The following is a 112,078-nucleotide window of genomic DNA, read 5'->3' on the forward strand; positions in this document are numbered from 1 at the left end:
TGAAGGTCTGGCGTCAGAACGGGCCGTCCGACGAGGGACGGATGGTGACCTACAAGGTCGAGGACGTCTCGCCGGACATGTCCTTCCTGGAGATGCTGGACGTACTCAACGAGCGGCTGATCCTCGAAGGTGACGACCCGGTCGCCTTCGACCACGACTGCCGCGAGGGCATCTGCGGCATGTGCGGCATGGTGATCAACGGTGTCGCGCACGGCGAGCAGCGCGCCACCACGACCTGCCAGCTCCACATGCGGCACTTCAAGGACGGCGACGAGGTCACCATCGAGCCGTGGCGCGCCGCGCCCTTCCCGGTGGTGAAGGACCTGGTCGTTGACCGGTCGGCGTTCGACCGGATCATCCAGGCCGGCGGCTTCATCAGCGTGCCCGCGGGCTCGGCGCCGGACGCGCACAGCGTCCCGGTGAAGAAGGAGGACGCCGACGCGGCGTTCGACGCGGCCACCTGCATCGGCTGCGGCGCCTGCGTCGCGGCCTGCCCGAACGGGTCGGCCTCGCTGTTCACCGCCGCCAAGATCACGCACCTGGGCCTGCTGCCGCAGGGCCAGCCGGAGCGTGACTCGCGGGCCAAGGCCATGGTCGAGCAGATGGACCTGGAGGGCTTCGGCGGCTGCACCAACACGGGCGAGTGCACCGCGGTCTGCCCGAAGGGCATCCCGCTCGACACCATCGCCCGCATGAACGCCGACTTCCTGAAGGCGTCCAAGTAACGACACCGGCGTGCCGGGGCCTCGCCCCGGCACGCTTCTCGAAGGCGTGGGCCGCACATCCACCGATGTGCGGCCCACGCCTTGCCTGTTTTACGGGAGTGCCGGTTTCACGGGCTCCTCGGCCCGGGTACGTTCCGGGGCCATCTGCGGCCCGCGCCGTCCTGTGTTCCGGGTCTCCGGGGCGGGACCTTACGGGGTGTCCGGGGGCAGGATGCGTTCGACCACGTCCGCGACCATGTCGTCCACCCGCGTTCCGGAGAAGAGGTCGGGCAACGTGAGCCGTTCCAGGACCAGCCAGTTCAGCGCCATGTAGAGCACCACCACTGTGGTGGCGTCCCCCGGCATCCCCGCCTCCAGATGGAAGCCGATGTTGGCGTCCAGGTCGGCGCGGATCCTGCGGGTGAGCACGTCGCGCAGCTCGGGGCGGCGGGTGGCCTCGAGGCGCAGCTCCACCAACGCCAGATAGACCGCCGGGGAGGCGGTCAGACGGCCCACCATCTCGCGCATCAGCGCGGTCACGTGGGCGCGGTCGTGCGGCCCCTCCAGGACGTCCGCGAAGAGGGAGGGATCGGGCTGCCACCGCTCGTAGACGCGGGCGCCGGCCTGGGTGAGCAGGTCGTCGCGGTTGGCGAAGTAGTTGGACGCCGTGCCGTTCGGCACCTTCGCCTCGACGTCCACCGCGCGGAAGGTCAGGCCGCGCGCCCCCTCCCGGGCCAGGACCTCTATGGCGGCGTCGACGAGCGCCGCCCGCCGGGCCGGATTCTGCCGCATCGCAATCTCCAGGGATCTCGGATTGACACCACTCTGAATGTAGTACTACGGTCTAACCACTCCATACAGAGTACTACGACTGAAGCGCTTCGAAGGGATCCTGTATGCGCGTCGAACTCACCGCACTGGCCGCCATCACGGGCGTCAAGGCCCTTCCGGGCCGTACGGCACAGCCGGGACAGGTCGTGCCCGGCGGCCGCCCGGAGCGCCGCCAGACGCCCCGGCCCCGCTCCGTTCCCCGGCCCAGGCCGCTGCCCAAGCCCGGCGCGGCCCGCTGACCGGCCGACCGTCATCCGGCAACCTCCGAGAGAGAGTTCAGATGCGAAAGCTCACGTACTACATCGGCATGACCATCGACGGCTTCATCGCCGATCCCGACGGCGGATCCGACTTCTTCCCCGTGACGCAGGACGTCGTCGACTTCATCCGCGGCGACTATCCGGACACGCTGCCGACCCACGTCCGGCCCCAGCTCGGCCTCGACGACGGCAACCGGGATTTCGACACCGTGGTGCAGGGGCGCGCCACCTATGAGCCGGCGCTGGAAGCCGGCTTGACCAGCCCGTACGCGCACCTGCGCCAGTACGTGGTGTCCCGCGGCATCGCCTCCAGCCCCGACCCGGCCGTCGAGATCGTCGCCGGCGACCCGCTCGCCAAGATCCGCGAACTCAAGGCCGAGGACGGCAAGCGCATCTATCTGGCCGGTGGCGCCCGCCTCGCCGGCACCCTGCTCCCCGAGATCGACGAGCTGGTGATCAAGGTCTACCCCGTCGTGGTCGGGTCCGGCGTCCCTCTGTTCACCGCCGACTTCTCCCCGGTGTACTTCGAGCTCACGGGTACCCGCGTCCTCGACAGCGGGATGGTCGTCCTCTCCTACGTGCGGCGGTGACCGCCCGCCAGGGGAGTCGGTCGGCGGGCCGAGCGGCGGAGTGGTGCTGCTAGGGTGCCGGACATGGGGAGTTTCACGGTTTTCATGAGGCTGCGCCGCGCCTAGCGGCGGGCTGACCTCACTTTCGCCAGCTCCGCCGCATCGGAGTCCTCGCCGGCGCGGCACCGCGTGCTGCCCGGCTCCGACCGTCCAGTGCGGAGCACACCCCATGTTTCACCCCTATCAGGGCGGCCGACACGAGCTCGGCCAGAACTTCCTCGTCGATCCCTCGGTGATCGCCACGGTCGAACGGCTCGTCGCGCGTACGAGCGGGCCGATCGTGGAGATCGGTCCCGGCGACGGCGCCGTCACGGTGCCGCTGAGCAGGTCCGGCAGACCGATGACGGCGGTCGAGATCGATCCGAAACGCGCCCGGCGCCTGGAACGGCGCACCCCGGACAACGTGGTCGTCGTCAACGCCGACATCCTCCGCTTCCGGTTCCCCCGGCGACCGCATGTGATCGTCGGCAACCTTCCCTTCCACCTGACGACCGCCATCATGCGGCGCCTCCTCTCCGAAGACCGGTGGCAGGCGGCGGTGCTGCTGGTGCAGTGGGAGGTCGCCCGCCGGAGAGCGGGCGTGGGAGGAGCCAGCCTGCTGACCGCGAGCTGGTGGCCGTGGTACGAGTTCGAGGTGCACTCCCGGGTCCCGGCCCGTTCGTTCCGGCCGGTGCCCTCGGTCGACGGCGGTCTCCTCACCATGGTGCGCAGGGAGACGCCGCTCGTCGCCCACCGCGCGCCGTACCAGGACTTCGTCAAGGAGGTCTTCACGGGGAAGGGGCGCGGGTTGCGCGAGATCCTCGAGCGGACCGGACGCTTCGGCCGGACCGCGGTGCGCGACTGGATGCGCGCCGAGCGCGTCGCGCCGTACGCGCTGCCGAAGGAGCTGACCGCCGGGCAGTGGGCCGCGCTTTGGCGTCTCGCCGCCCCCGGAACGCCGGACCGGCGCGTACACGGTGCGGATGACCGGCGAGGCCGCACCGGGCGGAGAACCGCGTCCGGCCGAGTGGCACGCCGACCCGATGAGGACGCCCCGGTGCGATGGTGAGGAGACGCCGACAAGGTCCTGGCAGCCGGGAATCGCGTCCGGCCGAGCGGTACGCCGACCCGATGACGACACGGCGTGGACGGCCCGCTGAGCAGGACGACGACGGGGTGAGCGGACGACCGGAGCGGGACGCCGGAGGCGGCGAGAACCGCCGCTTCCGGCGGTCTCAGCCGGTTGTCGGCGTCACCTTCGCGAGGACCGGTTTTCCACAGGTCGGCGGTTTCCACAGAACGGCGCTCGGCCCGGGGACGGCGGTTGCCCCCCTGCCAACCTGGGCCTTCCGTCGTCCAGTGGAGGTGCCCATGACCGCGAAGATCCTGCTGCCGGTGGCCGCTTCGGTCAGCGCCGCCTACGTCGTCGCCGCTCCGGAGGAGCCCGTTCCCGCGGCCGCGGTCACCGAACTGGTGGAGGCGCTGCCTCCCGAGGTCGAGTTGCGGGTCGAGGAGATCGACGGCGCCGATCCGTCGCTCGCCCGCGCGATCCAGGTGCTCTCCTGTCCGGACTGCTCACCGGACGTCGATCCGCTCATCGCGGTGCTGCTGGAGATGGCGAAGCGCCACCTCCGGGTCACCTGCACGGCGCCGCTGGGGTGGCCGCCCAGCCACCTGCACTGGTGCGCGCTGGCGACCGATCGCCTGGCGGAGCTCACCGGAGGGATCCGCCTCGATCCCCGAAGGCCCCGGTTGTTGCCGAACCCGTGGCGGCCTGAGCCGTTCCTCTCCCGAGAGGATTTCGCCATCGGCGACTGGGTGTCGACGGGCTTCGCGGTCGGCGACGACGAGCTGTATGTCATGCGCACCGTCGGCCTGTCCTGGATCGGCCTGCCGGAGCTACGCGCCGGGCGGTTGTCGGAAGAGCTGCTGCACGGTTGGCTGCACCTCTTCCACGGCCTGGGTCATGTGCTCGCCGGGACGCTCTTCGAGCGACCGCCCGATCGCCGAGGCGTGGAGATCGAGGCGGAACAGGTGGTGACGGTCGCCGATGTCGCCGCCTCGCACCGCGTGGCCCCGCCCGTCCGCCGCCGGCAGGTCGCGGTCCGGTTGCGCTATGACGTGCGCACCCGCGACCTCTGCCTGCTGGCCCCCGCCGAGTTCGCCGGACGTGAGGCCGAGTGGCGGGAACGCGTCGCGGACGTGATGTGCGCCTGACTAACCGGGCAGCTTCGGGTCCGGCCGGAGTCGCCGTTCCAGTTCGGTACGGAGAGTGGGGATGTCGATGCCGGCGACACCGATGATCCGCGCACCGAGCCCCTCGGCCTCTCGCAGCACACCGAGGAGGATGTGGCCGTCGCGGATGTCCTTGGACTTGAGGGCGAGCGCCTCGCGCAGGGACAGTTCGAGCGCCTTCTTCGCTCCTTTGCCGACCCGGATGTGGCGGCCGCTGACGAGCGTGCCCCGGTGGTCGCGGCCCGGTTCCCTGTCGAGGGCGCCGGGCCCGAAGGTCGCCTCCACTTTCTCCCGCACCGCCGCGAGGTCGATGCCGATCGTCTCCAGGGCGTCGGCGTCCAGGTCTCCACCTCGTGGATCAGGGCCGGGCAGTGCCCGAAGCAGCTCCGCCTCCGCCCGCTCCAGCGTGAGCCCGTGCCCGTTCAGGGTGCGCCCCGACAGTGTGTCCGGCTGTCCGAGGAGGCCGAGCAGCAGGTGCTCGGTACCGACTTCGAGGTGATGCAGGCGGCGGGCGTGCTCCTGCGCCTGGGTGACCGCCTGCCGGGCCTCGGTGGTGAACCGTTCGAACATCGCTACTTCTCCCGTCTCGTCAGTCCACGTCCACCCGCGTACTTCTTGTGAACCGCCTGCCTGGTGACGCCCAGCAAGGTGGCGATCTCCTGCCAGGACCAGCCCAGGGACCGGGCGTTCTCCACCTGCAGCGCTTCAAGCCGCTCGACCAGCACCCGCAGGGCCCGTACGGCCCTGAGCCCGATGCCGGGATCGCGGCTGCCGGCATCGCCGGCCAGCTTCGCCGTCTCGTTCATGATGTCAACCTAGGTTTACATCCTCCGTGTGTCAACCTAGGTTTACATCTCCGAGGGGCGGCGTCCGGGAGAACGCCGGGAAAGGCGCGTGAGGGAGGACACGCCGACAGGAAAATCGTTTGCCGGGCCGGGGATCGGCCTGTGAGCCTGGAGGACGCCATGCTCTCCTTGCCAGTCGCCGATCCCGGCGTACCCGATGCCCGAAGTCCCGTCCGTTACCTGTGGTGGGTCGCCCGTGCCCAGCGTGCTCCGTTGCTGATCGGCATCGGGTTCGCCATCCTGTGGTGGCTGGGCCAGGCCCTTGTGCCCGCCGCCCTCGGCAGCGCCGTCGACGCCCTGTCGTCCAAGGACACGGACGGCCTGGTGCGCTGGTCGCTCGTGCTGCTCGCACTGGGGGTCGTTCAGGCGGTCGCCGGTGTGATGCGGCACCGGTTCGCCGTGTTCACCTGGCTGTCCGCCGCGTACCGGACGGTCCAGGTGACCTCCCGCCAGGCCACCCGGCTCGGGGCGACGCTGCCGAAGCGGCTCTCGACCGGCGAGGTGGTGAGCGTCGGCAACTCCGACATCGCCCACATCGGCAACGCGATGGACATCCTGCTGCGCGGCACGGGCGCGGTCGTCGCCGTCGTCACGGTGACGGTCATCCTGATCACCTCGTCACTGCCGCTCGGGCTCCTGGTGCTGATCGGCGTCCCGCTCATGGCCGCCGCCGTCGGCCCGCTGCTGCGGCCGCTGCATCGCCGCCAGCACGGGCAGCGCGACCTTCAGGGCGAGCTGGCCACCAAGGCCTCCGACATCGTGGCGGGCCTGCGGGTGCTTCGCGGCATCGGCGGCGAGCAGGTGTTCGCCACCCGATACCGCGAGGAGTCGCAGCGGGTACGGCAGGCGGGGGTACGGGTCGCGTCGGTCGACTCGGTGCTCGAAGGCGCCCAGATCCTGCTGCCCGGGCTGCTCATCGCCTGCGTGACGTGGATCGGCGCGCGGTTCGCCCTGGACGGGGAGATCAGCCCGGGACGCCTCCTCGCCTTCTACGCGTACGCGGTGTTCCTCATCGCGCCGCTCCGGACCCTCACCGAGGCCGCCGACAAGATCACGAAGGGGCACGTCGCGGCCGGCCGGGTCTGCCGCATCCTGACGCTGTCACCGGAGCGCATCGGAGGCGACGCCGACATGCCCGCCGGCGGCGACCTGCACGACGAGGAATCCGGCCTGACCCTGCGCCCGGGGCGGTTGACCGCGCTGGTCGCGGCGGTGCCCGAAGACGCGATCGCCGTCGCCGAGCGCCTCGGCGGGTACGAGCCCGGGAACGTGACGCTGGACGGCAGGCCGCTCGACGAGCTGCCGCTGGACGAGGTCAGGCGGCACATCCTCGTCGCGGACAACTTGGCCAAGATCTTCACCGGCCGGTTGCGAGACGAGCTGGACGTCAGCGGAACGGCCTCCGACGAGTCGGTACGGCGCGCCCTGGCGGCCGCCTGCGCCGAGGACATCGTGGAGGCGCTCCCGGACGGGCTCGACGCTCACGTGGCGGAGTCCGGGCGGGAGTTCTCCGGCGGGCAGCAGCAGCGGCTCCGCCTGGTCAGAGCGCTGGTCGCCGACCCCGAGATCCTGATCCTGATCGAGCCGACCAGCGCGGTGGACGCGCACACCGAGGCGCGGGTGGCCGAGCGACTGGGAGCGGCGCGGGCCGGCCGCACCACCCTGGTCTGCACCACGAGCCCGCTCGTCCTCGACCACGCGGACGTCGTCGTCTTCCTGGAGGACGGCAAGGTGCGGGCCGAGGGCGGCCACCGGGAGCTGCTCGTCGCGGAACCCGCGTACCGGTCCACCGTGACCCGAGGGGAGGAGTAGGCGATGGCACGCGAGATCCTGCCGGTCGCCGACGAGGCGCAGGTGCGCGCCTACGCGCGGCGGCTCACGCTGAAGTACCCGCGCGAGCTCGCGCTCGCCCTGGTGCTGCACGCCCTGGCCGCCGTCTCGGGGCTGGCCGCCCCGCGGCTCCTCGGCGAACTGGTCGAGGCCGTCGCCGAGCACCACGCCGACATCAACGTGGACACCCTGGCCCTGGCGATCGCCGGATTCGTGATCGTGCAGGCCGTCCTGGTCAGGTTCGCCGTCTTCGTTTCGGCCCGCCTGGGCGAGAAGGTGCTCGCCGAGCTGCGCGAGGACTTCGTCGACAAGATCCTCGCCCTGCCGCTGTCCACCGTCGAGCGGGCCGGCTCCGGTGACCTGCTCACCCGCACCTCCCGTGACGTGGACGCCCTCTCCCGCAGCGTGCGGCACGCCGTGCCCGAGACGCTGATCGCGGTCGTCACCGGGTTCTTCGTGGTGGGCGCGGTCCTCGTGGTCAACCCCATCCTGGCGGTGCCCTCGCTGCTCGCCGTGCCGGTGTTGTGGATCGCCACCCGGTGGTACCTCAAGCGGGCCAGAGACGGCTACCTCCGGGAGAACGCCGCCTACGCGGAGATGACCGAGGGGCTGGCCGAGACCGTGGACGGCGCCCGGACCGTCGAGGCGCTGGGCCTGCGGGACCGCCGCCATCGCAGGACCGACCGGGACATCGCCCGTTCGTGGAAGGCCGAGCGCTACACCCTCGGGCTCCGCACGGTGTGGTTCCCGGCGGTCGAGTTCGGCTACGTGATCCCGGTCGTGGCCACGCTGCTCGTCGGCGGGCTGTTCGCCGCCGAAGGGTGGGTGTCGCTGCGGGACGTGACGGCGGCGACGCTCTACGTCCAGATGCTCATCGACCCGCTCGACCGGCTGCTGTCCTGGGTCGACGAGCTCCAGGTCGGCGGCGCGTCGATGGCCCGGCTCCTCGGCGTCGCCGAGGTCAAGGAGGACCGCGTCACCGGCTCCGCCCGTCCCGGCGGAGAGGAGATCCAGGCGTCCGAGGTCCGCTACTCCTACCGGCCCGGACACGACGTGCTGCACGGCATCGACCTGGAGGTGCGACAGGGCGAACGGCTCGCCATGGTCGGCCCGTCCGGCGCGGGCAAGTCCACGCTGGGCCGGCTGCTCGCGGGCATCCACGGCCCGCGCACCGGCTCCGTCACCGTGGGCGGCGTCCCGCTGGTCGAGCTGCCGCTCGACGAGTTGCGCGGCCATGTCGCCCTCGTGACCCAGGAGCACCACGTCTTCCGGGGGACGTTGCGCGACAACGTCCTGATCGCGCGTCCCGACGCCTCCGATGACGACGTCCGCCGCGCGCTCGCCGCCGTGGACGCCCTGGAGTGGGTCGAGCAGCTCGACCAGGGACTGGACACGGCCGTCGGCTCCGGACGCACCGCGATCTCACCGGCGCAGGCGCAGCAGCTCGCGCTCGCCCGCCTCGTGCTGGCCGACCCGCACACGCTCGTGCTCGACGAGGCGACCTCGTTGATCGATCCGCGCGCCGCGCGTGACCTGGAGCGGTCGCTGGCGGCCGTCCTGGACGGGCGGACCGTGATCGCCATCGCGCACCGGCTGTACACCGCGCACGACGCCGACCGGGTCGCCGTCGTCGAGGGCGGACGGATCAGCGAGCTGGGCCCGCACGACGAGCTGGTCGCGGCGGGCGGCGCCTACGCCGCACTGTGGCAGAGCTGGCACGGGAGACCGGCCCATTCGATCGAGACCACACCCATGGAAGCGGGGCCCATGGATTCGGCCGTTCCGGACGGGGGAAGCCCGCCGGCCGTGACGCCGGATGCCGATCCGTCGGGAGCGGAGACCGCGGCCGAGGGGGCCTCGGACCAGGCCGTCCTCACCGAGGAGAGCCCGGACGCGGAAAGCCCCGACGCTCAGGTCCCCCTGGGGGCCTGACCGCTGGAAGGCGGACCGTCGGAAGGCGGCCCCTGACGCACCCAGGTGCTCGCGGGTGCTCCCGGACGTCCGCAGGCCGGGCGGGGCGGACACGGGCCGCCGCGGGTGCCCGGGCATCGAGACGTCGCGGGTGCCTCCCCACCTGGGGAGGCACCCGCGGGAGACGTTCAGCCCAGGGCCTTCTTGAGGAAGTCGAGCTGGAGGAGCAGCAGGTTCTCCGCGACGACCTCCTGCGGCGTCATGTGCGTCACGCCGGACAGCGGCAGCACGGTGTGCGCGCGTCCGGCGGCGAGCAGCGCCGAGGACAGCCGCAGCGTGTGCGCGGCCACCACGTTGTCGTCCGCGAGGCCGTGCACGAGCAGCAGCGGGCGCTCCAGCTTCTCCGCATCGGCGAGTAGCGACGACGCCTCGTAGTGCCCCTCGTCCGGGTGGCCGAGGTACCGCTCGGTGTAGCACGTGTCGTACAGCCGCCAGTCCGTCACGGGCGCGCCCGCGACCGCCGCGTGGAACACGTCCGGACGGCGGAGCACGGCCAGGGCGGCCAGATAGCCGCCGTACGACCAGCCGCGGATGCCCACCCGGGACAGGTCGAGGTCGTACTGCTGCGCCGCGCCGTGCAGCGCCTCGACCTGGTCGTCGAGCGTCACGGTGAAGTCGTGCAGCACCTCGCGCTCGAAGGCCGGACCGCGTCCGGGCGTGCCCCGGCCGTCGGCCACGATCACCGCGAAGCCCTGCTCGGCCCACCACTGGGACTCCAGGAACATCCGGCCGGAGGCGAGCACCCGCTGCGCGTGCGGCCCGCCGTACGGGTCCATGAGGACGGGCAGCTTCCCGCCGCCCGGCTCGTACCAGGAGGGGAGCAGCACTGCCGTGGCGAAGTTGCGCTTGCCGGTCGGTACGAGCGCCACCCGCAGGTCGAGCCCGGGCCGCTCGGCGTGGGAGTCGATGTGGCCGAGCAGCCGTCCCTCGCGGAGGACGCGGGTGACGGAGGTCTGGCTCTCCAGCGTGGAGCCGATGATCACGGTCGTGCCGCCGGACGTGGTGCCGCTGTAGACGCCCGGCTCCTCGGGGCTCACCCGGGTCAGCACGCCGTCCGTGCAGGCCCAGACCTGCACCTCGGTGGGGTCGGCGCTCGCCTGGAACAGGACCGTGTCGCCGTCCACGGCCAGCACCGAGCGCACCTGCAGGGTCGGGGGCGTGACCGGCCGGTCGCCGACGATCAGGCGCCGCCCGCCCTCGGAGTCGGCCACCCACACCAGGGTGCCGTCGGCCAGCCGGTCCGGGACGCCGGCGACGATCTCCACCCAGGCCGGGTCCACGTCCTCGCGGACCAGCGTGGGGCCGGACGCCGGATCGACCGTGAACAGGCGCATGGCCTTCTGGTCGCGCGGCATGGTGACGATCGACAGGCCGTGGTCGTCCCAGACGGCGGTGACCAGGTACTCGTCGTCGTACGGGACCGGGATGCGCGAGCCGTCCAGGCCGACCACGAACAGCTCGGTGCGGGCGTTGGGCGTGCCCGCGGCCGGGTAGGCCACGGTCACCGGCTCGGACGCGGGGTTGGCGGGGTCGGCGATGTGCCAGCGCGTCACCGGGGACTCGTCCACCCGCTCGACCAGCAGCGCGTCGCCGGCGGGCGACCACCAGTAGCCGCGCATCCGGTCCATCTCCTCGGACGCGATGAACTCGGCCAGGCCGTATGTCACGCCGTCCTCGGCGGCGACGGCGACGTCCTCGTCCGTCGCCAGGTCCCGCACCCGCAGCGCGCCCCCGGTGACGTACGCGACCCGGGTGCCCTGCGGGTTCAGCCGGGGGTCGATGACCGGCCCCGGCGTCTCCAGGTGGCGTACGGTGCCGGACGCGAGATCGACCAGATGGAGGGCGCCGGAGAGGGCGAAGACGGCCTTCTCGGCCGCGGAGTCGGTGGCGTAGGCGACCACGCCGCCCGCCGCCTCGCGGGCCCGCTCGCGCCGGGCGCGCTCCTCCGGCGGCAGGTCCTCCTCGGCGGCGCCGAGCCCGAGCGGGTCCACGACGAGCCGTTCGGCGCCGGACGCGACGTCGAACTCCCACAGGCACGTCACCGGGTCGGTGCCGGACCTCGACCGGAGGAAGATCACCCGACCGCCGTCGGGAGAGATCGTGAAGCCGCGTGGAACGCCCAAGGTGAAACGCCTGGTCCGGGCGAACAGCCGGGGAAAGCTCTCAGTCATAGCTCCCCATCCTGCCAGCTAGGCTCGAAGCATGACTGATCGGCGATTGTTGCTCGTACACGCCCATCCCGACGACGAGTCGATCGGCACGGGGGCCACCATGGCCAAGTACGCGGCCGAGGGCGCCCACGTCACGCTGGTGACCTGCACGCTGGGCGAGGAGGGCGAGGTCATCCCCGCGGATCTCGCGCATCTGGCCGCCGACCGGACCGACACCCTCGGGCAGCACCGCATCGGCGAGCTGGAGTCGGCCTGCCGGGCGCTCGGCGTCACCGATCAGCGTTTCCTCGGCGGCCCCGGCCGCTGGCGCGACTCGGGCATGATGGGCGCCCCCACCAACGACCGTCCCGACTGCTTCTGGCGGGCCGATCTCGACGAGGCGGCGGGCGAGCTGGCCGGCGTGATCCGCGAGGTCAGGCCGCAGGTGCTCGTCACCTACGATGAGAACGGCTTCTACGGCCACCCCGACCACATCCAGGCGCACCGCGTGGCCCGGCGGGCGGTCGAGCTGGCCGCCGACCCCGGGCACCCCGGCGGCGAGCCGTGGCAGGTGGCCAAGTTCTACTACACCGCCATGCCGAAGTCGGTGATGAAGCGCGCCGCCGACGCGATGCGCGAGGCCGACGTGGAGTTCTTCGGAGAGGATGTGGACGCCCTGCCCTTCGGCTGCACGGACGAGGAGGTGACGACGGAGATCGACGCCCGTGCCCACGTCACCGCCAAGCTCGACGCGATGCGCGCGCACGCCACGCAGATCGCGGTCGACGCCCCGTGGTTCGCGCTGTCCAACAACATCGGCCAGGCGGCGCTCGGAGTCGAGCACTTCATCCTGCACGCCGGCGTTCCCGGGCGGCCCGGCGTCGGCGCGCCGTACGAGGCGGGGGGCATCGGCGAGCCGTACAACCGCGAGGATGATCTTTTTGCAGGCATCGACTAGTCCCGACGATCCCGGCGCTCCGGGCGTCTCAGGCATCTCAGGCGTTCCGGGTGTCGCCGGCGGGTCCGACCCGGAGCCGGTGGAGTCCCCGGCCGTCACCGGCGCTGCCTACGGCGTGCTCTTCCTGCTCGGCGTCGCCCTCGGCGTGGTCGGCGGGTTCGAGCACGCGTGGTACGCCGGGAACCTACCGGTCGCCGCGATCGTGTGGCTGGCCGTCCTGTTCGCCGTGCCGTACGCGATGGGACGGCTCATCGGCGGCAGGCTGGGCGCGGTGTTGCCCGCCGCCGGCTGGATGGCCGTCTCGTTCCTCCTGGCGAACCAGCGGCCCGAGGGAGACCTGGTCATCGCGGGGAACTCCGCCGGATACTGGTACCTCTACGGCGGCATGGCGGCGTTCGTGGTCGCGATCGTGATGACGCGATCCCGGGGGTCGTGGCTCCTCAGACACTGAGCGGGCGTACCCGGACGACGGTGGGTGGTACGGGATGAGATGGCACCGGGTCCGGCAGGTCGTCAACGTCGTCAACCTCTCCACCCCCGCGGGTCTGCTGATCGCCTTGATCGGCGGCGCCACCCCGCGCAAGGGGGAGAACGGGCTCATCCTCGCGCACGGCTACCGCATCCCGTTCCCGGTCGCGGGGGCGTTCACGGTCGGGAACGTGATCCTCACCAAGAACGCCGACGGCTACCTCACGGGGGAGCTGCTCGACCACGAGTCCCGGCACGCCACGCAGTACGTCGTCTGCGTGGGGCTGCCGATGTTGCCGCTCTATCTGATCGCCGCCGCGGTCTCGCTCGTGGTCTGCGGCGATCCCGCCTCCTGGAACGTGTTCGAACGGCTGGCCGGCCTGGAGGACGGCGGCTACGTCCGGCGGCACCCCCGGTGGCGCCGACCGGCTCGATGAACGCGCCGCATGATCCCGCCCGCGCCGTCGCTCAGGCCGGGGGCCCGCTCCGGCGCGTCACGCCAGGAGGCTCTACGACTCCCGGGCGTACACCCGAGGGAACGTACGGCGGTGTCAGACCTTCCCGATGTCCGAGGACAGGTCCAGGCCCAGGAGGTGGTCGAGATGCAGGAACGTCTCGAACCGCGCCCCGGTCGCCACCGAGTCGTCCGTCTCCAGCTCGCACAGCAGCCCGATCGCGCGGGGCGTGTCGAGGTCGTCGTCGAACGCCTCGCGCACCGCCGAGGCCCGCTCCCCGGCGATCGGGGCGCTCGGCGACTCGGCCCAGCGCGCCACGCGTCCCCGCCAGCGCCGTACCGTGCGGTCCGCCGACCGCAGCAGGTCCCAGGTCAGGTCCACCGGGGCCCGGTAGTGGTGCTCCAGCAGCGCGAGCCGTAGCGCCAGCGGGTCGAGGCCCGCCGCCTCCACCTCGGTGAGAAGCGTGCCCGCCGCCTCGCGTCCCTCGAACCGCAGCGGCCCGCCCACCACACGGTGCCGGCCGTCCGGCCCGCCCGAGCCGACGACGAGGTCGACCGGCTCCCCGGCGTACGGCAGCGGTGAGAACGGATGCACGTTGAGCGCGAGCGGCGCGGTGAACTCGCGGTCGTCGGCGTGCGCCAGCACCCGCAGCCCCTGCCGCTCGGCCACCCGCCGCACCAGATCGGGCAGCAGGTACGCCAGGGGGTCCGGCGACGCGGAGACGTACATCCGCAACGCCCGCGCCCCGGCGGGGACGACGGGGTCGACGCTGTTCCGCAGGGTGTCGTGGAGCCGCAACATACCCCGAGCCTAGGCCGTGCCCCGCCGCGCGCGGCTCGGACGGCGTCTCGTCGCGTCGCCGCCCCACCCGGCATCGATCTTGACACAAAGATCAACTGGTCTGCAGCGGTTGTGCTAGATATTTCCGGTGAGGATGCACAATGTCCTGAATGCCGCGACCGTCACCGCGATGGCGGCGGCGACCACCGCCATCCCCGCCGCCGCGTACGCGTCGAGCCCGCCGGATCCCGCCGTCGCCGTGGCGAAGCGGATCCGGGCAGGTCACGGCGTGAAGATCTCCGAGAGCGCCACGATCACATTCGGCAGTGAAATCATCGGGTACCGGGTCAAGGGGACCTTCGAGTTCGGCAAGTCCGGGATCGCCGCGGCCGACGTCACCCGCGTCCCCATCGTGGACGGTAAGACCGGGGACAAGTTCCACTTCCGCGTCGTCCGCGGCGTGAGCTACGCGTACGGCGGAGCCTGGGGCGACGAGTGGACCCGGGTGGGCCGGAAGTTCAAGCCGCGGGAGTTCTCCGAGCAGAACATCGACATCTTCGAGCGGGCGACCCTCAGGAAGCTCCTCACGACCACCGCCGAGCGCGCTCCCGGAGGGACCGTGGGCGGCGTGCGGACCACCGCCTACTCCGGCACCGTCGATTTCGGCACCATGTACGACGTCTCGCCGGCGTTCCGCGACGAGTTCGGCAAGCTCGGCGCGAAGGCGAAGAAGACCGGGATCACCTGGCGGCTGTGGGTGGACGGCAAGGGCCTGCCGCGCCGCCTCACCACGTCGTGGAAACGTCGCGCCGACGATTTCCCGGCGGACATGGGCTCCCATGTCACGACGAACTACGACGCCTGGGGCGTGAAGGTGACGATCACCTCGCCGCTGACGTGACCGGGTCAGGCGCCCGCCGGAGTGCCCTGGGAGACCGAGGCCGCGCCGGAAGGGGGGTCAGGAGTCGAGGAACCCGAGGATGTCCCGGTCGCCCCGCTCCCGCAGCCGGGCCATGATCTCGTCACGCGCCGCACCCTCCGGCAGCCCGATCCGCGCCCCGATGAGCCGCAGCCCCTCGGCCTCCGAGGCCACCGGCGCCGTGTAGCCGATCAGGTGCAGCGCCCGGTTGAGCGCGGCGAGCCCGGGAGCGGCGGCCGGCAGGAAGCGGGTCAGCAGCTCGCCGCCGTCGGAGACGGTCAGGAAGACGTGGTCGCCCTCCGACGCGTTGTATCCCGCCAGCACCGGCCGGATGGACCCCATCGTGGGCTGGTTGTGCCAACTGATCACCACGTCCCCGGAGGGGGTGGAGGCGGTGAGCTGGCCGCCCGGGGCCATCCCCAGGTGCGCGGCGAAACCGGTCGGCAGCGGCGACCCGGAGCCGCGCAGGTGCTCCGGGTTGACGTCCACCCGGTGCCACCAGCGGCCGTCCCTGCTGCGGAAGCAGCGGCGGGTCATCGACACGTCCCGGCGCGGCTGGTACGGCTCGGCCTGCTCCTGGCCCGCCACCCGGATCCAGCCCCGCTGCGTGCGCTCGAACCCCGGCCCTCCGGCGTACGCGCGGACCGAGCTCTCGCTCACCTCGTAGCGCGACGTGAGGTTGCTGACGATCGTGCTCACCGACGCCTCGCCGCCCGCCCGCTCGATCTCCCGCGTGATCATCTCGCGGATGCCGAGATACTCCTCGCCGCCCCAGCGGCGCAGGCCGTACTTGTTGCGGTCGAGGCGCAGGAAGCGGTCGTCCGCGGTGAGCTGGTTGCGGATGCCGACCAGGCTGTAGTCCTCGCCGATCCGCGCCTGGATCTCCTCCGGCGACAGCGCGGTGCCCGCCACCGCCAGAACCGCCTCGGCCTTGTCGTTGACGCTGCGCGGCCACGGGACCACGTGCCCCTCCAGCACCCGCAGGTGCGGTACGGCGGCCAGCCAGCGCTCCGCGACGTCCTCGCGGATGCCGAGCTGGGCGGCCAGGGACACCGCCTCGTCGAGGGGGCGCGGGCCGTCGGCGAAGATCTGCCGCGTCTTCTCCCGCAGCTCGTCCGCGCCGCCCGCGACCAGCCAGCCGTCCACCTGGTCGTACCCGGTGAGCAGGGTGCGCAGGAACCGCCAGGTGGGGATCGCCAGCGTGGCCAGCTCGGCGCGGTGCCACGGGACCGCCGCCGCGAGGTCGTCGGCCGGTACGGCGGAGCCGAGACGGCCGCGCAACCAGGTCAGATGCGCGGTCAGCGCGGCGGCCTCGGGCGAGGCGAGCCACGACTCGACGTGGTCGCGAAGGTCGCGCTCGATCTGGCGGATGCGCTCGCGGGTCACCGAGAACCGCTGGGCCAGCTCGTCCAGCGTCACCCGGTGCTCGGCGTAGAGCCGGTCCCTGGCGATGGCGCGCTGCCGGTCGTCGAGCCGGGCGAAGACCTCGTCGATGATCTCGGGGATCGGGCGCTCGGGCAGCGCGGGCGCGACGGGGGCGCCGGGCGCCTCCTCGACCGGCTCGGTCTCCAGGAGCTTGCCGATGACGTCCGCGAACAGACGCTGCACGGCGTCGCGCGCGCCGGGCGTCTGGAGGCTCTCCTGCGGGTTGGTGAACCTCAGCAACGGCAGGATGTCCCCGAGCGACAGGTGTCCCCAGCACGCCGTGGTGAGGTCGACCAGCCGGGAGACGACCTGTTCGATCCCCACCGCCCCGCAGGCCCGATCGAGGGGAATCGCCTGCCACCACGCGTCTGGAAGACCGGGGTCGCTCGCGATCGGCTCGACCTGACTGGGGGCGGTCCAGCGCAGGGGAGGCACGATGTCGCTCAGGCTAAGGTTCATGCAGGTCCAACCGGCAAGGGGAATATATCCGCAGTTCAGACTAGGGGATCAGGCGGGTAGGAAGGGACTCGCCCGACCGGTGTAGGACACGTAGAGCATCTCGCTCGCCCGTGTGCACGCCACGTAGAGGAGCCCCCGTTCGCGTTGCATGTCATGAGCCCGAGCCGTCGGATCCTCGGCGGCAGGGGTGAGTGCCTCGGGTGCCGGCACGATTCCGTCAGCCACGCCTATCACGGCCACGCGGCGGAATTCCAGCCCCTTCATGCCGTGCAGCATCGTCACCTTGACGCTGATCCCGGCCTGCTGCAGCGCCGCGCGCGCGGCCCGGACCAGGTCGGTGCTGCGGGCCGCCACCGCGATCTCGTCCTCCGGCACACCGTCGGCCGACCACGACGAAAGCTGGGACACCAGCCCGGCCAGCTCGGCCTCCTGGGAGACGTATCCGAGCACCGTCGGCCGCGGTCCGTGCTGCAGCGCGCGATAGCCGTGCAGCTCCGCGATGCCCTCGACGAGCCCGTCCGCGGGCCCGCCGCCGCGCAGCCGGATGCCGAACGACAGGATCTCGTGCGGCAGCCGGTAGGAGATCTTGAGGTGGAACCTCCGGACCGGGATGCCGAGCCCGGCCAGCGCCACCCGGGTGTCGAACATGCGCTGGTGGGGGTCGCCCACGATGAACATGTCGTTCGGGGCGAGCGGCACCGCCGCCCGCAGCAGCCGCCACTGCGCCGGGTGCAGGTCCTGCGCCTCGTCCACCACGATGTGCCGGTACGGCTCCCGCCCCGGCGCCTCGTCGCCCAGCATGTCGCCGGTGGACCGGCCGAGCAGCTCGGCGGCATCGGAGGCGAGCTGGAGCAGCGTACGACGGCCCGACTCCCGCAGCCGCTCCTCGACGTGCTGCACCGCGCGCCACACCGTGGCGCGGATCTCCGGGGACAGCTCGACCGTGCGGCCGGAACGGGGGGCGGCGATGTACTCGTCGAGGGTGCGCAGGTTCTGGGAGAGGATCACCTGCTCCCACTCGCGCAGCAGGAAGGCGGCGCCGAACCTGCTGCCCGCCGCCTCCTGCCACAGCGCGGCCAGGTCGCCGGTGCCGACCAGGGTCGGCGGGCGGCCCTCGGCCTCGGACACGACGCGGTGCGCCAGCCGGTCCACGTTGCGCACCTCGATGCGCTCACGCACCGCCTCGTCGTCGATGATCAGGTCGAGCCGCGCGGCCAGCTCCGAGGCCAGCGCCTGCGAGAAGGAGACCAGCAGGACCGGCCCGGCCCCGGCGCGGGCGAGATGGGCGGCCCGGTGCAGGGCGATGACCGTCTTTCCGGTGCCCGCGCCGCCGGTCACCAGCGTGGGCTGGTCGTAGCGCTCCCAGTTGGAGTAGGTGTGCTGCGGCGGATAGAGGAACGTGGCCCAGTGGGGGGCGTTGAGGATCCGCTCCAGCTCCTGCTGGCTGGTGGCGAAGGCCGCCCGTCCGGGGCTGCGCCGCAGCGCGGCCACCAGGTCGTCCGGATCGATCTCCCCTGGCTCCATGCAGCGGCAGCCGTCCAGCTCCGACCACGCCGCCGCGAGCGATCCGCCCTTCACCAGCGCCATGAGCGGCGCGAGCTGGCTCTCCGGCAGGAACGGCTCGATGCCGGTGAGGTGCGCCTCCGACGTCATCAGCCGCAGCAGCGGGAGCAGGGTCTCGTCGATCCCGATGTCGAGCAGGTCGTTGTCGCAGAACGTCTCGAACAGGCGCCGCTCACTGCGCGTCGCGGCCCGGCGCAGCGCCGCCTCCGACTCGTCGATGGCCTCGGCGTCCCACACCTCGACCACGCCGATGGCGGTGTTGACGCCGACGCGGTGCCGCTGCGCGTACGACCAGGCCTCCTCGTCGGGCAGCACGGTCAGCAGCCAGTACGTGTCCTCCTGCCGTACGACGACGCCGCGATGGCCGTCGGACAGGCGCAGGGTGGCCACGCGCGGGTCCCGGCCGTTGCGCACCCGCTCCGGATGCGGCGCGGCGAGGGAGTTGTGCAGGAACCGGCGCAGCGCGACGGCGGCGTCCCGCCGGGTCTGGGCGTCCAGCGCGGCGAGCTTCCTGACGAAGTCCGGTGAGATTGCGAGGCTTGGCATCTCCGGCTAACCCAACAGGGACAGGAGGTCGCGGTCCCCTCGCTCTCGGAGGCGGGTGAGGAGTTCGGGCTCGGCGACGGGACCGGCCAGGCCGATGCGGGTGGCGATGACCCGGTACGCCTGCTCGCGGGTGCCGCCGGGCGCGGTGTAGCCGACCAGCCGGAGCGCCCGCGCGGTCGAGTCGCCGCCGCTCGCCGCCGGCAGGTGCCGCACTCTCAACATCCCCTCGTCCGACAGCGTCAGGAAGATGTGGCTTCCCTCCTTGGCCGCCATCTCCGTGAGGATCGACTGGAGCGATCCGAGAGCCGGGTGGGCCTGCCACGAGAACGTGACGTCCCCGGTGGCGCTTCGCACGGTACGGCTGCCTCCGGGGGAGAGCCCGAGATAGGCGGCGAACCCGCTGGGCAAGGAGATCTCCGCTCCTTCCAGATGCTGCGCGGTCACGTCGACCCGCAGCCACCAGCGCCCGTCGGGCTGGCGGAAGCAGCGCCGGGTGAGCGCGACGTCCTTCAACTGGCCTTGCTGCATCGCCGGCGCCGCCGGCGGGAAACCGGGCGCGGGGCCGGGCGAGAAATCCGGGGCGGGCGCGCTCTGCGGCGCCCCGGGAGGAACCGGGGGTACCGCCTGGCCGACCGGAACCGGCGGCACCGAGGGAGCCACCGGAGCATGGGGAGTCGGAGGAACGGCCTGGCCGGGTGGAACCGGCGCCGGCTGGGCGGGCGGAACCGGTGGCGTTCCGGGGGCCGGGACCGGAGCCGGCGCGGGCTGGCCGACCGGGGCGGGGGCCGGCCGCGAGCCGTTGCCACTCTGCATCCGGAGCTGCGGAACGTTCTCCAGCCACTCCTTGGCGACCTCGGGATGGATGCCCAGCGAGGCGACCAGCTCCAGCGCGCGGGCGATCGTCGGGGGCCGCTCCGCGCCCAGGATGAGCGCGCGCGTCCTCTCGTGCAGCTCGCTCAGCTCTCCGGCCACCACCCAGCTCCCCGAGACGCGGTGGTCGGGCAGCGTGGCCAGCACGAACTGCCAGGCGGGCACGTCGAGGGAGGGCAGGTGGGCCCGGTGCCAGGGCGCGGCGTCGATCAGCCGGGACGTCGGCGCGGCCACGCCCAGCGTCTCCGCGACCCGCTTCACATGTTCGCCGTACGGCACGGCGTCCGGCCCGGCGAGCCACCCGGCCAGCCGCTCGCGCAGCGTCTCCTCGATGGCGCCGATGGCCGCCACGGGGATGGCGAGCAGCTTGGCCAGTGCTTCCGGCGCCGTCGGCGTATCGGCGAAGACCCTGTTCTGGGCGACCATCCACGACTCGTCGTCCAGCCCGGCGAACACGGCGTCGAGTAGGGCGGGGAAGTCGACGTCCTCGGCGGGAGCCTTCCCGGAGGAATCGTCCGGGCTCCCACCAGCGTCCGCGTCCGGGCCGTCGCCGAGCACCGCCGCGTCGGGGTTCTCGCTCGCGTCCGGTTCGGCCGCGTGGGCCTCCGCGCCGGGGTTCGCGTCCGCGTCCGGTTCGTCGTGCGATGTCGTCCCGGGGCTCGGGGCCGAGTCCGGGGTGTCGCCGAGTGCCTCCGCGTCGAGGCTTGGTACGGCGTCGGGTTCGTCGTCGGCTGCCGTTCCATGGGGGCTCGGAGCCGCGTCGGGCGTGTCTTCGAGGGAGTTCTCACTCGCGTCCGGTTCGGTCGCGTGGGCCTTCGCGTCGGGGTTCGCGTCCGCGTCCGGTTCGTCGTGTGATGTCGCCCCGGGGCTCGGGGCCGAGTTCGGGGTGTCGCCGAGTGCCTCCGCGTCGAGGCTTGGTACGGCGTCGGGTTCGTCGTCGGCTGCCGTTCCATGGGGGCTCGGAGCCGCGTCGGGCGTGTCTTCGAGGGAGTTCTCACTCGCGTCCGGTTCGGCCGCGTGGGCCTCCGCGTCGGGGTTCTCGCCCGCGTCCGGGCTGCCGGCCGCGTCCGGCGTGTTCGTGTGTTCCGCCGCGCGGGGATTCTCGCCCATGCCCGGCGTGTCCTCCGGGGCCTCCGCGTCGAGGCTCTCGGCCGGCGCGGGGAAGGCCGGGCCCTCCGCGAGAACGGAGGCGTCCCGGACGTCCAGGCTCTGCGGCTCCGGGGCGACGTCCGGGCCCTTCTGCCCCTCCGGCCCGTCCGGCGAACCCGGCATGTCCGCGACGCTCTCCGGCGAGGCGACGGCGACGGCGACGGCCTCGGGGGCCTCCCCGAGGCCGGGCGCGGTGGGAGACGGTACGAGTTCCGGCGCGGCGAGGTCCTCGGAGGGGGCGGCCACCGGGGAAGCGGCGGCGCTACCCGCCACGGGAGCGAGTACGGCGGACGCGCCCTCCGGGAGGGCGGCCGGGCTCTCGCGCACGGCCTCCGGTACGGCGGTCCGCCCGGCGGCGGGCGGGACCGCCCCGGCCGGGGCCAGGCGGGTGAAGACGGCGGTGAACAGCGCGGTCAGGACGGGACGGGCCCTGATGAACGGCTGGTCGGACAGCTCGCGGGCGGACAGGGAGAGCAGGCCCGGCCAGGACCCGGCCCGGTCGAGGGCGATGGCGACCTGCGGGTCGTCCGCGTCGTCCGGGTCGAGCACGTGCAGGGCGGGCAGCACGTCGCCGACGGCGGCGGCCGGCCACTGCTCCAGGGCCAGCTCCGTGACCAGCTCGCCGAGCGCCTCCGGGCCGAGGACGGCGAGCACGCGGGAGACGGGCAGGCTACGCCACCACGCCGGCGGCAACGCGCCCACGGCGGCGTTCGGCCGGGCCTCCGGCCGCGCCTCCGGCGAGAGGTCGTCCCCCGGACGGAGCGGCGCGGTCAGCGAACCGATGCGGGCAGCGTCACTCCAGCGCAGCGGTGGCACAAGGTCACTCAGGCAGAAGTTCATCGCTTTCCCATCAGTCTGTACAGCCAGACCATAGTCTGACAAATCCCCTACGACAGCGGGAGTTTCGTCAGCGACGAACAGCGGCGAAACGGAGCCGGACGTAGTCGGCCACCCACCCGGACTCCCGTCTGAGCGCCGGGGCGGCCAGCTCGTTCACCCTGCGCAGGAGAGGTTCCACGAGCGCGGGCGGCACCCCGTCGAGAAGCGATCCGGCGAACATCCGCACCCAGTCGGCCGCGCCGCCCGGACACTCGTCCAGCGGGGTGGGGCGGTCGACGTACTCCAGGATGCGCACCGTGAAGCCGCCCTTCTCCAGCCGGACGGCGTACTCGGCGGGGGTGGGGAAGTACCACGGGAGCTCCGGCTCGCGCAGCCCGTGCTCACGCCAGGCGGTGCGCATCGCGGAGGTGAGCGTGGCGCAGTTGCCCGCGCCGCCCAGCTCGGCGACGAACCTGCCGCCGGGCCGCAGCGCCATCCGCACGCACGAGATCACGGCGTCGGGGTCGCGGCTCATCCAGTGCAGCGCCGCGTTCGAGAACACCGCGTCGTACGGCTGGGCCACGGTGAAGTCGTCACCGTATCCCACGGTGAAGTCGAGGCCGGGGTACTGGGCGATGGCCGTCTCGATCATTGCGGGGGAGCCGTCGATGCCCAGGACGCGCGCACCACGCTTGGCGATCTCCGCGGTGAGCACGCCGGTGCCGCAGCCGAGGTCGAGGACGCGCTCGCCCGGCTGCGGGTCGAGCAGCTCCACCAGCGGCACTCCCTGGGCCGACACGTAGCCGAAGGAGCTGTCGTAGGCGCGAGCGTTCCACCGCGTGAGACTGGGGGTTTCGTATCGCAAGATCGGCTCGCATTCTCGTGTGGGACACACTTTACGGCTTCGCCGAACTCGCGACCGCTATCATCCGATTTGCCGGGCCCAGTGCTTCTGAAGGTAGGTCTTCGCCTCGTCCTGCTCGGGAATCGTGAGCATCACCGGGGTCCCGACGGCCTTGGGCAGCTTGGCGGCGGCGGCCCGGTCGATCGTCCCGCGCATCTCCATGGCCTCCATCCGGACCGGCCGGGCGTACCCCCTGAGGTAGAGGTTCTGGCCGTCGTCGGAGAGCAGGAACTCCTGCCACAGGCGGGCGGCGGCCGGGTGCTGCGCCTTCCTGTTGATCGCCTGGACGTAGTAGGAGGCGAGCACCGCGTCGCGGGGGATCGTCACCAGCCAGGTCGCCTTGCCGTTCTGCGTGGTGGCCGCGGACCGGGCCAGGTTGAGGTAGTCCCAGTCGACCACCGCGGTGGCCTGCTCGGGAGCCGTGAGCGCGCCCGCCTTCTTGAGCCCGGCGAAGAAGCCGACCCCCCGGGCGGCGTCCGGCTTGCCCCTCCTGAGCGAGGTCGCCATGACGCCGTTGAACGCCGAGGCGGTGCGCAGCGGGTCGCCGGGCAGGGCCACCGTGACGCCCGGCCTGTTCAGCGCCGCGAAGGTCGGCGGCGCGGGCATCTTGCGCGGGTCGTACCCGATGGACATGTAACCGCCGTACGCGGCGTACCAGAGCCCCTTGCCCTCCTTGAGGTCGTCGGGGATGTCCTGCCAGCCGCCCACCTTGTACGGCGCGAACCGCTCGGCGTTGGCCACCGCAACGTCCAGGTTCAGGTCGAACACGTCCGGCGGGATCTTCCCCGCCGCCTCGGCGATCTGCTGCTGGCTGCTCGCGTCGGGGCGCAGCTCGGTCACCTTGATGCCGTACTCCTCGGAGAACCGCTCGATGAGGTGGCCATAGTTGACCCACGTGTGCGGCAGGCCGATGACGGTGAGCCGGCCCTCCTTGCGGGCCGCGGCGACCAGGCCCTCCATGCCGCCGAAGCCGCTCAGGCCGTCGGCGTGCACGTTCGCGGGCGGGAGCTTCTTGGACTCCTGCTCGGCCGGGGCCGAGCAGGCGGCGACTGCCGAAAGAAGAAGGATCGCGGCGACGCTGGCACTCTTGGTCACCCGCCGAATACTCTACGTGGCGCTCCCGGTGGTCGAGGAGGCACGCGCGGGATTTACCGACCTCGCGTGGGATTTACCGACCGCACGGGTGATTCGCCGGTCATGCCGCCGTTGCCCCGGGCGCCCCGAATCCACCGGCCACGCGCCCGACGCGCCGGGGGCCCGGGACTCACCGGGCGGGCACCACGCGGGCCGCGACCAGGGTCTCCTCCGCGATCTCGACGAGCGTCCCGTCCCGCTTGCGCACGGCCAGCACGCCGTCCTTCCATGACTCCAACACGCCGACGGCGTCGCGGAAGCCGCCGGGCGCCACGCGCCGCGTGGTCACCCGTTTCCCCGTGTCGGCGGGGGTTATCGCGACGACGAGCCGGGCTCCCTGACGAGGGGTCACGCCGATTGTCCCCCTCCCGTTTCGGCTTGTGGGCGGGCACCGCAATACTAGGTCTGAACAACCCGCGGTCGAATCGTGCCTACTCAGAAGGAGCCCGAAGGTGACGTACGTCATCGCGCAGCCTTGTGTGGACGTCCTGGACAAGGCGTGCATCGAGGAGTGCCCCGTCGATTGCATCTATGAGGGCAACCGGATGCTCTACATCCACCCCGACGAGTGCGTGGACTGCGGAGCCTGTGAGCCGGTCTGCCCCGTCGAGGCGATCTTCTACGAAGACGACCTTCCCGAGCAGTGGAAGGACTTCTACAAGGCCAACGTGGAGTTCTTCGAGGAGCTCGGCTCCCCGGGCGGCGCCTCCAAGGTCGGCAAGATCGAGAGGGACCACCCCGTCGTCGCCGCGCTCCCGCCGCAGGGCGAGGACCACTGACCAGCGGGAACTCCGCCCATTGAGCGTTCAGGCTCGATGGGCGGGTTCATGATGACTAGGGAGCACCTTTGATCTCGTTGCCGGACTTCCCATGGGATCGGCTCACGGCCTACAAGGAGAGGGCGGGGGCGCACCCTGACGGGATCGTCGACCTCTCGGTCGGCACTCCGGTCGATCCGGTGCCCCTGGTCGCGCAGAAGGCGCTCGCCGAGGCGGCCGACAGCCCCGGCTACCCGCTGACGTACGGCACCCCCCGGCTGCGTGAGGCGGCCGCGGGCTGGTTGGCACGCAGGCACGGGGTGCGTGTCGACGCGGCGGACATCCTGCCCACGATCGGTTCCAAGGAACTGGTGGCCTGGCTGCCCACCCTCCTCGGCGTACGGCCCGGCGAGCGTGTGCTGTTCCCCGAGCTGGCCTACCCCACCTACGACGTCGGGGCGCGGCTGGCCGGGGCCACTCCGCACGCCTCGGACGGGCTGCTGGCGGTGGGGCCGGAGCGCGTCCCGCTCGTCTGGGTGAACTCGCCGTCGAACCCGACCGGTCGTGTGCTCCCGGCCGAGCATCTGCGCAAGGTCGTCACCTGGGCGCGCGAGCGCGGGGCCGTGGTCGCGTCCGACGAGTGCTACCTGGAGCTCGGCTGGGAGGAACAGCCGGTCTCGATCCTCCACCCCGACGTCTGCGGCGGCTCCCACGAGGGCCTGCTCGCCGTCCACTCGCTCTCGAAGCGCTCCAACCTGGCCGGCTACCGCGCCGGCTTCGTCACCGGAGACCCGGCGCTGGTGCGGCGGCTGCTCGAGATGCGCAAGCACGCCGGCATGATCATGCCCGCTCCCGTCCAGGCCGCCATGGCCGCCGTGCTCGACGACGACGCGCACGCCGACGAGCAGCGCGAGAGGTACGCCCGCCGCCGGGCCGTGCTGCGTCCCGCCCTCGAAGCCGCCGGGTGGCGGGTCGAGCACTCCACGGCCGGGCTGTACCTCTGGGCGACCGACGGCACCGGCTGCTGGGAGCAGGTCGAGGCCCTGGCCGCGCGCGGCATCCTGATCGCGCCCGGCGACTTCTACGGCGTGGCCGGCGCGAGCCACGTCCGCGTCGCCGTGACCGCCACCGATGAGCGGATAAATGCGGCTGTGCGGCGCCTCCAGTAGGATCGCCCGGCATGACGGCAGCGGTGGTGCTCATCCTGAGCGTCGCGACGCTCCTGGTCGTGCTGGGCGCCGTCCTCGCCGCCGTACGGTCGGGCCGTTCCCGGCCGCGCTCGGGGCGCGGGAAGGCGGGCCCGGGGAGACCGGGCGCCGCGGATCCGGCCGCCGCGCCCGAATACTTCGACCCTCGCACGATCAAGGTCGGCGACACCGTCCTCTGCGCCGGTGTGCGGTTCAGCGCCATCGGAGCGCTCCATCTGTCCCGGCAGGGCGAGGGACGCACCGAGTATCTCCTCGACGACGGCAACCGGCGCTACCAGTGGTTGTCGGTCGAGGAGCGCAGGGAGCAGGGCGCCGACGGAGCGGGGCTACTGGAGGTGCTGCTGTGGACCACCGTCCCGACCGAGGGCATGGTCCCGGCCAAGAGCACGCTCATGATGGACGGCGTCGAGTTCTCGCCCGTCAAACGCGACACCGTGGCGTTCCGCGCCGAGGGCACCACCGGCCTGCCCGACCGCGGTCTGCTGGACTACGCCCTCTACCACGGGAACGACGGGCGGCTGCTGGCCTTCCGGCGGCCCCAGGGCGGCGGCTGGGCGGCCGCCTACGCGCATCCGCTGCCGCCGGGCTCGATCCGCGTGGAGCGGCGTTCGTGAGGTCCGCCACGTGACCGGACGTGTCCCACGTACGGCGCTGGCCATCGTGGCCATCGTCGTCGTCCTCGGGGCGGGGATCTTCTTCGGGGCGTACTACCTGCTCGAACGGGCCAAGCCGTTCGCGCTGGGCGAGCACTGCAAGATCACCACCTCCGCCGGCACGCTCGACCTGGACATCGAGCAGTCGGAGATCGCGGCCACCATCGCCGCCGTCGCCGCGCGGCGCGGCCTGCCCGAGCGCGCCCTGCAGATCGCGTACGTGACCGCGATCCAGGAGTCCAAGCTCACGAACCTGCCGTACGGCGACCGCGACTCGGTGGGCGTCTTCCAGCAGCGGCCCTCGCAGGGCTGGGGCACCTCCGCCCAGCTCCAGGACCCCGTGTACGCGACCAGGAAGTTCTTCGTCGCGCTCGAGAAGGTCAAGGGCTACCGCGGGATGCCGCTGCACGAGGCGGCCCAGGAGGTGCAACGCTCCGCCGACGGCTCCGCGTACGCCCAGCACGAGATGCAGGCGAAGATCCTGGCCGGGGCGTTCTCCGGCCGTGTCCCCAAGGCGGTGCACTGCTGGTTCCCGCTGTCCGAGAAGCCGGTCGAGCCCCGCGCCCAGGCGGCCCGCAAGCAGCTCCTGCGCGAGCTGGGCGACGACTCTCCGACGAAGCGCGCCTGGCAGGTCGCCGCGTGGTACGTCACGCACGCCCAGCGGTACGGCCTGCGCGAGATCCGCTACGACGGGGTGTCGTGGACGGCGGCGGACGGTCACGACGGCTGGGTGCCCTCCGACGCGGCGACCGGGGCGGGAAAGGTCCGCGTGCTCTGAGGGATTAGGCTCGGTGGCCATGCGGGCGGACCTTGACCTGAGCACGGACGTGGGCGCGCTGACGGCGCGACTGGTGGACATCGAGTCGGTCAGCGGCGACGAGAAGGCGATCGTCGACGCGATCGAGGAGGCGCTGCGCCCCCTGCGGCACCTGACCGTGGACAGGGACGGCGAGGCCCTCGTGGCGCGTACGGCCCTCGGCAGGGACGAGCGGGTGGTGATCGCCGGGCACATCGACACCGTGCCGGTGGCGGGCAACCTGCCCGCGCGCGTGGAGGGCGACCTCATCCACGGGTGCGGCACCTCCGACATGAAGTGCGCCGTCGCCGTCATGCTCAAGCTGTGCCTGATCGAGACGCCCAACCGCGATCTGACGTTCGTGTTCTACGACTGCGAGGAGATCGAGGCCGAGCGCAGCGGTCTGCTCCGGCTGACCCGCAACCACCCGGAATGGCTGGCCGGCGACTTCGCGGTGCTGATGGAGCCCACCCACGGCCTGATCGAGGGCGGCTGCCAGGGCACGCTGCGGGCCGAGATCACGACGCGCGGGGTGCGCGCGCACAGCGCCAGGTCGTGGCAGGGCAGCAACGCCGTCCACGCCGCCGCGTCGATCCTCGACACGCTCAACGCGTACGAGCCGAGGCGGCCGGTCGTCGAGGGACTGGAATATCGCGAGGGCCTCAACGCGGTGGCGATCCGCGGCGGGGTGGCGGGCAACGTGATCCCCGACGAGTGCGTGGTGACGGTCAACTACCGCTTCGCCCCCGACCTCTCCCTCGATCAGGCGAAGGACCACGTCCGCGAGGTCTTCGCCGGCCTCGAGGTGCGGTTCACCGACGCCGCGCCCGCCGCCCGGCCGGGGCTGACCCACCCGGTGGCCGCCCGCTTCGCCGAGGCCGTCGGCGGCGTCCCCCGGGCCAAGTACGGCTGGACCGACGTCGCCCGCTTCTCCGCGCTCGGCATCCCGGCCGTCAACTACGGCCCCGGCGACCCGAACGTCGCGCACCGGCGGGACGAGTACGCCGAGCTGTCCAAGATCTTCGACTGCGAGCGCCGGATGACCGCCTGGCTGGCCTGAGCCCGCCGTACGGGCGGTACCGCGTCGATCAGCTCCGGGCCGATCAGCTCCGGGCCGATCAGGGCCGATCCGCTCCGAAATGAAGAAAGTGGCTTTCCTCGCCGGCCATTTGGCGGGGAAAGCCACTTTCATCCCGAGCAGCACCCTCGCCTGTTAGACGTGAGGCGGCTGAATCCCGGTTCCGCGATTTTTCAAGATTGTTTTGACGTAGGGACTAGCGTGATCGGCATGACTACGATCCGCAGGGAACGCCGCCAGGGCCCCTCCGTCCTCCGCGGCAGCATGGTGACCGAATCCACTCACGACCAGCGGCTTCTCGACCGCAGGGGGCCGACGGACTGGCTCCACATGGACCCCTGGAGAGTGCTGCGCATCCAGTCGGAGTTCGTCGAGGGATTCGGGGCGCTGGCCGAGCTGCCGCCGGCCGTGACCGTGTTCGGCTCGGCCCGCACCGGCCGCGAATCCAAGGAATACGAGATGGGCGTCCGGCTCGGGCGCGCGCTCGCCGAAGCCGGTTTCGCGGTGATCACCGGGGGCGGTCCCGGTGTGATGGAGGCGGCCAACAAGGGCGCGCTGGAAAGCGGCGGGGTGTCGGTGGGGCTCGGCATCGAGCTCCCCCACGAGCAGAGCATGAACGAGTACGTCGATCTCGGCGTCGAGTTCCGGTACTTCTTCGTGCGCAAGACGATGTTCGTCAAGTACTCGTCCGGGTTCGTGACGCTTCCCGGCGGGTTCGGCACGCTCGACGAGCTCTTCGAGGCGCTCACCCTGGTCCAGACCCGCAAGGTCACGTCGTTCCCCGTGGTCCTGATGGGCACCGAGTTCTGGACGCCGCTGATCGACTGGATCCGCACCACGCTCGTCGCGTCCGGCAAGGTCTCTCCGCAGGACGTGGAGCTGATCCGGCTCACGGACGACGCCGAGGAGGCCGTGGACATCATCGTGGCCGCCGACCGGCAGCAGCAGGCGAGCACGGCACGCAGGGAGGAGGCAGCGCGCCGCCACACGGTCGCCGACGCCCAGTAGCCGAGCTTCTAAGGTGGAGCGATGTTCATCTGCGTGTTCTGTTCCTCCAGCCAGAAGATCGATCCCAAATACGTCGACCTCGCGACCGAGGTCGGCGCCGAGATCGCCAAGCGCGGTCACGGGCTGGTCAGCGGAGGTGCCGTCGTCTCCTGCATGGGCGCCGTCGCGCGGGCGACGCGACGGGGCGGCGGGCGCACCATCGGTGTGATCCCCCAGGTGCTCGTGGACATCGAGATCGCCGACACGGAGTCGGACGAGCTGGTCGTCACCGACGACATGCGCCAGCGCAAGGGCCTCATGGACGCGAGGTCGGACGCCTTCCTGGTCCTTCCCGGAGGCATCGGCACGCTGGAGGAGCTCTTCGAGATCTGGACCTCCCGCGTGCTCGGCATGCACGAGAAGCCGCTGGTCATCCTCGACCCGTGGGGGCTCTACACCCCGCTGCGCGAGCTGGTCGAGGGCATGTACGACCAGGGCTTCACCCGGCCAGGGGTCTTCGACGCCATCTCCTGGACGGCCGACCTCCAGGAGGCGTTCGACCTCCTGGAGAAGCCGGGTCTCGAACTGCGGCCCACCCCCGAGGAGCTAGGCGAGGCCACGCCGAGTTAGCGCGGGCGGCCGCCGGCCGGCCAGGCACTCGGTCATCTCCACCGCGAGCCGTACGTCCCGGGCGGTCTCGGGGGTGGCGCGGAACACCCGCGCCCCGGCCCAGGCGAAGACGGCCGCCGTGGCGACCGCCTCCGTGGCGTCCTCAGGCAGCGTCACGGCGACCGTACGGCCGGCCCGGACGAGGTCGGACACCTCCGTCACGGACCGGGCCGTCGCCCATCCCGGGTCGATCGCGTCATCGGGGCCGAGTACCACCGTCATGCATTGATGCTCGCACGGATGGGACGTGTGGCACGATTCGTACGTGCTGGTTGTTCTCGTCCTCGTCGCGATCGCCGTCGTAGCCGTAACGGTGAAGCTCTCGCAGGGCCATGGCGGTGAGATGGCCGTGTTCGCGCCGGACGCGCCGCCGCTCGTCCTCCCCGTCGGTCGCCTGGAGGCGGCGGACCTGGCCCGGTTGCAGCTCCCGATCGGCCTCGTGGGCTACCAGACGGACGCGGTGGACGCGACGCTGCAGCGGCTCGCGGTCTCGCTCGACGAGCGGGACATCCACATCGCCGCCCTGGAGCGGCGCCTCGCCGATCTGGTCACGGCCCGGCTGTACGGCCGCCCGGAGGACGCCGACGAGCCCACCCCGGACCCCCTTGACGACGTGGACGGCGTCGACGGCGGGGACTCCTGGGACGCGCAGGAGGAGATCGAGCCCGGCACCGTCGCCGACCCCGCGGAGGACGGCGCGAGTGACCAGGACGCGGGAGACGTCGAGGGTGCCCCGAGTGGCGACGTCCAGGAGGCCGAGAAGCCGGAGCGGGCGGACCGGTCCGACGAGGCGGACGAGCCTGAGCGGGAAGAGCGGCCGGAGAAGGCGGAGCGGGCGGACCGGTCCGACGAGCCTGGGCGGGAAGAGCGGCCCGAACCGGCGGGATCGCCCGAGACGGCGGAGCGGTCCGAACCCACGGGCCAGGCTGAGACGGCAGAACAGTCCGAGACGGTGGAACAGGCCGGGAAGCCGGACGACGCCGAGCCGCGGCCCCGGGCCGCGACGGCGAGCGTGGGGAGCGCGGGGAGCAGGGAGGAGAGCCCGTGATGATCAGATGCGCGTGGGCGACCTCCGCCCCCGACTACATCGCCTACCACGACGAGGAGTGGGGCCGCCCGGTACACGGCGACGACGGCGTCTTCGAGCGCGTCACGCTGGAGGCGTTCCAGTCCGGCCTGTCCTGGCTGACCATCCTGCGCAAGCGGGAGAACTTCCGCGCGGCCTTCGCCGGGTTCTCCATCCCGAAGGTCGCCGCGTTCGACGAGTCGGACGTGGAGCGGCTGATGGGCGACGCGGGCATCATCCGCAACCGGGCCAAGATCGAGGCGGCCCTCGCCAACGCGAGGGCCGCGATGGAGTTGCCCGGCGGACTTTCCGACCTGGTCTGGAAATATGCCGACCTGTCCGCTCCGGTGCCTCCCACTCCCGCCGACATCCCGGCCCAGACCCCGGCCTCCAAGGCGCTGGCCAAGGAACTCAAGCGGAACGGCTTCCGCTTCGTCGGCCCCACCACCGCCTACGCGCTGATGCAGGCCATCGGGCTGGTCAACGACCACCTGGCCGACTGCTGGGTGCGCGACGACGTCAACGCCCGTCGAACCGCGGCCGCTCCTTGTTGAGGAACGCCTTGGTCGCGGCCGCGTGGTCGGCCGTCGCCGCGCACTCGTCCTGAAGCTCGGCCTCCAGGTCGAGCGCCTCGGACAACGAGTGCGAGGCGGCGTAGTCCAGCGCCCTCCTGGTCGCCGCGTACGCCCGCGTCGGCCCCTGCGCCAGCCGTACGGCGAGCTCGCGGGCCGCGACCGGCACCTCGTCGGCGGGGACGACCCGGGTGACCAGGCCCAGCTCGAGCGCGCGGCCGGCCTCCACGGCGTCGCCGAGCAGGAGCAGCTCGCGGGCGCGGGCGGGGCCGACCAGGCGCTGCAGCGTCCAGGACGCGCCGGAGTCCGGGGCGAGACCGATGCCGGTGAACGCCATGGCGAACTTCGCCTTCTCCGACGCGATCCGGAAGTCGCAGGCGAAGGCGAGCGCGGCGCCCGCGCCCGCCGCCACGCCGTTGACCGCGGCGACGACCGGCTTGTCCATCGTCGTGAGCGCCCGGACGATCGGGTTGTAGTGCCGCCGGACCGTGTCGTCGAGGCCGCGGCCGCTCTCCAGGAGCTCGGCGTGCTCGCGCAGATCCTGGCCGGCGCAGAAACCCCGACCCCGGCCGGTGAGCAGCACCGCGCGCACGGAGGCGTCGTCCCCGGCCCGTTCCACGGCCGCGAGCAGCGCGGACTTCATGGAGCCGGTCAGGGAGTTCATCGCGTCCGGGCGGTTCAGCGTGATCGTGGCGACGCCGTCGCCGATCTCGTACAGAACCTCGTCGGCGACGTCATTGGCAGTCATCGAACCTCCTCAGCGATGTCCCCGGGCCCGGCCCCGAGGGGGAGTCACGGCACGGCGCCGTCGAACGCTCCATCCATGTTCCGATCGACGAACGCGGTGGCGGCCGGCAGCAGCCGGGCGGCCTCCCGCTCAAAGTAGAGGCGGGCCTTCTCTCCCGGCCATCCGGGGGGCAACAATTCGGCGGGCAGCCCCGGATCGCGGAACAGGAAGTTGCGCCAGCCGTGCAGCAGCCTGCTGCGCACCGCGAAGACCCGGTCGTCGGGCGCGTCGCCGGGCAGCGAGCCGAGGAGCACCTCGGCGTCGGCCAGCCACTCCTCGTACGCCCGGGCGATCGCGCAGAGATCCCACGCGCGCGCCACCAGCTCGCGCGGGTCGCCGGCCAGGGTCGCGTCGAACAGGTACGCGTCGATCCGCAGCGCGTCCAGCTCGGGGGAGGGGCGCGGACCGATCCAGGTGGTCTCGGACAGCGGTGCGTATCCGAGGAACGCGAGGTTCGCCCGCAGCCGCTCCCGCCGCGACCGGTCGCGCACCGGTTCGAGCACGAGCATGTGCCACCGGCCCGACCAGCTCACCGGGCCCACCCGGTAGACGCGCGCCGCCGCCTCGTCCAGGCGGTTCACGCCCTTCGGGGTCAGCGCGTAGCCGGGGCCCTGCGGCAGCCGTACGGGTTCGAGCCAGCCCTGGCGGACCATCCGCGAGATGGCGGTGCGCACGGCCGGGGCGGCGATGCCGAGCGGCGCGAGCAGCCGTACGAGGGCGGCCACGGAGGCGCGCGCGCCACGGGTGCGGAGGTGATCTCCGTACAGATCGAAAAGCGCGGCGCGGGCGTTCATCCCACCCAGTGTGCTGTGCGGATGTGCCCTCGACAATGCATAACCGACGTCCTTTGATCGACTGCGCGGGGCATGGTCGTTACCTTTTTAAGCTGAGAGGCGGGATAATAGGCCATCACACAAGACGTGAATATGCCGGCCACCCCCGGGGAGCCGGCGACGTGGAAGGGATACACGCATGGCGGCGATGAAGCCGCGGACTGGCGACGGTCCGCTGGAAGTCACCAAGGAAGGCCGGGGCATTGTCATGCGGGTCCCCCTCGAGGGTGGCGGCCGGCTCGTCGTCGAGCTCTCGGCGGATGAGGCCGGCGCCCTTGGAGACGCACTGAAGAAGGTGGTCGGCTGAATCCCAGCCGACCTGTTCGATTTTCGGCCCTGGCGGCGGGGGTGATCCCGGTGCCGGGGCCGCCTTGTTGGAGGTGCCTGTGCCGATAGAGACCACGCCGACCTTCGTCGCCGAGCCCGCCGCCGACGCGCAGTTCGTCGCCGTGCCGTTCGGACGCGATCTCGCTCCTCCGGTGGAGCTTCCACTGCCGGTCGACGCGCTGCTGGCCCATTACGAGGCCAAGGGGGATCCGGGAGAGGTCGTCGAGGTCCCGGTGGCGCACGGCACCGGCGTCCGCCGCGTCCTCCTGTACGGAGTGGGTGACGGCTCCGCCGCCGGACTGCGGCGGGCGGGGGCGTCCGTGGTGAGGAAGGTCAAGGGCGGAGCGACGCTCTGGATCCGGGTGCCCGAAACGGCCGACGCCGGTGCCGCCGCCCTGGCCGAGGGCGCGCTGCTCGCCTCCTACACCTTCAGGATCGGCGCGGGCCGTACGGCTCCGAAGATCGTCTTCGTCGGCGGGGACGAGGAGGCGCTGCGGAGAGGTGAGAGGGTCGCCCGCGCCACGGCGCTGGCCCGCGACCTCATCAACACCCCGTCGTCGATCAAGTCCCCGGCGTGGCTGGCCGACCAGGCGCGGGAGGTCGCCGCGAGCGCCGGTCTGGGCTTCAGGGAGGACACGGCGCTCGACGAGTTCGGCGGCATCCGCGCGGTCGGGCAGGGGTCCGTCAACCCGCCCCGACTGGTCGAGCTCACCTACGCGCCCGAGGGGGCCACCCGGCACGTCGTCCTCGTCGGCAAGGGCATCACGTTCGACACCGGCGGTCTGTCACTCAAGCCCGAAGAGGGCATGAAGACGATGAAGACCGACATGGCGGGCGGCGCGACGGTCATCGCCGTGATGGGCGCGCTCGCGGCGGCCGGCGTGCCGGTGCGGGTGACCGGGCTCGTCGCGTGCGCCGAGAACGCGTTCTCCGGATCCGCGCAGCGGCCCGGCGACGTCATCACCCAGTACGGCGGGCGCACCGTCGAGGTCCTGAACACCGACGCCGAGGGAAGGCTGGTGCTGGCGGACGCGCTCGCCTACGCCGACGCCGAGCTCGCCCCCGACATCGTGATCGACATCGCCACCCTCACCGGCGCGGCCAAGGTCGCTCTCGGGCTGCGGCTGGGCGCTCTGTACGCGACCGACGAGCCGCTGGCGGCCGCGCTGCTCGAAGCGGGGGAGGCCACCGGCGACCGGCTGTGGCGGATGCCGCTGATCGACGACTACCGCGCCGACCTCGACTCCGACATCGCCGACCTGGCCAACGTGGACCGGAGGATGTCCGGCTCGGCCGGCTCCGTGGCCGCCGCGCTCTTCCTCAGGGAGTTCACCGGCGGGCGGCCGTGGGCGCATCTCGACGTGGCCGGTCCGGCGCGGGCGACCGCCGACGACGGCGAGATCACGAAGGGCGGTACGGGTTTCGGCGTCCGGCTGCTGCTCCGCTACCTCGCGTCACTGGGCTAGCTTGACGGCGGCGAGCAGGCCGTCGCCGAGGGGCAGCATCAGCGGGCGGAGCCGGTCGTCGGCGCGGACCAGCTTGCCCAGCTCCCGGACGGCGACGGTGTCCGGGTCGCGCTGGGTGGGATCCGCCACGCGGTCGTCGCAGAGGGCGTCGCCGAACGCGACGATCCCGCCGACACGCAGCAGCCGTACCGACTCGGCCAGATAGTCGCCGTACTCCTGCTTGGCGGCGTCGCAGAAGACGAGGTCGTAGCCCCCGTCGGCCAGACGGGGGAGCACGTCGAGGGCGCGGCCGCCGATCAGGCGGATCCTGCTGCCGGAGAAGCCGGCCTCGGCGAACGTCTTGCGGGCCAGCCGCTGGTGCTCGGGCTCGGAGTCCACGCTCGTCAGCGTGCCGTCCGGCCGCATGCCGCGCAGGAGCCACAGCCCCGAGACGCCGCAGCCCGTGCCGACCTCGACCACCGAACGGGCGTTGATCGCGGTGGCGAGGAAGCAGAGCGCCGCCCCGCACCCGGACAGGATCGGGGGAGCTCCCACCTCGATGGCCCGCCGGCGTGCGGATCGCAGGATCTCGTCCTCGGGGACGAACTCCTCCGCGTAGGCCAGGCTGGCCGGGGTCGTCGCCATCGGCCTCTCCTTCCCTCCTGCATTCTGTCGCAGCCTAGGGGAGTCGGGGTCGAACGGGAACTCACGCCACAACGGGGACGTTGCACGCTTTGAACGGTCTTTGTACAGACCGCTCGATCGCGGTGCGCAGGAAGGGGCGAAACCAGGCACTATGGCTGTAGCGACGATCCTGCAGAGAGGACTCCCGGTGGACCACCACGACCACCAGGCGGACGCCCCCGTGTCCGACTGGACGCCTCCCACCTGGGAGGAGGTCGTAAGAACGCATTCCGCCCGGGTCTACCGACTCGCGTACCGCCTCACCGGCAACGTGCACGACGCCGAGGACCTGACGCAGGAAGTCTTCGTCCGGGTCTTCCGCTCGCTGTCCAGCTACACGCCCGGCACTTTCGAGGGCTGGCTGCACCGGATCACCACGAACCTCTTCCTGGACATGGCGCGGCGCAGGCAGCGCATCAGGTTCGAGGGGCTGGCCGACGACGCCGCCGAGCGGCTGCACGGCCGGGAGCCGTCCCCCGCGCAGGCGTACGACGACGCCCACCTGGATCACGACATCCAGGCGGCGCTCGACGCACTCGCGCCGGAGTTCCGGGCGGCCGTGGTGTTGTGCGACATCGAGGGGCTCTCCTACGAGGAGATCGCGGCGACGCTCGGCGTGAAGCTGGGCACCGTGCGCAGCAGGATCCACCGGGGCCGCGCCCAGTTGCGTGAGGCGCTCGAGCACCGCGCCCCGGGGGCGAACAGGAATGGTGACCAACTCCCCCCTTCGTTCAGCAAGGAGGGTGCATGAGTCATCTTGGCGAGCGTGTTTCCGCGCTCATCGACGGCGAGCTCGGTCACAGGGATCGTGAGCGCGCTCTCGCGCACCTGACCTTCTGCGCGGACTGCCGCGCCGAGGTCGACGCCATGCGCGCGCTGAAGAGCCGGCTGCGCTCCATCGAGCCGCCGGCCATGCCGGCCGACCTCACCATGTCGTTGCTGCGCATGTCGGAGCCGGGCGGGCCGATCCCGCCGCGCATCCGGCCGTTCCCCGACCACCCGGCCTTCGCCGCCGCCAGGCTGCCCTCGATGCACGGCAGTCCGGCGGACAACCGGCCCCGGCTGGCGGGCGGGCACTCCGGGCCGGGGCGGCCGAGCCGTACGCGCCGGGCCGGATATGTCGCGGTGGGGTTCGCGTCCGCCGCCGTGGCGCTCGGTACGATGTTCATCGTCGGCGGCACCGGCGGCCAGCAGACGCCCAATCCGCCGGTGCAGTTCGTCAACCCGCAGCAGAGGATCGCTCCACCGCAGACGAGCCCGACGCCCAGCCCGTCGCCGAGCCTGCGCTCCCACGTCGCTCGATGACATTCGAACGCAGGAGGGACCGCGCCGATGACCGACGACACGGGTGCGTTCGAGAGCGGCGGACATGACGGCGGGGCATACGACAGGGGCGGGTACGGCAGCGCCGGATACGACAGCGCTGGTTACGACAGCTCGGGTTACGACAGCTCGGGTTACGACAGGGGCCGGTACGACGAGAGGGCCGGGTTCGACCCCGAGGGGTACGGCCGCCAGGGGCGGCCCGACTTCCTCCCCGCGCCCGACCGGGCGACCGGTCTCGGCCCCGGCTGGGGTCCCCCGCCGCCGTTCCCGCCCGCTCCCGTGCGTACGGCGCCGCCGGCGCGCCTCTATCTCGCCCTGGCCGTCGTCATCGCGCTCGTGGCGGGTACGGCGGGCAGTCTCGGCACCTACCTGCTGACGCGGCCGCGGTCGGGCCCCGACCCGTCGTACCGGCTCGGGGCGATGCCGTCGGCCTCCATCTCGCGCGCGCCCGAGTCCGTCGCGGGAGTGGCGGCCCGGGTGCTGCCCAGCGTGGTCTCGCTGGAGGTCAAGGGCAACCAGGAGGCCGGCACGGGCTCCGGCTTCGTCATCCAGGGCGGCTACATCGTGACGAACAACCACGTCGTCGCGGTCGCCGCGCAGAGCGGAGAGATCCGCATCCGGTTCAACAACCGAAGGTCGACCACCGCCAAGATCATCGGCCGTGATCCGAACTCCGACATCGCCGTGGTCAAGCCGGAGGACACCTTCGGGGCGCCGGAGGTCACTCTGGGCAACTCCGACGGTGTGGTCGTCGGCGACCCCGTCATCGCCATCGGCTCGCCGCTCGGCCTCACCGGCACCGTCACCACCGGCATCGTCAGCTCGCTCAACCGGCCCGTCGAGGCGGGCGGGGAGTCCGGGACCGACTATGCGCTGATCAACGCGATCCAGACGGACGCCGCGATCAACCCCGGCAACTCCGGAGGCCCGCTCGTCAACACGGCCGGGCAGGTCATCGGGGTGAACTCGGCCATCGCCACACTCGGCAGCGGCGCCGCCATCGGCCAGCAGACCGGCAGCATCGGCCTGGGCTTCGCGATCCCCGTCAACCACGTCAGGAGGGTCGCCCAGGAGCTCATCACGACGGGGAGCGCGCGCACCTCGCGGATCGGCATCACCATCGACTCGGAATATCGGGGTCAGGGCGTGCGGATCGCCTCAGGGGCGACCGGCGGCGAGCCCGCGGTCACCCCCGGCGGCCCCGCGGACAAGGCGGGCATCAAGCCCGGCGACATCATCCTGGAGGTCGACGGGCAGCCCGTCGACGACAGCCGCGAGCTCATCGTGACGATCCGCAGCAAGGCTCCCGGCGACCGCGTGCGCATCAGGTTCCAGCACGACGGCGACGAGAAGACCGCGACGGTCACCGTCGGCGCCGCTCCGGCCCCCACCGCACGCCCGTCGTAATACCAGTCAGGTGCTATTAGTCTGAAACCAGCTGTTCCCGGAAGAGGAGACCACCTGTGTTCGGACTGGGCTGGCCGGAGATCCTGGCACTCGTGGTGATCGCGCTGCTCGTTTTCGGCCCCGAGAAGCTGCCGCAGGCGGCACAGCAGGCGGGCCGTACGCTCCGGCAACTGCGCCAGATGGCCAACAACGCCAAGGCGGACCTGGAGGCCAACCTCGGTCCGGAGTTCAAGAACTTCGACCCGGCCGATCTCAATCCCAAGACGTTCGTCCGCAAGCACCTGCTCGACGACGTCGAGGGCGACTGGAACGCCGCGTCGGCCGCGTCGGCGGCGGCCGTGCCCGCCGTGGCCGCGGCCCGGCCGCCGGGGGGCGACCTCGGCTTCGGCGAGATCCCCCCGTACGACACGGAAGCCACCTGAGATCCGCCGCCCCAGACCGGTGGGACGCGACGACGCTCTGATCGTCGAGAGCCGGTGGTGACGCGTCCGGGCGGGTGAGGCGTGGGGTCGGTCTTCGACACCCGGGCTCGGACGCGCGTGGGCCCGCTCACGACGTGAGCGGGCCCAGTGGTGGAGAGGTCAGCGACGGGACGGCGAGATGTCCAGCTTGAGCCCCTTGAGGCTGGTGGACTTCTTGCCCAGCCCCGCGGCGATCCGGCGCAGCTCGGCGGCGGCCGGGGCGTCGGGGTCGGTCAGCACCAGCGGCTTGCCCTCGTCGCCGCCCTCGCGCAGCCGCATGTCCAGCGGGATCTGGCCGAGCAGCGGCACCCGGGAGCCGAGGATCCGGGTCAGCCCATCGGCCACGGTCTGACCGCCGCCCTCGCCGAACACCGGGATGCGCTCGTCGCAGTGCGGGCAGGGCAGCCACGCCATGTTCTCGATGACACCGGCGATCTGCTGGTGGGTCTGCGCGGCGATGGATCCGGCGCGCTCGGCCACCTCGGCCGCGGCCTGCTGCGGGGTGGTGACGACGAGGATCTCGGCGGACGGCATGCGCTGCGCCACCGAGATGGCGATGTCGCCGGTGCCCGGGGGCAGGTCCATGAGCAGGACGTCGAGGTCGCCCCAGAAGACGTCGGCGAGGAACTGGTGCAGCGCGCGGTCGAGCATGGGACCCCGCCACACCACCGGGGTGTTGCCCTCGGGCTTGAACATGCCGACGGAGATGACCTTGATGTCATGCGCCACCGGCGGCATGATCATGTCTTCGACCTTGGTGGGCCGCTGGTCCACGCCGAGCATCCGCGGCACGGAGTGGCCGTAGATGTCCGCGTCGACCACGCCGACCTTGAGGCCGGAGTCGGCCATGGCGGCGGCGAGGTTCACGGTGACGGACGACTTGCCCACGCCGCCCTTGCCGCTCGCGACGGCGAACACGCGGGTCAGCGAGCCGGGCTTGGCGAACGGGATCTCCTTCTCGGGGGCCCGGTCGCCGCGCAGCTTGGTCTGCAGGGCCTTGCGCTGCTCGGTGCTCATGACGTCCATGTCCACGTGGACGCGCGTCACGCCGTCGATCTTGGAGACGGCGTTCGTGATGTCCCGGGTGATGGTGTCCTTCAGGGGGCAGCCGGCGACGGTGAGGAACACGCCGACGCGCACCACCCCGTCAGGGGAGATATCGATGCTCTTGACCATGTCAAGCTCGGTGATCGGCCGGCGGATCTCCGGGTCGTTGACCGTCGCAAGCGCGGCCGTCACCAATTCTGGGGTCGGTGCCATGGATCCATGCTATGGAGTCGGTCGCGGTCCTCCGAACACCGGGAGCGCTCATTCGCTGTGCCGTCGCGCCGTACGGGCGGGGAGGGGGCAGGCGGTGCCCTTGGGACCGCTGGTGGGGCGGTCGCCGGGCTACTGGTTCCTGCCGCCGAGCTCCTCCTGGAGGCGCTGGAGCTCCGAACGGATGTAGTCCCTGGTCGCGGTCTCGCCGATCGCGATCCGGAGGGCGGCGATCTCCCGGGTGAGGTACTCGATCTCGGCCTTGGTGCGCTCGTCCACGATGCGGTCCTGCTCGTACTGCACGCGGTCGCGGTCGTCCTGGCGGTTCTGCGCGAGCAGGATCAGCGGGGCCGCGTACGACGCCTGGAGCGAGAGCATGAGCGTCAGGAAGATGTACGGATAGGGGTCGAACTTGAACGGGGCCAGGACGTTCCACACCACCCAGACGCCGACGAACACCGTCATATAGACAAGGAAGCGGGCGGTGCCGAGAAATCGGGCGATCTGCTCGGACAGCCGCCCGAACGCCTCCGGGTCGTAGTGGGGACGGAGTCGCATGGTCACGTCCCGCGGCTGGTCGAGCCGCTCAGTCATTTCTCTCCCGCCAGTCGTCCGGCAGCATGTGGTCCAGGACGTCGTCCACCGTCACCGCTCCGAGCAGCCGACCGTGCTCGTCCACCACGGGTGTCGCGACGAGGTTGTACGTCGCGAGGAAGGACGCCACTCCCGGGAGGGGGAGGTCGGGCCTGATCGGGTCGACGGTGTTGTCTATCACGCCGCCGAGCAGGGTGGACGGAGGCTCTCGCAGGAGCCGCTGGAAATGGGCCACGCCGAGGAACCGGCCGGTCGGCGTCTCGGTCGGCGGCCGGGCGACGTAGACCTGGGCGGCCACGGCAGGGGTCTGCTCCCGCTGGCGGATGTGCGCGAGCGCCTCGGCCACCGTGGCGTTGGGCGGGAGGATCACCGGCTCGGTCGTCATCATGCCTCCGGCCGTGTCCTCGTCGTAGGTCAGCAGCCGTCGTACGGGCTCGGCCTCCTCGGGGATCATCAGCCGCAGCAGGGCCTCGGCCTCGTCCGAGGGCAGCTCCTGGAGCAGGTCGGCCGCGTCGTCCGGGCTCATCGCCTCGAGCACGTCGGCGGCCCGCTCGGCGTGGAGCTGGCTCAGCACGGTGACCTGGTCGCGTTCCGGCAGCTCTTCGAGGACGTCGGCGAGCCGGGCGTCGTCGAGGGCGGCGGCGACCTCGGCCATGCGCTTGCGCGGCAGGTCGTGGAGCACGTTGGCGAGGTCGGCGGAGCGCATCGCGTCGAAGGCGGCGAGCAGGTTGGCCGCGCCCTGGTCCTTCTGGACCACGCCGAAGCCGGTGACCTCGTCCCAGTCCACGATCAGGGTCTCGCCCCTGCGCTTGGTGCCGCGCCGTACGGCGACCTTGCTGAGCACCCACTCGGTCGGGCGGGCACGCTCCATGGCGAGGTCGAGGACGGTGACCTCCTCGCCCTGGTGGCGCACCTTCAGGTCGAGCATCTCTCCGATGGCGAGGGTCTCGGACTCGCGCTGCTCGAACCTGCGCATGTTGATCTTGCCGGTGAAGACGGCGGCGCGGGGCTCGACGCTGGTGATGCGGGTGATCGGCAGGAAGACGCGGCGGCGTGGCTGGATCTCGACGACGAAACCGTGGACGCGTGGCGGGAGCGGGCCGCGCATCGCGACCACGACGTCCCGGATCCGGCCGATCTGGTCACCGGCCGGGTCGAACACCGCGAGCCCGGCCAGCCGGGCCACGAAGATCCGATCCACCCAGCCAGATTACGCCGCCGGGATTACCCCCGGATGCGTGGGACGGCCTGGTATGACAGGATCAAAAGGGGTTAATGGTAGTTACATGAGGTGGTGGCCATGAGGGCGGCTAGCCTGGCGATCGCGGTGGCGTCCGCGGCCTGTTTCGGATTCTCCGGGCCCATGGCGCGATATCTGGGAGCCGCGGGGATGTCGCCGCTCGAGTCGGTCTGGGTGCGCATGGCCGGAGCGGGAGCGATCCTGATCATCGCTCTCATGATTGTACGGCCGAGGGCCCTGCGCGTCCCGCGCGACCGGCTGCTGTTCGTCGGCGCGTACGCGCTGGTGGCGGTGGCCGCCGTCCAGGGGTTGTACTTCTTCATGATCACCCGGCTGCCGGTCGGGATCGCGCTGCTCCTGGAGTACCTCTCGCCGGTGGTGGTCGTGGTCTGGGCGCGGTTCGTCCGCCGGCTGCGGCTCGCCCGGTCGGCCTACGTGGGCGCCGTGATCGCGGTGGCCGGGCTGGCCGTCGTCGTGGAGGTGTGGGACGGCATCCGGCTCGACGCGCTCGGGCTGGCGGCGGGGCTCGTGGCCGCCGCCTGCTCCGCCGGATATTTCCTGATGAATGATGCTTTCTCGGATGACGACCTGGACCCGCTCGGCCTTATCGCCTGGGGGATGGCCGGCGCCGCCGTGCTGCTCATTCCGCTCTCGCGCCCCTGGAACATCGACTGGACCGCGTTCGGGCGCACCGCCACCGTGGCCGGGCACACCCTGCCCGTGCTGGGCGCCGCGCTCTGGCTGGTGCTGGTGGCCACGATCACGGCGTACGTCACCGGGGTGATCGCGGTGCGCCGCCTCTCGGCGGCGGTCGGCGCCACCGTGGCCACCCTGGAGGTCATCGCGGGCGCCGTCGTCGCCTGGTTCCTGCTCGGCGAACGGCTCGGCGGTGCCCAGATCATCGGCGGCGCCGTCGTCCTCGCCGGCGCCCTGCTCGCCCAGGCGGCCGCCTCCCGCCCCGCGGCCGACCCCGCCGTACGACTCACGCCCGAGGCGTCAACCGTACGATGACGGACCCGGCGGCCCAGCGGTCCGGGAGAGTGGCGGCGTCGACCGCGTTGAGCCGCTCCTTGGCGAGCGCGGCCACGACGTCGGGCGAGGCCGCCTGATCCACCACCTCGACCGAGGCCGTGAACCTGACCAGCTCGGCGCCGTTGTCCTTGCTGCGGAGCGTCACCTCCACCTCGGACGCCTCCGCCAGGCCGGGCAGCTCCTGCTCGCCGCCGCCGGTCACCAGGCAGACGGCCCCCTCGTGCCAGACGTGCCAGGCCAGGCGCGGTCCGGCGGGCAGGGTCACCCACAGCACGCCGGACTTCTTCGCGCCCTCCTCGATCAGAGGAGCGCTCATCGGCCGGAACGCCCGGTGAGCCGCCACGCGGCGGGCAGCAGGCCGGCCGCGACCGCGATCTTCAGGGCGTCTCCGACGAGGAACGGCACCACGCCGGCGGCGAGCGCGGCGACCGGACCCATGCCGGTGACCGCCATCAGCGCCGGCACGCCGAAGGCGTAGATCACCAGGTTGCCGAGGAACATCGTGCCGGCCGTACGCGCCGGGGTGCGGTCGCCGCCGCGCTCGGCCAGCCTGCCGACGAGGGCCGCGGCCACGATGAACCCGATCAGGTAGCCGAACGTGGCCCCGCCGGGACCGTGGGCGCCGCCGGCGAACCACGGCACGCCCGCGATGCCCGCCAGGACGTACACGACCATGCTGAGCGCGGCCCGGTTCAAGCCGAGCGCGGCGCCGACGAGCACGACCGCGAGGGTCTGACCGGTGACCGGGACGGGCGAGCCCGGGATCGGGACCGCGATCTGGGCGGCCAGGCCGGTCAGCGCGGCCCCGCCGAGGACGAGGGCGGCGTCGCGGACCCGCGCGCCGGGGATGAGATCGGACAGGACGGCGGGGCGTGCCCCGGAGGCGATTTCGGACATCGATTGCTCCCTCAACGCTCGTGGATGCCGCCATTCTTCGCGAAAGACACGCCCATGGCCGTACAACGCCCGCGCCAAGAACGCGGCACCTCCTTTGTAGCGATCGGACAGGCCCCCGCTAGCGTGTGGGCCATGCGTGCTCGACGTTCGTGCCTGGCCGTGCCGGCCAGCAACCCCCGTTTCATCGAGAAGGCCCAGGGGCTGGCGGCAGACGAGGTCTTCCTCGACCTGGAGGACGCGGTGGCGCCGGCGGCCAAGGAGCAGGCGCGCGCGAACGCCGTCGCCGCCCTCCGCGACGGCGACTGGTCCGGGAAGACGATCGTCGTCCGGATCAACGACGTGACCACGCCGTGGGCGTACCGGGACGTCGTGGACGTGGTCGAGGGCGCGGGCGACCGCCTTGACTGCCTCCTGCTGCCCAAGGTCGAGGACGCCTCGCACGTCGTGTGGCTCGACATGCTGCTCGGCCAGATCGAGAAAGCGGTCGGGCTGACCAGGCGGATCGGCATCGAGGCGCAGATCGAGAGCGCGCGCGGCCTCGTCAACGTGGACGCCGTCGCCGCCTCGTCCGACCGGCTGGAGACCCTGGTGTTCGGGCCCGCCGACTTCATGGCGTCCGTCGGGATGAAGACGCTGGTCGTCGGCGAGCAGCCGCCCGGGTACGGCGAGGGCGACGCCTACCACTACATCCTGATGCGGATCCTGATGGCGGCCCGGGCCAACGACCTCCAGGCCATCGACGGGCCGTACCTGCAGATCAAGGACGTGGACGGCTTCCGCCGCGTGGCGGGCAGGGCGGCGGCGCTCGGGTTCGACGGCAAGTGGGTGCTGCACCCCTCGCAGGTGGAGGCGGGCAACGAGGTGTTCTCGCCGTCCCAGGAGGACTACGAGCACGCCGAGCTGATCCTCGACGCGTACGAGTACTACACGACCGTGGAGCGGCGCGGCGCGGCGATGCTCGGCGACGAGATGATCGACGAGGCGTCCCGGAAGATGGCGCTCGTGGTGGCGGCCAAGGGCCGCGCGGCGGGGCTGACGAGGGCGCGGACGTTCGAACGGCCGACAATGGGCTGATGACCGACCCGCAGTGGAACCCGCCCGCCCAGGGAAACCCGCCGGAGCATGGGAACCCGTCGGCCCAGGGAAACCCGCCGGAGCATGGGAACCCGTCGGCCCAGGGAAACCCGCCGGAGCATGGGAACCCGTCGGCCCAGGGAAACCCGCCGGAGCACGGGAACCCGCCCGCCGGGTGGCACCCGCCCCCGTACGGCGGGCCGGGCGGGCCGCCTCCCGGCCCGCCGTACCAGTGGGCGCCCCCGCCGGTCCGGGGGCCGTGGAGCGTGACGCCGCCTCCCGGCACCAGGTACGACCGGCTGGCCCGTACGGCGCTGCACCGCTGGTGGCGGCCGATCGTCGGCACGCTCGCCATCGTCGTCGGCTACCTCGTGGTATCGCTCGTGCTCGGGCTCGTCGCCGCGCTGGTGTCGCTCCTCGCGGGTGTGCCGATGATGCTGAGCGGCACCCAGATCTTCGCCGACCCCCTGCTGACGCTCGGCTTCAGCCTCGTGCTGATCGCCCTGGCGATCCCTCTCGTGATCGGCGCGGCGTGGGCGGTGCAGCGGCGGCGGCCGGGCACGCTCTCCTCCGTCACCGGGCGGCTGCGCTGGTCGTGGCTGCTCTGGTGCCTGCCGGTCGCGCTGGTCGCGGTGGTCCTCGGCGAGGTGGCGCAGCAGCTCACGTTCCTCGCGACGGGGGTGTCCAGCGAGTTCGCCTGGGTGGGCTGGGACCGCTTCCTCGCCCCTCTGATCGTCATCGTGGTACTGGTGCCGTTCCAGGCGGCCGCCGAGGAGTACGTGTTCCGCGGGTGGATCATCCAGGCGTTCGGGGCATATCTCCGCAACCCGGTGCCCGGCATCGTCATCGGCGCGGCCGCCTTCACCTCGTTGCACGGCTACACCGACTGGGGCATCGCCTACGTCTTCGGGTTCGGGCTGCTCGCGGGATGGCTCGCGATCCGCACCGGCGGTCTGGAGGCGCCGATCGCGCTGCACGCGGTCAACAACGTGTTCGCGTTCGGGATGACCGCCGCGGCCGGAGGGCTGCGGAACGCGCTGGAGCAGGGGTCGGTGCCCTGGCAGACGATCGTCGGCACGGTCGTCCAGTTCGCCGTGTTCACCGTCGTCGTCCTGATAATCGCCCAGAGGCGGGCAATTCAGACCCTCTCTCGATAAATCTCACTAGAGAGGTATATTCAGCGCCGCGTTGGCGTGTTGGGCTGGAGAGGTGATCGCCAGCCGGAGACCGGGTATCAACATGCTCGCGTCCGCTTCGCCGTTCTAGTGGAGGCACGGAGCGTGGACTCGGACCCCCCTTCACGCGATGAGGAACACCCGGCGACGCCCTCGGCGATCCCGCCCGTCCCCGGTGCCCCGGCCCGGGGCACCTCCGGGGACTCTCCCGGGCACCCCGGGGAGTGGCCCCCGCGCCACTCCGAGCGGCGCTCGCCGTGGGAGCTGCCCCCCTTCGCGGCCCCCGTGGCCGACGAGCCGCCGCCCCAGCGCCGCGCCGGGCGACGCCCGTACTCCGACGAGCCCGCGACTCCGAGGCCCCGTCGGCTGGTGACCCGCCCGGACAAACTGGTCGCCTCCGGCCGTCCGGCCCGCCAGGAGCCCGCGATGCCGGAGGAGGGGACGGCGGAGCAGCCGGAGGAGCCGCCGACGGAGCCGGTGCGCAGGATCGGCGCCCCGCCCGGAGGACGGCCGGCGCGCCCCGACGTGCTCGTGGCCTCGGGCCCGCCCAGGTCCGGCGGCGGCCGCCACCACCACCATCACCGCCGCAGGAGCGAGCCCAAACGCCCCTTCCGGGTCCGCAGGTACCTCACCCCGGTGCTGGCGCTCGCCGTGCTGCTCGCGGCCGCGTTCGGCGTCGCCCGCTGGGTGTCCGACGCACCGGCGTCCGGACTGCTCCTCGCGTCGGGCGACGGACGGTCGGGCGACGACGCGTTCCCCGCCATCGGACTGCCGGGCAACGGTTCCAGCCAGGTGCTCAACGCGGTCACGTCGGCGGGGTCCACGGTCGTGGCCGTGGGCAGCGACATCAGCGGACCCGTGCCGAGACCGCTCTTCCTCGTCTCCACGGACGGCGGGGAGAAGTGGGAGCTGGGCCGGGTCGCCGGCCCGTCCGGGTACGACACCGTCGGCGGGGCCGTGGGACGGGTCGCGGGAGGCGACGGGCGGTGGCTCGCCGCCGGCACAGACGCCCCGGGCTCCGCGGGCCCGGGGGCGCGCGGCATGTGGGTCTCCTCCGACGGCGTGACCTGGACGGCGGTGGACCCCGCCCGGCTGACCGCCTTCTGGAGCCAGGACAGGATCACCGACCTGGCCAGGACCGCCACCGGCTTCGTGGCCGTGGGCACCGCCACGCTCCGGGACGGCACGGCCGGCCCGGTGGTCTGGGTCTCGCCCGACGGGCAGGGGTGGACGCGGGTGGACAGCGCCCAGATCGGCCCCCCGGACAAGGTGCGCGGCATGCGCGCCGTGGCCGCGCGCGGCGACCGGGTCGTCGCCCTGGCCGATCCGGGCGAGGGCTCCGCCTCGGTCGTCCTGCGTTCGTCCGACGGCGGCAGGTCGTGGCTCCGTACGGCTGTCGCCCTCCCGGACGTACGGCCGGAGCCGGGCGCGCTGGCCGCGACGGACAAGGGGTTCGTCCTGGTCCCGACGCGGCAGCGGTCCGCGGAGGGGGAGGTGCCGGTCTTCTGCTCCCCGGACGGCGCCGAGTGGGACCGATGCGGCACCATCGGGAAGCTCGGCCCCGAAGGGGCGGGCGTACGCGGCCTCGCCTCCTCGGCGGCGGGGGTCGCGGCGGTGACCGAGTCGGCCTGGGAGCGGTACGCCCTCTACACGAGCGCGGACGGGCGCGACTGGACCAAGAGCGCCGACCTCGGGGAGATCCCCGGCACGCTGCGCGGGCTCGCCATCACCGACGCGGGCGTGCTCGTCGCGGGCGGCGACAAGCGGGGCGCCGGCGACGTGGAGAACCTGCCCGTGCTGATGACGGCGCGGAAGGGCAAGAAGGCGAAGGCCGTGCCCACCGAGGAGATCGCCGGGCTGACCCGGCAGGCCAGGGAGACGACCGGCCTGGCCGCCGCGGACGGCCTGTTCGTCGCCGTGGGCTCAGGGGGCGGCGACGCCGGCGTCTGGACCAGCGGCGACGGCGGGGCCGACTGGAAGAGCCGCGCCGATTCCGACGTGCTCGGCGGCCCCGGCCGCCAGGCGCTGAGCGCGGTCGCCCACGGACGGAAGGGGTGGCTGGCGGTCGGCACCACGACCTCCGACCCGGCGGTCACCCGGCCGCTCCTGGTCACGTCGGCCGACGGCAGGACGTGGAAGCCCGGCCCGGACGTCGAGGTGCCCGCCGGCCACTTCCTCCTGGCGCCGAACGCGGTCGCGGCCGGGCCGGCCGGCTACGTGGTCGCGGGGGAGGACCGGGGCGCGACGGGCGTGCTGCCCGCCCTGTGGTTCAGCGCCGATCTCAAGCGGTTCACCCGCGCGCCCCAGGGGGCCATGCCCGCCGGAGGCGCAGGCGTGCGCATCGCGGACGTCACCGCCACCCCGTCCGGGTTCATGGCCGTGGGCGGCTCCGGCACCGCGGACAGGGAGACCGGCGTCGTGTGGGTGTCCTCCGACGGGGTCAACTGGACCGCCAAGGGGCGGGTGCTCCCCGACGACACCCACTCCGCCGGGCTGCGCCGCGTGGTGGCGCGCGGCGGCGAGGTGATCGTGGTCGGCCTCGCCGACGGCCGCCGGCCGTTCGCGGCGGTGTCGTCCGACGACGGCTCCCACTGGGAGTACGCGTGGCTGCCCACGGAGGAGGCGGCGGCGGTGCTCGGCCTGGCCGCCACGGACCAGGGCGTGGTCGCGGTGGGGGCGCACGGCAGGGCGGGCGAGGAGGACAGCACCGTCTGGATCTCCGGCGACGGCCTCGAATGGACCCGCCACACGCTGACCGCCGACGGCCTCGGCGGGGACGGCGCGCAGTGGCTCGGCTCGGTCGCGGTCTCCGGCGACGGCGTCGTCGCCGCCGGCCGTTCGGTGGCCTACACGCAGGACCATCTCACGGTCTGGCGGAGCAGGCTCACGTCGTCGGACCGATGACCTTCCACGAGACGAGGGCGTCCACCAGGCCGTCGGTGAGCGGTAGCCGTACAAGCTCGGCGGGGGAGCACCACCGGGCGTCGGCCGCGTCGTCGCCCGGGGTGAGGCGGCCGTCGGCGGCGGTCACCAGGTAGTCGTGGATCTCGTAGGTCACGCCCGCCGGTCCTGGACGCAGCACGCTCCCCGCCAGGGGGCCCACCGTTCCGTCGAGGCCGGTCTCCTCGCGCAGCTCGCGTCGTACGGCCTCGGCGTCGCTCTCGCCGGGCTCGACCCTGCCGCCGGGAAGCGACCACAGGCCCTCTCCGGGCGGGTGGCCGCGGCGGACCAGCAGCAGGCGTCCGGCCGGATCCCGGACGATCGCACCCACGCATCTCACCACAAAAGAACATTACGCCCGGATAACCGGGAGGTTCTTGACGCGATTGCTCCCTCGCAAGCAACGTGGAGAGTTGTGAGAGCCGCGCCTTCCTGTCCGCGGTGCTTCGGGCCGCTGCACGAGCCGAGCGTCTGGAACAGTTCCTGGCGATGTGACGCGCACGGGGACGTCCTCCCGCGCCAACCGCCCCACCGTCCCTCACAGGCGGTGCTGGACGCTCTGCGGCAGTCGGCCGTGGTCCCCATCTGGCTGCCGTGGCCGCTGCCCGCCGGCTGGCTGGTGACCGGCTTCGACGAGGTGGGCGACGAGCGCACGGGAGCGCGGGCCACGGTCGTGGCCCTGTCCGGGCCCTCCTTCACGTACGGCCCCGCCGATCTCCTCGTCATCGCGGAGGAGCCCGGCGTCGGCATCGGCGCCGCGTACGCCGGTCTGGACGGCCCCGACCCGGGAGCCGATTTCGACGCCGGCCCCGCCCACGCCAAGATCGACATACGCGGCCATCCGGGCGCGCTGTGGTGTCTCAAGGAGGTGCCGCCCGATCGCGCCGTGTACGTAGGAGAGGCGCTCGGCAACTGGCTGTGGATGATCGCCTGGCCGGCCGAGGTCGGCTGCCTCATCCCGCTCGCCCAGCTTTCCCTGCGCGACCTCCGGGACAACGACCAGGAGCTCGACCTCCCGTTCGGCGCGTTCTCCCCGCGCCTCGACGACGAGCCACGAGAGGGCTGAGCTAGTAGGGTTCTGAGACGTGACAGCGCGTATCGAACGAGTGGTGACCTCCGGCGTGGTCGAGATCGACGACGCCGAGCACAAGGTTGAGAACAACACGTGGATCGTGGGTGACGACGAGGAGGTCATCGTCGTCGACCCGGCGCGGGACGCCGACAAGATCCTGGAAAAGGTGGGCGAGCGCGAGGTCCTCGCCGTCATCTGCACCCACGGGCTGCCCGACCACGTCGGCGGGGCCATCGAGGTGGCCGCCCGGGACGAGGCCGTGATCGCCCTGCACCCCAAGGACAAGCGCCTGTGGCGTCAGACCTGGGAGGAGACCTGGCCCGACATCGAGATGGAGGACGAGGGGCTGTTCTCCGTCGCGGGCGTCGAGCTCGAAGTCCTCGCCACACCCGGCATCACCCAGGGCGGCGTCTCGCTGTACTGCGAGTCCCTCGGCGCGGTCTTCACCGGCAAGTCGCTCCAGGCGGACGGCCCGGGCCGGCTCGGCGGGGAGTACCCGGCGCTGGCCGACCAGCTCACCGCCATCGGGGAGCGGCTGTTCACGCTCCCGCACGCGACCCGCGTGCTGCCCGCGCACGGCGAGGAGTCGCTGATCGGTGACCTGGAGCCGCAGTTCGACGCCTGGCTGTCCGGCTCCCTCACCGGGGGCGGCGAGCAGCGCGAGTCGCCCCTCGTGGACGGCACCGGCGCCGCGGGCATCACGCTGAAGCTCGACGACGAATAGGCCGGTCTCCCCCCATGGAGCAGGAGCAGCTCGGATTCGAGGGCATGCCGCGTCGCCTGTACGCGTGCACGCCCTCACGGCTGAACTCGTGGCTCGACTGCCGCCGCCGCTATCGCTTCACCTACCTCGACCGGCCGGCGCCGCAGAAGGGGCCGCCCTGGGCGCACAACAGCGTCGGGGCGTCCGTCCACAACGCGCTGGCCGGGTGGTGGCGGCAGCCGTACGAGCGGCGGACGCCGATGACGGCGGCGACCCTCCTGACCAGCGGCTGGATCACCGAGGGCTTCCGCGACCAGGAGCAGTCCCTGACCTGGCGTGATCGGGCCCGCGAGATGGTGTCCGGATATGTCGCGACACTGGATCCGGCGGACGAGCCGGTCGGCGTCGAGCGCACCGTCGCCACCCGGACGTCCGTCCTCGCGGTCTCCGGTCGCATCGACCGGCTCGACCGGCGCGGCGACGAGCTCGTGGTCGTCGACTACAAGACGGGCCGCCGGGCGCCGGGTGCCGACGACGCCCGCTCCTCCCTGGCGCTCGCCGTGTACGCGGTGGCCGCGGCGCGCGTGATGCACCGCTCCTGCCGGAAGGTGGAGCTGCACCACCTGCCCACCGGGTCGGTGGCCGAGTGGGAGCACGACGACGAGTCCCTCCGGCGGCATCTGGGCCGGGCCGAGCAGATCGCGCTGGAGGCGTCCGAGGCCGACGATGCCTACCGCGCCTGGTCGGGCACGTCCCGGCCGGGCGGAACCCGTACGAGCGGGGCGCGGCCCGGCGGGTCGCGGGCGGGCCGGGCCGGATCGGGGCCGGCGACAGCCGGTGCCGAGGCGTCCGGGGCGGGGGCGTCCGGAGCGGGGGCGGATGCCGCCCTCTCCACCGTGCCACCGGAGATCGACGCGCTGTTCCCGCCCAACCCCGGGCCGATCTGCTCGTGGTGCGACTTCCGCCGGCACTGCCCCGAGGGCATGCGGATCGCACCGGAACGGAACCCCTGGGACGGCCTTCCTCAGTAGAGCGCGGCCCGGCGGCCTCGCCGGGCCGGGCCGCGACCGGGTCAGGAGTGGTGGAGGATCTGGCTCTCGGCGGCGTTCCAGAAGCGGGTGAGCGCCGCCGCCGTCGTCTCCGGCGCCTCGACGGCCGGTGAGTGGGCGGCGCCGGGCACGACCACGCACTCGGCGTCGAGCCGGTCGGCCATCTCCGCCTGCAGCAGGGGCGGCCACCCGTCGTCGTGCTCGCCGTACAGGACGAGGACGGCGAGGCCGGACTCGGCGAGCTCGTCCACGCGGTCGGGGGCGTTCAGGACCTCTCTCGCCATCGCCATCAGCCCGGCGGGCGAGTGCGCGAGCAGGCGCTTGCGGAGGAAGGCCACGATCTCGTCGGAGATCCCCGCCTTGATCGCGTCGGGCTCCATCCGGTTGGCCCAGAGGTATTCGACGCCGTATTCGGGCAGCTCGGCGAGCATCACCCGGCCGACCTTCTCCCGCGGGCCGATGATCCCCGCGGGCCCGGAGCTCATCAGCGTGTACGACGCGAGCTTGGCGGTGCCGTCGAGCACGGTCTCACGGGTGATCAGGCCGCCGAAGGAATGGCCGAGCAGGTGCACCGGCTCGCCCTGCCCCACGGCGTGGGCGATCAGGTCGATGTCGGCGCCCAGAGCCGCGCACGTGTACGCGAAGGGGTCTTCGGGGCCCGGCGTCTCGTACTGGCCGCGGACGTCCACGGCGACGACCCTGCGCCCGGCCTGGGCGAGGGTCTGGAGGACGGAGATGAAGTCCTCCTTGCTGCCGGTGAACCCCGGGACGAGAAGGGCGGGCCATCGCTCGGGGACACCGCTGACGGGCTCCGCCGAGAGGACCGCGAACGTGCCCGCCGGCGTCTCGATCTGCTGGGTGCTGACACCCGGGGGCAGCGTCAGGAATCGCGGCGTACTCACGTGGCACCACGATACCCAGCGAGGCTGTCAGCGACACCGCCAACAACGCTTTGCCGGTTGTGACCCATAACTCATGCCTCCTACAGAGGGTCTACCCACTGCCGGAAGGCGGTCTCCCGTCCCCGGCCGGCGGGCCGGGGAACGGTCTGTCTCCCGTTGCTATCCGCCTCGCCGCGACCGCGCTGGGCGGCGGCGCTGAGCCGCGCGCTCCGTCGCGGCGGAGGGCGCCGGAATGTCGTCCTCCGTCGCGAGATCCGGAGATCGGAACACCACGACGAACGGGCTCGGCGGGATGATGCGCTCGGGCTCCTGCCTGGGCCGCGACGCGGCCGCCGGCTGAGGCTCGGGCGCCGGCCCGGGCTCGGGCACGGCCGGGGCCTCCTCGACGACCACCGTGGTCACGGCGTCCGCCTCGTGGACCTTCTCGGCCTCCCGGACGTCCTCCGCCTCGCGGACCTTCTCGGCCTCCCGGACCCTCGCGAACTCGGCGGTCTCCCGCGGCTCGCGCGCGTCCTCGGACGTCGCCGCCTCGGCCGGACGGCCCCCGCGGGTGCGGCGGCGCTCCCTCGGCGTACGCGCCGGACGCTCGCGCCGCTCGTCGCGGTCGCGGTCGCGGCCGGGCCGGTCGCCCCTGCCACGCGAGCGGATGCGCCCGGTCTCACCGAGGTCTTCGATCTCCTCGGCGTCCAGCCCGGCGCGCGACCGGTTGGCGTGCGGCAGGACGCCCTTGGTGCCCTCGGGGATGCCGAGGTCGGTGTAGACGTGCGGCGAGCTGGAGTAGCTCTCCACCGGCTCGGCGAAGTCGAGGCCGAGCGCGTTGTTGATGACCTTCCAGCGGGTGAGCTCGGTCCACTCCACGAACGTCACCGCCACGCCGGTGCGCCCGGCGCGGCCGGTACGGCCGATGCGGTGGACGTACGTCTTCTCGTCCTGCGGGCAGTCGTAGTTGACCACGTGGGTGACGTCGTCGATGTCGATGCCGCGGGCCGCCACGTCCGTCGCGACCAGAACGTTGATCTTGCCGTTGCGGAACGCCCGCAGGGCCTGCTCGCGCTGGCCCTGGCCGAGGTCGCCGTGCACCGCCGCGACGGCGAAGCCCTTGTCGTGGAGCTGCTCGGCCACCATGTCGCAGGCCCGCTTGGTCTCACAGAAGATCATGGTGAGACCCGTGTCGGTGCTCTGCAGCAGCCGCGCCACGATCTCGATCTTGTCCATGCGGTGCGTGCGGTACACGAACTGCGTGGTCTGCGGCGTGGCCTCGGCCTCGGCGTCGTTGTTCTCCGCGCGCACGTGGATCGGGCGGTTGAGGTAGCGCCGGGACAGCGCCACGATCTCACCCGGCATCGTCGCGGAGAACAGCATGGTCTGCCGCTGCTCCGGAACCAGCTTGATGATCCGCTCGATGTCGGGGAGGAAGCCCAGGTCGAGCATGCGGTCGGCCTCGTCCATCACCAGCATGGTGATCTGGCCGAGGTCGAGGTGCTTCTGCTTCACCAGGTCGAGGAGCCGGCCGGGGGTGCCGACGATGACGTCGACGCCGCTCTTGAGCGCCTCGATCTGCGGCTCGTACGCGCGGCCGCCGTACACGGTGAGGATGCGGGAGCCGAGCTTGCCCGCCGCGAGGACGAGGTCCTCGCTGACCTGGAGGGCGAGCTCGCGGGTGGGGACGAGGACCAGGCCGCGCGGCTTCTTGCGGTTCTTGCGCGGCTTGCCGACAAGCTGCAGCATCGCGACGCCGAACGCGTAGGTCTTGCCGGTGCCGGTGCGTGCCTGGCCGATGACGTCCTGGCCGGCGAGAGCCAGCGGGAGCGCCATTTCTTGGATCGGGAACGGTGAAGTGATGCCCTCTGTCTCCAGGGCATCAGCGATCTCTGGGATGACTCCCAGGGCTCGGAACGTCGTCAGCGTGACCTGCCTCAGTCGTTGGCGAAGGCGGCCCTCCGGAACCTGTTCGGCCGTAAGGTCTCCCAGGCCGTGTCCTCACGGATGTGGCGCCTTCGGCGTCATAGCGACCGCGGCATCCAGTTACTGGGGGTCTGGGGCCGGACGGCCCAGATCAATACAGTGCGGTCGCACCTTCGCGAACCAGTCTACTCGATACCACAACATGGAACCGATTTCTCCGTGTTCCCGAAGTTGGGTCAAGGATTTCCGGTGACGACCGGTCGGCACGGCCGTCCCGGGACCGGCCGGCGGGCGGGGGCGGGACCGGCCGAAGAGGCGCGCGCGACCCCCGGAAGCCGGAGGCGGTGGGCACACGCGGGCGGGGGCGGACGCGACCCGCGTACGCTGCACCCATGAACGAAACCCCTCCTGGCGTCGTGGATCTGCTCGGTGTGCTGGCGTACGCGGAGCTGACCGCGTTTCTGCGTCTGGCCGAGGACGCGGCGCTGCTCGCGCCCACGCTGACCGACCGCGCCGCCCTCGGTGACATCGCCGCCGCCGAGTACGGGCACTTCCGGCTGCTGCGCGACCGGCTCACCGCGCTCGGCGTGGACCCGGAGGAGGCGATGGCGCCCTTCGTCGACGCCATCGACGCCTGGCACGAGCAGACCAAGCCGCGTGACTGGCCCGAGGCCCTGGTCAAGGCGTACGTCGGCACCGGGATCGCGGGCGACTTCTACCGCGAGGCCGCCCGGCACGCCGACCCCTCCGTGACCGAGCTGGTGGAGGAGGTGCTGGCGGACGAGGCGCGTTCGGAGTTCACGGTGGACCGGGTGCGTACGGCCATCGAGGAGGATCCGCGCCTGAGCAGCCGGTTGGCGCTGTGGGCGCGCCGGATGGTGGGCGAGGCGCTGAGCCAGGGGCAGCGGCTGGCGGCGGCCCGTCCGGAGCTGGCCCTCCTGCTGGTGGAGCCGGGCAGTGAGGATCTCGCCGAGATCGGGCGCCTCTTCGCGCGGCTGACCGAGGCGCACGGGAAGCGCATGTCGGCCCTGGGCCTCACCCCCGGCCCGTGAGCGCGGCGCCTGCCGGCGGGCGCTGAGCCGCCGCGCCCGCCGCTCGACCGGCGGCGGGCGGAGGGCGGCGGTCAGGGCGTCAGAGCGTGCCGCCGAACCCGACCGTGCGCTGCTCGTCCTCGCCGACCTCGACGAAACCGAGGGCGTACACGGGGACGACCACCCGCCTGCCGCTCTTGTCGGTGAGGGAGAAGACGCCCTTGTCCGCGGCGAGGGCCTGGCGGAGCTCCTCCTCGATCTGCTCGGCCGTCATGTCGGTCTCCACGACGAGCTCGCGGTGCACCGACCGAACAGCGATCTTGACTTCCATCGGGCTCCCCTTTCCGGAGGGCTGCGTCACACAGCGCCTCACCCCCATCGTCGCCGTCCGCCGACGCGGTGAGCCCTTTGATCGCGTCAAGCGAACAGGAAATGCGGCACGGTCAGCCGGTGCGCGGGAAGCCGCTGATGCCGCGCCAGGCGAGGCGGGCCATGAGCTGGGTCGCGGCCTCCTTGGGAATGGAACCGTGGCTGCTGAGCCAGTACCGCGCGCTCACCTCCGCCATGCCGACCAGGCCGACGCCGAGCAGGTGCGCCTCGTCGCTGGAGCAGCCGGTGTCCTCCTGGATGACCTGGCTGATCGCCTCGGCGCTCTCCCGGAGGGACCGCTCCATCCGCTGGCGTACGGGGGCCACGTTGCGCAGGTCGGACTCGAAGACCAGCCGGAACGCCTCGCCCTGGCTGGACACGAAGTCGAAGAACGCCCCGATCGCGGCCTGCACCCGCTGCTTGTTGTCCGTGGTGGACGCGAGGGCCTCGTGGCACCGGGTGACCATGTCGTCCACGTGCAGGTCGAGGAGGGCGAGGTAGAGCTCCAGCTTGCCCGGGAAGTGCTGGTAGAGCACCGGTTTGCTGACGCCGGCCCGTTCGGCGATCTCGTCCATGGCCGCCGCGTGGTAGCCGTTCTCCACGAACACTTCCTGCGCCGCGCTCAGGAGCTGGCGGCGGCGGGCCATGCGGGGCAGGCGGGTGCCCCGGGGCTTGGCGTCCGGGGTAGCGGTCACGGCACTCTCGTCTCCTCGTTGCGGGAACTCGCCCATCCTACGCGCGGGTAACCAGGTCAGCGGTAGTCCTCTTCGTCGTGCTCGACCACCCGCTCCTGGTCGGTGGTGTCCGCGGGGTCGGCCTCGATGGGCACCTGGTCGGGCCAGCGGGTCTCGTCGGACGGTTGCATCCGCTGGTGCTGCTCGACCGCGTCCGCCTCCGGCGCCTCGATCGAGAGATCCTCGGCCGTCTCGCCGAGGGAGTCCATCTCGGACATGTGCCGTCCCTCCGTTCCCGGCCCTGTGCGATGCGCGCAGGTCCACACTACGACCATGGGCCGTACCGGCTAAGCGGCGGAGGCCCGGAACAGGTCTCCGCACCGCTGGACCCGATCCAGCACGTCCCGTGCCGTGAAGACGAGCTGTCCGGGGTCTCCGCAGGCATCCACCTCTTCCCAGGAAAGCGGGGTCGACACGGTGGGGGCGCCGCCGGCCCGCAGGGAGTAGGGAGCGACCGTGGTCTTGGCCGGGTTGTTCTGGCTCCAGTCGATGAACACCTTGCCGGGACGTTCCCGCTTCGCCATCACGCTGGTGACGAACGTGTGCTCGCGCTCCATCCGCCGGGCCAGCGCCCTGGCGTACGCGGAGGTGTCCTCGTCGCGGTCCCAGGGCACGTAGACCTGCATGCCCTTCATGCCGCTGGTCTTGGGCACCCCCTCGTGGCCGTCCGCCTCAAGGGCCTCGCGGAGCAGGAGGGCCACCTCGCAGCACTCCACGATGGTGGCCGGGGCGCCCGGATCGAGGTCGAAGACCAGAGTGTCCGGCGGCAGCGGGTCGCCCCGCTCGGTGACGCGCCACATGGGGACGTGGATCTCCAGCGCGGCCAGGTTGGCGTAGTAGACGAGCGTCGCGAGGTCGTCCACCACCGCGAAGTCGATCGTCTCGCGGTTCTTGGTGCTGCCGGACGCGGGCAGGGTGACCGTACGGACCCAGGCGGGGGTGTGGCCGGGGACGTTCTTCTCGAAGAAGAACTGGCCGTCCACGCCGTCGGGATAGCGCTTCACGGTCAGCGGCCGGCCGCGCAGGTGGGGGAGGAGGACCGGGGCGATCCGGGTGTAGTAGTCGATGACCTCGGCCTTGGTGAACGAGGCGCTCGGGTACAGGACCTTGCCGAGATTGGTGAGCGCGAGGCGCCTGCCCTCGACCTCGACCCGTACCTTCCCGGTCACGCCGCACCTCCGGAGGCGGCCGATAGGGCGCCGCCATAGTGGGTACCTGCCCAGCAGGTAAGTCCTTTGAATCCCTAGATGGTGTAGTTCGAACAAAGAGACGAGAATGTGGTTATGCGCAGCATCTGGAAGGGCGCGATATCGTTCGGGCTGGTCACCATCCCCGTGAAGCTCTACTCCGCCACGGAGCAGAAGGACGTCTCCTTCCACCAGGTGCACCGGGAGGACGGCGGGCGGATCAAGTACAAGCGGGTCTGCACGGTCGACGGCGAAGAGGTGCCGTACTCCGACATCGCCAAGGGATACGAGCTGGCCAGCGGCGACATGGTCGTGCTGACCGACGAGGACTTCGCCGACCTGCCGCTCACCACCTCCCGCCGCATCGACGTGCTGCAGTTCAGCCCGGCCGAGCAGATCGACCCGATCTACTTCGCCAAGTCGTACTACCTGGAGCCCGAGGCGCAGGGGGCGAAGCCGTACGTGCTGCTGCGGGACGCGCTGGAGCGCTCCGGGCAGGTGGCGATCGTGAAGGTGGCGCTGCGTCAGCGCGAGTCCCTGGCGACGCTCCGCGTCCGCGACGGCGTCTTCGTCCTGGAGACGATGTTGTGGCCGGACGAGGTGCGCGAGTCGGACTTCGCCTTCCTCGACGAGGACATCGACGTACGCCCGCAGGAGCTCAAGATGGCGGAGTCCCTGATCGACACGATGGTCGCGGACTTCGATCCCGGGGAGTACAAGGACACCTACCGCGAGGCGCTGCAGGCGATCATCGAGGCGAAGGTCGCGGGCAAGGAGGTGGTCGTTCCCGAGGGGCCCGCCGAGGAGAAGCCCGCCGTCGATCTGATGGCCGCACTGCGCGCCAGCGTCGAGGCCGCGAAGAGGGAGCGCGAGGGACGCGAGCCGGCCGCGAAGAAGGCGGCGGCGTCCGGCGGGAAGACCGCCGCGAAATCCGCGGGGAAGGCCGGAGGGAAGGCCGCGGCGAAGAAGGCGGCGTCCGAGGCCGAGGACGAGGAGAAGGCGCCGCGCAAGCGCGGAGCGCGCCGCTCCGCCTGACGGCTCTTGTACGTGGGCGGAAACGCCCGGGGAAGGGCCGGCGCGGCGTGCCGCGGCCAGGTGACCGCCGCATGACGGGAACCCCGGGCGGCGGCTGCGGTCCCGGCGACGTCCTGTCCCGCATCCTGTCGGTGGACCTACTGCCCTGACGCCACGTCCGCCGACGGCTGGTGTGGCGAGACGGACGGGCGGGGAAGACGGGCGCACTCTCGCACGTCACCGCGCACGGCTGATCGCGACGGCCAGGCCGCCGACCGGTCTGGGTCGTGGTGGAAATGGAGCGGCCATCCGGCCGGGAGTCTCCCCGGCCGGATGGCCCTGTAGTAGGGAAGGCGGGGAGCCGACGGCTCTCGTCCGCGACGTCCGCCTATATGCGCTTAAACGATGAATCTCATCGTGTGGGTGAGGAGACGGAAGTCTCCCCCTGTGTGGTCCACGCCTCCCCGCGGATCTCGCTCTCAGGTCGAGCGATGATCACGATGAGGTCGTGAGCGCGGCTCCACTCAGCCGACGGCCCCCGGGACCGGCACGGCGCCGGTGACCGCCGGTTCCGGCCGCTCTCGCAGGAACTCCAGGACCTGCCTGGGCAGGTGGATCGTGATGTTGTTGATCACGTTCTGACGCTGCCGCTGGTGCTGCCGCTGGTGCCCGCGCTGGTGCTGGCGGTTGCGGTTGTGGTTGCGGTTCCAGTTGCGGTTGCGCTGGGCGCGCCCCCAGCCGCCGCCGCAGCCCCCGCCGCAGCCGGCCTGGACGACGGCCGCGCTCGCCGTGGTCGTGGTGGTGGCCGCGCCGAGCGCCACGGCTCCACCCGTCATCGCGGTGCTGATCGCCAGCCCCGCGATGACGCTTTTGAACTTGGGCATTGCGCTTCTCCTTTGAAAGGAATTGATTGTCTCTTACCTTTCGCCGCTCTCCGGGATGAGATGGAGAACGATTGAGATCATCCGGAGTGGATCATCTCGATATCGTCTTGATTGCCGAGATTGCCGGGCGACAAACGGTGAGGTACGGATCTTTGGTGTCACATGTGTTTTGTTGAATATGCTCCGCCGGGAGCGATCCTTTGATTGAAATGAGAAATCGCCGACGGTGAGCCGTTCGGGCGATCGGGTATGAGGGCCCCTCGGGTCGATTCGGGCGGCCGAATGCGGGAGGCGTGCGGGAGGCGCCGGTCCAGCGGGATCCGGCGCCGTCTCCCGGTACACGGAAAGGCCCGTCCGGGCGGCTTGGGCCGACCGGACGGGCCGTGGTTCTTCCAGTTGGGTGAGACCGGACGACGACCTGCCGGCCTTCGGGCGGTGCGTGATCCAGGTGACGCGCGGGGCGACGCCGCGTCCCCGATCCTTCCGCTCACACGAGGTCGCCGGGTTCACACCGGCGCCGATGTGTTGAGCGGACCGACCTCCCGGTCGTTCACGGTCTCACAACGGTGAAATGCGCTTACCGCTGGTTGGCGGTGCCGGCGGCGTTGCCGTTGCCGCCGTTGCCGCCGTTGGCGTTGGCGTTGGTGGAGCCGGCGATGGCGCCGCCGTTGCCGCCGTTGCCGCCGCGGGCCAGGACGAGCTGGGCGAGGATGTCCTCGGCCCGCAGGCCGCGCTCCTCACGGACCTGCTCGCGCACGCGCTCCCGCGGGATGTGCACGCGGACGTTGTTGATCACGTTCTGGCGCTGGTGCTCCTGCTGGCGCTGGTGCTCGCGCTGCTGCTGGTGGTTGCGGTTGTGGTTGCGGTTGTGGTTGCGGTTCCGGTGGCCACGGCCCCAGCCGCCGCCGCAGCCGCCGCCGCAGCCGCCGCCGCACCCGACCTGGACGACGCCGGCGTTCGCCGCGGTGGCCGTGGTGGCGGCGCCGAGCGCGACGGCTCCGCCGGTCAGCGCGGTGCTGATGGCCAGCAGCCCGACGAGGTTCTTGAACTTGGGCATTGCGTTTCCCCCTGAAGGAATCAGATTCCTCTTGACGCTTCGACACTTTCGGGGAACCCCCCGAAGAATGCCCCGGATGCCCTTGATGTGGCATTTCCGTAATGTCTTGATTTCCGGCGGAGGGAGATGACAAACGCCGCAATTCCCTCCTTGGTCGGCTCTTTTCATTTCATTGGGCGCGCCGCGTGCGACACGTTCGTGTTGGCGGCGCAGACCTTCACGACGCGATTCGGTCCCGTATGTAGGCGGGCGTCGGATCGGCGTGCGGTCGCGTGTTCTTCGGAAAAGGCCGAACATGGAAAACCCTGCCCGGCTCGCACGAGGCGAGGCCGGGCAGGGTGGTGTTTTCCGCGAGGGAAGCGTTATGGGGGTGCGCCCTCGCTGCCGGTGTCGTAGCCGTCCCGCGTCTGGGGCTTCCGGCCCTTTTCCGGCCTGGTCGCGTTTCTCGTGAACGCGGGTCAGGAGGAACCGCGTGCCAGGTGGCACGCGGAGAGGCGGGGATACGGCTTTCGCACACCGGCGGACTGACCGCCGCCGGTGTTCTCGTCAGGTGAGACCGGCCTCACGCGCGTGTCGCCGGGCGGTCTCACGGCCGGAGAATGCGCCTACTTACGGCCGGTTGTTGGCGTTCTGGTTGGCGGCGCCTGCGGCGTTGCCGGTGCCGCCGTTGCCGCCGTTGGCGTTGGCGTTGGTGGAGCCGGCGATGGCGCCGCCGTTGCCGCCGTTGCCGCCGCGGGCCAGGACGAGCTGGGCGAGGATGTCCTCGGCCCGCAGGCCGCGCTCCTCACGGACCTGCTCGCGCTCGCGCTCCCGCGGGATGTGCAGGCGGATGTTGTTGATCACGTTCTGACGCTGGCGCTGCTGCTGGCGCTGGTGCTCGCGCTGGTGCTGGCGGTTGCGGTTGTGGTTGCGGTTCCAGTTGCGGTTCCGGTTGCCGCGACCCCAGCCGCCGCCGCCGCAGCCGCCGCCGCAGCCGCCGCCCCAGGTCTGGACGACGGAGGCGTTCGCCGTGGTGGCCGTGGTGGCGGCGCCCAGCGCGACGGCTCCGCCGGTCAGCGCGGTGCTGATGGCCAGCAGCCCGACGAGGTTCTTGAACTTCGGCATTGCGTTTCCCCCTGAAGGAATCAATTCCGCTTGACGCTTCGACATCCTCGTGGAATCCCCCGAAGAATGCCCCGGATGCCGCTGATGTGGCATTTCCGTAATGTCTTGATTTCCGGGTGAAGGAGAGGGCAAACGCCGCTGTTCAGTTCTTAGTCGGCTCTTTTCGTTTCATTGGGCGCGTCGCGCAGAGAGTGGTTATGTGGATGACGCGGAGCCGTTCGGGAGGAGATTCCGCCGTGTGCGGCTATGTGGGCGTCACGCAGTTGTTTCCCCGTGCTCTTCGGAATGTGCGAAAAACCCTGCCCGGCTCGCACGAGGCGAGGCCGGGCAGGGTGGTGTTTTCCGCGAGGGAAGCGTTATGAGAGTGCGCCCTCGCTGCTGGTGTCGTAGCCGTCCCGCGTCTCGGGCTTCGGCCCTTTTCCGGCCTGGTCGCGTTCTTCTCGTGAACGCGGGCCAGGAGGAACCGCGTTACAGACGGAACGCGGAGAGGCGGGGATACGGCTTTCGAGCACCGGCGGCCAGGCCGCCGCCGGTGTTCTCGTCAGGTGAGACCGTCCGCCGCTGTTCGATCGGCGGTCTCACGGCCGGAGAATGCGCTTACTTACGGGACCAGCTGCTCGTCCTGGTTGGCGGCGCCTGCGGCGTTGCCGTTGCCGCCGTTGCCGCCGTTGGCGTTGGCGTTGGTGGAGCCGGCGATGGCGCCGCCGTTGCCGCCGTTGCCGCCACGGGCCAGGACGAGCTGGGCGAGGATGTCCTCGGCCCGCAGGCCGCGCTCCTCACGGACCTGCTCGCGCACGCGCTCCCGCGGGGTCTGCACGCGCACGTTGTTGATCACATTCTGACGCTGGCGCTGCTCCTCGCGCTGGTGCTCGCGCTGGTGCTGGCGGAGGCGGTTGTGGTTGCGGTTCCAGTTGCGGTTCCGGTTGCCGCGACCCCAGCCGCCGCCGCCGCAGCCGCCGCCGCAGCCGCCGCCCCAGGTCTGGACGACGGAGGCGTTCGCCGTGGTGGCCGTGGTGGCGGCGCCGAGCGCGACGGCTCCGCCGGTCAGCGCGGTGCTGATGGCCAGCAGCCCGACGAGGTTCTTGAACTTGGGCATTGTGTATCCCCCCGAAGGAATCAGGTTCCTCTTGACGCTTCGACATCTTCGTGAAAGCCATCCGAAGAATGCCCCGGACGCCCTTGACGCGGCATTTCCGTATTATGTTGATTTCCGGATCCGTGAGACGACAAACGCCGCGGTTCCGCTCTTAGTCAGCTCTTTTCATTTCGTTGGACACGTCGCACATTGCGCCTCTCCCTGAACGGCACGACTCTGCTCGCAGAGGGTTTCCAGCGCACGGCGGTGCGGGCGCCCGAGCGGTTCGTGTTCTTCCGGGAAAAGGATCCCGCGTCAAAAAACCTGCCCGGCGTCGCATGAATGCGGGCCGGGCAGGGTGGTGCCTCTCGGCGAGGGGTGAGCCGGTAGAGAGCGCCCTCGCTGTTCGCGCCGGGGCCGGTCCGACGGCGGGGACCTTTTGTCCCCTTTCCGGCCTGCTCGCGTCCTTCGTGAACGTCGGTCAGGAAGAACCGCGTAGTTATAAGTACGCGGATACCGTGGAAACGGCCTTCAGGCGCGACGGCGGCACATGCCGCCGGTTATCTGGAAGGTGAGACCGTCCGCCGCTGTTCGCTCGGCGATCTCACGGCCGGAGAATGCGCTTACTTACGGGACAAGCGGGTTGTTCTGGTTGGCGGCGCCGGCAGCGTTGCCGGTGCCGCCGGTGCCGCCGTTGGCGTTGGCGTTGGTGGAGCCGGAGATGGCGCCGCCGTTGCCGCCGTTGCCGCCGCGGGCCAGGACGAGCTGGGCGAGGATGTCCTCGGCCAGGATGTCGCGGACGTCGCGGCCATCCTCACGGAACGGCTCGCGCTCGCGCTCCCGCGGGATCTGCAGGCGGATGTTGTTGATCACGTGCTGGCGCTGGCGCTGCTGCTGGCGCTGGTGCTCACGCTGGTGCTGGCGGAGGCGGTTGTGGTTGCGGTTCCAGTTGCGGTTGTGGCTGCGGCCACCCCAGCCGCCGCACCCGCCGCCGCCGCAGCCGACCTGGATGACGCCGGCGTTCGCCGTGGTGGCCGTGGCGGCGCCCAGGGCGACGGCTCCACCGGTCAGCGCGGTGCTGACGGCCAGCAGCCCCAGGAGGTTCTTGAACTTGGGCATTGCGATTCTCCCTTGGAAGGAATTGATTTGCCCCGGCACTCTGGAATTCCGGGAATTTTCTCGGAAGCGTGCCCGGATGACCCTTGCCGGATCATCTCCACGGTGTCTCTGATTTCCGTCCGTGTCGGGCGGCAAACGGTGGTTGGCGGCTCTTAGTCTTTGCTTGTCGCTCTATTAATGAAGTAGGTCGGTTGAAGTTGATTTGCCACTGATGCCCCTTATGTCGGAATTTCTGGGGGAGCAATCGGTGCGGATCGCCCCGTGGCGAGGGGCCGCGCCCGCTCGGCCCGTGCCGTACGAACAGGGGGACGGGGCGGTCAAAAAAAGAAATCCGGCCGGCGAGACGCCGGCCGGATGAATGTGATTTCCATGTGGATGGGATGACGGCTCGCGGACGGGAGGCGCGCCGCCGTCCCTATGAGAGTCGTCCCTATGAGAATCGTCGAGAACGTACGTGCTTTCCGGACGGTGAACGGGAGTCGGCGCCTCGCCCGCGTTACGTGCCCTGATCCCGTGCGCGCGGCGCGGAGCCGTCGGTCCGGCCGTGCTCCCGCCTCGGTGGGTGCGGCGGCTCAGTCGAGGACTCGGAATTCGCGGACGATGTCCCTGCCGTTGGAGCTCGACGTGGTGGTGGCGGTCGGCGGCAGGTTGCGGTCGGCCGGGACGACGACGTCGTTGATCAGGAACTGCGTCTGCTCCTGGTTCTGCTTCTGCTCCTTGTGCTGGCTCTGGTTCTTGTTGTTCCAGTTGCGGTTCCAGCCGTTCCCACAGCCGCCGCCGCCGCAGCCGCCGTCGCACCAGCCGTCGCCGCAGCCGTCGACCCGGACCATGCCGGCGTTCGCCGCGGTGGTGGTGGTCGCCGCGCCGAGCGCGACGGCGCCCGTGATCATCGCGGCGCCGGTGGCGAGAAGCCCGGCGAGTCTTGTGAACTTGGGCATTGCGTTTCTCCTTCGAAAGGAATGCGTTCGCCCTCCCGGTCCGGCGTTTCGGAGATTTCCGGGTCGCCGCGGAGGACGGCGGAGCGACCTCGGTGATCACTCCCGCGGGTCTGTGATTTCCTTCCGTATCGAGCGGCAAACGATGGTTGGCCGCTCTTAGGCGCTGCTTGTCGCTCTATTACTAATGTTGCGATGATAAACGCAGATTTGCGGGAACTCGCGAGATATGTCCGAGTTGGAGAGGCGCGCAAAAATCCGGCCGGCGAGATGCCGGCCGGATCGGACGCTATTTCCCGGCGAGGGCCGCGGATGGCCGCCCTCCTCGGAGCCCCGCGCCCACCGGGCCGGGTTCCGCCTCTCCTCCGGGATTCGGGATGTCAACTCGTCAGGCGTGCCCGCGCCCTCCGCGGCCTTCCGCCTCCTGCTGCGAGGCCGTACGGCCCCGGAGGAACGCGGGCACGTGGGATCACTTCTCGCCGGCGCCGGCGGGCGGCTCCTTAGATGCCGTCGTCGTCGCCTTCGCCGTCGAGCACGGCGGCGTTGGACAGGATCTCCGGCAGGTCGTCGTCGAACTCCTCACCGTCGCGGCCCACGCGGATGTTGTTGATCACGTGCTGGCGCTGGCGCTGGTGCTCGGTCTGACGCTCGTGCTGACGCTGGTGGTTGCGGTTGTGGTTGCGGTTGTGGTTGCGGTTGTGGCCGCGGCCACCCCAGCCGCCGCCGCAGCCGCCGCCGCAGCCGCCGCCCCAGGTCTGGACGACGGAGGCGCTCGCCGCGGTGGTGGTGGCGGCGGCGCCGAGCGCGACGGCTCCGCCGGTCAGCGCCGTGCTGATGGCGAGAAGCCCGACGACGTTCTTGAACTTGGGCATAGCGATTCTCCCTTGAAAGGAATTGATTTGCCCGACACTCTGACGTTCTCCGAATTCGGAGAATTCGCGGATGACCCTTACGTGGATCATCTTCGCGTCGTCTAGATTTCCTTCGGCGTCGAGCGATAAACGGTGATCGGAGGCTTTTGCCGTCCGCTTGTCGCTTTATTGGAGACGTTGCGCGATTACTGCTACTTATGCGGTGATGTGCGCTATATGTCGCAATTGCGCCCTATGGTGAACGCCCTGAGGGGCGGGCGTGCGCCCCTATGGCGAACGCCCTGATGAGTGGGCGGGGAACGCGAAAAGACCACCCGGTCGGCGGTGTACGCCGACCGGGTGGTCCCGGTCTTGCTGTGGTGAGGGCTCCCGCGACTCCTCATTGCGGGAGCCCTCGGGTGTCATCGCGGTGGATCACCGTCCACCGCCCCGTGTAGTGCTCTCGTTCTTCCGTCGTGCCCGCGCTCTCCGTGAGGCTCGCGTCCGGCCGGAACCGCGGCTCCGGTGGAGCGTGGGCACGTCACGAATCCTTCGTCGCCTCCGTTGTTTAGAAGTCGTCGAAGCCCCGGTCGAAGCCCCGGTCGCGCTCACGGCCGACGCGGATGTTGTTGATCACGAACTGGCGCTGGTTCTGGTTCTGACGGTTGGTCTGGTGCTGACGGTTGTGGTTCCGGTTGAAGTTGCGGTTGTGGTTGCGGTTGCGGCCGCGGCCACCCCAGCCCCCGCCGCAGCCACCGCCGCAGCCGCCACACCCGACCTGGACCACGCCGGCGTTCGCCGCGGTGGTGGTGGTCGCCGCGCCGAGCGCCACGGCACCGCCGGTCAGCGCCGTGCTGATGGCGAGCCCCGCGATGACACTCTTGAACTTGGGCATTGCGTTTCCCCCTTGAAAGGAATGGTCGCCCCGTTTTTCGACGTTTTTCAAATGCCTCTGAAAAACGACTCGGATGTCACTGGATGGTGCATCCTGGTTGTCTTGATTTCCGTGCAGAGCGCCCGACAAACGGCAATCGTGCGCTTTTACTCCGCGCTTGTCGCTTTATTGACGATGTTGAACTCTTATTGCTGATTATGATGTGATATGTCCCGTAATGTCCGATTTAGGATGGCGGGGTGGGGGAGGGCGATATCGTCGGAAGCGGCGGGTGGACAGAGGAGGACGCGTGGGTGCCGAGCCGATTCCGGACTGGCCGGGAGAGCTGATCGAGCTGGGAGACACGCGGATCCACGTACGGGCGACACCGAGCGGACCTGAGGAGCGGGCGGTGTTCGTCCACGGGCTCGCGGGCTCCGCCACCAACTGGACCGACCTGATGGGCGAGCTGGCCGGCGAGGTCAGCGGCCGGGCCCTCGACCTGCCCGGAGCGGGCTTCTCGCCGGCGCCCCCCGACGGCGACTACTCGGTGGACGGCCACGCCCGCGCGGTCGTCGCGCTGATCGAGCACCTCGGCGGCCCGGTCCACCTGTTCGGCAACTCTCTCGGCGGCGCGGTGTCCGTACGCGTCGCGGCCACCCGGCCCGAACTGGTCAGGTCGCTCGTCCTCGTGTCACCCGCGCTGCCCGACCTGCTCCCCAGGTACGGCCCGGCCCGCGTGGCCGTCTCGGCCGCCCCGCGCGTCGGGGAGTGGGCGATCCGGCGGATGAGCGCGGTCCCCGCCGAGCGGCGGGTCCGGGCGACGCTCGGCATGTGCTACGCCGACGTCGGCCGCGTCCACCCGGAACGCGTACGGCTCGCCGTGGAGGAGCTGCGCCGCCGGGACGCGCTGGAGCACGCGGGCCAGGCGCTGGTCGGCTCCGCCAGGGGCATCGTGGGCGAGTACTTCCGCACCGGGCCGGACAACCTGTGGCGGCAGGCCGCCCGGGTGACCGCGCCCACGCTGGTGATCCACGGCCTCAGGGACCGGCTCGTGGACGCCCGGATGGCGCGGCGCGCCGGACGCGCGTTCCCCGATGTGCGTCTCGTCACAATCCCCAACGCCGGGCACGTCGCGCAGATGGAGTTTCCCGGGATCGTGGCCCGCGAGGCCGCCCGGCTGATCGCCGAGACACGCGTACGCGCCGGGTGACCTCCCGATTGGGGAATGCGGAAGGGCCCCGGTTAGGTTGTCACTAGATGCTTGTGATGACCCCCTGAAACGGGAGTGGGACTGTGTCGTTGCCACCGCTGGTAGAGCCGGCAGCAGAGCTGACCGTCGACGAGGTGCGCCGCTACTCGCGCCACCTGATCATCCCCGACGTGGGGATGGCCGGGCAGAAGCGGCTCAAGAACGCCAAGGTGCTCTGTGTGGGCGCGGGTGGCCTGGGTTCCCCCGCGCTGCTGTACCTCGCCGCGGCGGGCGTCGGCACGCTCGGCATCATCGACTTCGACGTCGTCGACGAGTCCAACCTGCAGCGTCAGGTCATCCACGGCCAGTCCGACGTCGGCCGCCTCAAGGCGGACTCCGCGGCGGCCAGCGTCCGCGAGATCAACCCGCTCGTCAACGTGGTGATCCACAACGTGGCCCTCACCACGGACAACGTGATGGACATCTTCTCCGGCTACGACCTGATCGTGGACGGCACCGACAACTTCGCCACGCGCTACATGGTCAACGACGCGGCGGTGCTGCTCGGCAAGCCGTACGTCTGGGGGTCCATCTACCGCTTCGACGGGCAGGCCAGCGTCTTCTGGTCGGAGCACGGGCCGTGCTACCGCTGCCTCTACCCCGAGCCCCCGCCCCCCGGCATGGTGCCGTCCTGCGCCGAGGGCGGCGTCCTCGGCGTGCTGTGCGCGTCGATCGGCTCCATCCAGGTCAACGAGGCCATCAAGGTCATCACGGGCATCGGCGAGCCGCTGGTCGGCCGTCTGATGATCTACGACGCGCTGGAGATGAAGTACCGCGACGTCAAGGTCCGCAAGGACCCCGAGTGCCCGCTCTGCGGCAAGAACCCCACCATCACCGAGCTGATCGACTACGAGGCGTTCTGCGGCACCATCTCGGACGAGGCGCAGGAGGCCGCGGCCGGTGCCACGATCACGGCGCTCGAGCTCAAGGAGATGCAGGACCGCGGCGACGACGTCTACGTCATCGACGTCCGCGAGCAGAACGAGTACGAGATCGTCAACATCCCCGGCGCCGTGCTGATCCCCAAGGGCGAGTTCATCAACGGCTCCGCCCTGGAGGGGCTGCCGCAGGACAAGAAGATCGTCCTGCACTGCAAGTCGGGCGCCCGGTCGGCCGAGGTCCTCGCGATCCTCAAGAACGCCGGTTTCGCCGACGCCGTCCACGTCGGCGGCGGCGTGCTGAGCTGGATCAAGGCCGTCGACCCCTCGCTGCCCACCTACTGACGCACCGCCGCCGCGACCGCCGTCCCCCGATCGGGACGGCGGTCGCGGCGTGGTCGTTTCGGCTTTTCGATGGATTTGTGCCGAGGTGGGGTTAAGGTCGCTGACGTGAGTGGGACACGGACGTGGCCGGCGCTGATGGTGGCGTCCGCACTCACCGTGATCTGCGCCGTCATCGCCGCGGTGGCGGCCGGCGCCGCGGCCGGCGAGCTCACCAGGGGCCCGAGCGCCGGCGAGCTGCGGCAGGCGTCCGCCGCCGAGGTCGCCCGCAGGTGGGAGCTCTGGCCCGCCGGCCGGATCTTCCCCGCCACCCTCGGTTACACCGGCGAGCAGGGCGGCCGGGAGAAGGCCAGGAGGGTCGGCATCTCCTCGCGCACCGACTGCGCCGCCGCCGTCGACGCCCCCCTGCGCGCCCCCGTACGCGCGGCCGGATGCCGCGCCGTCCTGCGCGCCACCTACATGGACGAGCTCCAGGGGATCGTCGTCACGGTCGGCGTCGCCGCCTTCCCCGATCCCGTCTCCGCGTCGGCCGCCGAGGCGGCCTTCCCCAAGGCCGGGAAACCCTCGCCCGGGCTGCGGGCCCTGTCCTTCCCCGGCACCGTGACCGACCGGTTCAACGCCGACAGCCGCCAGGAGAGCACCGTCAGGCAGGCCGGGCCGTACGTCGTGCTGACGACGGCCGGGCAGGTGGACGGTCGTCCGGCGCGCTGGGTCGGCAGGCAGCGCCCCACCATCTTCACCTTCACCGGCGATCTGGCCGGGCAGATCGCGGCGGCGCTCACCGCGCCCGCCGCGCCCGACTGCGACGCCAGGGAGTGGAGGTGCTGAGGCCGCGCGTCCTCGCCGCGCTCGCGGCCCTCACGATCGCCCTCCTCCCCGGCGCGGCGCACGCCGACGACGTGCGGGCGAGCCAGGACGCCGTGCTGCGCACGCTCGACCTCACCCGCGCCTGGCGGGTCACCAAGGGCGCGGGCGTCACGGTCGCGGTCCTCGACTCCGGCGTCGACCCCCGCCACCGCGACCTCGCCGGATCCGTGATCACCGGCAGGGACTTCACGGCGGGGGCGAACCCCAAGGGCGTTCCCCCCACCCGCCTGCACGGCACGTACATGGCCTCGCTGATCGCCGGGCACGGGCACGGCCCCGGGCGCGAGGACGGCGTCATCGGCGTCGCGCCGGAGGCGAAGGTGCTCTCCGTGCGGGTGATCCTCGAAGACGAGGAGCCCGGCTTCCGCTCGTTCAACTCCGACGTCCGCTACGAGACCGTCGTCGCCAAGGGCATCAGGTACGCCGTGGACCGCGGCGCCGACGTGATCAACCTGTCGATCTCCAAGGACCTGCCGACGGAGGAGGAGCGGGACGCGATCCGGTACGCCATCTCCAAGGGCGTGGTCCTGGTCGCCGCGGCGGGCAACGACGGCGCGGGCAAGCGCGACGCGCCGTACTCCTATCCGGCGGCCATCCCCGGGGTCATCTCGGTCGCCGCGGTCACGCCCGCGCTGCGCCGCGCGACGTTCTCCAACCGCAACTCCTCGGTCATGGTGGCCGCGCCCGGCGTGGACATCCTCGGCGCGGGCCCCGGCGACGAGTACTGGGTCGGCCGGGGTACCTCCCAGGCGACCGCCCTGGTCTCCGGGGTCGCCGCGCTGATCAAGGCGCGCCATCCCCGGATGTCGCCCGCCCTGGTCGCGCAGGCCCTCACCTCCTCAGCCTCCACCAGGAACCGGTACAACACCGGCACCGGCTTCGGCGTGGTCAACGCGCACCGGGCCCTGACCACGGCGGCGGACCTCGCGCGGCACCGCGCCACCGCGTCCGGGCCGGGCGTGCAGGATCCGGCGCGCAAGGTCGGCGCCGCGGAGCGCGACACCGAGCCCGTGGCGGTGGTCAGGCGCGACCAGCGGGCCATCGTCGTCTACGGCGCCGTCGGCGTCGCCGGGCTCATCGGCGCCGGCACCGGCCTGGTCGTCCTGGTCCTCCTCGTACGGCGGGCCAGGCGCGACGACGACGACACCCTGGCCCCGCCTGCTCCTTGGCGAACGGGGCCTCAGACGTAGCATCGAGGTATGTCGCCCGACCAGCCGGGGAAGCGGCCCGGCGCGCATCCGCGCAGCTCGTCCACGCGACGGGCGGAGGCGGCCCGGGCGGCGGCGGAGCGGGCCGCGCTCGCACGCGGCGTCCGGCTCCGTTCGACGTACCTCACGATCATGGGCGTCGTCCTCGCGGTCGCCGCGGTGAACGTCCTGCTCGGTGCGGTGGGCGTGCTCCGGGAGACGCGCCCGCGCCCGCTGACCCAGTCGGAGCGCGCCCGGTACGCCCAGGAGGACGTCGCGCGCCGATGGCGGGCCTGGCCGGTCGGCATGGTCTTCCCCGAGGAGCTCGAGTACGCCGGGCTCGGCCGCGCGCAGCAGTACGCCCGCCGGGTGGGGGTGGCCCCCGAGACCTCCTGCGCGGCTGCGGTCGACTCGCCCGTGGCATCCGTGCTGCGCAGGTACCGCTGCCTCACGATGTTGCGGGCGACGTACGTGGACCAGACGGCGACGTTCGCCGTCACGGTCGGGGTGGCGGTGCTCCGCGACGAGCAGACCAGGGTGGACGCCGCGGCCAAGCTGCCGCAGGACGACCGGGTCGGCGTGCGGCCGGTCGCCTTTCCCAACACGGTTACGGACCTCTTCGGCGCGGCGCAGCGGCAGCGGACGAGCTGGGTCGGCGCCGGGCCGTACATCGTCTTCTCCTCGGTGGGGTACACCGACGGTCGGACCCGTGACTCCGTACCTGCGGAGGAGCAGTTGAACAGCGAGATGTGGCCGGCCGCGCAGTCGATCGCCGCGCGCATCGCCCGATCCCTGGCCGAGCCGCCGGAGGTCCCGCGGTGCACCCAGGGGAACGTGTGCTGAGGCGGGCGGCGCTGTGCGCCGCCGCCTTCGCCCTCGCGTCGCCGCCCGCCGCGCCGGGTCACGCCGCGCCCCTTTCCTTGCCCGCTGTTTCCGCCCCCGGCGGTGAGCACGCGGTGCTCGACGCCGTCAACGCCGAGAAGGCGTGGAAGGTCACCAGGGGCGACGGGGTCCTCGTCGCCGTGCTCGACGGCCGGGTGGACGACACCGCCTCCGAGCTGAAGGGCCGGGTCGAGCAGGGACCCGACATGACCGGCACCGTCTTCGGCCGGGCCACGTCGCCGCCCGGGGAGGCGACATCCGCCGCCTCCCTGATCGCCGGGGACGGGAGCGGGGGCGGCACGTGGGGCGTCGCGCCGCGGGCGCGCGTCATGTCGATCCCCGTGATCTCCGAGACCCCGGCCGCCGGCTTCGTCGATCCGCAGGCGGAGCCGGGAGCCGCGATCGACAGCCCGCTCGCCCGCGCCATCCGGCACGCCGCGAACAACCGGGCGAGCGTCATCAACATCCCCTCGGGCTCCTACACGGTCGGCCGCATGGACCGCGACGCGATCTCGTACGCGCTCTCACGCGGCGTCGTGATCGTGTCGGGCGTGGGCGACGGAGGGGACCACTGGCGGTTCCCGGCCGGATATCCCGGCGTCGTGGGCGTGGCCGCGGCGGGGAAGGGCACCCCCTCCGGCGCGAACCTGTCCGTCCTCGTCGCCGCGCCCGGAGTGGACCTGCCCGTCGCCCTCCCCGGCGGCGGCCACGGCCGCAGGACGGGCAGCGGCCCGGCGAGCGCCGTCGTCGCGGGCGTCGCCGCCCTCATCAAGGCGCGGTACCCGGACCTCAAACCCGAGCTGGTGGCCCGCGCCCTCACCTCCTCGTCCCGGCGCGAGGGCGCCGGATACGACAAGAAGACCGGCTTCGGCGTCGTCGACGCGGCGGCGGCGCTCGCGAGGGCGGGCGAGCTCGGCGGGTACGAACGCGCGGTCCCGGTGGAGGAGGACCTGCACTTCGGCGACGGCCGGCTCGCCCCGGCGCCCGAGCGGCCGGGACCCGATCCCGTTAGGCTCTGGATCTACGGCATCGGCGTCTTCCTCGGCGTCTGCGCGTTCACCGCCGCGGTCGCGGCGCTCACTCGCCGGTGATCACATGTTGATGCCCGTTCGGCTGCGGTTCGGCTGCGGTGTGGTCGATCTCGGCACTTTCGGGCACAGGCGGGGGCAAAGGTTCGCTAGGGTCCCGGCTCATGGGGTACGAGCTGCGCGTCGAGCGTGAATCACCGCTCGCCTACGCCGAACTCGCGAGCGTGGTTTCGGCGCAGGCCGGATTCGAGCTGCGCGGGTCGCACGAGGCCGGCGAGATTCTCGCGCGGCACGGCGACGCCGTGCATCCGGTGGCGACCTGGTCGGGCCGGCTGGCCGGCCAGCCGGGGTCGGACTGGCACGTGGCCCAGCTGGCCCTGCTCTCCGACCTCGTCGGAGCCCGTCTCGTCGGCGAGGACGGCGAGGCGTACGGCATCAGGAACGGCATCGTCGAGCAGATCCACGGGACGTCGAGCTACGAGTTCGGCAAGCTGGAAGAGATCATCGCGGCCGGGCCGGCCGAATGGAGCGCCTGAACGAGTACGCCGAGCGGGTGCTCGACGTGGTCGAGCTGATACCGCCCGGCAAGGTCATGCCGTACGGGGACATCGCGGAATACCTGGGGGAGGGTGGCCCGCGGCAGGTGGGACGGGTCCTGTCCCTCTGGGGCGGCGGCGTCCCCTGGTGGCGCGTGCCCAGGGCGGACGGGTCCCCGCCAGTGGGGCACGAGGCCGAATGCCTCGCCCGATGGCGCGAGGAGGGCACGCCGCTCCGGGGAGAACGAGCGGATATGAGGCTCGCTCGATGGGACGGACGCACCCGCTGACCGCTTACCATTTCTAGAACACCGGTCTCCGAAGGGTGGTGCCTCCCCTATGACACCCGCGCCCACGAGCGACACCGTCGCCGACCGTCTGCGGGCTGTTCAGGAGCTTTATGACCGGGGTGAGTCCATATCGTCACTGGTCGAGCGGGTCCGCGAGCCCGGCCTGGGGCCGGCGGAGCGCCGCGAGGTCGACCACGAGGCGCTGGCCGGGCCGCTCGGGCTGAGGCTGGACGCGGCGGCCAAGCGCGGCGCCGCGCGCCGCCGCGAGGCGATCTCCGCCCTGAGACCCTACCTCGCCGAGGTGGACGCCCGCGTCAAGAGGGACCTCCCGGTCGGCCGCCGCGCCGGCTACCACCTGATCGAGACCCGCGACCCCGAGGAGCTGGCCGAGAGCGACGCGCTGGCCAAGCTGGCCGCCGCCGCGGCCGAGCCGTCCCGGCGGGTGCGCAAGGGCTTGCGGTGGTACGCCGACCTGCCCGTCGAGGTGGACGACAAGCTGCTGCGGCTGCGCAAGGCCGACCTCGTCCCGGTGACGCAGATCGACGACATCTCCTGGGTCGGCGGGCGGCTGCGGATCACCGGCCACGCGTACCTCGCCGGGCTGTCGGTGCGCAGCCGCCGGTTCAACCGGGCCACGGTCGTGCTCAAGGGGCCGCGCTGGTTGCCGCGCGTGACGCTCAGGACCCGGCGGATCTACTATCCCGAGGCCACCCACGCCGCCAAGGAGCCGGGCTGCAACTACGACTGGGCGGGGTTCACCGCCGAGTTGCACCCGTTCTCGCTCCGCTGGCGGGCCGCGTTGCGCGCGGTGGTCCGCGGCGGAAAGCGGGTGCTCAAGCGCCGCCACACCGTGCAGGACACCACCACCTGGCGGGCCGAGATCGCGATCTGGAGCCGCATGGCGCGGGCGACCGGCCCGCTGCGCGGCCCCGCCATCGGCCGCACCGAGCGCCCGGCCGGGCTGCGGGTCAAGCCGCGCTGGTGGGTGCGCCCGGTGTGGACCTCCGACAAGGCGCTCCAGGTCGTCCTGCAGCCGACCCGGGCCGAGCTGACCGGCGTACGGCGCGAGGGCGACAACGTCGTGCTCACCGGCTTCATCCCCGGCCATCCGGTCACGCGTGGCAAGGCCAGGGTCGGCGGCCACCGGATGGCGGCGGAGTTCGCCCCGGTCGAGGGCGGCAGCGAGTTCTCGCTGGTGCTGGGTGTGCAGACGCTGCTCAAGGACCGCGACGCGCGCCGGCTCTGGGTCGAGCCCAAGGGCGAGCCGGCCGCCGCCGTGATGCTGGAGGGCGGCGAGGAGACCCGGATCATCGTCGGCGACCGCGAGATCACCGTCCAGGGTGACCGGCGCGACCGCGTCGTCGTCTCCGGGCACAAGATCCTTCCCGTGATCGCCTCGGCGGAGTGGCACGACGACGCGCTCACACTCAAGGGCAGGTACCCCGACCCCGACCCGGGGCCGCGCGACCTGCTGCTGCGCCACCGAGGCGGCCTGATCATCCGCGTCCCGCTTGAGCGGGACGGCGAGGAGTTCTCCGTACGGCTCGCGCCCGGCGCGATGCCCCGCTTCGGGGGCGCCGTCCCGCTCGCCGAGGGCATCTGGAGCATGTCGGTCGCGCCGCCGGGCAAGCACGGTCCCGCGATCGCGCAGGCCCGCTTCGACCACGCCGGGCTCGACGGCCTGGACGAGGAGCGGCGCACCATCGACGGCCGCGTCTACCGGTTCGTGGCGACGCGGTACGACGTGCCCGTGCTCGTGGCGGCGGAGGACCGGCCGGGCGACGAGCGCAGCGCCGCCGGAGTCTGGGCGCTGAGCCGCAACTTCTACCCCTCCGAGCGGGCCAAGCCGCTGCGCGAGGCCGCCGTCTACGTCTCCTCCGACGGCAGGTCCTACTCCGACAGCCCCCGGGCGATCTACGAGGAGCGGCTGCGCCGGGGTGACGACGGCGAGCACATCTGGGTCGTCAGGGACGGCGCGTTCGTCCCGCCGGGCTCGGCCGAGCTGGACCTTCCCGGCGACATCGTCCCCACGGTCGTCAGGGAGGGCAGCCGGGAGCACTACGAGGCGCTGGCCCGCGCCCGGTACGTGATCTCCAACGGTTTCCTGCCGCCCTGGTTCCGCACCCGCGACGACCAGGTGTGCGTGCAGACCTGGCACGGCTCGCCGGTGAAGCACATCGGCCGCGACCTGCCGCACATGCGCCGCGAGCCGCGGCCGCCGGTCTGGCACCGGCAGGCCGTCGAGGTGCGCGGCTGGGACGTGCTGATCTCGCAGAGCCCCTGGGCGTCCTCGGTCATGCGCAAGGCATTCGGCTACGAGGGCGAGATCCTGGAGAGCGGATACCCGCGCAACGACGTGCTCGTCGGAGACCGCGAGCCCGCCGCGAGCCTGATCAGGCGGCGCGTGGGCATCCCCGAGGGCAAGCGGGTCATCCTCTACGCCCCCACGTTCCGCGACTACGACCGCAGGAACGCCTCGGTGAAGCTGGACCTCGTCGACGCGCGGCGGGCCCTCGGCGCCGACCACGTCGTGCTCGTGCGCGGCCACGCCATGCAGGCGTTCCCGCACGTGCCGTCCCTCGACGGGTTCGCCATCGACGTCACGACATATCCGGACATGGCCGATCTGCTGTTGATCGCCGACGTACTGGTCACCGACTACTCCTCGACGATGTTCGACTTCGTCGCGAGCGGCCGGCCGGTCGTGCTGTTCACGCCCGACCTGGACAAGTATCGGTCGAGCCGCGAGCTCTACCTCGACCTGGAGTCGCAGCGGCCGGGCCCCAGGCTCGCCACCTCGCCGGAGGTCGTCGAGGTCCTGCGGTCGATCGACTCGGTGTCGGCCAGGCTCGCCGACCGGTACGCCTCGTTCGTCCGCACGTACGCGCCGCACGACAACGGGAAGGCCGCCGCCCGGGTGGTCGACCACGTGTTCCCGTCCTGACCTCGTGCCCAAGAGGGCACGATCAGCTCCCGTGGTCTGGTGGAATGGCGTGTTATGAGTTATCGGCTGGTGCGGCGCGGAGCGGTGGGGCGGCACGCGGCCCCCGTTCTCGACGAGCACCAGCGGGCCGTCGTCGAGCACGGCTCGGGGCCGCTTCTCGTGCTCGCCGGTCCGGGCACCGGGAAGACCACCACCATCGTCGAGAGCGTGGTCGACCGCATCGAGCGGCGCGGCGTCGACCCCGAGCGCGTCCTCGTCCTCACCTTCAGCCGCAAGGCCGCCGGTGAGCTGCGGGAACGCATCACCGGCCGGCTGCGCAGGACGACCAGGACGCCGCTGGCGCTGACCTTCCACAGCTACGCGTACGCGCTGCTCCGGCGGGAGGCGGTGCTGGCGGGCGAGCCGCCGCCCCGGCTGCTGACCGGCCCGGAACAGCTCCTGGAGGTCCGCCGGCTGCTGCACGGCGAGCTGGAGGACGGCGCCCGGCACTGGCCGCAGCGGATGCGCGAGATGCTCGGCACCCGCGGCTTCGCCGAGGAGCTGCGCGACTTCCTGTCCCGTGCCGCCGAGCGCGGCCTGGACGGCGACGCCCTGGTACGGCTCGGTCGTGACCACGGCAGGGAGGACTGGCAGGCCGCCGGGCGGTTCTCCGACCGCTACCAGGACCGGTTCGACCTCGACCCGGTGCCCTCGCTCGACTACGCCGAGCTGATCCGCGCCGCCGCCGGCCTGCTCACCGACGGCGACGTGCGGCGGCGCGAGCGGGCCGCCTACGACGTCGTCTTCGTGGACGAGTACCAGGACACCGACCCGGCCCAGGAGCTCGTCCTCCGGCAGCTCGCCGGAGACGGGCGCGACCTGATCGCGGTGGGCGACCCCGACCAGGCCATCTACGGGTTCCGCGGCGCGGACGTGCGGGCGATCCTCCGGTTCCCGGAGCGGTTCCGCACGCTGGACGGCCGGGACGCCCCGGTCGTGGCGCTCCGGGTGTGCCGCCGCAGCGGTCCCGAGCTGCTGGAGGCGTCCCGGCGGGTCACCACGCGGCTGCCCGCCACCTTCACCGCGCACCGCGACCTGCTCTCCGTGCCCGGGGCGGAGCCCGGCGGCGTGCGCGTCCTGATCGCCGACAGCGTCGGCCAGGAGTGCGCCGTCGTCGCCGACACCCTGCGCCGGGCGCACCTGCTCGACGGCGTGCCCTGGTCGCGGATGGCCGTCCTCGTAAGGAGCGCCGCCCGGCAGATCCCGCCGCTGCGCCGCGCGCTGGTCACGGCCGGGGTGCCGGTCGTCGTCGGCGGCGACGAGGTTCCGCTGATCCAGGAGCCCGGCGTCCGGCCCCTCGTCACCCTGCTCAAGGTCGCGGTCCGGCCGTCCACGCTGGACGCGGCGACCGCGGAGGAGCTGCTCACCGGCCCGCTCGGCGGCACCGACATGATCGGCGTACGGCGGCTGCGGCGGGCGCTGCGCGCGGCGGAGCAGGCGCAGGCCGCCGAGGACGACGGGACGTTGCCGTTCACGCCCCGCTCCTCCGACGAACTGCTCGTGGCGGCGGTCCGCGACGCCCGCGAGCTGGTTCCGATCGAGCCGCATGTGGCCGCCCCGGCCGAACGCGTCGCCGCGCTCCTCAAGATCGCCCGCTCCGCCGTACCGGACGGGCCGGAGGCCGTGCTGTGGGAGGTCTGGCAGGCCAGCGGGCTGGCAGAGCGGTGGACCGACGTCAGCATGTCCGGCGGGTCCAGGGGCGCGCAGGCCGACCGCGACCTGGACGGCGTCGTGGCGCTGTTCGACTACGCCGCCCGGTTCGTCGACCGGCTGCCCAAGGCGGGCGCGGAGGTCTTCCTCGACGACCTGATCGCGCAGGAGATCCCCGGCGACTCGCTCGCCGAGCAGGCGCCGGACGGCGAGGCCGTACGCATCATGACCGCCCACCGGTCGAAGGGCCTCGAATGGGACGTCGTGGTGGTGCCCGGCGTCCAGGAGGGCGTCTGGCCCGACCTGCGGCTGCGCGGATCGGTCCTCGGCATCGAGTCGCTCGTCGAGCTGGCCGGAGGGGGCACGCCGGACACGGCGGCGCTCGACACCGGAGCCGCCGCGGCCGCGCTCGCCTCCAAGCTGCTCGCCGAGGAGCGGCGGTTGTTCTACGTCGCCGCCACCCGTGCCCGCCACCGGCTGGTCGTGACCGCGGTCGGCGGTGAGGACACCGACGAGCGGCCCTCCCGCTTCCTGACCGAGCTGCTGCCCGGCGGCGCCGAGCCGGTGACCATGGACGACCGGGCCCGCTGGCTCAGCATGCCGGCGCTCGTCGCCGACCTGCGCGCCGCCGTCTGCGACCCGGAACGGCCCGAGGCCGTGCGCCGGGTCGCCGCCACGCACCTCGCCCGGCTGGCCCGGGCCGGTGTGCCCGGCGCGAGCCCCCGTGACTGGTACGCCCTGACCCCCCTGTCCGACGACCGCCCGCTCGGCTGGCCCGACGACGTCGTCCGCGTCTCGCCGTCCGCCGTGGAGAACTTCACCAAATGCGGGCTGCGGTGGGTCCTGGAGACGGCCGTGGGCGCGGGGAGCACGGGCGTCACGCAGAGCCTCGGCACGGTCATCCACGCGATAGCCGTACTGGCGACCGGCGACGACCCGGACCTCGCGCGGCGGCTGGACGAGATCTGGGACCAGTTCGACTTCGGCGGCGTCTGGTTCAACCGCAAGCAGCGCAAGATCGCCGAGCAGATGGTCGAGCGGTTCCTGGCCTGGCACCGGGAGAACCCCCGCGAGCTCGTCGCGCTGGAGGAGCCGTTCACCGCCGTGCTGTCCGACGGCGTCCACATCAAGGGCAGGGTGGACCGGGTCGAGCGGGACGGGGACGGCCGGGCCGTCATCATCGACATCAAGACCGGAGGCACCAAGCCCAAGGACGGCGAGCTCGACCGGCACCCGCAACTGGGGGTCTACCAGCTCGCCACCCTGCTGGGCGCGTTCAAGCGGCACGGCCTGGCCGAGCCGGGCGGCGCCGAGCTGGTGCAGGTCGGCAAGGCCGCCGGGACCACGGGCGCGGCCAAGGTGCAGGCGCAGAGCGCCCTCGGCGAGGACGCCGACCCCGGCTGGGCGAAGGACCTGGTCGAGACCGTCGCGGCCGGCATGTCCGAGAAGGTCTTCGTCGCCAAGGTCAACGACGGCTGCCGCACCTGCGCCGCGAAGATCTGCTGCCCCGTCAACGACAGCGGAGGTCAGGTGTGCTGAGCATGGCCGAGGGGAAGGACGACGCCCACACCGAGCCCGAGTGGCAGCCGGCCAGGCTGAGCCCCGCCGAGCTCGCCGAGAAACTCGGCATCCTCCCCCCGACCCCCGAACAGGCCGCCGTCATCGAGTCCGAGCCGGAGCCGATGGTCGTCGTGGCCGGCGCCGGGTCGGGCAAGAGCGAGACCATGGCCGGCCGGGTCGTCTGGCTGGTCGCGTCGGGCAAGGTCCGGCCGGAGCAGATCCTCGGGCTGACCTTCACCCGCAAGGCCGCCGCCGAGCTGGCCGAGCGGGTGCGCAGACGGCTCGCCGGGCTCGCCTCGGCCGGCCTGGTCCCGGCCGCGCTGCTCGACGCCGAGCCCACGGTCTCGACCTACCACGCGTACGCCGCCCGGCTGGTCACCGACCACGCGCTGCGCGAGGGCCTGGAGCCGACGATGCGGCTGATGAGCCCGGCCGTCGCCTGGCAGATGGCCGCCCGGATCGTCGGACAGTACGACGGCCCGATGGACCTGGTCGACCTCGGCCCGCCGAGCGTCACCGCCGCCGTCCTGGAGCTCGCCGGCGAGATGGCCGAGCACCTGCGCGGCGCCGACGAGGTGCGCGAGGTCGGCGCGTGGCTCCGGGAGCGCCTCGCCGAGCTGCCCGGGAAGGCCACGGCGGCCCAGCAGCGGCCGGTGCGCACCCAGGCGATCCGCGAGCAGCTCCTGCCGCTGGCCGAGGCGTACGCGCGGGTGAAACGCGCCCGGGAGGTCATCGACTACGGCGACCAGATGGCGCTGGCGGCGCGCATCGCGGCGAAGCACCCCGAGGTGGGCGCGACGGAGCGGTCCCGGTTCTCCGTCGTCCTGCTCGACGAGTACCAGGACACCAGCCACGCCCAGCTCGTGCTGCTCCGCTCCCTCTTCGGGGGCGGGCACCCGGTCACGGCGGTGGGCGACCCCTGCCAGTCGATCTACGGCTGGCGCGGCGCGTCGGCGGGCAACCTGTCCCGCTTCCCCGAGGACTTCCCGACGTCGGCGGGGGAGCCCGCGCCCGTCCGGCAGCTCTCCGTCAGCTTCCGCAACGGCGAGCGGGTGCTCGACGTGGCCGCGAAGATACAGGTGCCCCTGCGGGACGGGCGGCGCGGGAACGTGCCCGTGCTCGTGCCCGGCTCCAACCGCGCCGACCGAGGCCGGGTCGTCTGCGCCTTCCACGCCACCGCCGAGGACGAGGCCGCCTGGATCGCGGACGGCATCGCCGGGAGGATCGGCACGCGGGACGCGCCCGACGGCCTGCCCTGGGGCGAGGGCGAGCGGGACCGCCCCCTGCAGGCCAGGGACTTCGCCATCCTCGCCCGCAAACGCTCGCAGTTCCCCACTCTGCGGCGCGCGCTGGAGGACCGCGGCGTCCCGGTCGAGGTCGTCGGCCTGGGCGGCCTGCTGACCGTCCCCGAGGTGGCCGACATCGTGGCCACGCTGCGCGTCCTCTACGACCCGACCGCGGGAGACGCTCTCGTGCGGCTGCTGGCGGGGCCGCGCTGGCGGATCGGCCCGGCCGACCTGAAGGTCCTCGGCGACCTCGCCCGAGATCTGAGCCAGGAGAGCAGGCGGGCGGGCGACCCGCTCGAGCAGGTCATGGCCGACCTGGAGAGCGAACGCGGCAGCCTGATCGACGCGCTCGACGAGTTGCCCGACCGGCCCGAGTGGCTGGAGCCGTTCTCCCCGCTCGCCCGGGTCCGCCTGCCCGCGCTCGCGGGCGAGCTCAGGTCGTTGCGGGCCCGCGCGGGCCAGCCGCTGCCCGACCTCATCACCGAGATCGAGCGCAGGCTCGGCCTCGACATCGAGGTGGCCGCGCGCGGCGGCAGCGCCCTCGCGGCGCGGGCCGACCTCGACGCGTTCCTCGACGCCGCCGCCCGCTTCGCCGGGGACGCCGAGGACCCCACGCTGGGCGCGTTCCTCGCCTATCTCAAGGCGGCCGAAAGCGAGGAGTTCGGCCTGGAGGCCGGGCGGGTCGGCGAGACCGACAGCGTCAAGCTCATGACCGTCCACGCGTCCAAGGGACTGGAGTGGCCGGTCGTCGTCGTCCCCGGCCTGTCCCAGATCACCACCCAGAAGGGCGGCCTGGCCAGGGGCAGCGTCTTCCCCGCCACGCCCGTCACCAACTCGCGGTGGACGGAGAACTTCCGCAAGCTGCCGTACCCGCTGCGGGGCGACGTGTCGGACCTGCCGGAGCTGGCCGGGCTCGACAAGGACGCGCTCGCCGACTTCGACGAACGTTGCCGCGACCGGGACCTGCTGGAGGAGCGTCGCCTCGCGTACGTCGCCGTGACCCGGGCGCACTACCTGCTGATCGCGTCGGGGTACCGCTGGGGCGGCTCGTCCAAGCCGCTCGAACCGTCGGAGTTCCTCGACGAGATCCGCGCGGCGGGCGCGACCGTGGCCCGCTGGGACGAGAGCGACGCGGAGGAGAACCCGCTGCTCGCCGAGCCCTCCGAAGCGTCCTGGCCCGCCGTGTCCGTACGCGACGCGGTGCTTGAGGGCGCCCGCATGGTCGAGGAGGCCATGGAGCGGGCGCTCGACGGCCAGGAGGATCCCGTCCACGTCAAGAGTGAGCGGACGCGCGCCTGGGCCAGGGACACCGAGCTGCTCCTGAAGGAGCGCGAGCGGCGCGCCGAGTCTGCGGTCGTCGATCTGCCGGCGCGGTTGTCCGTGTCGTCGCTCGTCACCCTCGCCGGCGACCCGTCCGCGCTGGCCCGGCAGGTACGGCGTCCGCTGCCGAGGAAGCCCGCGCCCCTCGCGCGGCGGGGCACCGCGTTCCACGCCTGGCTGGAGTCGCGCTGGGGTCAGCAGCGGCTGATCGACGACTTCGAGCTGCCCGGCGCGTCCGACGAGCTGTCCGACGCCGAGGTCCAGCTCGCCGAGTTGCAGGAGCGGTTCGAGGAGAGCGTGTGGGCCGCGCGCGAGCCGCTCGACCTGGAGGTGCCGTTCGAGACGATGATCGCCGATCGGCTGGTCCGGGGCCGCATGGACGCCGTGTTCACCGACGGCGACGGCTATGTGGTGGTGGACTGGAAGACCGGCGAGCGCCCGCGCGGCAGGGCCGCCCGCACGGCGGCCGTCCAGCTCGCGGCCTACCGCCTGGCCTGGGCGTCGCTCGCCGGGGTGCCGCTGGAGAAGGTCGGCGCGGCCTTCCACTACGTCCGCTCGAACGAGACGGTGCGGCCGGTCGACCTGCTCGACGCGGAGGGCCTGGCCGACCTGATCCGCCGCGTACCCGAAGTGGGCACATGAGGATCAGTCGAAGATCAGCGAGGTGTCGAGCTTGACGCCGAACGGCTCGGGCAGCTCGAGCGGCTGACCCGCCTCCACCGTCACGACCTCCTGGTACGGCTGCCGCTCGTCGTCCATCGCGAGATCGCCCACCGGACCGCTCATCAGCGTGACCGTCGGCGGGGCGGTCACCGGATCGACGACGAGATAGAGCGGCACGCCCGCCCGCGCGTAATCCATCGGCTTCTCGTACCAGTCCACGGTACGTGTGCCGGGCGAGCACACCTCCACGACCAGCAGCGTGCCGTATCCGTGCAGGCGCATGTCGTCGTGCCGCTCCGGATGCCGGGGCGTCACGGTCAGGTCGGGGATGCGATGGTCGAGCAGCGGAGGGATGTGGACGGCCACGTTCTGATGGATTCGCCAGCCGTTGGCGCGCTTGACGGGGAACAGCATGTCGACGAGGGACTCGACGACGTCGGCGCTCGAAATGCTCGTCCACGGGCTCACGACGACGCGCCCCCACGAGATCTCCGCGGTGTAGCCGGCGTCGTTGAGCTCCAGGCAGAGCCGTTGGATCTCGGCTTCGGCGTCCAACGGCTCCTCCGGTGGCTCTGGCGGTGGTAGGGGGGCGGGGGCGGGATGCGTGACGCGTCGCCGGTGCTCGACGAGAGGCATGTGGGTCCCATCCTTTCGGACTCCTCGCGCCGTCTCATGGTACGTGTGGTCGCTGTCGCGTGACGGACAGTAACAGCGGAGCGGGACGGCGCCCGAGGAGCCGGACAGGCGCGGGAGAAGTCTCTCCACCTCGGAAGAAGGATGCCTCCCGAACAGGGGCCGTACGGCCACACCCGTTCGCGAAGGAGGGGGACCCGGGACGGCGTGAGCGACGCCCCCGGTTCGACCGACGGCGCAGAACGACCTCCAGCGGGTGATCAGTCGCGTGGTTTGAGCCGGCGGAGGGTGTAGCCGTCGCCGGCCGGGTCCAGGGGCTTGGTGGCCCGCTTGAAGAGGTACTCGGCCCGCTCGTACGACAGCCGGCCGCGGCCGGTCTCCGGGCACAGGTCCGCCGCGGCCGGTCTCCGGGCCGGTCCGGGACGCCGGTCGGCAAGGAAGAGCGGGCCGCGGGCGCGGCCGGCCACCAGCCGGGGGAGCAGCGCCGCGGTTCCGGAACGCCAGGTCACCCAGGTGCCGCCCGCGCGCGCCCGGCGGTCGTCCAGGTCCAGGTCCTCGACGTTGAGCGACAACACCGCCGTCACTCGGGCCGCCGACTCGTGCAGGAGCCGCCACAGGGTCCGCTCCCGAAGGGAGATGCCGGGGAGGTCCCACAGCTCGTCGAGCAGCGCCGGGTCGATGGACTCCGTGCGGGTACGGCTCTCGGCCCGCCGGTCGAGCCCGGCCGCGAGGTCGTCGAGGGAGGCCCAGGCGCAGAACGACCGCAGGGCCGACCGGTGCCGGTTCCACGTCTTGGCCGCCGCCTCGCCCCAGGCCGTACGGAACACCAGGGCCACCTGGTCGGCGGTGAGAGAGGCCGCCGGCAGCTCGTCGCCCAGGGACAGGCGCAGCCGCCGCAGGGTCTGCCCGTACGAGCGGACGGTCGCCGCGTCCAGCCCGGCGCGGTCCAGGAAGTCGCGGGCGGCCTGCCCGAGGGTGAGCGCCGGCGCGTCCGGAGCGGTGATCTCGTCCGCGCGGTGGCTCAGGAAGGCACGCTCGGCGACGTTCCTGGTCAGGGACGCCGCACGCCGGAACTCCCGGCGCGCCTCCTCCCGGCGTCCGAGCCGCAGCAGGAGGTCGCCCCGGACGCTCGGGAGCAGGTGGTAGTCCCGCAACGCGGCGTCGGCGGTCAGCGCGTCCGCCACCGCGAGACCCGCCTCCGGCCCGTACGCCATCCCGAGCGCCACAGCGTGGTTGAGCCGCACGACGGGGGTCGGCAGCAGCCGGGACAACGCCTCGTACAGGCTCGCGATCCGGGGCCAGTCGGTGTCCGCCGCGGTCCGCGCCTGCGCGTGGCACACGGCGATCACCGCCTGGAGCAGGTACGGACCGGGCGGCCCGCCCGCCTCCCGCGCGCGCAGCATCGCGGTGAAGCCGCGGCGGACGAGCAACTGGTCCCAGCGTCCCCGGTTCTGCTCGTGCAGCTGGACCGGCTCCCCCGAGGGCCCCGTACGGGCGGCGGACCGCGACGCCTGGAGCTCCATGAGAGCGACCAGTCCGTGCACCTCGGCCTCGCGCGGCGCCAGCTCGGCCAGCAGCCGGCCGAGCCGCAGCGCCTCCAGGCAGAGCTCCGGCCGCATCAGATCGTCGCCGGACGTCGCCGAGTAGCCCTCGTTGAAGATCAGATAGATGACCCCGAGCACCGACGACAGGCGCTCGGCCAGCTCGGCGCCGTCCGGCAGCTCGAACGGCACCCGCTCCTCGGCCAGCGTCCGCTTCGCCCCGGCGATCCGCTGGACGATCACCTGCTCGCCGACCAGGAAGGCCCGCGCGATCTCGGCGGCGGTCAGTCCGCCGAGCAGCCGGAGCGTCAGCGCGACCCGCGCCTCGGTCGGCAGGACGGGGTGGCAGGACAGGAACATCAGCCGCAGGACGTCGTCCCGATCGGCGTCCTCCGGCCGCTGTCCCAGCTCGTACGCGATCTGCTCGTGCTTGCGCTCCAGCCGCTCGGACCGGCGGATGTGGTCGACGGCGCGGCGCTTGGCGACGGCCGTCAGCCAGGCGCCGGGGTTGTCCGGGACGCCGGACTCCGGCCACTGTTCGAGCGCGGAGACGAGCGCGTCCTGGGCCAGCTCCTCGGCGAGGCCGACGTCACCCAGCATCCCGGTGAGCGTGGCGACGATCTTGGCCGACTCCATCCTCCAGACCGCGTCGATCGTCCGCCGTACGCCTTCCACCGGGAGTTCCTCGCCGATCACGGTCGTGTCAGGGGCCGAAGACCTGCTGGATCACGCTCTCGCCGTCACCCACGATCTTGCGGAAACGGCGGGTGAGCTCGATCGCCTCCTCCTTGCTGCGGACCTCGACCAGCGCGAAACCGGCCACCGCCTCCTTCGCCTCGGCGAACGGGCCGTCGGTCACCGTGATCTCGTCGCCCCAGGACGTGACGCGGACGCCCCCGGCCTCCAGGCCGCCGGTGGCCAGCAGGACGCCGGCGGCGGTCAGCTCCTCGACGAACGTGGCCATCTCGGCGAACAGCTTCTCGTCGGGGACGCTGTCGGTGGCCTTGGTCGTCATCAGGTAGCGCATGAGGGTCTCTCCTTCTTTCCGGTGTCTCGCCTAGACGTCGAACGGGCCGTACGACAGGGAACGACGGCGTTCCCTGTCATATCACCCGATCGACGTGTCGGTGAGAAGTGAAGAAGCCGAACTTCAGGAAGGACACGGACATGGCCCGGTTCGCCGCCGTCGAGGACTACGTCGCCGCTCTCCCCGAGCCCCTGCGCGAGATCGGCGAGAAGCTGCTGCCGCTCATCGAGGAGGTGCTGCCGGGAGCGGGCGCGGTCTGGCACGGGCACCCGGTGTGGAGCCTGGGCCCGGCCCCGGGAAAGCAGCCCGTCTCCTACATCAAGGCGTACTCGGCCCACGTGACCTTCGGGCTCTGGCGCGGGCAGGAGATCGACGACCCGTCCGGCCGGCTGGAACCCGCCGCGCGGGTGATGGCCGCGGTCAAGCTCCGCTCAGTGGACGACATCGACGCCGAGCTGTTCATCGACTGGCTGCGCCGGGCCCGCGACCTGGAGGGCTGACCGCGGCCCCGGCCGTGCGGCGCGGGGTGTGTCAGGCGAGAGGGTTGGCGATCGGGACGTACCCGGCGGAGCGGTCGGCGTCCCTGGCCCAGCGGACCCCGAGGTTGGCCTTCGCGGGCAGCGGCGCCCCCGCGAGCAGCTCGGCCAGGAGGGGCGGCGTGCCGTGCCCGGCCGCGTACGTCGTGAGGACGTCCCGGCAGATCGACCACAGCTCGGGCAGGACGGCCCGTCCGGCGTGCTCGGCCACCGAGGCGGCGATCTCGGCCAGGTGGTTGACCATCAGGCAGTAGACGACCCGGTTCCAGCCGCGGTCGGCGTCGTAGGCCAGCGCCCCGGCCACCGCCGGGGGCAGGCCGGACAGGTCGTGCCGGTCCCGGACGAGTTTCGTCCCCTCCATGTCCCGAAATATCGCTTCAACGGGGAGATCGTGGTGGTCGATCCCGAGCAGCACGTTCTGCAGGTGGGGTTCCAGGACGACGCCATGCGTGAAATACGCGTCCAGCACCGGCGGCGCCACCCGCTCCACATAGCACCGCCACCACACCAGAGGGTCGGCCGTGCCGCAGGGACCGCCGTCCGCCGTACCGCGCGGCGCGGCGAGGGCGCCGGCGAGGACCGGGGTGACGCCGGGGCCGCACACCGTCCACGGGCCCGGCCGGAGGATCACGCCCAGCCCTTCGAGCAGCCGGACGCCGAGGCCCGCGGACCGGTAGCCGGGCTCGGGCAGCCACCGGGTGCCCGGGAAGCGCGCCGCGAGCCGCGCGAACACCGGACCGAGCCGCTCGGTCAGCTCCACCGCGCCGGCCAGCTCGTACCAGGCGTTCTTGCGCACGCAGTTGGTGATCCGCACGTCCAGGCTGAACTTCAGGCACATGCCGGTGCCCGGATCGAAGACGGTGCGGACCGACGAGGTGGGCGCCACCGGCCGGGGCGTCTCGCCCAGATCGACCAGCCGCCCGTCGGCCAGCGGCTCGCGCAGATCGGCGGCGAGCAGGCCGAGCTGCCACGGATGCGCCGGCAGCGGGACGTATCCCGCCGGGGCCGAGCCGGACAGGTCGAGCGCGCGGGTGTCGCCCCGCTCCGCGACCAGATCGGCACGTACGCCGAGCAGCCGGAGCGGGAACTCCGCGTGCGCCTCGGGCGCGTAGCGCAGCCAGCCGTCCCCCTCCCGCGCCTTCGGCGACGGATGGAACGGGTGGCCCGCGACCAGCGCCTGCTCCGACGCGAGCCACGGATCGCCGGGGGCCGCGCCGCCTTCGCGGGCGTCGAGCAGCGCGCCGATCGCCTCGCGGCTGCGCGCCACCTGCCCGGCGAACTCGTCGTTGCCGCCGGGCAGCTCCCGCTCGATCAGCGCGACCAGCATCTCCGAGGTGAGCGGCCGCCACGCGCCGTCCGAGAGCCACTCGGCCGGGCCGTCGAAACGCAGCGCGATCCCGCCGTGGACGCGGGCGCGCAGCAGCGTCCCCGCCACCCGCAGCAGCACGTACGGCTCCGCAGGCCAGACCAGCCCGCGCGGCCCGGCCACCTCGCGGACGCAGCAGCGCAGCAGCGCGCCCAGCGTCACGGCCTCCGCGATCGCGCCGCGGCCGTCCCCGGGAGCTTGAGGGCGGTCGAGGTCGCTGAGGCGGCTGTCCGCCGTGGAAACGGCGTTCATCCATTCTCCTTCGGCGAGGTCATCGCGGGAATCGGAGGTAGTTCGGCCCGCTGGTGCCGTAGAACTTGTTGACGTCCCTGGCCCCCGTCCGTTCCTTGTCGACGAGGGTGGCGGCGGTGACCATGGACTTGCCGACCAGCCGGGCGGCGTCGAGCGTCCTGGCCCGCAGCAGGCGGGCCATCGGGTGCTCGCCGAACTCGGCGAGCGCGGTGTCGAGCGTGTCCCGCACCAGCCCGGCGGCGCCCTCGACCGCCCCGAACGTGATCGCGGCCGCGGCCAGATGCAGCGTGATCGTCACGAACACGTCGGCGAGGGAGTGCGGGTCGTCGGTCAGCATGCGCTCGTCGGCGAAGTCCGGTACGGCGAGCCCGGCCGCGGCCAGCCGGTCCGGCGCGGCGAGGAGGCCGTCGTTGTCCTTCACCAACAGCCGCATCGCGCCGTCCGCGAAGAGCAGTGACAGGTTCTGCTGGTGCGCCTCGAGCGCGATGCCGTACCGGACGAAGAGCCGGACGTTCCACGCGAAGAGGATGGTCAGGTAGTCGCGGAGCAGCGCCCCGACCTCGCCTCCGTAGAACCGGGCGGCCAGCTCGGGAAGCACACCGGGCGCGGCGAGGGCCGCCACCGGGACGATCTCCCCGGGAGGCAGCCGCCGGATCATCCAGCCGAGGTACTCGTGCCCGGCGTGGCCGTGGAGCTGCTCGTCGGCGAGGAGCACCGGCAGGTCCGGCTCCGCGCGGAGCACGTCCCGGAGCAGCCTCTCGGCCAGCGCGCCGTCCCGGAGGGTCGAGGGCTTGATCGACCGCCGGTTGCGCAGCCCGAGCGTGCTCGTCGGGATCGGCAGCTTGAGGTGCAGCCGCTCGCCGGCCGCCACCGTGCGCATCGACAACGTCGGCCTGACCCGCAGGTGCGGCAGGCCCGCCACGATGACGCCGGGGATGCCGGCGACGACGGGCAGCGCGAGCGGGTGCACGGGGAAGACCAGGTGCGTGTCCGCCAGCCCGCCGGGCAGCCCGACGTCGGCGGGCCGGGGGAACAGGCCGGGGAGGGGCTCGGCCTCGGGCGAGAGCGTGACGCGTTCCCGCCGGACCGCCGCCCAGCGGAGCTCGAACGCGGGCGCGAACTCGGGGGCGTACGCCAGCAGGCCCTCGGCGGGGACGCCGAGGCGGCAGCGCGCCGTCGGGTACACGGGATGGTCCACGGCCGCGGCGAGCGCCTCGTAGCGTATGGGGCCGCGGGCCCGCTCCAGCGCCCGCTTCCCGTGCCGGTCGTACAGCTCCAGCGCGGCCAGGGTCTCGTGGCATTCGGCGGCGAAGGCGGCGACCCCGGCGGCGTCGGCCGGGGTGGCGACCGCCTCCAGCGTCTCCAGGACCTCCGCGAGCGTGAGCGTGACCTCGGGCGCGATGGAGAAGTCCTGGAACAGGCCGCCGGGCGCGAGCCGTACCCTCCGGCCGGACGCGAGCACGAGGGCGACGCCCTCCCTGTCGCGCTCCAGCCGGGACGCCATGCCCGCGAAGTCCTCGCGGAGCAACGCGTTCAGCACCCGCCCCGCCAGGTAGGGCTCGCGGCCCACCGGGCCCAGCCCGGCCATCGCGCTCATCCGATCACCCACGGCGCGTCGTCGCGGAACGACGTCACGGCCGCGTCCACGCGGACGCGGTCGGGTCCGATCGCGCGGAGCAGGCCCAGGTAGTCGCGATTGGTGCGGGTCAGCTCGACCCGGTCGCCCACCCGTCGCAGCGGCCGGTGCCACAGGCGCACGCCGTCGTGCTCCCGCGGGGCTTCCCCGTGGGCGGGGGCGGCCGTCACCACGCCCGGGCGGTCGGCGACGAGGCTGACCACCGCGCCGTGCCCGGCGACGCCGCTCTCCGGCCACTCCGGCAGCGGCTCGCCCGCGTGCACCCGGAGGATCCACTCGAAGAGGGGCACGCCGATCAGGTCGGCCAGGAGCAGGTCGCAGTTGTCGCCGATCACCCGGTAGTTGACCTCGACGATCCGCGGCCCCTCCGGCGTGACGACGTACTCGGTGTGGCAGGCGCCGAAGCCGACGCCCAGCGCGGCCAGCGCGGCCAGCACATGCGCCCGCGCGCCCGGGGGCGGCTCCGGATCCCAGTCGAGCCGCTCCTCCACGAAGTGCGGCAGCGGGCCGAGCGTGGTGCGGAAGCCTCCCAGCACGGCCGGCGCGCGGCCGTCGCCGAGGGTCTCCAGGGTGTGGAGCGGTCCGTCGAGGTACTCCTCCGCCACCAGGGTCTCGCCGGGCCGCCGCGTCCTGATCTCCGCGACCGCGCGGGCCAGCTCGCCGGCGTCCCCGACGAGCACGACGTCCTCGCTGGCCACCCCCGCCGCCGGCTTCACCACCACCGGGTACGGCAACGCCTCCGGCGGGGGCGCCCCCGGCGGGAGCCGTACGGACCGGACGGACTCGACCGGGGCGAGCCGCTCGCGGGTGAGGGCCTTGTTCTTCGCGGTGACGCAGGCGCGCCAGTCCTTGCCGGGCAGCCCGAAGTACGCGGCGGCGAGCGCGGTCTCGGCCTGGATGTGGTCGGAGTTGGAGAAGACGACGCCGGGCGGGTGGTGCCGCGCGATGGTGTCGATGACGGCGCGGACGTCGCGCACGTCGGTCTCGATGGTCTCGAATCCGGGATATCCGGCGGGGTGGTCGGTCAGGATCGTCACGTCCCACCCCAGGCTCTCGGCGGCGGGCAGGAAGCCCTCGATGACCGAGTCGGTGGGATTCAGCGATGTGAGGTACAGCCGCACGCAGTTACCCCCGAAGGTAAGGCTAACCTAACCCGGCTCATCCTAGCCTTCGGGAGATCATTTTGGTGGCGAATGGAAAGATAGGCGAGTGGAAACGACTGACGTGCTCATGGGGCCGTTGCTGCTGTCGCGCGGGGTCGTCGACCGCTCGGCCGCGCTGCGAGGCGACGAGGAGTGGCTGCGGCGTGTCTGGGCCGACGAGGCGACCCGCGTCCTGCTCGTCCACGAGGGCGAGACCCTGGTCCGGAGCCGGGGCGCCGAGGCGAGCCTGGCGCTGATGTCACCGGCCCAGGCGCCGGAGGGCCCGCGCTATCTGCTCGGCGTCGACGCGGGCGGCGTGCCGTACTTCGCGGTCAAGGCGCCGTTCGGTTCCGGGGCTCCCGCCCCCGACGCGTACGGCGCTCCGATGGGGCTGCGGCAGGCCGGAGCGCTGCTCGACGACCGGGACGCGGGCCTGTTCGTCTACGCGGTCGCGCTTGAGGCATGGCACGCCGGGCACGAGCACTGCCCCCGTTGCGGAAGCCGTACGGAGATCGCGTCGTCGGGCCACATGCGGATCTGCCCCGGCGACGGCAGCCAGCACTTCCCCCGGGTGGACCCCGCGGTGATCATGCTGGTGCGCGACGACGACGACCGGGTGCTGCTGGCCAGGGGGCCGCAGTGGCCGCAGGGCCGGATGTCGGTGCTCGCCGGGTTCGTCGAGCCCGGAGAGTCGCTGGAGCAGGCCGTCCTGCGCGAGGTCCTCGAAGAGGTCGGCGTCGTCGCCGCGGACCCCCGATACATGGGCAGCCAGCCGTGGCCGTTCCCCCGCAGCCTGATGCTGGGGTTCTTCGCCCGGGCGCTGACCACGGAGCTGCGGCCGGACGCCGACGAGATCGCCGAGGCCCGCTGGTGGACCAGAGACGAGCTGGGAGCGGCGGTGCGCTCGGGAGAGCTGGGCCTGCCGTCCCAGGTCTCGATCGCTCGCAGGCTCATCGAGACCTGGTACGGCTCGCGCATCGACGGCGACTGAGCCCGGGGCCGGCCTCGTCCCCGGGCAGGTGACGCGCCGGGGTCAGCAGGCGCCCGCGAGGTGCCGCTTGACCTCGGCCACCGAGGGGTTCGTCATGGTGTGGCAGTCGGTGACCACGGTGGGGACCACCTGGTTGCCGCCGTTCACGCTCATGACGAACTCGGCGGCGTCCGGATGCCGCTCGATGTCGATCTCCTCGTAGGCGATGCCCTCGCGGGTGAGCTGGCCCTTGAGCCGCTTGCAGGGGCCGCACCAACTGGTCGTGTAGACGGTGAGCGCCATCTTCGTCCCTTCGTGTGTCATGAGCAGTCATTGACAACACGGGGGACCGTCGCCCGTGTTCCCGAGGGTCGCGGAGCGGCTATTTGGCCAGGCGGGAGGCGATCCAGGACTGCACGCCCTCGGCCACGCCCGGCTCCCGGTAGAGCGCCGAGCTGTGCGCCACGCCGGGCATCGTCCGGATCGTCATCTTCACGCCCACCTCGTCCAGCGTCTGCTTGAGCAGCTCGCTCTGGTACGGCGGCACGAACTCGTCGTCCGAGTGCACGGTGAGCATCGGCGCGTCGCCCGCGCTCGCGTGGAACGCCACCTCCATGCTCGACCAGACCTTGGCGCACTGGGTCGGCCCGCACCCGCCGGCCAGCGCCACCGTCGCCTTGCGGAGCTTGCGCTGGTAGGCGTCCCCGCCGGCGTCGCCGTCGCTGAACGACGTCAGCGGCGAGATCACCGGGGAGACGCCCGCGACGCCGCGCAGCCCGGGAAGGCCGTCGCCGTACGTGCCGACGGCGGCGGCGATGTGCCCGCCCGCCGAGAAGCCGAGCACCACGTAGCGGTCCGGGTCCATGTTGAACGTCTCGGCGTGCTTGCGCACGGTCGCGATGGCGTTGAGCGCGTCGCTGCGCTGCGCCGGCCACGGAGCGTCCCCCGAGAGCCGGTAGTTGATCGTGATCACGGTGTACCCGAGCTGCGCGTAGCTCCGGCTGATCGAGGTGGTGGCCTTCTTGTCGCCGCCCGACCACCATCCGCCGTGGATGATGAAGACCGCCGGGCGCCGCTCTCCCGTGGTGTGCCACCAGACGTCCATCCGCTGCCGCGGGTGCGCGCCGTACGAGAAGGAGCGGACGGTGGTGTCCGAGGGCAGCGGGGCGGCGGATACCGTGGCTGTGGGCGTGGGACTGGGCGACGGCGTGGGGTCACCCGCCGCGGCGTCGGCGCCCGTCTGCGGGAGCAGGACGGCAGCGAGGGCTAAGGATCCGACACCTACCGCTGTCCTTCGCACTGCTCGTTCCTCCTCCGGAGCCGGGTCCCCTGTGGGTAAACCACGCCGTCTCTGTTAGTTGCTGGAAGGATGATGCCAGTTCATCCGTCCGCATCGCATGTTGGGAGCGTTACGTGGACGTCCTCGCGGGGCTGGATCCCGAGCAGCGCGACGTCGCCGAGGCCGTGCGCGGTCCGGTGTGCGTGCTGGCGGGCGCGGGCACGGGCAAGACCCGGGCCATCACCCATCGCATCGCGCACGCCGTGCGCACCGGGGTGGTCGAGCCGCAGGGCGTCCTCGCCGTGACGTTCACCACCCGGGCGGCCGGCGAGCTCAGGCAGCGGCTGCGCCGGCTCGGCGCCCCCGGCGTGCAGGCCCGCACGTTCCACGCGGCGGCGCTGCGCCAGCTCAGCTACTTCTGGCCGCGGGTGATCGGCGGCGACACGCCCCAGATCGTCGAGTCCAAGCTGCCGCTGCTCGTCGAGGCGTGCCGCCTGGCCAGGAGGAACCCCGACCGCGGCGAGCTGCGCGACGTCGCGAGCGAGATCGAGTGGGCCAAGGTCACCCAGGTCGGCCCCGAGGACTATCCCGCCGCCGCGCTCAAGGCCCGGCGCACCCCGCCGATCGCCCCCGAGGAGGTGGCCCGCCTCTACGAGGCGTACGAGGACCTGCGCCGCCGCCGCAACCTGATCGACTTCGAGACGATCCTCGAGCTCACCGCCGCGGTGATGACCGAGCACCGGGAGGTCGCCGCCCAGATCCGCCAGCAGTACCGCTACTTCGTGGTGGACGAGTTCCAGGACGTCAACCCGCTGCAGAAGCTGCTGCTCGACACCTGGCTCGGCGGGCGCGACGACCTGTGCGTGGTCGGCGACCCCAACCAGACCATCTACTCCTTCACCGGCGCGACCCCCCACTATCTGACGACCTTCGCCGTCGAGCACCCCTCGGCCAAGGTGATCAGGCTGGTGCGCGACTATCGCTCCACCCCGCAGGTGGTCACGCTCGCCAACCGCGTCATGGCCCGCTCGCCGCACCGGCTCGAACTGGTCGCGCAACGCCCCGAGGGCCCCGAGCCCGTCTTCACCGAGTACGACGACGAGCCCGCCGAGGCGCTGGGCGTCGCCCTCACCGTGAAGAAGCTCATGGCGGACGGCGTGCCCGCGCGGGAGATCGCCGTGCTCTTCCGGGTCAACGCCCAGTCCGAGGCGTACGAGCAGGCGTTCGCCGAGGCCCGCGTGCCGTACGTGCTGCGCGGGGCGGAGCGGTTCTTCGAGCGCCCCGAGGTGCGGCAGGCCGTGGTCCTGCTCCGCGGCGCCGCCCGCTCGGCGAACGACGAGGAGCCCCTCGCGCCCGGCGTCCACGCGATCCTGTCGGGGATCGGCCTCACCCCCGAGCCACCTGGCGGCGGCAAGGCCAGGGAGAAGTGGGAGTCGCTCAAGGCGCTCGCCGACCTCGCCGAGGACATGGCGGCCGAGGGCGCGGACCTGCCCGCCTTCGTCGCCGAGCTGGAGCGCCGGGCGATGGAACAGCACGCCCCGCCCGTCGAGGGGGTGACGCTCGCCTCGCTCCACGCCGCCAAGGGCCTGGAGTGGGACGCCGTCTTCCTCGTCGGGCTCACCGACGGCATGGTCCCGATCGTGTACGCCGAGACCGCCGAGCAGGTCGAGGAGGAGCGGCGGCTGCTCTACGTGGGCGTGACCCGCGCCCGCGAGCACCTGCACCTCTCCTGGGCGGTGGCCCGCTCCCCGGGCGGCCGCAGGTCGCGCCGGCCGTCCCGGTTCCTCGACGGCCTCTCCCCGAAGACCGCGAGCGCCCCCGCCGCGGAGCGGCGGACGCCGTCGAGGAAGGCGGCGCTCCCCGTCCAGTGCCGCATCTGCGGCAGATCCCTGGCCACGGCCGCGGAACAGAAGCTGGGCCGCTGCGCCGGATGCCCGGCGGACTACGACGAGGAGCTGCTGGAGAGGCTCAAGGCCTGGCGCACCTCCGTCGCCAAGGAGGCCAAGGTCCCCGCGTACGTCGTCTTCACCGACGTGACACTCCAGGCGATCGCCGAGCGGGTGCCCGTCTCCGAGGACGATCTTCTGCGGATCGCGGGGATAGGACGGGTCAAACTGGACCGGTATGGTGACGCTGTGCTTGACCTGTGCCGTGCCGCCGCCGGAGTTTCCGGCGAGTAATGGAGGTTCGTTGTGAACTCCGCGCTCAAGGAGCTCCTCGACCTTCTCGATCTGGAGCAGATCGAGCTGGACATCTTCCGGGGGCGCAGTCCGGAGGAGCGCATCCAGCGGGTCTTCGGCGGACAGGTCGCCGCCCAGGCCCTGGTGGCGGCGGGCCGCACGGTGCCGGCCGAGCGCATGGTCCACTCGCTGCACGCGTACTTCATCCGCCCCGGTGACCCGGCGATCCCGATCGTCTACAACGTCGAGCGGGTGCGCGACGGCCGCTCCTTCACCACGCGCCGGGTCGTCGCGATCCAGCACGGCAAAGCGATCTTCACCATGTCGGCCTCGTTCCACGTCGACGAGCCCGGAGTCGCCCACCAGGCGCGGCCGATGCCCGACGTGCCCGCGCCGGAGAGTCTGCCCACGTTCCAGCAGCGGATGTTCGACGCTGTCGGCGACGACGAGGCGTGGCGCGAATGGACGACCAAGCCGCGTCCGGTCGACTTCCGCTATGTCAGCGCGCTCCCGTGGGAGGCGCAGCGCGACCCCAGCCTGATCAGCACCGAGAACAACGCCTGGTTCCGGTATGACGCCGAGCTGCCCGACGATCCGCTGCTGCACGTCGTGCTCGCCGCGTACGCCTCCGACTTCACCCTCGTCGACACCGTGCTGCTCGCCCACGGGCTGGCCTGGGGGTCGGCGAACATCAGTGGAGCCTCCCTGGACCACGCCATGTGGTTCCACCGCCCGTTCCGCGCCGACGAGTGGATGTTGTACGCCCAGGAGTCGCCCTGGTCGGGCGGAGCCCGCGGCCTCGCCCGGGGCGAGATGTACACCGCGTCCGGGCAGCTCGCGGTGTCGGTCGTCCAGGAGTGCCTGATCCGGGTGAGCTGACGCCCCGGCTGACGGCGTGACCGCGTCAGGTTCGCCGAGACGGACGGAGTCCTCGCGGTCGCGAATGCTGTGGAGACCCGGTAAGTTCGTCCGATGGCGCGGGCCGGCGGAGCAGGAAGCCGCGGAAGCCCGCGCGCGGTACGGGCGGGATCTTCGGCGACATGCCGGGCAGCGTGTCAATGTCGCGAAACCGTGAAAATCGCAGGTAGAAAATAGGTTGCCGGGTTGCCGGTCCCGCATTTAGGGTCATGAAAGTCGGTCGGACGGTCCTGTCCGGCCATCGCATTCAAGCGGAGGTGAGTCTCGTGGTGAACATGATCATCGTTAACAGCCCGTGGCTCGCTTCCGCATGCCCGGTCGCCGATGTCGCGCCGGTCATGCCGATGCGCGGCAGGGCTGCCCGTGCCGAGGCTCTGCCCGGCTCGGCCGCCTTCGGCCTTCTCGCCGACGCGCGCCAGGGCATCCCCGCCTACCGTCCGGCCATCACGGTCCGACGGACGGGCGACGAGCAGCAGACCAGCCACACCACCAACGGTGGAGTGTGCGGTTCGCGTTACGCCTGGAGAGAACCAGTCACAACCTGACTGGTCTCAACTTCAGGCCGCGGATCCGCACACAGGATCCGCGGCCTTCTTGTTTTACCGCCACGTTCCGCCCACCCAAGAGGACAACCAGCCCAGAAATCAATCAAAGAGGTGACGCAGATGGCGGCCCCGGTCATGGACCTGATCGAAGCCGAAATCCCCTGCCGTACCGAACCCGACCTGTGGTTCGCCGAGTCTCCGGAGGACGTGGAGTTCGCCAAGGCGCTCTGCGGAGGCTGCCCGATCCAGAAGGCCTGCCTGGCCCGTGCGCTGGAGCGCGAGGAGCCGTGGGGCGTCTGGGGCGGCGAACTCATCCTGAGGGGGGCGATCGTCCCCCGTAAGCGGCCGCGCGGGCGCCCCCGCAAGACTCCGGTCGCTGCCTGACCCGCACAACCACACGAGAACCGCTGCAAGAGGAGAAGAACATGAACATCACCCCGATCGCCGCCGCGTATATGCATCATGAACTGGTCGATGAGCGAATACGGGGCCTCCGCCAGGAGGCCGCCGAGCAGCGACTGGCCAGTCGCGTACAGGACGTGGAGAAGGCGCGCCGCCAGGCCGAGCGTGCGTCACGGCGTCTGCTCGCGGCGCTCGCGCGCGCCTGATCGCTTCCACCTCGGGGAGCGTGCGTCACCCGGGCGGCCGGACAGGCCGCTCGGCGCGTGGCGGAACATGGCAGGAAGGCCCGGGCCGTTCATCGGCTCGGGCCTTCGCCGTCCGTACGGCCGGGAACACCCGTAATGGTTCGGGGCGAGGGGCGGGACGGCCCGACACCGAGTGAGGCCGATCGACCCCCGCCGGAGGGGCAGCGGGCAGTCGTGGGGAAGCGGGGCCGAGGAAGGGCGCGGGGCCGACCCCGGACGGGCGGCGAGGGCCGGTCAGACCGCGAGGGCGGTGTCCTCCGCCTCGTCGTCGTCGGCGAAGCCGGGCACCCAGCGGACCACCTCGTCCCGGAACCGCGCCGTCGTGCCGAGCTGGCACAGGACGCCCACTCCGGCCGCGTGCACCCGGTGGATCAGCACGTACGACGGGGGAAGGTTGAGCTGGCGCACCACGTTGGTGGGCCGCAGGTCCGCCACGGCCGCCGCCTGGCGCTGCAGCCACTCCCTGCTGAAGCTGAACTCCTCCACCTGGGTGGGCTCGACATAGGGGGCGAGGAACGCCCGCAGCCCGTCGACGTCGACCTCGATGTGCGGCCGGATGAACCCCTCCGCGCGCAGCCCCTCCACGACCGCGTCCATGTCGCCCTGGTTGAAGATGCGGGTCAGCGTGCCGAACGCCAGGGGGTAGCCGTCCGGCAGCCGGTTGACGGCGCCGAAGTCGAGCACCCCGAGCCGGCCGTCCTCCAGCATCCGGAAGTTGCCCGGGTGCGGATCCGCGTGCAGCATGCCGACCCGCGCCGGAGAGGAGAAGAGCAGGCGGACCAGCAGCAGCCCGGCCCGGTCGCGTTGCTCGCGGGTGCCGTCGGTGATGATCCGCGACAGCGCCGTACCGGTCATCCACTCGGTGACCAGGATCTGCTCGTTGGCGGCGATCACGTCCGGCACGAAGAAGTCGGGGTCGTCGCGGAACTCCTGCGCGAACGCGTGCTGCGCCTCCGCCTCGCCGAGATAGTCGAGCTCCTCGGCCACCCGCTCCCTGAGCTCGCTCAGCACCGCCTTGACGTCGAGGCCGGGCAGCAACGCGCCGAAGAGCTTGCCGACCCGGGCCAACTGGTTGAAGTCGGAGAGCAGGGCCTTGCCCGCACCCGGATACTGGATCTTCACCGCGACCGGGCGGCCGTCGTGCCAGACCGCCTTGTGGACCTGTCCGATCGAGGCGGCGGCGCTCGGCGCGTCGTCGAACTCCAGGAAGTTCTCCCGCCAGTCGTCGCCCAGCTGCTCGGCGAGGACCCGGTGGACGACGGAGGCGGGCAGCGGCGGAGCGGCGTCCTGCAGCTTGGTCAGCGTCGCCCGGTACGGCCCGGCGATCTCCGGAGGCAGTGCCGCCTCGAAGATGGACAGGGCCTGGCCGAACTTCATCGCGCCGCCCTTGAGCTCGCCGAGCACCTTGAAGATCTGCTCCGCCGTACGCTGCTGGATCTCCAGGGCGACGATCTCGGCGGACTTGCCGCCGATGCGTTTGCCGAGGCCGAGTGCGGTGCGGCCGGCGAAGCCCAAGGGAAGGGCGGCCAGCTTCGCTGAGCGCGTCACAGCACGTCGCGGGAGGTCACTCACGCGACCATTGTTAGCGAATGTCGGTGGTTTCGACCACAACGACATCGCGGATGGGGGCGGAAGGCGCGCCGATTCCAGCGCCAGTCGGGGGTTATCTCCAGTGTGCCGTTGCTCACAGCGGCGCCTTCGAGCACGGCCAGCGCCTGCCCCGCCGCCTGTGCCGCGACCAGCGCGGACAGGGCCGCGTCGCAGGCGATCTCACCCGCCGGGAAGCCGCCGAGCCGGGCCCGGACGGACGGCCAGGCCGGGTCCCGGTCGCGGTGGAAGAGATCGAGGCAGTCCAGGCACGGGGAGTCGCCGGGACGTACGAGCGGCCCCACGCACCCCCACCCCTCGAACGCGGCGACGAGCAGATGGGGGACGCCCGCGTCGTGCAGCTCGCGCACCAGAAGGGCGTCAAGAGGCTCGACGGGCGCGAGGATCGCGAGATCGGGACGGTGCGCGCCGTCGGCGGGCCGCGAGGCCGTCCGGCCGGTCCAGGCGTTGACCCCCGGCGCCAGCCGCCGGGCGACCGCGACCGCGCCCTCCTCCCGGCTCGCCCCCACATCCGCCGCGCCCAGCCCGCCCGGCGCCGTGTCCCGGGGGCGGGCCGTGCCCGGGTCGACGACGCAGATGTGGCCGACGCCGGAAGCGGCCAGCAGGGCGACGATCCCCGCGCCCACCCTGCCCGCGCCGTACACCCGGATCTGCGCCGCCCTCCTGCGCCGCAGCGCGGCGAGCCCGCCGTCGGCGGCGGTGAGGGAGAGCCGCTCCAGCTCGGGGCGGAGCAGCTCGCGCTCCTCGCGGGACAGCGCGGCGAGCTCGCCCGGCGGAGCGGAGGCGTCCTCGACGAGGCCGTGCCGTACGAGCAGGGCGACCACCTCGTGGGCGGCGTCCGCGCGCAGGCCGCTCGCGGACACGACCTGCTCAAGGGTGCGGGTGCCGTCGAGGCTCTCGACGAGCCGCCGGACGGCGGGCTCCAGATCGGTCAGGACGATCGCGCGCGACGGATGGACGCCGAACTGCAGCGTGCGGCCGTCCCTTTCGACCCGTCGCAGAACGGGCTTCAGACGAGGTCTCATAGCAGCGTGACATTAGTCACAGCAGGTAGGCCGTGGATCCGGCCTGTGGATAACTCAGGTGACAGGAGGGAGGGAAGCGGTCCCGGTTTCCCGTAAAGTCGGCCCGCGTTCGCCTGATTGACCAGGGAGAACGTCATTGACCCCCTGTGGAAACGGGCGGTTGTCGGCTACCTTGCATATGTGCCCCCCGAGACAGTCGAGGTTCGTCGGAGCACGCGACGGCGGCGAACCGTTTCCGCGTACCGCGATGGCGACAAGACCATCGTGCTGCTTCCCGCGGGTCTGAGCACGACCGACGAGGAGCAGTGGGTGCGCCGCATGCTCGACCGGCTCGCCGCCAAGGAGCAGCGAAGACGCTTCAGCGACGACGACCTGCTCGATCGGGCCAGAGAGCTTTCCACCCGCTATCTGGACGGCAGAGCCGTGCCCCGCAGCGTGCGCTGGGTCGAGAACCAGCAGCACAGATGGGGCTCCTGCACCCCGGACCACGCGACGATCAGACTATCGACTCGGCTCCGGGGGATGCCCGGCTGGGTCGTAGACTACGTGATCATGCACGAGCTGGTCCACTTGCTGGTCCCCAGCCACGGTCCCCGCTTCTGGGCGCTGGTCGAACGCTATCCCAAGGCGGAGCGCGCCCGGGGCTTCCTCGAAGGGTTCTCCATGGCGGCCAACGGCTCACCGGAGGAGTGTTGACCCGCGTCGCGGCCGTCCTCGTCACCCCCGGCATGGCCGACGCGGCGCCGCCCGGAGTCGATCCGGCCGAGTTCCTCATGGCCGTGGCCGAGGACACCTACGAGATCGTCGCCGGACTCGAGTTCGTCGAGCCGGTCATCCTGTCCGCCGGGGTCCCCGGGCTCGACGAGATCGCCTGGCCGGGGACGCCGGTCATCTCCATCGATTCGCCCGCCGAGGCGTTCGCCGCCCTGCCGTACGCCGAGGAGGGCGACGAGGGCGTGGTGGTCGGCGCCGACGCGCCGGACCTGCCGCCCCTGCTGATCGGCAAGCTGTTCCGCGCGCTCGGCCGGGCCGAGGTCGCGATCTGCCCCGCCGAGGGCGGGGGAGCGGTCGCCGTCGCCGCCCGGTTGCCCCTTCCCGGCTGGGCGGACCCCGACTTCGACGACCCCGACCTCGTCGTACGGCTCCGCCGCCAGGCGCCCGGGCGGCGCATGGTCGCCACCGGGCCGGGCTGGCACCGGCTCAGGAAGCCGGTCGACATCGCGTGGCTCGATCCCGGTCTGGAGGGCTGGGACAACACCCGGGCCCTGCTCGGCGGGCACGACTGATCAGGACGCCCGGGCCACCGGGGCAGGGGCCGCCGTCAGGTCCCGCGATCGAACAAGCGGTCCGCCGAGCCGGTCCGATCGGCTCCCCTCAGCGGGCGGGCAGGCGCAACTCGGCGAAGAGCGCGCGATGGTCGGTGTACGGCACGTCGTGGATGCTGACGTCCACCGCCGAGGCGCGCCGGTCCACCAGCACGTGGTCGATCGTGATGAGCGGAGGCAGCCGCCGGTTCGCCGGCCAGGTGGTGCGCAGCCCGGTCCCCGTCGCGTCGGCGGCGTCGATGTAGCCGCGGCCGAGCACGTCGCGCAGGCCCGCGTGGTCGAGGCTCGCGTTGAAGTCCCCGGCGAGGACACGCACCGTCCCCGGGACGGCGGGCGGCAGCGACCGCAACGCGTCCTTCCAGGCCGCGACGTCCCGCCCGAGAGGGGCCATGGTGTGCACGTCGACCAGCTCGACCGTCTGCCCGTCCGGCAGCGAGAACCTGACGTACGGCATGTGGTGCCCGTTCGGCGGGGCGAAGTCCGGCAGTTTCGTCAGCGGAAAACGCGAGTAGACGCCGCTGCCCGACGCGCTGTCCTCCTCCTCCAGGTGGCTGTACGGCATGAGCCGTGCCAGCCCGGCCGCGTCGAGGGCCTCGACCGCCCGCGCGTCCAGTTCCTGCGTGTTGAGGATGTCAGGGCGCAGCCGGCGCACCAGTTCGACCACCGCGTGGGCGTCCCCCCGACCGAAGAACAGGTTGACCGTGAGGATCCGCAGCGACGGGCCGGTCGCCGTCGGCGTGTCACCGAACGCCCGGGGCAGCACCATGAACGCCATGAGGAGGGACGTCGCCGCGGCCACCGCCACGGCGGCTCGGCGGCGCGAGCCGAGCGCGAGCGACAGCGCGACCAGCGAGAACAGCGCGACGTACGGCGTGGCCGTGATCAGCTCGGTGACGATCGGTCCGTCCACGCCGGCCAGCCGGACCAGCGCCCACACCGCGCACGGCACCACCGCGAGCCAGGCCAGCGGTCCGGGCACCCGCAGTCGGCGCCGGGGAGTCGTCACGACGCCGCCCACGTCCACCTGAGTCATGGGCCGACCCTAACGACCGAAGCCGCAAGCCCGCGTAAGCCGGATGTGCGGATTCAGTGCAGACCGTTCAGCGCGCTCAGCGCGGACCGTGCGCGTGCCGCGAGCCGCCTGGTCGCCTCGTCGCTCAAATCGGGGATCTCGTCGACGGGGAACCAGCGCAGGTCGAGCGACTCGTCGCTGATCACGGCCTCGGCCTCGGCCGGCGCGACAGCGCCGTACTCGACGTCGAGATGCCAGCTGTGCGGCGGGTGGCACCAGACCTGGTGCCGGTCCAGCGCCAGCGGCCCGGGCAGCAGCCGGAGCCCGGCGATGCCCGACTCCTCGGTCGCCTCCCTGAGCGCGACGTCGGCGAGCGAGCCGTCGGAGACCTCGCAGTGGCCGCCCATCGGCAGCCACATCCCGGCCTTCGGGTGCAGCGTGAGCAGCACCCGGGCGCCGTCGTGGGAGATCACCGCCGTGGTCGCGGTCAGGTGACCGGGCGCGCAGCCGCGCCACATGGCGTCCTCGTACGCGTCGAGGTGCGCCAGGAACTCCTTCCGGAGGAGCTCCTCGTCCGGCGTCGGCGCGGTCCACCCGGTCAGTACGGCGTGCGCGTCCCGGTGGAGGCTCACTCGTCGTCGCCCTCGGGCTCCTCCAACGCGGACAGGTCGAACCGCGCCTCGCCCTTGACGAAGGACTCGGGATCGTCCAGGTCGTCGGCGGTGGGCATGAGGTCGGGGTGGCTCCAGACGGCGTCCCTGCCGTCGATCCCGCGCTCGGCGGTAAGCGCCTTCCACAGGGCCGCGGCCTCGCGCAGCCGCCGGGGCCGCAGCTCCAGCCCGACCAGCGTGGCGAAGGTGCGCTCGGCGGGGCCGCCCGTCGCCCGGCGGCGCCGTACGGTCTCGGCGAGCGCCGTCGCCGACGGGAGCTTGCCCTCGGCGGCCTCGTCCACGACGGTGGCCACCCAGCCCTCGACCAGCGCGAGCGCCGTCTCCAGCCGGACCAGGGCGGCCTTCTGCCGCTCGGTCTCCTCGGGCTTGAGCAGCTCGCCGCCGCCGAGGACCTCCTGGAGCTGCTCGGGGTTGTTGAGGTCGAGGCCCTGGAGCTTGGATTCGAGGGCGGAGAGGTCCACGGTGATGCCCCTGGCGTACTCCTCGACGGCGCCGAGCAGATGCGCCCGCAGCCACGGGACGTGCTGGAACAGCCGGTGGTGGGCCGCCTCGCGCAGCGCGAGATAGATCCTGATCTCCTCGGCCGGCGTCTCCAGGCCCTCGCTGAAGGCGGCGATCCCGCCGGGCAGCAACGCGGCCGTGTCCGAGAGCGGCAGGCCGATGTCGGAGGAGCCGACGACCTCGCGGGCGAGCGTGCCGAGCGCCTGGCCGAGCTGCTGGCCGACCATCATGCCGCCCATCTGCTTGAGCATGCCCATGAGCGGCCCGGCCATCGCCTGCGCCTCGGCGGGCAGGCCGGACGCGCCCAGGGTGCCGCCCATGGTCTCGACCATGCGGGCGGCGATGGGCTCGCAGAGCTGCTTCCAGACCGGGACCGTCTTCTCGATCCACTCGGAACGGCTCCACGCCTGCGGGTTCACCACACCGCTGGGCAGCGAGGTCGCCTCGTTCAACCAGAGATCGGCGAGGTTCAGGGCGTCGACGATCTGCCGCCGCTCGCCCTCCATGACGCTCGGGTCACCCTCGGCGACCACGGCGTGTCGTGCGATGTTCTTGGCCATGTCCCAGTTGACAGGCCCGGCGCTCTGCGGGGCGGACAGCATGTCCGCGAACTGCCGCATCGCCGCCGCGATCTGCTCCGGGCTGCCGAACATGGCGAACGGGTTTTCGTTGGGGTCATTTTCACGACCTGGCAGGTCAGTCACCGCGCCACCTCGTGCAGGATGGAGGAGTCCACATCCGCCACGTTATCCGCCGTGGGGCGGATCAGTGCAAAGTGAGGACCTCGTGCCAACCTCGAAACGCCTTCGTCCCCCCGTCGTCGCCGTCACCGGCGCCGCCTCCGGTCTCGGCAGGGCGTTCCTCGCGAAGGTCGCCTCGTCTGCGGATTTCCGCCGCGTGGTGGCCATCGACGATCAGCGTGGAGACGTGAGCGACGTCACCTGGCGAGTGCTCGACATCCGCGATCCGCTCTTGGCGAACCGGATCTCCGACGTGGACGTCCTCGTACACCTGGGCGGCGAATACTCGCTGGACGCCGACCCGGAGGAGCGCCGGGCGTACAACCTGCGGGCCGCCCAGACGGTGCTGACCGCGTCCGCCGCGGCCCGGGTCCGCCGCGTGGTGCTGGTCACCAGCGCGATGGTCTACGGCGCGGCGGACGACAACCCGGTGCCGCTGGCGGAGGACTCCCCGGTCGCGGCCGAGCCCGACACGGGCGTCGTCGGCGACCACCTGGAGATCGAGGCGCTGGTCCGGCGCTCCCTCCGCTCGCATCCCGGTCTCGCCGTCACCGTGCTGCGGCCCGCCGCGCTCGTCGGCCCGGGCATCGACACGGTCGTGACCCGGCACTTCGAGGCTCCCCGCCTGCTCGTGGTCAAGGGCTCGCTGCCGCGCTGGCAGTTCTGCCACATCGACGACCTCGTGTCGGCCCTGGAGGTGGCCGCGCTCGGTCAGGTCAACGGCGTCGTCGCGGTCGGGTCCGACGGATGGCTGGAGATGGAGCAGACCGAGGAGATCTCCGGCCTGCGCCGCTTCGAGCTGCCCGCGGGGCTGACCTTCGGCACGGCCCAGCGGCTGCACCGGCTCGGCATCACCCCCGCGCCGGCGACCGACCTGCACTACGTCGTCTACCCGTGGGTCGTCGACTGCGCCGCGCTGCGCGCCGCCGGCTGGAAGCCCGCGTGGACGAACGAGGCAGCCCTGCAGGAGCTGCTCGAGCTGCGCCAGGGCAAGCACGCGGTGGTCGGCCGCCGCCTCTCCGGCAAGGACGCCACGCTCACCGCCGCCGGCGCCACCGTCGCGGTCATCGGCACCGCCGCCATCGTCCGCGCCGCCCGTCGCAAGCGGCGCGTCTGACCTGCCCGTACGCCACGGAGGTGGCATGGGGGCGACACGGGCGAGCGGCGTCGCGTGTCCGGCGGGGCGGTGCCGTACTAACCTCGGGTCGTGGACGTCATCCGTTTACTGGGCATTCGCGACACCCCGCTGTCGGTGGACGAGGTGCTGAACGCGGTCGGGGACCACGCGGCCGGAGGCACCGCGATCTTCGTGGGCACCGTCCGTGAGGAGGACCAGGGCAAGGCGGTGACGCTCCTGTCCTACTCCGCGCATCCGTCGGCGGAGGACGAGCTGCGACGGGTGGCCGAGAAGGTCGCGGCCGACCACCACGTGACCGCGCTCGCCGCCGTGCACCGCGTCGGCGATCTCCGGCTGGGCGACGTGGCGGTCATCGTGGCCGTGGCCTGCCCCCACCGCGGCGAGGCGTTCGCGGCGTCGCGGCGGCTGATCGACGACCTCAAGCACGAGGTGCCGATCTGGAAGCACCAGGTCTTCGCCGACGGCACCTCCGAGTGGGTCGGCGCCTGCTGACGGCCGGGCGGCTGTCCGGGGCCGTCGGTGGCAGCGCATAGAGTGCCACCATGTCCCGACGCGCTCTCACCTTGCTGGTGGCGGGTTTCCTGACAGTGATCCTCGCGGTCGCCGCGGCGTGGTTGCCCGTGCCGTACGTGGTGCTGAACCCGGGGCCGACGGAGAACACGATCGGCGAGGTCAAGGGCAAGCCGGTGATCTCGATCTCCGACCACGCCACCTATCCCACCGAGGGCAAGCTGAGCATGGTCACGGTGGCCTACCAGGGTGGGCCCGGCAACGCCATCGACCTGATCACCGCGCTGCGCGGCTGGCTCGACTCCTCCATCGCGGTCGTTCCCGAGGAGACCATCTTCCCGAGGACGTCGACTCCCAAGGAGATCGAGCAGCAGAACAGCCTGGACATGACCACCTCCCAGGAGGCCGCGACGATCGCGGCGCTGCACGCGCTGAAGATCCCCGTCCCTGAGGTCGTGTCCGTGGTCGCGGTGGAGAAGGGGCTGCCCGCCGACGGCAAACTGCAACTGGGCGACGAGGTCACCGCGGTGAACGGCACCGCCGTCTCCAACCAGAACGCGGTGGCCGAGGCGGTGCGCAAGGCCAAGCCGGGCGACCAGGTGCGGCTCACGGTGAACCGCAAGGACGCCCCGGTAGACGTCACCCTCGGCACCGTCGCGGGCGACGACGGAAAGGCCCGGGTCGGCGTGACCATGGGCATGCGGTACAAGCCCCCGTTCAAGGTGGACATCAGCGTCGGCGACATCGGCGGGCCGAGCGCGGGCCTGATGTTCTCGCTGGGCATCTACGACAAGCTCACCCCCGGCGCGCTGACCGGCGGCAAGTCCATCGCGGGCACGGGCACCATCTCCGTGGACGGCGCGGTCGGCCCGATCGGCGGCATCGAGCAGAAGATGGCGGGCGCCAGGAAGGCGGGCGCCACGATCTTCCTCACACCCGCCCGCAACTGCGCGCAGGCCCTGCGCGCCGCGCCCGAGGGGCTGCGCCTGGTCAAGGTCGAGACCCTCGACGGCGCCATCAAGGCGATCGACGCGCTGCGCACCGGCACGGGCGATGTCCCAGCATGCACGGGGAACTGAAATCACGACCGGACGTTTCGCGGTGTAGGTTGCCAGGCACGGACCGTTGCTCTGAGACAAGGGGTTGGCGTTGAGCTTCCGGAGCCCCGGAGCCGGACGGGCGATGCGCTTGCCCCGACGGCCGCGACTGCTCATTCCCGTTGTGATCGCTCTCGCGGCGATCGTCGTGTTGTTCCTCGTTTTCACCGCGATTTTCACCGACTTCCTGTGGTACGACTCGGTCGACTTCTCGTCGGTGTTCTCGACCATGCTGCTGACGCAGATCCTGCTGTTCGTGGTGGGTGCGGCGCTCATGGTCGCGATCGTCGGCGGCAATGTCGCCCTGGCCCACCGGATGCGCCCGATGTTCGGCCCCGGCATGTTCGGGTCGCCGCAGGGGGCCGACCGCTACCGTCTCGCGGTCGACCCGCACCGCAAGATCTTCTTCTTCGTCGGCCTGGCCGTACTGGCGCTGTTCACCGGCTCCTCCACGGCCGGCCAGTGGAAGACGTGGCTGCTGTTCGCGAACTCCACGTCCTTCGGCAAGAAGGACCCGTTGTTCGACTACGACGTCTCGTTCTTCATGTTCACGCTCCCGTTCCTGCGGATGGCGCTGACCTTCCTCTTCACCGCGGTCATCCTGTCGTTCTTCACCGCCGCGATCGTGCACTACCTGTACGGAGGGGTCCGGATCGCCTCGCCGGGCGGGCTGCACGCCTCCCGGGCGGCGCGCGTCCACCTTTCCGTGCTGCTCGGCGTCTTCGTCCTGCTCAAGGCCGTCGCATACTTCATCGACCGCTATGACCTGGTGTTCTCCACACGCGGTGTCGTGCACGGCGCGTCCTATACGGACGTCAACGCGGTGCTTCCGGCGAAGGGCATCCTGGCCGTCATCGCGCTGATCTGCGCGCTGATCTTCTTCGCCGGGGTGGTCCGGCCGGGCGGCATGTGGCCGGGGGCGGCCTTCGGGCTCATGGTCCTGTCGGCCATCCTCATCGGCAGCGTCTACCCCGTTCTGGTCGAGCAGTTCCAGGTGCGGCCCAACCAGCAGGGCAAGGAACAGACGGCCATCTCGAACAACATCGCGGCCACGCGCGACGCGTACGGCGTGGCGGACGCCAAGGTCGAAACGTACGACGCGCAGGCGACCCCGCAGCAGGGGACGCCGACCGACGAGACCATCTCCGGCGTGCGGCTGCTCGACCCCACGCTCGTCTCCAAGACCTTCCAGCAGAAGCAGCGCATCCGCGGTTTCTACGACTTCCCCGAGCAGTTGGACGTCGACCGGTACAAGGACGCCGACGGCGTCGTGCGCGACCACCTGGTCGCCGTCCGGGAGATGACGGGCCCGTCGTCCGAGAGCGACAACTGGATCAACCGCCACCTCATCTACACGCACGGCTACGGCTTCGTGGCCGCGCCCGGCAGCGAGGTGGACAGCGAGGGCCTGCCGAACTTCGACGCCAAGGACATGCCGGTCTCCGGCTCGCTCGTCCCCAGCGCCGGGCTCAAGGAGCCGCGCATCTACTTCGGCGAGAAGTCACACGACTACGCCATCGTCGGCGGCAAGAAGGCGCAGGAGCTCGACTACCCCATCGACGGGGGGACCGGCCAGGAGGACACCTCGTACGCGGGCAAGGGCGGCGTCCCGGTCGGCTCGTTCTTCAACCGGCTGCTCTACGCCGCGAAGTACGGCGAGCTCAAGATGCTGCTGTCGGGGGACATCGACGAGCGGTCCCGCATCCTGTACGACCGCACGCCGATCGAGCGCGTCTCTAAGGTGGCGCCGTTCCTCAACCTCGACTCCGACCCGTACCCCGCGATCGTGAACGGGCGAGTGGTCTGGATCGTCGACGCGTACACCACCGCGAACGAGTACCCGTTCTCGCAGAGCAAGAGCTTCTCGGACATGATCCGGGACACCTCGACGAACCCGGTCCTGGGCGCGCCGCAGCCGCGTGACCAGATCAACTACATCCGGAACTCGGTCAAGGCCGTCGTCGACGCGTACGACGGCACGGTGACGCTCTACGAGTGGGACCCCGAGGACCCGGTCCTCAAGTCCTGGGAGAAGGCGTTCCCGGGGATCATCAAGCCCAAGGACGCCATCGAGCCCGAGCTGCGGGACCACCTGCGCTACCCCGAGGACCTGTTCAAGGTCCAGCGCGACGTGCTCTCCCGCTACCACGTCACCGACGCGCGGTCGTTCTACGGCGCCCAGGACTTCTGGAACATCCCGAACGACCCGTCCTCGGGCAAGAAGGACGTCAAGCAGCCGCCGTACTACCTGTCGGTCAAGATGCCGGGGACCGAGAAGTCGACGTTCTCCCTGACCACGACCTTCGTGCCGCGGAAGAACCCGAACCTCGCCGCGTTCATGGCCGTGGACGCCACCGCCGGTGACGACTACGGCAAGCTCCGGATCCTCCGGATGCCGGCCAACACCACGATCATGGGTCCGGGGCAGGTGCAGAACGCCTTCACCAACAAGTTCTCCGGCGAGCTCAACGTCCTGGGGCTGGGTGAGGCCCGGATCAGATACGGCAACCTGCTCACCCTGCCGTTCGGCGGCGGCCTCGTCTACATCGAGCCCGTGTACGTCCAGACCGCGGAGGGGGCCGGCCAGGAGCCGTACCCGATCCTGCGCCGGGTCCTGGTGATGTTCGGCAACAGGGTGGGATCGGCCGACACGCTCCAGCAGGCCCTCGACCAGGTGTTCGGCACGTCGGAGCAGACGACCAAGCCCGAAGGCAAGCCAGCGGACAAACCCGGGGACAAGCCGGGCGACAAGCCCGCGGCCGATCCCGGTCTGACCGGCGTGATCGAGAAGGCTCAGGCCGCCTACGACGAGGCGCAGAAGGCGCTGAACGCGTCCCCGCCCGACTGGACCAAGTACGGCGAGGCCCAGAAGCGGCTCAGCGAAGCCCTGAACGAACTCGCCGAGCTGCAGCGGCAGAAGCCGGCCGCCACGCCGTCGCCTTCGCCGTCCGGGGCCGCGCCGTCTCCGTCGGCGTCCCCCTCGACCGCCGCGATGGGGGCCTCCGCGGGCCCGTGATCGCGTGCCGATTTGCTTCCCCTCGCGTCGGTCGGTAATGTCCTCTTCACCGACGCGGGGTGGAGCAGCTCGGTAGCTCGCTGGGCTCATAACCCAGAGGTCGCAGGTTCAAATCCTGTCCCCGCTACTGATCGAAGGCCCTGGTCACCGGGAAACCGGATGGCCAGGGCCTTCTGCGTTGGAAGATGTCCGTTCTTCCGCCGCTCGCAGGGTGCGGCGCGGTCGGCGTCCGTCGTATGGGTGAGGCGGCGCAGCGACTCGGCCGGCCGCCGTGACGGGAGCCGCCTCGGGAAACCGGGGGCGGACCATCCGGCCTGGCTCGACGACTCCGCCCTCCCGCCGACGGCGGGCCATTTCGCGAAGATCCTCCTCAGTGTGCCGTCGGAGTCGAGGTCACGCTCGCGTTGCCCGACTCCCCGCATGCCGTCCGGAGAGGCCGCATTCCACGAGATTTGCCGCCATATGCCGGGGGATGGAGCCGGCCCTGACGTGGTCGATCGCCGGTTACGAAGTGTGTGCGCGGCAATTGGTTTGCCCTCGCCTTCGCGCACCGGTAGTCTGTAGTTACACACCGACGCGGGGTGGAGCAGTTCGGTAGCTCGCTGGGCTCATAACCCAGAGGTCGCAGGTTCAAATCCTGTCCCCGCTACTGATCGAAGGCCCTGGTCACCGGGAAACCGGCGACCAGGGCCTTTGCTTTTCTCTGTCTTCTCGTCCTTCTCGTCTGCGCTCGGCCCTCCCGGGCTCACCGCGGCAGCGTACGGCCCACGCCGACGCAACTCCGGGCCCGGCTGCCCGGCCGCGGCCGCCGTGCCGGCGTCTCGTCGTCGACGCGGGGGATCAGCGCCTGGGCGGTCTTCGCGTCCGACAGGATCCGCGTGGCTTCGGCGTCGTCGGCCGGCAACTGGCCGTGCTTGGCGAGCTCGTGCAGCAGGAACGTCATGGGAGCCGGGTCGCCGGCGTTCGACGCGGCCACGGTCGCGCGCGCGGCCGTCAGCAGGGCGAGGTAGTGGGAGCGCATGGTC

Annotated in this window: 107 protein-coding genes, 2 tRNA genes and 3 pseudogenes (2 of these 112 only partly in view); 61 read left to right on the forward strand and 51 right to left on the reverse strand. The window is 71.9% G+C overall.

Features of this window, described 5'->3' with window-relative positions:
* Positions 1–725, forward strand: the 3' portion of a protein-coding gene (locus tag AWQ70_RS21010; RefSeq protein WP_067178732.1) for a succinate dehydrogenase/fumarate reductase iron-sulfur subunit. The gene continues 13 nt to the left of window position 1, outside the view; only the last 725 of its 738 coding nucleotides appear in the window; the start codon falls outside the window, past its left edge; the stop codon is at positions 723–725.
* A gap of 189 nt (positions 726–914) precedes the next feature.
* Here AWQ70_RS21010 and AWQ70_RS21015 read toward each other — a convergent pair whose 3' ends face one another.
* A complete protein-coding gene (locus AWQ70_RS21015; RefSeq protein ID WP_067178734.1) occupies positions 915–1,496 on the reverse strand; it encodes a TetR/AcrR family transcriptional regulator in 582 nt (193 codons plus the stop codon).
* A 104-nt stretch (positions 1,497–1,600) separates the two neighbouring features.
* Here AWQ70_RS21015 and AWQ70_RS39105 point away from each other — a divergent pair, with 104 nt between their 5' ends.
* The 4 genes and pseudogenes from AWQ70_RS39105 (at position 1,601) to AWQ70_RS21030 (ending at position 4,620) form a co-directional block, all read left to right on the forward strand.
* Positions 1,601–1,774, forward strand: coding sequence for a hypothetical protein (locus tag AWQ70_RS39105; RefSeq protein ID WP_157530217.1), 174 nt, complete (start codon positions 1,601–1,603; stop codon positions 1,772–1,774).
* A gap of 41 nt (positions 1,775–1,815) precedes the next feature.
* Positions 1,816–2,385, forward strand: a complete 570-nt coding sequence (locus AWQ70_RS21020; RefSeq protein WP_067178736.1) for a dihydrofolate reductase family protein — start codon at positions 1,816–1,818, stop codon at positions 2,383–2,385.
* Between the two features lie 208 nt (positions 2,386–2,593).
* Positions 2,594–3,352, forward strand: a pseudogene (gene erm, locus AWQ70_RS21025) (23S ribosomal RNA methyltransferase Erm); the annotation flags it as partial.
* Positions 3,353–3,774: 422 nt separating this feature from the next.
* The gene (locus AWQ70_RS21030; RefSeq protein ID WP_067178738.1) at positions 3,775–4,620 is read left to right on the forward strand and encodes a hypothetical protein; all 846 of its coding nucleotides are present in this window, start codon (positions 3,775–3,777) and stop codon (positions 4,618–4,620) included.
* Here the strand turns inward: AWQ70_RS21030 and AWQ70_RS42550 are convergent, their stop codons facing one another.
* From AWQ70_RS42550 to AWQ70_RS21040, 3 genes and pseudogenes are all read right to left on the reverse strand, one after another.
* Entirely contained in the window at positions 4,621–4,935 is a 315-nt protein-coding gene (locus tag AWQ70_RS42550; RefSeq protein WP_444543140.1) for a Clp protease N-terminal domain-containing protein, read from the reverse strand.
* Positions 4,936–5,067: 132 nt separating this feature from the next.
* A pseudogene (locus AWQ70_RS42555) lies at positions 5,068–5,208 on the reverse strand (Clp protease N-terminal domain-containing protein); the annotation flags it as partial.
* Between the two features lie 2 nt (positions 5,209–5,210).
* Positions 5,211–5,444: an RNA polymerase subunit sigma-70 gene (locus tag AWQ70_RS21040; RefSeq protein ID WP_067178744.1), complete on the reverse strand. Its 234-nt coding sequence runs from the start codon at positions 5,442–5,444 to the stop codon at positions 5,211–5,213.
* A gap of 159 nt (positions 5,445–5,603) precedes the next feature.
* Here AWQ70_RS21040 and AWQ70_RS21045 point away from each other — a divergent pair, with 159 nt between their 5' ends.
* Positions 5,604–7,295 (forward strand): ABC transporter ATP-binding protein, encoded by a 1,692-nt coding sequence (locus tag AWQ70_RS21045; protein WP_067178908.1) that lies wholly within the window; start codon positions 5,604–5,606, stop codon positions 7,293–7,295.
* A gap of 3 nt (positions 7,296–7,298) precedes the next feature.
* Positions 7,299–9,245 carry an ABC transporter ATP-binding protein gene (locus AWQ70_RS21050; RefSeq protein ID WP_218004610.1) on the forward strand — a complete coding sequence of 649 codons (1,947 nt, stop codon included), beginning with the start codon at positions 7,299–7,301 and terminating at the stop codon, positions 9,243–9,245.
* 167 nt (positions 9,246–9,412) lie between these two features.
* Here the strand turns inward: AWQ70_RS21050 and AWQ70_RS21055 are convergent, their stop codons facing one another.
* Complete coding sequence (locus AWQ70_RS21055; protein WP_067178746.1) at positions 9,413–11,455, reverse strand: S9 family peptidase; 2,043 nt, start codon at positions 11,453–11,455, stop codon at positions 9,413–9,415.
* Between the two features lie 31 nt (positions 11,456–11,486).
* Here AWQ70_RS21055 and mshB point away from each other — a divergent pair, with 31 nt between their 5' ends.
* The 3 genes from mshB to AWQ70_RS21070 all read left to right on the forward strand — a co-directional run bounded on the left by mshB (position 11,487) and on the right by AWQ70_RS21070 (position 13,297).
* Positions 11,487–12,392, forward strand: coding sequence for an N-acetyl-1-D-myo-inositol-2-amino-2-deoxy-alpha-D-glucopyranoside deacetylase (mshB, locus tag AWQ70_RS21060; RefSeq protein ID WP_067178748.1), 906 nt, complete (start codon positions 11,487–11,489; stop codon positions 12,390–12,392).
* 79 nt (positions 12,393–12,471) lie between these two features.
* Positions 12,472–12,843 (forward strand): DUF6113 family protein, encoded by a 372-nt coding sequence (locus AWQ70_RS21065; RefSeq protein WP_084517531.1) that lies wholly within the window; start codon positions 12,472–12,474, stop codon positions 12,841–12,843.
* A 34-nt stretch (positions 12,844–12,877) separates the two neighbouring features.
* Positions 12,878–13,297, forward strand: a complete 420-nt coding sequence (locus AWQ70_RS21070; RefSeq protein ID WP_067178749.1) for a hypothetical protein — start codon at positions 12,878–12,880, stop codon at positions 13,295–13,297.
* 114 nt (positions 13,298–13,411) lie between these two features.
* Here the strand turns inward: AWQ70_RS21070 and AWQ70_RS21075 are convergent, their stop codons facing one another.
* Positions 13,412–14,116 carry a hypothetical protein gene (locus AWQ70_RS21075; RefSeq protein ID WP_067178751.1) on the reverse strand — a complete coding sequence of 235 codons (705 nt, stop codon included), beginning with the start codon at positions 14,114–14,116 and terminating at the stop codon, positions 13,412–13,414.
* 133 nt (positions 14,117–14,249) lie between these two features.
* Here AWQ70_RS21075 and AWQ70_RS21080 point away from each other — a divergent pair, with 133 nt between their 5' ends.
* Complete coding sequence (locus AWQ70_RS21080) at positions 14,250–14,996, forward strand: hypothetical protein (RefSeq protein WP_169808714.1); 747 nt, start codon at positions 14,250–14,252, stop codon at positions 14,994–14,996.
* 57 nt (positions 14,997–15,053) lie between these two features.
* Here AWQ70_RS21080 and AWQ70_RS21085 read toward each other — a convergent pair whose 3' ends face one another.
* The 6 genes from AWQ70_RS21085 to AWQ70_RS21110 all read right to left on the reverse strand — a co-directional run bounded on the left by AWQ70_RS21085 (position 15,054) and on the right by AWQ70_RS21110 (position 24,235).
* Positions 15,054–16,898, reverse strand: a complete 1,845-nt coding sequence (locus AWQ70_RS21085; protein WP_067178755.1) for a sigma factor-like helix-turn-helix DNA-binding protein — start codon at positions 16,896–16,898, stop codon at positions 15,054–15,056.
* 48 nt (positions 16,899–16,946) lie between these two features.
* On the reverse strand, positions 16,947–19,007 hold the full coding sequence (locus tag AWQ70_RS21090; protein ID WP_067178757.1) for a UvrD-helicase domain-containing protein: 2,061 nt from the start codon (positions 19,005–19,007) through the stop codon (positions 16,947–16,949).
* Positions 19,008–19,013: 6 nt separating this feature from the next.
* Positions 19,014–21,866: an ICP22 family protein gene (locus AWQ70_RS21095; RefSeq protein ID WP_067178759.1), complete on the reverse strand. Its 2,853-nt coding sequence runs from the start codon at positions 21,864–21,866 to the stop codon at positions 19,014–19,016.
* A 67-nt stretch (positions 21,867–21,933) separates the two neighbouring features.
* Positions 21,934–22,710 (reverse strand): class I SAM-dependent methyltransferase, encoded by a 777-nt coding sequence (locus AWQ70_RS21100; protein ID WP_067178760.1) that lies wholly within the window; start codon positions 22,708–22,710, stop codon positions 21,934–21,936.
* A gap of 60 nt (positions 22,711–22,770) precedes the next feature.
* On the reverse strand, positions 22,771–23,844 hold the full coding sequence (locus AWQ70_RS21105; RefSeq protein ID WP_067178762.1) for an ABC transporter substrate-binding protein: 1,074 nt from the start codon (positions 23,842–23,844) through the stop codon (positions 22,771–22,773).
* A gap of 169 nt (positions 23,845–24,013) precedes the next feature.
* Positions 24,014–24,235 carry a putative acetyltransferase gene (locus tag AWQ70_RS21110; RefSeq protein ID WP_067178764.1) on the reverse strand — a complete coding sequence of 74 codons (222 nt, stop codon included), beginning with the start codon at positions 24,233–24,235 and terminating at the stop codon, positions 24,014–24,016.
* Positions 24,236–24,335: 100 nt separating this feature from the next.
* Between AWQ70_RS21110 and fdxA the strand changes: the two genes are divergently transcribed.
* The 7 genes from fdxA (at position 24,336) to AWQ70_RS21145 (ending at position 29,993) form a co-directional block, all read left to right on the forward strand.
* A complete protein-coding gene (gene fdxA / locus AWQ70_RS21115) occupies positions 24,336–24,662 on the forward strand; it encodes a ferredoxin (RefSeq protein ID WP_067178765.1) in 327 nt (108 codons plus the stop codon).
* Positions 24,663–24,730: 68 nt separating this feature from the next.
* On the forward strand, positions 24,731–25,810 hold the full coding sequence (dapC, locus tag AWQ70_RS21120) for a succinyldiaminopimelate transaminase (protein WP_067178766.1): 1,080 nt from the start codon (positions 24,731–24,733) through the stop codon (positions 25,808–25,810).
* A gap of 11 nt (positions 25,811–25,821) precedes the next feature.
* Positions 25,822–26,463, forward strand: a complete 642-nt coding sequence (locus AWQ70_RS21125) for a DUF4178 domain-containing protein (protein WP_067178767.1) — start codon at positions 25,822–25,824, stop codon at positions 26,461–26,463.
* Between the two features lie 10 nt (positions 26,464–26,473).
* Positions 26,474–27,280 carry a hypothetical protein gene (locus tag AWQ70_RS21130; protein WP_245647075.1) on the forward strand — a complete coding sequence of 269 codons (807 nt, stop codon included), beginning with the start codon at positions 26,474–26,476 and terminating at the stop codon, positions 27,278–27,280.
* A gap of 19 nt (positions 27,281–27,299) precedes the next feature.
* On the forward strand, positions 27,300–28,358 hold the full coding sequence (gene dapE, locus AWQ70_RS21135; RefSeq protein ID WP_067178912.1) for a succinyl-diaminopimelate desuccinylase: 1,059 nt from the start codon (positions 27,300–27,302) through the stop codon (positions 28,356–28,358).
* A gap of 228 nt (positions 28,359–28,586) precedes the next feature.
* Entirely contained in the window at positions 28,587–29,384 is a 798-nt protein-coding gene (locus AWQ70_RS21140; RefSeq protein ID WP_067178914.1) for an LOG family protein, read from the forward strand.
* A 21-nt stretch (positions 29,385–29,405) separates the two neighbouring features.
* Entirely contained in the window at positions 29,406–29,993 is a 588-nt protein-coding gene (locus AWQ70_RS21145) for an LOG family protein (protein ID WP_067178768.1), read from the forward strand.
* Here the strand turns inward: AWQ70_RS21145 and AWQ70_RS21150 are convergent.
* Positions 29,970–30,254 carry a hypothetical protein gene (locus AWQ70_RS21150; protein ID WP_067178769.1) on the reverse strand — a complete coding sequence of 95 codons (285 nt, stop codon included), beginning with the start codon at positions 30,252–30,254 and terminating at the stop codon, positions 29,970–29,972. The genes AWQ70_RS21145 and AWQ70_RS21150 overlap by 24 nt on opposite strands.
* Positions 30,255–30,297: 43 nt before the next feature.
* Here AWQ70_RS21150 and AWQ70_RS21155 point away from each other — a divergent pair, with 43 nt between their 5' ends.
* Together AWQ70_RS21155 and AWQ70_RS21160 are read left to right on the forward strand one after the other, a co-directional pair.
* A complete protein-coding gene (locus AWQ70_RS21155) occupies positions 30,298–31,080 on the forward strand; it encodes a hypothetical protein (RefSeq protein ID WP_157530219.1) in 783 nt (260 codons plus the stop codon).
* Positions 31,080–31,652 carry a DNA-3-methyladenine glycosylase I gene (locus AWQ70_RS21160; RefSeq protein ID WP_067178773.1) on the forward strand — a complete coding sequence of 191 codons (573 nt, stop codon included), beginning with the start codon at positions 31,080–31,082 and terminating at the stop codon, positions 31,650–31,652. Before AWQ70_RS21155 ends, AWQ70_RS21160 begins: the two co-directional genes overlap by 1 nt.
* On the opposite strand, the gene AWQ70_RS21165 is transcribed toward AWQ70_RS21160, so the two are convergent.
* Together AWQ70_RS21165 and AWQ70_RS21170 are read right to left on the reverse strand one after the other, a co-directional pair.
* Positions 31,618–32,418 carry an enoyl-CoA hydratase-related protein gene (locus AWQ70_RS21165; protein WP_067178774.1) on the reverse strand — a complete coding sequence of 267 codons (801 nt, stop codon included), beginning with the start codon at positions 32,416–32,418 and terminating at the stop codon, positions 31,618–31,620. The two genes, AWQ70_RS21160 and AWQ70_RS21165, sit on opposite strands and share 35 nt — an antisense overlap.
* A 44-nt stretch (positions 32,419–32,462) precedes the next feature.
* Positions 32,463–33,251, reverse strand: a complete 789-nt coding sequence (locus AWQ70_RS21170; RefSeq protein ID WP_067178776.1) for a PaaX family transcriptional regulator — start codon at positions 33,249–33,251, stop codon at positions 32,463–32,465.
* A 178-nt stretch (positions 33,252–33,429) separates the two neighbouring features.
* On the opposite strand from AWQ70_RS21170, the gene AWQ70_RS37845 reads away from it, so the two are divergent.
* Both AWQ70_RS37845 and AWQ70_RS21175 read left to right on the forward strand, forming a co-directional pair.
* Positions 33,430–33,597: a DUF3117 domain-containing protein gene (locus AWQ70_RS37845; protein ID WP_082777371.1), complete on the forward strand. Its 168-nt coding sequence runs from the start codon at positions 33,430–33,432 to the stop codon at positions 33,595–33,597.
* 79 nt (positions 33,598–33,676) lie between these two features.
* Positions 33,677–35,083 (forward strand): leucyl aminopeptidase, encoded by a 1,407-nt coding sequence (locus tag AWQ70_RS21175; protein WP_067178780.1) that lies wholly within the window; start codon positions 33,677–33,679, stop codon positions 35,081–35,083.
* Here AWQ70_RS21175 and AWQ70_RS21180 read toward each other — a convergent pair.
* Entirely contained in the window at positions 35,072–35,707 is a 636-nt protein-coding gene (locus AWQ70_RS21180) for an O-methyltransferase (protein ID WP_067178783.1), read from the reverse strand. The genes AWQ70_RS21175 and AWQ70_RS21180 overlap by 12 nt on opposite strands.
* A gap of 151 nt (positions 35,708–35,858) precedes the next feature.
* Here AWQ70_RS21180 and sigE point away from each other — a divergent pair, with 151 nt between their 5' ends.
* The 4 genes from sigE to AWQ70_RS21200 are packed head-to-tail and all read left to right on the forward strand — an operon-like array spanning position 35,859 to position 38,901.
* Positions 35,859–36,497: an RNA polymerase sigma factor SigE gene (sigE, locus tag AWQ70_RS21185; RefSeq protein ID WP_067178785.1), complete on the forward strand. Its 639-nt coding sequence runs from the start codon at positions 35,859–35,861 to the stop codon at positions 36,495–36,497.
* Positions 36,494–37,051 (forward strand): anti-sigma factor family protein, encoded by a 558-nt coding sequence (locus tag AWQ70_RS21190; protein WP_067178787.1) that lies wholly within the window; start codon positions 36,494–36,496, stop codon positions 37,049–37,051. The genes sigE and AWQ70_RS21190 overlap by 4 nt, the downstream gene beginning before the upstream one ends.
* A 27-nt stretch (positions 37,052–37,078) precedes the next feature.
* On the forward strand, positions 37,079–38,479 hold the full coding sequence (locus tag AWQ70_RS21195) for a S1C family serine protease (RefSeq protein WP_067178789.1): 1,401 nt from the start codon (positions 37,079–37,081) through the stop codon (positions 38,477–38,479).
* Between the two features lie 56 nt (positions 38,480–38,535).
* Complete coding sequence (locus tag AWQ70_RS21200) at positions 38,536–38,901, forward strand: sec-independent translocase (protein WP_067178791.1); 366 nt, start codon at positions 38,536–38,538, stop codon at positions 38,899–38,901.
* 159 nt (positions 38,902–39,060) lie between these two features.
* On the opposite strand, the gene AWQ70_RS21205 is transcribed toward AWQ70_RS21200, so the two are convergent.
* The 3 genes from AWQ70_RS21205 to AWQ70_RS21215 all read right to left on the reverse strand — a co-directional run bounded on the left by AWQ70_RS21205 (position 39,061) and on the right by AWQ70_RS21215 (position 41,992).
* A complete protein-coding gene (locus AWQ70_RS21205) occupies positions 39,061–40,200 on the reverse strand; it encodes an Mrp/NBP35 family ATP-binding protein (protein ID WP_067178793.1) in 1,140 nt (379 codons plus the stop codon).
* Positions 40,201–40,329: 129 nt separating this feature from the next.
* On the reverse strand, positions 40,330–40,791 hold the full coding sequence (locus tag AWQ70_RS21210; protein ID WP_067178795.1) for a DUF1003 domain-containing protein: 462 nt from the start codon (positions 40,789–40,791) through the stop codon (positions 40,330–40,332).
* Entirely contained in the window at positions 40,784–41,992 is a 1,209-nt protein-coding gene (locus tag AWQ70_RS21215; protein WP_067178797.1) for a magnesium transporter MgtE N-terminal domain-containing protein, read from the reverse strand. Before AWQ70_RS21215 ends, AWQ70_RS21210 begins: the two co-directional genes overlap by 8 nt.
* A 99-nt stretch (positions 41,993–42,091) precedes the next feature.
* On the opposite strand from AWQ70_RS21215, the gene AWQ70_RS21220 reads away from it, so the two are divergent.
* On the forward strand, positions 42,092–43,042 hold the full coding sequence (locus AWQ70_RS21220; RefSeq protein WP_067178799.1) for an EamA family transporter: 951 nt from the start codon (positions 42,092–42,094) through the stop codon (positions 43,040–43,042).
* On the opposite strand, the gene AWQ70_RS21225 is transcribed toward AWQ70_RS21220, so the two are convergent.
* Together AWQ70_RS21225 and AWQ70_RS21230 are read right to left on the reverse strand one after the other, a co-directional pair.
* Positions 43,014–43,379 carry a hypothetical protein gene (locus tag AWQ70_RS21225; protein WP_067178915.1) on the reverse strand — a complete coding sequence of 122 codons (366 nt, stop codon included), beginning with the start codon at positions 43,377–43,379 and terminating at the stop codon, positions 43,014–43,016. The two genes, AWQ70_RS21220 and AWQ70_RS21225, sit on opposite strands and share 29 nt — an antisense overlap.
* A complete protein-coding gene (locus tag AWQ70_RS21230) occupies positions 43,376–43,960 on the reverse strand; it encodes a biotin transporter BioY (RefSeq protein ID WP_067178800.1) in 585 nt (194 codons plus the stop codon). The genes AWQ70_RS21225 and AWQ70_RS21230 overlap by 4 nt, the downstream gene beginning before the upstream one ends.
* Positions 43,961–44,092: 132 nt before the next feature.
* Between AWQ70_RS21230 and AWQ70_RS21235 the strand changes: the two genes are divergently transcribed.
* The 3 genes from AWQ70_RS21235 (at position 44,093) to AWQ70_RS21245 (ending at position 49,113) form a co-directional block, all read left to right on the forward strand.
* A complete protein-coding gene (locus tag AWQ70_RS21235) occupies positions 44,093–45,034 on the forward strand; it encodes an HpcH/HpaI aldolase/citrate lyase family protein (protein WP_067178801.1) in 942 nt (313 codons plus the stop codon).
* Positions 45,034–46,191 carry a type II CAAX endopeptidase family protein gene (locus AWQ70_RS21240; RefSeq protein ID WP_157530220.1) on the forward strand — a complete coding sequence of 386 codons (1,158 nt, stop codon included), beginning with the start codon at positions 45,034–45,036 and terminating at the stop codon, positions 46,189–46,191. The genes AWQ70_RS21235 and AWQ70_RS21240 overlap by 1 nt, the downstream gene beginning before the upstream one ends.
* Positions 46,192–46,578: 387 nt before the next feature.
* Complete coding sequence (locus AWQ70_RS21245; RefSeq protein WP_067178805.1) at positions 46,579–49,113, forward strand: hypothetical protein; 2,535 nt, start codon at positions 46,579–46,581, stop codon at positions 49,111–49,113.
* Here the strand turns inward: AWQ70_RS21245 and AWQ70_RS21250 are convergent.
* The gene (locus AWQ70_RS21250) at positions 49,094–49,480 is read right to left on the reverse strand and encodes an NUDIX hydrolase (RefSeq protein WP_067178807.1); all 387 of its coding nucleotides are present in this window, start codon (positions 49,478–49,480) and stop codon (positions 49,094–49,096) included. The two genes, AWQ70_RS21245 and AWQ70_RS21250, sit on opposite strands and share 20 nt — an antisense overlap.
* An 84-nt stretch (positions 49,481–49,564) precedes the next feature.
* Here AWQ70_RS21250 and AWQ70_RS21255 point away from each other — a divergent pair, with 84 nt between their 5' ends.
* From AWQ70_RS21255 to AWQ70_RS21265, 3 genes are read left to right on the forward strand one after another with little or no spacing between them, the layout of a single operon-like run.
* On the forward strand, positions 49,565–50,215 hold the full coding sequence (locus AWQ70_RS21255; RefSeq protein ID WP_067178809.1) for a DUF6758 family protein: 651 nt from the start codon (positions 49,565–49,567) through the stop codon (positions 50,213–50,215).
* A gap of 19 nt (positions 50,216–50,234) precedes the next feature.
* Positions 50,235–50,945 carry an MBL fold metallo-hydrolase gene (locus AWQ70_RS21260; RefSeq protein WP_067178811.1) on the forward strand — a complete coding sequence of 237 codons (711 nt, stop codon included), beginning with the start codon at positions 50,235–50,237 and terminating at the stop codon, positions 50,943–50,945.
* 14 nt (positions 50,946–50,959) lie between these two features.
* Entirely contained in the window at positions 50,960–51,955 is a 996-nt protein-coding gene (locus tag AWQ70_RS21265; protein WP_067178813.1) for a RecB family exonuclease, read from the forward strand.
* A gap of 41 nt (positions 51,956–51,996) precedes the next feature.
* Here AWQ70_RS21265 and AWQ70_RS21270 read toward each other — a convergent pair whose 3' ends face one another.
* On the reverse strand, positions 51,997–52,875 hold the full coding sequence (locus tag AWQ70_RS21270) for an alpha/beta fold hydrolase (protein WP_067178815.1): 879 nt from the start codon (positions 52,873–52,875) through the stop codon (positions 51,997–51,999).
* Between the two features lie 159 nt (positions 52,876–53,034).
* Positions 53,035–54,690 carry a DEAD/DEAH box helicase gene (locus AWQ70_RS21275; protein ID WP_245647076.1) on the reverse strand — a complete coding sequence of 552 codons (1,656 nt, stop codon included), beginning with the start codon at positions 54,688–54,690 and terminating at the stop codon, positions 53,035–53,037.
* 482 nt (positions 54,691–55,172) lie between these two features.
* Between AWQ70_RS21275 and AWQ70_RS21280 the strand changes: the two genes are divergently transcribed.
* Entirely contained in the window at positions 55,173–55,832 is a 660-nt protein-coding gene (locus tag AWQ70_RS21280; RefSeq protein ID WP_067178819.1) for a ferritin-like fold-containing protein, read from the forward strand.
* 79 nt (positions 55,833–55,911) lie between these two features.
* On the opposite strand, the gene AWQ70_RS21285 is transcribed toward AWQ70_RS21280, so the two are convergent.
* From AWQ70_RS21285 to ligD, 4 genes are all read right to left on the reverse strand, one after another.
* Entirely contained in the window at positions 55,912–56,142 is a 231-nt protein-coding gene (locus AWQ70_RS21285; protein ID WP_067178821.1) for a DUF3107 domain-containing protein, read from the reverse strand.
* A gap of 112 nt (positions 56,143–56,254) precedes the next feature.
* On the reverse strand, positions 56,255–56,875 hold the full coding sequence (locus AWQ70_RS21290; RefSeq protein WP_084463850.1) for a TetR/AcrR family transcriptional regulator: 621 nt from the start codon (positions 56,873–56,875) through the stop codon (positions 56,255–56,257).
* Between the two features lie 56 nt (positions 56,876–56,931).
* Positions 56,932–57,132 carry a hypothetical protein gene (locus AWQ70_RS21295; protein WP_067178824.1) on the reverse strand — a complete coding sequence of 67 codons (201 nt, stop codon included), beginning with the start codon at positions 57,130–57,132 and terminating at the stop codon, positions 56,932–56,934.
* A gap of 69 nt (positions 57,133–57,201) precedes the next feature.
* Entirely contained in the window at positions 57,202–58,083 is an 882-nt protein-coding gene (gene ligD, locus AWQ70_RS21300; RefSeq protein ID WP_067178826.1) for a non-homologous end-joining DNA ligase, read from the reverse strand.
* A gap of 114 nt (positions 58,084–58,197) precedes the next feature.
* On the opposite strand from ligD, the gene ku reads away from it, so the two are divergent.
* Complete coding sequence (gene ku, locus AWQ70_RS21305) at positions 58,198–59,136, forward strand: non-homologous end joining protein Ku (RefSeq protein ID WP_067178828.1); 939 nt, start codon at positions 58,198–58,200, stop codon at positions 59,134–59,136.
* A 503-nt stretch (positions 59,137–59,639) separates the two neighbouring features.
* On the opposite strand, the gene AWQ70_RS21310 is transcribed toward ku, so the two are convergent.
* From AWQ70_RS21310 to AWQ70_RS21345, 8 genes are all read right to left on the reverse strand, one after another.
* Entirely contained in the window at positions 59,640–59,999 is a 360-nt protein-coding gene (locus AWQ70_RS21310) for a hypothetical protein (RefSeq protein WP_067178830.1), read from the reverse strand.
* 577 nt (positions 60,000–60,576) lie between these two features.
* Complete coding sequence (locus AWQ70_RS21315; RefSeq protein WP_067178832.1) at positions 60,577–61,056, reverse strand: hypothetical protein; 480 nt, start codon at positions 61,054–61,056, stop codon at positions 60,577–60,579.
* A gap of 609 nt (positions 61,057–61,665) precedes the next feature.
* Positions 61,666–62,160, reverse strand: coding sequence for a hypothetical protein (locus tag AWQ70_RS21320; RefSeq protein ID WP_067178833.1), 495 nt, complete (start codon positions 62,158–62,160; stop codon positions 61,666–61,668).
* A gap of 601 nt (positions 62,161–62,761) precedes the next feature.
* Positions 62,762–63,256, reverse strand: a complete 495-nt coding sequence (locus tag AWQ70_RS21325) for a hypothetical protein (protein WP_067178835.1) — start codon at positions 63,254–63,256, stop codon at positions 62,762–62,764.
* Positions 63,257–63,862: 606 nt separating this feature from the next.
* The gene (locus AWQ70_RS21330; RefSeq protein ID WP_067178837.1) at positions 63,863–64,354 is read right to left on the reverse strand and encodes a hypothetical protein; all 492 of its coding nucleotides are present in this window, start codon (positions 64,352–64,354) and stop codon (positions 63,863–63,865) included.
* Positions 64,355–64,926: 572 nt separating this feature from the next.
* The gene (locus AWQ70_RS21335; RefSeq protein ID WP_067178838.1) at positions 64,927–65,292 is read right to left on the reverse strand and encodes a hypothetical protein; all 366 of its coding nucleotides are present in this window, start codon (positions 65,290–65,292) and stop codon (positions 64,927–64,929) included.
* A gap of 497 nt (positions 65,293–65,789) precedes the next feature.
* Positions 65,790–66,161, reverse strand: coding sequence for a hypothetical protein (locus AWQ70_RS21340; protein ID WP_067178840.1), 372 nt, complete (start codon positions 66,159–66,161; stop codon positions 65,790–65,792).
* Between the two features lie 547 nt (positions 66,162–66,708).
* Positions 66,709–67,035 carry a hypothetical protein gene (locus tag AWQ70_RS21345; protein WP_067178841.1) on the reverse strand — a complete coding sequence of 109 codons (327 nt, stop codon included), beginning with the start codon at positions 67,033–67,035 and terminating at the stop codon, positions 66,709–66,711.
* 289 nt (positions 67,036–67,324) lie between these two features.
* On the opposite strand from AWQ70_RS21345, the gene AWQ70_RS21350 reads away from it, so the two are divergent.
* From AWQ70_RS21350 to AWQ70_RS21400, 11 genes are all read left to right on the forward strand, one after another.
* Complete coding sequence (locus AWQ70_RS21350) at positions 67,325–68,227, forward strand: alpha/beta fold hydrolase (RefSeq protein WP_067178843.1); 903 nt, start codon at positions 67,325–67,327, stop codon at positions 68,225–68,227.
* An 83-nt stretch (positions 68,228–68,310) separates the two neighbouring features.
* Positions 68,311–69,489: an adenylyltransferase/sulfurtransferase MoeZ gene (moeZ, locus tag AWQ70_RS21355; protein WP_067178844.1), complete on the forward strand. Its 1,179-nt coding sequence runs from the start codon at positions 68,311–68,313 to the stop codon at positions 69,487–69,489.
* Between the two features lie 105 nt (positions 69,490–69,594).
* Positions 69,595–70,314 carry a hypothetical protein gene (locus tag AWQ70_RS41390; protein ID WP_245647077.1) on the forward strand — a complete coding sequence of 240 codons (720 nt, stop codon included), beginning with the start codon at positions 69,595–69,597 and terminating at the stop codon, positions 70,312–70,314.
* Positions 70,308–71,543: a S8 family peptidase gene (locus AWQ70_RS21365; protein ID WP_067178917.1), complete on the forward strand. Its 1,236-nt coding sequence runs from the start codon at positions 70,308–70,310 to the stop codon at positions 71,541–71,543. Before AWQ70_RS41390 ends, AWQ70_RS21365 begins: the two co-directional genes overlap by 7 nt.
* 9 nt (positions 71,544–71,552) lie before the next feature.
* Complete coding sequence (locus tag AWQ70_RS21370; protein WP_067178846.1) at positions 71,553–72,383, forward strand: hypothetical protein; 831 nt, start codon at positions 71,553–71,555, stop codon at positions 72,381–72,383.
* Entirely contained in the window at positions 72,377–73,513 is a 1,137-nt protein-coding gene (locus tag AWQ70_RS21375; protein ID WP_067178848.1) for a S8 family serine peptidase, read from the forward strand. The genes AWQ70_RS21370 and AWQ70_RS21375 overlap by 7 nt, the downstream gene beginning before the upstream one ends.
* Positions 73,514–73,614: 101 nt before the next feature.
* A complete protein-coding gene (locus AWQ70_RS21380; protein WP_067178850.1) occupies positions 73,615–73,986 on the forward strand; it encodes a hypothetical protein in 372 nt (123 codons plus the stop codon).
* Positions 73,974–74,276 carry an MGMT family protein gene (locus tag AWQ70_RS21385; RefSeq protein WP_067178853.1) on the forward strand — a complete coding sequence of 101 codons (303 nt, stop codon included), beginning with the start codon at positions 73,974–73,976 and terminating at the stop codon, positions 74,274–74,276. Before AWQ70_RS21380 ends, AWQ70_RS21385 begins: the two co-directional genes overlap by 13 nt.
* 49 nt (positions 74,277–74,325) lie before the next feature.
* Positions 74,326–77,220, forward strand: coding sequence for a CDP-glycerol glycerophosphotransferase family protein (locus AWQ70_RS21390; RefSeq protein ID WP_067178854.1), 2,895 nt, complete (start codon positions 74,326–74,328; stop codon positions 77,218–77,220).
* 54 nt (positions 77,221–77,274) lie between these two features.
* Positions 77,275–80,448, forward strand: coding sequence for an ATP-dependent helicase (locus tag AWQ70_RS21395; protein ID WP_067178856.1), 3,174 nt, complete (start codon positions 77,275–77,277; stop codon positions 80,446–80,448).
* A gap of 2 nt (positions 80,449–80,450) precedes the next feature.
* Positions 80,451–83,717: an ATP-dependent helicase gene (locus AWQ70_RS21400; RefSeq protein WP_067178919.1), complete on the forward strand. Its 3,267-nt coding sequence runs from the start codon at positions 80,451–80,453 to the stop codon at positions 83,715–83,717.
* 3 nt (positions 83,718–83,720) lie between these two features.
* Here AWQ70_RS21400 and AWQ70_RS21405 read toward each other — a convergent pair whose 3' ends face one another.
* The 4 genes and pseudogenes from AWQ70_RS21405 to AWQ70_RS21415 form a co-directional block, all read right to left on the reverse strand.
* Complete coding sequence (locus AWQ70_RS21405; protein ID WP_067178858.1) at positions 83,721–84,293, reverse strand: Uma2 family endonuclease; 573 nt, start codon at positions 84,291–84,293, stop codon at positions 83,721–83,723.
* A gap of 338 nt (positions 84,294–84,631) precedes the next feature.
* Entirely contained in the window at positions 84,632–85,396 is a 765-nt protein-coding gene (locus AWQ70_RS42560; RefSeq protein WP_444543141.1) for a site-specific integrase, read from the reverse strand.
* Positions 85,382–86,548, reverse strand: a pseudogene (locus AWQ70_RS42565) (RNA polymerase sigma factor); the annotation flags it as partial. The gene AWQ70_RS42560 and the pseudogene AWQ70_RS42565, both read right to left, overlap by 15 nt.
* Before the next feature lie 67 nt (positions 86,549–86,615).
* Positions 86,616–86,939 (reverse strand): YciI family protein, encoded by a 324-nt coding sequence (locus AWQ70_RS21415; RefSeq protein ID WP_067178860.1) that lies wholly within the window; start codon positions 86,937–86,939, stop codon positions 86,616–86,618.
* A 107-nt stretch (positions 86,940–87,046) separates the two neighbouring features.
* Between AWQ70_RS21415 and AWQ70_RS21420 the strand changes: the two genes are divergently transcribed.
* Positions 87,047–87,439: a DUF1801 domain-containing protein gene (locus AWQ70_RS21420; RefSeq protein ID WP_245647078.1), complete on the forward strand. Its 393-nt coding sequence runs from the start codon at positions 87,047–87,049 to the stop codon at positions 87,437–87,439.
* Positions 87,440–87,470: 31 nt separating this feature from the next.
* Here the strand turns inward: AWQ70_RS21420 and AWQ70_RS21425 are convergent, their stop codons facing one another.
* Genes AWQ70_RS21425 through AWQ70_RS21435 form a run of 3 tightly spaced genes read right to left on the reverse strand, consistent with a single transcriptional unit; the run spans position 87,471 to position 91,850 of the window.
* Positions 87,471–89,093, reverse strand: coding sequence for an IucA/IucC family protein (locus AWQ70_RS21425; RefSeq protein WP_084517546.1), 1,623 nt, complete (start codon positions 89,091–89,093; stop codon positions 87,471–87,473).
* A 19-nt stretch (positions 89,094–89,112) separates the two neighbouring features.
* Positions 89,113–90,690: an IucA/IucC family protein gene (locus AWQ70_RS21430; protein ID WP_245647079.1), complete on the reverse strand. Its 1,578-nt coding sequence runs from the start codon at positions 90,688–90,690 to the stop codon at positions 89,113–89,115.
* The gene (locus AWQ70_RS21435) at positions 90,687–91,850 is read right to left on the reverse strand and encodes an ATP-grasp domain-containing protein (RefSeq protein WP_067178864.1); all 1,164 of its coding nucleotides are present in this window, start codon (positions 91,848–91,850) and stop codon (positions 90,687–90,689) included. The genes AWQ70_RS21430 and AWQ70_RS21435 overlap by 4 nt, the downstream gene beginning before the upstream one ends.
* Positions 91,851–91,959: 109 nt before the next feature.
* Between AWQ70_RS21435 and nudC the strand changes: the two genes are divergently transcribed.
* Entirely contained in the window at positions 91,960–92,862 is a 903-nt protein-coding gene (nudC, locus tag AWQ70_RS21440; RefSeq protein ID WP_067178929.1) for an NAD(+) diphosphatase, read from the forward strand.
* A 42-nt stretch (positions 92,863–92,904) separates the two neighbouring features.
* Here nudC and AWQ70_RS21445 read toward each other — a convergent pair whose 3' ends face one another.
* Together AWQ70_RS21445 and AWQ70_RS21450 are read right to left on the reverse strand one after the other, a co-directional pair.
* Positions 92,905–93,165 (reverse strand): mycoredoxin, encoded by a 261-nt coding sequence (locus AWQ70_RS21445; protein WP_373282354.1) that lies wholly within the window; start codon positions 93,163–93,165, stop codon positions 92,905–92,907.
* A 58-nt stretch (positions 93,166–93,223) separates the two neighbouring features.
* Positions 93,224–94,141, reverse strand: coding sequence for an alpha/beta hydrolase (locus AWQ70_RS21450; protein ID WP_067178868.1), 918 nt, complete (start codon positions 94,139–94,141; stop codon positions 93,224–93,226).
* Between the two features lie 113 nt (positions 94,142–94,254).
* On the opposite strand from AWQ70_RS21450, the gene AWQ70_RS21455 reads away from it, so the two are divergent.
* The 5 genes from AWQ70_RS21455 to AWQ70_RS21475 all read left to right on the forward strand — a co-directional run bounded on the left by AWQ70_RS21455 (position 94,255) and on the right by AWQ70_RS21475 (position 98,371).
* Positions 94,255–96,300: an ATP-dependent DNA helicase UvrD2 gene (locus AWQ70_RS21455; RefSeq protein WP_067178870.1), complete on the forward strand. Its 2,046-nt coding sequence runs from the start codon at positions 94,255–94,257 to the stop codon at positions 96,298–96,300.
* Between the two features lie 12 nt (positions 96,301–96,312).
* A complete protein-coding gene (locus AWQ70_RS21460) occupies positions 96,313–97,179 on the forward strand; it encodes an acyl-CoA thioesterase (RefSeq protein WP_067178872.1) in 867 nt (288 codons plus the stop codon).
* 305 nt (positions 97,180–97,484) lie between these two features.
* Positions 97,485–97,763 carry a hypothetical protein gene (locus AWQ70_RS21465; protein WP_067178874.1) on the forward strand — a complete coding sequence of 93 codons (279 nt, stop codon included), beginning with the start codon at positions 97,485–97,487 and terminating at the stop codon, positions 97,761–97,763.
* A 120-nt stretch (positions 97,764–97,883) separates the two neighbouring features.
* On the forward strand, positions 97,884–98,147 hold the full coding sequence (locus tag AWQ70_RS21470) for a WhiB family transcriptional regulator (RefSeq protein WP_061259399.1): 264 nt from the start codon (positions 97,884–97,886) through the stop codon (positions 98,145–98,147).
* 41 nt (positions 98,148–98,188) lie between these two features.
* Entirely contained in the window at positions 98,189–98,371 is a 183-nt protein-coding gene (locus AWQ70_RS21475; RefSeq protein WP_067178876.1) for a hypothetical protein, read from the forward strand.
* A gap of 273 nt (positions 98,372–98,644) precedes the next feature.
* On the opposite strand, the gene AWQ70_RS21480 is transcribed toward AWQ70_RS21475, so the two are convergent.
* Positions 98,645–99,958, reverse strand: a complete 1,314-nt coding sequence (locus AWQ70_RS21480; RefSeq protein WP_444543138.1) for an ABC1 kinase family protein — start codon at positions 99,956–99,958, stop codon at positions 98,645–98,647.
* Between the two features lie 20 nt (positions 99,959–99,978).
* Positions 99,979–101,043: a ThiF family adenylyltransferase gene (locus AWQ70_RS21485; RefSeq protein ID WP_067178878.1), complete on the reverse strand. Its 1,065-nt coding sequence runs from the start codon at positions 101,041–101,043 to the stop codon at positions 99,979–99,981.
* 180 nt (positions 101,044–101,223) lie between these two features.
* Here AWQ70_RS21485 and AWQ70_RS21490 point away from each other — a divergent pair, with 180 nt between their 5' ends.
* Positions 101,224–101,739 carry a M48 metallopeptidase family protein gene (locus AWQ70_RS21490; RefSeq protein ID WP_067178880.1) on the forward strand — a complete coding sequence of 172 codons (516 nt, stop codon included), beginning with the start codon at positions 101,224–101,226 and terminating at the stop codon, positions 101,737–101,739.
* Positions 101,736–102,329: a DUF2064 domain-containing protein gene (locus AWQ70_RS21495; protein WP_084517549.1), complete on the forward strand. Its 594-nt coding sequence runs from the start codon at positions 101,736–101,738 to the stop codon at positions 102,327–102,329. Before AWQ70_RS21490 ends, AWQ70_RS21495 begins: the two co-directional genes overlap by 4 nt.
* Positions 102,330–102,417: 88 nt before the next feature.
* Here the strand turns inward: AWQ70_RS21495 and AWQ70_RS21500 are convergent, their stop codons facing one another.
* The 3 genes from AWQ70_RS21500 to AWQ70_RS21510 are packed head-to-tail and all read right to left on the reverse strand — an operon-like array spanning position 102,418 to position 105,256.
* Positions 102,418–103,401, reverse strand: coding sequence for an endonuclease/exonuclease/phosphatase family protein (locus AWQ70_RS21500; protein ID WP_067178882.1), 984 nt, complete (start codon positions 103,399–103,401; stop codon positions 102,418–102,420).
* Positions 103,402–103,454: 53 nt separating this feature from the next.
* A complete protein-coding gene (locus AWQ70_RS21505) occupies positions 103,455–104,012 on the reverse strand; it encodes an NUDIX hydrolase (protein WP_067178884.1) in 558 nt (185 codons plus the stop codon).
* Positions 104,009–105,256, reverse strand: coding sequence for a zinc-dependent metalloprotease (locus AWQ70_RS21510; RefSeq protein WP_373282355.1), 1,248 nt, complete (start codon positions 105,254–105,256; stop codon positions 104,009–104,011). Before AWQ70_RS21510 ends, AWQ70_RS21505 begins: the two co-directional genes overlap by 4 nt.
* Positions 105,257–105,338: 82 nt before the next feature.
* On the opposite strand from AWQ70_RS21510, the gene AWQ70_RS21515 reads away from it, so the two are divergent.
* The 6 genes from AWQ70_RS21515 (at position 105,339) to AWQ70_RS21540 (ending at position 111,702) form a co-directional block, all read left to right on the forward strand.
* Positions 105,339–106,409: an NAD-dependent epimerase/dehydratase family protein gene (locus AWQ70_RS21515; protein ID WP_245647081.1), complete on the forward strand. Its 1,071-nt coding sequence runs from the start codon at positions 105,339–105,341 to the stop codon at positions 106,407–106,409.
* Positions 106,410–106,499: 90 nt separating this feature from the next.
* Positions 106,500–106,922 carry a molybdenum cofactor biosynthesis protein MoaE gene (locus AWQ70_RS21520; RefSeq protein WP_067178890.1) on the forward strand — a complete coding sequence of 141 codons (423 nt, stop codon included), beginning with the start codon at positions 106,500–106,502 and terminating at the stop codon, positions 106,920–106,922.
* A gap of 50 nt (positions 106,923–106,972) precedes the next feature.
* Positions 106,973–108,019, forward strand: a complete 1,047-nt coding sequence (locus AWQ70_RS21525) for a YlbL family protein (RefSeq protein WP_067178894.1) — start codon at positions 106,973–106,975, stop codon at positions 108,017–108,019.
* A gap of 103 nt (positions 108,020–108,122) precedes the next feature.
* Entirely contained in the window at positions 108,123–111,053 is a 2,931-nt protein-coding gene (locus AWQ70_RS21530; protein WP_084517553.1) for a UPF0182 family membrane protein, read from the forward strand.
* Between the two features lie 53 nt (positions 111,054–111,106).
* Positions 111,107–111,180: transfer RNA gene (locus AWQ70_RS21535), tRNA-Met, on the forward strand.
* Positions 111,181–111,628: 448 nt separating this feature from the next.
* Positions 111,629–111,702: transfer RNA gene (locus AWQ70_RS21540), tRNA-Met, on the forward strand.
* A gap of 96 nt (positions 111,703–111,798) precedes the next feature.
* Here AWQ70_RS21540 and AWQ70_RS21545 read toward each other — a convergent pair.
* Positions 111,799–112,078: the 3' portion of a hypothetical protein gene (locus AWQ70_RS21545; RefSeq protein ID WP_067178896.1), read on the reverse strand. Its footprint extends 125 nt past the window's final position; the window shows 280 of its 405 coding nt (coding positions 126–405); the start codon falls outside the window, past its right edge — the gene reads right to left on this strand; its stop codon occupies positions 111,799–111,801.

Source organism: Microtetraspora niveoalba, from assembly GCF_001570405.1.
In the GTDB taxonomy this organism is placed as follows: Bacteria; Actinomycetota; Actinomycetes; order Streptosporangiales; family Streptosporangiaceae; genus Microtetraspora; species Microtetraspora niveoalba.

Excerpts from the sequence above, each read along its gene's own strand:
- AWQ70_RS21015 (WP_067178734.1), bottom strand. The coding sequence starts at position 1,496 with ATGCGGCAGAATCCGGCCCGGCGGGCGGCGCTCGTCGACGCCGCCATA.
- AWQ70_RS39105 (WP_157530217.1), top strand. The coding sequence starts at position 1,601 with ATGCGCGTCGAACTCACCGCACTGGCCGCCATCACGGGCGTCAAGGCC.
- AWQ70_RS21020 (WP_067178736.1), top strand. The coding sequence starts at position 1,816 with ATGCGAAAGCTCACGTACTACATCGGCATGACCATCGACGGCTTCATC.
- AWQ70_RS21030 (WP_067178738.1), top strand. The coding sequence starts at position 3,775 with ATGACCGCGAAGATCCTGCTGCCGGTGGCCGCTTCGGTCAGCGCCGCC.
- AWQ70_RS21040 (WP_067178744.1), bottom strand. The coding sequence starts at position 5,444 with ATGAACGAGACGGCGAAGCTGGCCGGCGATGCCGGCAGCCGCGATCCC.
- AWQ70_RS21045 (WP_067178908.1), top strand. The coding sequence starts at position 5,604 with ATGCTCTCCTTGCCAGTCGCCGATCCCGGCGTACCCGATGCCCGAAGT.
- AWQ70_RS21050 (WP_218004610.1), top strand. The coding sequence starts at position 7,299 with ATGGCACGCGAGATCCTGCCGGTCGCCGACGAGGCGCAGGTGCGCGCC.
- AWQ70_RS21055 (WP_067178746.1), bottom strand. The coding sequence starts at position 11,455 with ATGACTGAGAGCTTTCCCCGGCTGTTCGCCCGGACCAGGCGTTTCACC.
- mshB (WP_067178748.1), top strand. The coding sequence starts at position 11,487 with ATGACTGATCGGCGATTGTTGCTCGTACACGCCCATCCCGACGACGAG.
- AWQ70_RS21070 (WP_067178749.1), top strand. The coding sequence starts at position 12,878 with ATGAGATGGCACCGGGTCCGGCAGGTCGTCAACGTCGTCAACCTCTCC.
- AWQ70_RS21075 (WP_067178751.1), bottom strand. The coding sequence starts at position 14,116 with ATGTTGCGGCTCCACGACACCCTGCGGAACAGCGTCGACCCCGTCGTC.
- AWQ70_RS21080 (WP_169808714.1), top strand. The coding sequence starts at position 14,250 with ATGCACAATGTCCTGAATGCCGCGACCGTCACCGCGATGGCGGCGGCG.
- AWQ70_RS21085 (WP_067178755.1), bottom strand. The coding sequence starts at position 16,898 with ATGAACCTTAGCCTGAGCGACATCGTGCCTCCCCTGCGCTGGACCGCC.
- AWQ70_RS21090 (WP_067178757.1), bottom strand. The coding sequence starts at position 19,007 with ATGCCAAGCCTCGCAATCTCACCGGACTTCGTCAGGAAGCTCGCCGCG.
- AWQ70_RS21095 (WP_067178759.1), bottom strand. The coding sequence starts at position 21,866 with ATGAACTTCTGCCTGAGTGACCTTGTGCCACCGCTGCGCTGGAGTGAC.
- AWQ70_RS21125 (WP_067178767.1), top strand. The coding sequence starts at position 25,822 with ATGACGGCAGCGGTGGTGCTCATCCTGAGCGTCGCGACGCTCCTGGTC.
- dapE (WP_067178912.1), top strand. The coding sequence starts at position 27,300 with ATGCGGGCGGACCTTGACCTGAGCACGGACGTGGGCGCGCTGACGGCG.
- AWQ70_RS21140 (WP_067178914.1), top strand. The coding sequence starts at position 28,587 with ATGACTACGATCCGCAGGGAACGCCGCCAGGGCCCCTCCGTCCTCCGC.
- AWQ70_RS21145 (WP_067178768.1), top strand. The coding sequence starts at position 29,406 with ATGTTCATCTGCGTGTTCTGTTCCTCCAGCCAGAAGATCGATCCCAAA.
- AWQ70_RS21150 (WP_067178769.1), bottom strand. The coding sequence starts at position 30,254 with ATGACGGTGGTACTCGGCCCCGATGACGCGATCGACCCGGGATGGGCG.
- AWQ70_RS21160 (WP_067178773.1), top strand. The coding sequence starts at position 31,080 with ATGATCAGATGCGCGTGGGCGACCTCCGCCCCCGACTACATCGCCTAC.
- AWQ70_RS21165 (WP_067178774.1), bottom strand. The coding sequence starts at position 32,418 with ATGACTGCCAATGACGTCGCCGACGAGGTTCTGTACGAGATCGGCGAC.
- AWQ70_RS21170 (WP_067178776.1), bottom strand. The coding sequence starts at position 33,251 with ATGAACGCCCGCGCCGCGCTTTTCGATCTGTACGGAGATCACCTCCGC.
- AWQ70_RS37845 (WP_082777371.1), top strand. The coding sequence starts at position 33,430 with ATGGCGGCGATGAAGCCGCGGACTGGCGACGGTCCGCTGGAAGTCACC.
- AWQ70_RS21180 (WP_067178783.1), bottom strand. The coding sequence starts at position 35,707 with ATGGCGACGACCCCGGCCAGCCTGGCCTACGCGGAGGAGTTCGTCCCC.
- sigE (WP_067178785.1), top strand. The coding sequence starts at position 35,859 with ATGGCTGTAGCGACGATCCTGCAGAGAGGACTCCCGGTGGACCACCAC.
- AWQ70_RS21190 (WP_067178787.1), top strand. The coding sequence starts at position 36,494 with ATGAGTCATCTTGGCGAGCGTGTTTCCGCGCTCATCGACGGCGAGCTC.
- AWQ70_RS21195 (WP_067178789.1), top strand. The coding sequence starts at position 37,079 with ATGACCGACGACACGGGTGCGTTCGAGAGCGGCGGACATGACGGCGGG.
- AWQ70_RS21205 (WP_067178793.1), bottom strand. The coding sequence starts at position 40,200 with ATGGCACCGACCCCAGAATTGGTGACGGCCGCGCTTGCGACGGTCAAC.
- AWQ70_RS21210 (WP_067178795.1), bottom strand. The coding sequence starts at position 40,791 with ATGACTGAGCGGCTCGACCAGCCGCGGGACGTGACCATGCGACTCCGT.
- AWQ70_RS21220 (WP_067178799.1), top strand. The coding sequence starts at position 42,092 with ATGAGGGCGGCTAGCCTGGCGATCGCGGTGGCGTCCGCGGCCTGTTTC.
- AWQ70_RS21225 (WP_067178915.1), bottom strand. The coding sequence starts at position 43,379 with ATGAGCGCTCCTCTGATCGAGGAGGGCGCGAAGAAGTCCGGCGTGCTG.
- AWQ70_RS21230 (WP_067178800.1), bottom strand. The coding sequence starts at position 43,960 with ATGTCCGAAATCGCCTCCGGGGCACGCCCCGCCGTCCTGTCCGATCTC.
- AWQ70_RS21235 (WP_067178801.1), top strand. The coding sequence starts at position 44,093 with ATGCGTGCTCGACGTTCGTGCCTGGCCGTGCCGGCCAGCAACCCCCGT.
- AWQ70_RS21240 (WP_157530220.1), top strand. The coding sequence starts at position 45,034 with ATGACCGACCCGCAGTGGAACCCGCCCGCCCAGGGAAACCCGCCGGAG.
- AWQ70_RS21265 (WP_067178813.1), top strand. The coding sequence starts at position 50,960 with ATGGAGCAGGAGCAGCTCGGATTCGAGGGCATGCCGCGTCGCCTGTAC.
- AWQ70_RS21275 (WP_245647076.1), bottom strand. The coding sequence starts at position 54,690 with ATGGCGCTCCCGCTGGCTCTCGCCGGCCAGGACGTCATCGGCCAGGCA.
- AWQ70_RS21280 (WP_067178819.1), top strand. The coding sequence starts at position 55,173 with ATGAACGAAACCCCTCCTGGCGTCGTGGATCTGCTCGGTGTGCTGGCG.
- AWQ70_RS21285 (WP_067178821.1), bottom strand. The coding sequence starts at position 56,142 with ATGGAAGTCAAGATCGCTGTTCGGTCGGTGCACCGCGAGCTCGTCGTG.
- AWQ70_RS21295 (WP_067178824.1), bottom strand. The coding sequence starts at position 57,132 with ATGTCCGAGATGGACTCCCTCGGCGAGACGGCCGAGGATCTCTCGATC.
- ku (WP_067178828.1), top strand. The coding sequence starts at position 58,198 with ATGCGCAGCATCTGGAAGGGCGCGATATCGTTCGGGCTGGTCACCATC.
- AWQ70_RS21310 (WP_067178830.1), bottom strand. The coding sequence starts at position 59,999 with ATGCCCAAGTTCAAAAGCGTCATCGCGGGGCTGGCGATCAGCACCGCG.
- AWQ70_RS21315 (WP_067178832.1), bottom strand. The coding sequence starts at position 61,056 with ATGCCCAAGTTCAAGAACCTCGTCGGGCTGCTGGCCATCAGCACCGCG.
- AWQ70_RS21320 (WP_067178833.1), bottom strand. The coding sequence starts at position 62,160 with ATGCCGAAGTTCAAGAACCTCGTCGGGCTGCTGGCCATCAGCACCGCG.
- AWQ70_RS21325 (WP_067178835.1), bottom strand. The coding sequence starts at position 63,256 with ATGCCCAAGTTCAAGAACCTCGTCGGGCTGCTGGCCATCAGCACCGCG.
- AWQ70_RS21330 (WP_067178837.1), bottom strand. The coding sequence starts at position 64,354 with ATGCCCAAGTTCAAGAACCTCCTGGGGCTGCTGGCCGTCAGCACCGCG.
- AWQ70_RS21335 (WP_067178838.1), bottom strand. The coding sequence starts at position 65,292 with ATGCCCAAGTTCACAAGACTCGCCGGGCTTCTCGCCACCGGCGCCGCG.
- AWQ70_RS21340 (WP_067178840.1), bottom strand. The coding sequence starts at position 66,161 with ATGCCCAAGTTCAAGAACGTCGTCGGGCTTCTCGCCATCAGCACGGCG.
- AWQ70_RS21345 (WP_067178841.1), bottom strand. The coding sequence starts at position 67,035 with ATGCCCAAGTTCAAGAGTGTCATCGCGGGGCTCGCCATCAGCACGGCG.
- AWQ70_RS21370 (WP_067178846.1), top strand. The coding sequence starts at position 71,553 with ATGTCGCCCGACCAGCCGGGGAAGCGGCCCGGCGCGCATCCGCGCAGC.
- AWQ70_RS21380 (WP_067178850.1), top strand. The coding sequence starts at position 73,615 with ATGGGGTACGAGCTGCGCGTCGAGCGTGAATCACCGCTCGCCTACGCC.
- AWQ70_RS21385 (WP_067178853.1), top strand. The coding sequence starts at position 73,974 with ATGGAGCGCCTGAACGAGTACGCCGAGCGGGTGCTCGACGTGGTCGAG.
- AWQ70_RS21390 (WP_067178854.1), top strand. The coding sequence starts at position 74,326 with ATGACACCCGCGCCCACGAGCGACACCGTCGCCGACCGTCTGCGGGCT.
- AWQ70_RS21395 (WP_067178856.1), top strand. The coding sequence starts at position 77,275 with ATGAGTTATCGGCTGGTGCGGCGCGGAGCGGTGGGGCGGCACGCGGCC.
- AWQ70_RS21400 (WP_067178919.1), top strand. The coding sequence starts at position 80,451 with ATGGCCGAGGGGAAGGACGACGCCCACACCGAGCCCGAGTGGCAGCCG.
- AWQ70_RS21415 (WP_067178860.1), bottom strand. The coding sequence starts at position 86,939 with ATGCGCTACCTGATGACGACCAAGGCCACCGACAGCGTCCCCGACGAG.
- AWQ70_RS21425 (WP_084517546.1), bottom strand. The coding sequence starts at position 89,093 with ATGAACGCCGTTTCCACGGCGGACAGCCGCCTCAGCGACCTCGACCGC.
- AWQ70_RS21430 (WP_245647079.1), bottom strand. The coding sequence starts at position 90,690 with ATGAGCGCGATGGCCGGGCTGGGCCCGGTGGGCCGCGAGCCCTACCTG.
- nudC (WP_067178929.1), top strand. The coding sequence starts at position 91,960 with ATGGGGCCGTTGCTGCTGTCGCGCGGGGTCGTCGACCGCTCGGCCGCG.
- AWQ70_RS21445 (WP_373282354.1), bottom strand. The coding sequence starts at position 93,165 with ATGACACACGAAGGGACGAAGATGGCGCTCACCGTCTACACGACCAGT.
- AWQ70_RS21470 (WP_061259399.1), top strand. The coding sequence starts at position 97,884 with ATGGCGGCCCCGGTCATGGACCTGATCGAAGCCGAAATCCCCTGCCGT.
- AWQ70_RS21475 (WP_067178876.1), top strand. The coding sequence starts at position 98,189 with ATGAACATCACCCCGATCGCCGCCGCGTATATGCATCATGAACTGGTC.
- AWQ70_RS21485 (WP_067178878.1), bottom strand. The coding sequence starts at position 101,043 with ATGAGACCTCGTCTGAAGCCCGTTCTGCGACGGGTCGAAAGGGACGGC.
- AWQ70_RS21500 (WP_067178882.1), bottom strand. The coding sequence starts at position 103,401 with ATGACTCAGGTGGACGTGGGCGGCGTCGTGACGACTCCCCGGCGCCGA.
- AWQ70_RS21525 (WP_067178894.1), top strand. The coding sequence starts at position 106,973 with ATGTCCCGACGCGCTCTCACCTTGCTGGTGGCGGGTTTCCTGACAGTG.
- AWQ70_RS21530 (WP_084517553.1), top strand. The coding sequence starts at position 108,123 with ATGCGCTTGCCCCGACGGCCGCGACTGCTCATTCCCGTTGTGATCGCT.